106 protein-coding genes and 1 riboswitch (2 of these 107 only partly in view) are annotated in these 115,107 nt (G+C 59.1%); of the genes, 55 read left to right on the top strand and 51 right to left on the bottom strand.

The annotated features are described in order from the left end of the window. Positions 1–80, top strand: the 3' end of a protein-coding gene (locus tag N7D90_RS01920; RefSeq protein WP_261740654.1) for a hypothetical protein. It extends 97 nt beyond the left edge of the window; 80 of the gene's 177 nt are visible here — the last part of the coding sequence; its start codon lies beyond the left edge, outside the window; it ends in the stop codon at positions 78–80. Between the two features lie 48 nt (positions 81–128). On the opposite strand, the gene N7D90_RS01915 is transcribed toward N7D90_RS01920, so the two are convergent. The 9 genes from N7D90_RS01915 to glyA form a co-directional block, all read right to left on the bottom strand. Beyond that, positions 129–629, bottom strand: a complete 501-nt coding sequence (locus N7D90_RS01915; RefSeq protein ID WP_261740653.1) for an ATP-dependent zinc protease — start codon at positions 627–629, stop codon at positions 129–131. A gap of 42 nt (positions 630–671) precedes the next feature. Next, positions 672–1,229, bottom strand: a complete 558-nt coding sequence (locus N7D90_RS01910) for a DUF2780 domain-containing protein (RefSeq protein ID WP_261740652.1) — start codon at positions 1,227–1,229, stop codon at positions 672–674. Positions 1,230–1,576: 347 nt separating this feature from the next. Next, positions 1,577–2,776 (bottom strand): formaldehyde dehydrogenase, glutathione-independent, encoded by a 1,200-nt coding sequence (fdhA, locus tag N7D90_RS01905; protein ID WP_261740651.1) that lies wholly within the window; start codon positions 2,774–2,776, stop codon positions 1,577–1,579. Positions 2,777–2,842: 66 nt separating this feature from the next. Then, complete coding sequence (purU, locus tag N7D90_RS01900; RefSeq protein ID WP_261740650.1) at positions 2,843–3,700, bottom strand: formyltetrahydrofolate deformylase; 858 nt, start codon at positions 3,698–3,700, stop codon at positions 2,843–2,845. 147 nt (positions 3,701–3,847) lie between these two features. Continuing rightward, complete coding sequence (locus N7D90_RS01895) at positions 3,848–4,480, bottom strand: sarcosine oxidase subunit gamma (RefSeq protein ID WP_261740649.1); 633 nt, start codon at positions 4,478–4,480, stop codon at positions 3,848–3,850. 79 nt (positions 4,481–4,559) lie between these two features. After that, complete coding sequence (locus N7D90_RS01890; RefSeq protein WP_261740648.1) at positions 4,560–7,577, bottom strand: sarcosine oxidase subunit alpha; 3,018 nt, start codon at positions 7,575–7,577, stop codon at positions 4,560–4,562. Then, a complete protein-coding gene (locus tag N7D90_RS01885; RefSeq protein WP_261740647.1) occupies positions 7,574–7,906 on the bottom strand; it encodes a sarcosine oxidase subunit delta in 333 nt (110 codons plus the stop codon). The genes N7D90_RS01890 and N7D90_RS01885 overlap by 4 nt, the downstream gene beginning before the upstream one ends. Before the next feature lie 14 nt (positions 7,907–7,920). Further along, positions 7,921–9,171: a sarcosine oxidase subunit beta gene (locus tag N7D90_RS01880; protein WP_261740646.1), complete on the bottom strand. Its 1,251-nt coding sequence runs from the start codon at positions 9,169–9,171 to the stop codon at positions 7,921–7,923. Positions 9,172–9,193: 22 nt separating this feature from the next. Beyond that, a complete protein-coding gene (gene glyA, locus N7D90_RS01875; RefSeq protein ID WP_261740645.1) occupies positions 9,194–10,447 on the bottom strand; it encodes a serine hydroxymethyltransferase in 1,254 nt (417 codons plus the stop codon). 428 nt (positions 10,448–10,875) lie between these two features. Between glyA and N7D90_RS01870 the strand changes: the two genes are divergently transcribed. After that, positions 10,876–11,916, top strand: a complete 1,041-nt coding sequence (locus N7D90_RS01870) for a threonine aldolase family protein (RefSeq protein ID WP_261740644.1) — start codon at positions 10,876–10,878, stop codon at positions 11,914–11,916. A gap of 95 nt (positions 11,917–12,011) precedes the next feature. Here the strand turns inward: N7D90_RS01870 and N7D90_RS01865 are convergent, their stop codons facing one another. The 3 genes from N7D90_RS01865 to gbcB all read right to left on the bottom strand — a co-directional run bounded on the left by N7D90_RS01865 (position 12,012) and on the right by gbcB (position 13,758). Continuing rightward, complete coding sequence (locus N7D90_RS01865) at positions 12,012–12,314, bottom strand: cell division protein ZapA (RefSeq protein ID WP_261740643.1); 303 nt, start codon at positions 12,312–12,314, stop codon at positions 12,012–12,014. After that, positions 12,311–12,535, bottom strand: coding sequence for a hypothetical protein (locus tag N7D90_RS01860; RefSeq protein ID WP_261740642.1), 225 nt, complete (start codon positions 12,533–12,535; stop codon positions 12,311–12,313). Before N7D90_RS01860 ends, N7D90_RS01865 begins: the two co-directional genes overlap by 4 nt. 122 nt (positions 12,536–12,657) lie before the next feature. Further along, positions 12,658–13,758, bottom strand: coding sequence for a glycine-betaine demethylase subunit GbcB (gbcB, locus tag N7D90_RS01855; RefSeq protein WP_261740641.1), 1,101 nt, complete (start codon positions 13,756–13,758; stop codon positions 12,658–12,660). 282 nt (positions 13,759–14,040) lie between these two features. Here gbcB and gbcA point away from each other — a divergent pair, with 282 nt between their 5' ends. After that, a complete protein-coding gene (gene gbcA / locus N7D90_RS01850; RefSeq protein ID WP_261740640.1) occupies positions 14,041–15,333 on the top strand; it encodes a glycine-betaine demethylase subunit GbcA in 1,293 nt (430 codons plus the stop codon). A 506-nt stretch (positions 15,334–15,839) separates the two neighbouring features. Here the strand turns inward: gbcA and N7D90_RS01845 are convergent. From N7D90_RS01845 to N7D90_RS01820, 6 genes are all read right to left on the bottom strand, one after another. Continuing rightward, complete coding sequence (locus N7D90_RS01845) at positions 15,840–16,610, bottom strand: electron transfer flavoprotein subunit beta (RefSeq protein WP_261740639.1); 771 nt, start codon at positions 16,608–16,610, stop codon at positions 15,840–15,842. Positions 16,611–16,719: 109 nt separating this feature from the next. Next, complete coding sequence (locus N7D90_RS01840; protein WP_261740638.1) at positions 16,720–17,973, bottom strand: electron transfer flavoprotein subunit alpha/FixB family protein; 1,254 nt, start codon at positions 17,971–17,973, stop codon at positions 16,720–16,722. Beyond that, positions 17,970–19,913 carry a dimethylglycine demethylation protein DgcB gene (gene dgcB / locus N7D90_RS01835; protein WP_261740637.1) on the bottom strand — a complete coding sequence of 648 codons (1,944 nt, stop codon included), beginning with the start codon at positions 19,911–19,913 and terminating at the stop codon, positions 17,970–17,972. The genes N7D90_RS01840 and dgcB overlap by 4 nt, the downstream gene beginning before the upstream one ends. 145 nt (positions 19,914–20,058) lie before the next feature. Then, positions 20,059–22,119: a dimethylglycine demethylation protein DgcA gene (gene dgcA, locus N7D90_RS01830; protein ID WP_261740636.1), complete on the bottom strand. Its 2,061-nt coding sequence runs from the start codon at positions 22,117–22,119 to the stop codon at positions 20,059–20,061. Between the two features lie 15 nt (positions 22,120–22,134). Next, positions 22,135–22,665 carry a 4-vinyl reductase gene (locus tag N7D90_RS01825; protein WP_261740635.1) on the bottom strand — a complete coding sequence of 177 codons (531 nt, stop codon included), beginning with the start codon at positions 22,663–22,665 and terminating at the stop codon, positions 22,135–22,137. An 87-nt stretch (positions 22,666–22,752) separates the two neighbouring features. Continuing rightward, positions 22,753–23,730 carry a dipeptidase gene (locus tag N7D90_RS01820; RefSeq protein WP_261740634.1) on the bottom strand — a complete coding sequence of 326 codons (978 nt, stop codon included), beginning with the start codon at positions 23,728–23,730 and terminating at the stop codon, positions 22,753–22,755. Between the two features lie 227 nt (positions 23,731–23,957). On the opposite strand from N7D90_RS01820, the gene N7D90_RS01815 reads away from it, so the two are divergent. The 4 genes from N7D90_RS01815 to N7D90_RS01800 all read left to right on the top strand — a co-directional run bounded on the left by N7D90_RS01815 (position 23,958) and on the right by N7D90_RS01800 (position 28,521). Continuing rightward, positions 23,958–24,359, top strand: a complete 402-nt coding sequence (locus N7D90_RS01815; RefSeq protein WP_261740633.1) for a lysozyme inhibitor LprI family protein — start codon at positions 23,958–23,960, stop codon at positions 24,357–24,359. Between the two features lie 142 nt (positions 24,360–24,501). Continuing rightward, the gene (locus tag N7D90_RS01810) at positions 24,502–24,918 is read left to right on the top strand and encodes a DUF3010 family protein (protein WP_261740632.1); all 417 of its coding nucleotides are present in this window, start codon (positions 24,502–24,504) and stop codon (positions 24,916–24,918) included. A gap of 100 nt (positions 24,919–25,018) precedes the next feature. Then, the gene (locus N7D90_RS01805; RefSeq protein ID WP_261740631.1) at positions 25,019–28,015 is read left to right on the top strand and encodes an RHS repeat domain-containing protein; all 2,997 of its coding nucleotides are present in this window, start codon (positions 25,019–25,021) and stop codon (positions 28,013–28,015) included. A gap of 248 nt (positions 28,016–28,263) precedes the next feature. Continuing rightward, positions 28,264–28,521 (top strand): hypothetical protein, encoded by a 258-nt coding sequence (locus N7D90_RS01800; RefSeq protein ID WP_261740630.1) that lies wholly within the window; start codon positions 28,264–28,266, stop codon positions 28,519–28,521. A gap of 127 nt (positions 28,522–28,648) precedes the next feature. Here the strand turns inward: N7D90_RS01800 and N7D90_RS01795 are convergent, their stop codons facing one another. Continuing rightward, positions 28,649–29,752, bottom strand: coding sequence for a GlxA family transcriptional regulator (locus N7D90_RS01795; protein WP_261740629.1), 1,104 nt, complete (start codon positions 29,750–29,752; stop codon positions 28,649–28,651). A gap of 498 nt (positions 29,753–30,250) precedes the next feature. Next, on the bottom strand, positions 30,251–31,627 hold the full coding sequence (locus N7D90_RS01790) for an L-serine ammonia-lyase (RefSeq protein ID WP_261740628.1): 1,377 nt from the start codon (positions 31,625–31,627) through the stop codon (positions 30,251–30,253). Positions 31,628–31,975: 348 nt separating this feature from the next. On the opposite strand from N7D90_RS01790, the gene N7D90_RS01785 reads away from it, so the two are divergent. From N7D90_RS01785 to choV, 3 genes are all read left to right on the top strand, one after another. Continuing rightward, positions 31,976–32,920, top strand: coding sequence for a choline ABC transporter substrate-binding protein (locus tag N7D90_RS01785; RefSeq protein WP_261740627.1), 945 nt, complete (start codon positions 31,976–31,978; stop codon positions 32,918–32,920). A 68-nt stretch (positions 32,921–32,988) separates the two neighbouring features. Further along, a complete protein-coding gene (gene choW, locus N7D90_RS01780) occupies positions 32,989–33,834 on the top strand; it encodes a choline ABC transporter permease subunit (RefSeq protein ID WP_261740626.1) in 846 nt (281 codons plus the stop codon). Then, positions 33,831–35,009, top strand: a complete 1,179-nt coding sequence (gene choV, locus N7D90_RS01775; protein WP_261740625.1) for a choline ABC transporter ATP-binding protein — start codon at positions 33,831–33,833, stop codon at positions 35,007–35,009. The genes choW and choV overlap by 4 nt, the downstream gene beginning before the upstream one ends. Positions 35,010–35,120: 111 nt before the next feature. Here the strand turns inward: choV and N7D90_RS01770 are convergent, their stop codons facing one another. Then, positions 35,121–37,058 carry a BCCT family transporter gene (locus N7D90_RS01770; RefSeq protein WP_261742359.1) on the bottom strand — a complete coding sequence of 646 codons (1,938 nt, stop codon included), beginning with the start codon at positions 37,056–37,058 and terminating at the stop codon, positions 35,121–35,123. Between the two features lie 476 nt (positions 37,059–37,534). On the opposite strand from N7D90_RS01770, the gene betI reads away from it, so the two are divergent. The 11 genes from betI (at position 37,535) to N7D90_RS01715 (ending at position 52,772) form a co-directional block, all read left to right on the top strand. Continuing rightward, complete coding sequence (gene betI, locus N7D90_RS01765; RefSeq protein ID WP_261740624.1) at positions 37,535–38,128, top strand: transcriptional regulator BetI; 594 nt, start codon at positions 37,535–37,537, stop codon at positions 38,126–38,128. Between the two features lie 108 nt (positions 38,129–38,236). Further along, the gene (gene betB, locus N7D90_RS01760; RefSeq protein WP_261740623.1) at positions 38,237–39,709 is read left to right on the top strand and encodes a betaine-aldehyde dehydrogenase; all 1,473 of its coding nucleotides are present in this window, start codon (positions 38,237–38,239) and stop codon (positions 39,707–39,709) included. A 149-nt stretch (positions 39,710–39,858) separates the two neighbouring features. Next, the gene (betA, locus tag N7D90_RS01755) at positions 39,859–41,562 is read left to right on the top strand and encodes a choline dehydrogenase (protein WP_261740622.1); all 1,704 of its coding nucleotides are present in this window, start codon (positions 39,859–39,861) and stop codon (positions 41,560–41,562) included. A gap of 293 nt (positions 41,563–41,855) precedes the next feature. Beyond that, positions 41,856–42,551 carry an RraA family protein gene (locus N7D90_RS01750; protein ID WP_261740621.1) on the top strand — a complete coding sequence of 232 codons (696 nt, stop codon included), beginning with the start codon at positions 41,856–41,858 and terminating at the stop codon, positions 42,549–42,551. 164 nt (positions 42,552–42,715) lie between these two features. Continuing rightward, positions 42,716–44,158 (top strand): TldD/PmbA family protein, encoded by a 1,443-nt coding sequence (locus tag N7D90_RS01745; protein ID WP_261740620.1) that lies wholly within the window; start codon positions 42,716–42,718, stop codon positions 44,156–44,158. Further along, a complete protein-coding gene (locus tag N7D90_RS01740; protein ID WP_261740619.1) occupies positions 44,158–45,495 on the top strand; it encodes a TldD/PmbA family protein in 1,338 nt (445 codons plus the stop codon). The genes N7D90_RS01745 and N7D90_RS01740 overlap by 1 nt, the downstream gene beginning before the upstream one ends. Before the next feature lie 137 nt (positions 45,496–45,632). After that, complete coding sequence (gene mdtD, locus N7D90_RS01735) at positions 45,633–47,063, top strand: multidrug transporter subunit MdtD (RefSeq protein ID WP_261740618.1); 1,431 nt, start codon at positions 45,633–45,635, stop codon at positions 47,061–47,063. A gap of 150 nt (positions 47,064–47,213) precedes the next feature. Continuing rightward, positions 47,214–48,551, top strand: coding sequence for an ATP-dependent RNA helicase DbpA (gene dbpA / locus N7D90_RS01730; RefSeq protein WP_261742358.1), 1,338 nt, complete (start codon positions 47,214–47,216; stop codon positions 48,549–48,551). Positions 48,552–48,705: 154 nt separating this feature from the next. Next, the gene (locus N7D90_RS01725) at positions 48,706–49,884 is read left to right on the top strand and encodes an NAD(P)/FAD-dependent oxidoreductase (RefSeq protein ID WP_261740617.1); all 1,179 of its coding nucleotides are present in this window, start codon (positions 48,706–48,708) and stop codon (positions 49,882–49,884) included. 187 nt (positions 49,885–50,071) lie between these two features. Further along, positions 50,072–52,246, top strand: coding sequence for a YccS family putative transporter (yccS, locus tag N7D90_RS01720; RefSeq protein ID WP_261740616.1), 2,175 nt, complete (start codon positions 50,072–50,074; stop codon positions 52,244–52,246). A 64-nt stretch (positions 52,247–52,310) separates the two neighbouring features. Then, on the top strand, positions 52,311–52,772 hold the full coding sequence (locus N7D90_RS01715; RefSeq protein ID WP_261740615.1) for a GNAT family N-acetyltransferase: 462 nt from the start codon (positions 52,311–52,313) through the stop codon (positions 52,770–52,772). On the opposite strand, the gene N7D90_RS01710 is transcribed toward N7D90_RS01715, so the two are convergent. Both N7D90_RS01710 and N7D90_RS01705 read right to left on the bottom strand, forming a co-directional pair. Then, positions 52,763–53,059 (bottom strand): winged helix-turn-helix domain-containing protein, encoded by a 297-nt coding sequence (locus N7D90_RS01710; protein WP_261740614.1) that lies wholly within the window; start codon positions 53,057–53,059, stop codon positions 52,763–52,765. The genes N7D90_RS01715 and N7D90_RS01710 overlap by 10 nt on opposite strands. Positions 53,060–53,195: 136 nt before the next feature. After that, entirely contained in the window at positions 53,196–53,684 is a 489-nt protein-coding gene (locus tag N7D90_RS01705) for a M48 family metallopeptidase (RefSeq protein ID WP_261740613.1), read from the bottom strand. Positions 53,685–53,873: 189 nt separating this feature from the next. Here N7D90_RS01705 and N7D90_RS01700 point away from each other — a divergent pair, with 189 nt between their 5' ends. Beyond that, entirely contained in the window at positions 53,874–54,266 is a 393-nt protein-coding gene (locus N7D90_RS01700; RefSeq protein ID WP_261740612.1) for a hypothetical protein, read from the top strand. 57 nt (positions 54,267–54,323) lie between these two features. Here N7D90_RS01700 and fba read toward each other — a convergent pair whose 3' ends face one another. From fba to tkt, 5 genes are all read right to left on the bottom strand, one after another. After that, positions 54,324–55,388, bottom strand: coding sequence for a class II fructose-bisphosphate aldolase (fba, locus tag N7D90_RS01695; RefSeq protein WP_004419605.1), 1,065 nt, complete (start codon positions 55,386–55,388; stop codon positions 54,324–54,326). Between the two features lie 260 nt (positions 55,389–55,648). Then, entirely contained in the window at positions 55,649–55,867 is a 219-nt protein-coding gene (locus N7D90_RS01690) for a hypothetical protein (RefSeq protein WP_261740611.1), read from the bottom strand. Positions 55,868–55,899: 32 nt separating this feature from the next. Then, positions 55,900–57,063 carry a phosphoglycerate kinase gene (locus N7D90_RS01685; protein ID WP_261740610.1) on the bottom strand — a complete coding sequence of 388 codons (1,164 nt, stop codon included), beginning with the start codon at positions 57,061–57,063 and terminating at the stop codon, positions 55,900–55,902. 26 nt (positions 57,064–57,089) lie between these two features. Then, the gene (gene epd, locus N7D90_RS01680) at positions 57,090–58,145 is read right to left on the bottom strand and encodes an erythrose-4-phosphate dehydrogenase (RefSeq protein WP_261740609.1); all 1,056 of its coding nucleotides are present in this window, start codon (positions 58,143–58,145) and stop codon (positions 57,090–57,092) included. Positions 58,146–58,265: 120 nt separating this feature from the next. Further along, positions 58,266–60,263 (bottom strand): transketolase, encoded by a 1,998-nt coding sequence (gene tkt, locus N7D90_RS01675; protein WP_261740608.1) that lies wholly within the window; start codon positions 60,261–60,263, stop codon positions 58,266–58,268. Positions 60,264–60,523: 260 nt separating this feature from the next. Here tkt and N7D90_RS01670 point away from each other — a divergent pair, with 260 nt between their 5' ends. From N7D90_RS01670 to N7D90_RS01660, 3 genes are all read left to right on the top strand, one after another. Beyond that, on the top strand, positions 60,524–61,519 hold the full coding sequence (locus tag N7D90_RS01670) for an ArsR/SmtB family transcription factor (RefSeq protein WP_261740607.1): 996 nt from the start codon (positions 60,524–60,526) through the stop codon (positions 61,517–61,519). Positions 61,520–61,538: 19 nt separating this feature from the next. Continuing rightward, complete coding sequence (metK, locus tag N7D90_RS01665; protein WP_261740606.1) at positions 61,539–62,729, top strand: methionine adenosyltransferase; 1,191 nt, start codon at positions 61,539–61,541, stop codon at positions 62,727–62,729. 195 nt (positions 62,730–62,924) lie between these two features. After that, positions 62,925–63,320: a DUF1090 domain-containing protein gene (locus N7D90_RS01660; protein ID WP_019827986.1), complete on the top strand. Its 396-nt coding sequence runs from the start codon at positions 62,925–62,927 to the stop codon at positions 63,318–63,320. A gap of 67 nt (positions 63,321–63,387) precedes the next feature. Here the strand turns inward: N7D90_RS01660 and N7D90_RS01655 are convergent, their stop codons facing one another. Further along, the gene (locus tag N7D90_RS01655) at positions 63,388–63,837 is read right to left on the bottom strand and encodes a c-type cytochrome (protein ID WP_261740605.1); all 450 of its coding nucleotides are present in this window, start codon (positions 63,835–63,837) and stop codon (positions 63,388–63,390) included. 128 nt (positions 63,838–63,965) lie between these two features. Between N7D90_RS01655 and N7D90_RS01650 the strand changes: the two genes are divergently transcribed. Further along, entirely contained in the window at positions 63,966–65,108 is a 1,143-nt protein-coding gene (locus tag N7D90_RS01650) for a murein transglycosylase A (protein WP_261740604.1), read from the top strand. Positions 65,109–65,280: 172 nt separating this feature from the next. On the opposite strand, the gene N7D90_RS01645 is transcribed toward N7D90_RS01650, so the two are convergent. Together N7D90_RS01645 and N7D90_RS01640 are read right to left on the bottom strand one after the other, a co-directional pair. Next, positions 65,281–65,667, bottom strand: a complete 387-nt coding sequence (locus N7D90_RS01645; protein ID WP_261740603.1) for an MAPEG family protein — start codon at positions 65,665–65,667, stop codon at positions 65,281–65,283. Between the two features lie 13 nt (positions 65,668–65,680). Then, positions 65,681–66,514: a DMT family transporter gene (locus tag N7D90_RS01640; RefSeq protein ID WP_261740602.1), complete on the bottom strand. Its 834-nt coding sequence runs from the start codon at positions 66,512–66,514 to the stop codon at positions 65,681–65,683. A 200-nt stretch (positions 66,515–66,714) separates the two neighbouring features. On the opposite strand from N7D90_RS01640, the gene N7D90_RS01635 reads away from it, so the two are divergent. The 3 genes from N7D90_RS01635 to N7D90_RS01625 all read left to right on the top strand — a co-directional run bounded on the left by N7D90_RS01635 (position 66,715) and on the right by N7D90_RS01625 (position 70,642). After that, positions 66,715–67,974, top strand: a complete 1,260-nt coding sequence (locus tag N7D90_RS01635) for a cation:proton antiporter (protein ID WP_261740601.1) — start codon at positions 66,715–66,717, stop codon at positions 67,972–67,974. A gap of 303 nt (positions 67,975–68,277) precedes the next feature. Continuing rightward, complete coding sequence (locus N7D90_RS01630) at positions 68,278–68,649, top strand: hypothetical protein (protein ID WP_261740600.1); 372 nt, start codon at positions 68,278–68,280, stop codon at positions 68,647–68,649. 1 nt (position 68,650) lies between these two features. Next, on the top strand, positions 68,651–70,642 hold the full coding sequence (locus tag N7D90_RS01625) for a pyrroloquinoline quinone-dependent dehydrogenase (protein WP_261740599.1): 1,992 nt from the start codon (positions 68,651–68,653) through the stop codon (positions 70,640–70,642). A gap of 82 nt (positions 70,643–70,724) precedes the next feature. Here N7D90_RS01625 and N7D90_RS01620 read toward each other — a convergent pair whose 3' ends face one another. Further along, positions 70,725–71,636 (bottom strand): LysR family transcriptional regulator, encoded by a 912-nt coding sequence (locus tag N7D90_RS01620; RefSeq protein WP_261740598.1) that lies wholly within the window; start codon positions 71,634–71,636, stop codon positions 70,725–70,727. Positions 71,637–71,745: 109 nt separating this feature from the next. On the opposite strand from N7D90_RS01620, the gene N7D90_RS01615 reads away from it, so the two are divergent. From N7D90_RS01615 to N7D90_RS01605, 3 genes are read left to right on the top strand one after another with little or no spacing between them, the layout of a single operon-like run. Continuing rightward, positions 71,746–72,978: a D-amino acid dehydrogenase gene (locus tag N7D90_RS01615; RefSeq protein WP_261740597.1), complete on the top strand. Its 1,233-nt coding sequence runs from the start codon at positions 71,746–71,748 to the stop codon at positions 72,976–72,978. A 30-nt stretch (positions 72,979–73,008) separates the two neighbouring features. Next, positions 73,009–73,359 carry a RidA family protein gene (locus N7D90_RS01610; protein ID WP_261740596.1) on the top strand — a complete coding sequence of 117 codons (351 nt, stop codon included), beginning with the start codon at positions 73,009–73,011 and terminating at the stop codon, positions 73,357–73,359. Positions 73,360–73,383: 24 nt separating this feature from the next. Continuing rightward, positions 73,384–74,286 (top strand): transporter substrate-binding domain-containing protein, encoded by a 903-nt coding sequence (locus N7D90_RS01605; RefSeq protein WP_261740595.1) that lies wholly within the window; start codon positions 73,384–73,386, stop codon positions 74,284–74,286. A 92-nt stretch (positions 74,287–74,378) separates the two neighbouring features. Here the strand turns inward: N7D90_RS01605 and N7D90_RS01600 are convergent, their stop codons facing one another. The 3 genes from N7D90_RS01600 to N7D90_RS01590 all read right to left on the bottom strand — a co-directional run bounded on the left by N7D90_RS01600 (position 74,379) and on the right by N7D90_RS01590 (position 77,335). Next, the gene (locus tag N7D90_RS01600; RefSeq protein ID WP_261740594.1) at positions 74,379–74,726 is read right to left on the bottom strand and encodes a DUF6124 family protein; all 348 of its coding nucleotides are present in this window, start codon (positions 74,724–74,726) and stop codon (positions 74,379–74,381) included. Between the two features lie 348 nt (positions 74,727–75,074). Beyond that, complete coding sequence (locus N7D90_RS01595) at positions 75,075–75,794, bottom strand: 16S rRNA (uracil(1498)-N(3))-methyltransferase (protein WP_261740593.1); 720 nt, start codon at positions 75,792–75,794, stop codon at positions 75,075–75,077. Between the two features lie 134 nt (positions 75,795–75,928). Then, positions 75,929–77,335 (bottom strand): adenosylmethionine--8-amino-7-oxononanoate transaminase, encoded by a 1,407-nt coding sequence (locus N7D90_RS01590; protein WP_261740592.1) that lies wholly within the window; start codon positions 77,333–77,335, stop codon positions 75,929–75,931. 274 nt (positions 77,336–77,609) lie between these two features. Here N7D90_RS01590 and N7D90_RS01585 point away from each other — a divergent pair, with 274 nt between their 5' ends. Further along, positions 77,610–78,161 (top strand): cytochrome b, encoded by a 552-nt coding sequence (locus N7D90_RS01585; RefSeq protein ID WP_261740591.1) that lies wholly within the window; start codon positions 77,610–77,612, stop codon positions 78,159–78,161. A 32-nt stretch (positions 78,162–78,193) separates the two neighbouring features. After that, complete coding sequence (locus tag N7D90_RS01580) at positions 78,194–78,769, top strand: YceI family protein (RefSeq protein ID WP_261740590.1); 576 nt, start codon at positions 78,194–78,196, stop codon at positions 78,767–78,769. Positions 78,770–78,894: 125 nt separating this feature from the next. Here N7D90_RS01580 and N7D90_RS01575 read toward each other — a convergent pair whose 3' ends face one another. From N7D90_RS01575 to ahcY, 3 genes are all read right to left on the bottom strand, one after another. Then, on the bottom strand, positions 78,895–80,748 hold the full coding sequence (locus tag N7D90_RS01575) for a DEAD/DEAH box helicase (RefSeq protein ID WP_261740589.1): 1,854 nt from the start codon (positions 80,746–80,748) through the stop codon (positions 78,895–78,897). Between the two features lie 418 nt (positions 80,749–81,166). Continuing rightward, positions 81,167–82,012 carry a methylenetetrahydrofolate reductase [NAD(P)H] gene (gene metF, locus N7D90_RS01570; RefSeq protein ID WP_261740588.1) on the bottom strand — a complete coding sequence of 282 codons (846 nt, stop codon included), beginning with the start codon at positions 82,010–82,012 and terminating at the stop codon, positions 81,167–81,169. Positions 82,013–82,114: 102 nt separating this feature from the next. Beyond that, positions 82,115–83,524, bottom strand: a complete 1,410-nt coding sequence (ahcY, locus tag N7D90_RS01565; RefSeq protein WP_261740587.1) for an adenosylhomocysteinase — start codon at positions 83,522–83,524, stop codon at positions 82,115–82,117. A gap of 22 nt (positions 83,525–83,546) precedes the next feature. Continuing rightward, positions 83,547–83,653, bottom strand: a riboswitch (S-adenosyl-L-homocysteine riboswitch). A 195-nt stretch (positions 83,654–83,848) separates the two neighbouring features. Here ahcY and N7D90_RS01560 point away from each other — a divergent pair. Next, entirely contained in the window at positions 83,849–84,250 is a 402-nt protein-coding gene (locus N7D90_RS01560; protein WP_019409147.1) for an acyl-CoA thioesterase, read from the top strand. A 170-nt stretch (positions 84,251–84,420) separates the two neighbouring features. Then, complete coding sequence (locus tag N7D90_RS01555; RefSeq protein ID WP_261740586.1) at positions 84,421–85,269, top strand: formate/nitrite transporter family protein; 849 nt, start codon at positions 84,421–84,423, stop codon at positions 85,267–85,269. Between the two features lie 10 nt (positions 85,270–85,279). Here N7D90_RS01555 and trhA read toward each other — a convergent pair whose 3' ends face one another. From trhA to pilG, 7 genes are all read right to left on the bottom strand, one after another. After that, a complete protein-coding gene (trhA, locus tag N7D90_RS01550; protein WP_261740585.1) occupies positions 85,280–85,897 on the bottom strand; it encodes a PAQR family membrane homeostasis protein TrhA in 618 nt (205 codons plus the stop codon). Positions 85,898–86,155: 258 nt separating this feature from the next. Continuing rightward, complete coding sequence (locus N7D90_RS01545; RefSeq protein ID WP_261740584.1) at positions 86,156–86,608, bottom strand: chemotaxis protein CheW; 453 nt, start codon at positions 86,606–86,608, stop codon at positions 86,156–86,158. Continuing rightward, complete coding sequence (locus tag N7D90_RS01540) at positions 86,601–92,462, bottom strand: Hpt domain-containing protein (protein WP_261740583.1); 5,862 nt, start codon at positions 92,460–92,462, stop codon at positions 86,601–86,603. The genes N7D90_RS01545 and N7D90_RS01540 overlap by 8 nt, the downstream gene beginning before the upstream one ends. Before the next feature lie 27 nt (positions 92,463–92,489). After that, positions 92,490–94,547, bottom strand: coding sequence for a methyl-accepting chemotaxis protein (locus tag N7D90_RS01535; protein WP_395247099.1), 2,058 nt, complete (start codon positions 94,545–94,547; stop codon positions 92,490–92,492). A 41-nt stretch (positions 94,548–94,588) separates the two neighbouring features. Next, positions 94,589–95,128, bottom strand: a complete 540-nt coding sequence (locus tag N7D90_RS01530; protein WP_261740582.1) for a chemotaxis protein CheW — start codon at positions 95,126–95,128, stop codon at positions 94,589–94,591. Between the two features lie 10 nt (positions 95,129–95,138). Further along, a complete protein-coding gene (gene pilH / locus N7D90_RS01525) occupies positions 95,139–95,516 on the bottom strand; it encodes a twitching motility response regulator PilH (RefSeq protein ID WP_261740581.1) in 378 nt (125 codons plus the stop codon). 42 nt (positions 95,517–95,558) lie between these two features. After that, entirely contained in the window at positions 95,559–95,966 is a 408-nt protein-coding gene (gene pilG / locus N7D90_RS01520) for a twitching motility response regulator PilG (RefSeq protein WP_261740580.1), read from the bottom strand. A gap of 235 nt (positions 95,967–96,201) precedes the next feature. On the opposite strand from pilG, the gene gshB reads away from it, so the two are divergent. The 7 genes from gshB to N7D90_RS01485 all read left to right on the top strand — a co-directional run bounded on the left by gshB (position 96,202) and on the right by N7D90_RS01485 (position 102,180). Beyond that, on the top strand, positions 96,202–97,155 hold the full coding sequence (gene gshB, locus N7D90_RS01515; RefSeq protein WP_133075178.1) for a glutathione synthase: 954 nt from the start codon (positions 96,202–96,204) through the stop codon (positions 97,153–97,155). 76 nt (positions 97,156–97,231) lie between these two features. Beyond that, positions 97,232–98,131, top strand: coding sequence for an energy transducer TonB (locus N7D90_RS01510; RefSeq protein ID WP_261740579.1), 900 nt, complete (start codon positions 97,232–97,234; stop codon positions 98,129–98,131). A 162-nt stretch (positions 98,132–98,293) separates the two neighbouring features. Next, entirely contained in the window at positions 98,294–98,866 is a 573-nt protein-coding gene (locus tag N7D90_RS01505) for a YqgE/AlgH family protein (protein WP_261740578.1), read from the top strand. Further along, positions 98,866–99,306 (top strand): Holliday junction resolvase RuvX, encoded by a 441-nt coding sequence (ruvX, locus tag N7D90_RS01500; protein WP_261740577.1) that lies wholly within the window; start codon positions 98,866–98,868, stop codon positions 99,304–99,306. The genes N7D90_RS01505 and ruvX overlap by 1 nt, the downstream gene beginning before the upstream one ends. A gap of 82 nt (positions 99,307–99,388) precedes the next feature. Next, positions 99,389–99,895 carry a bifunctional pyr operon transcriptional regulator/uracil phosphoribosyltransferase PyrR gene (gene pyrR, locus N7D90_RS01495; RefSeq protein ID WP_261740576.1) on the top strand — a complete coding sequence of 169 codons (507 nt, stop codon included), beginning with the start codon at positions 99,389–99,391 and terminating at the stop codon, positions 99,893–99,895. A gap of 12 nt (positions 99,896–99,907) precedes the next feature. Beyond that, positions 99,908–100,912, top strand: a complete 1,005-nt coding sequence (locus N7D90_RS01490; protein ID WP_019828034.1) for an aspartate carbamoyltransferase catalytic subunit — start codon at positions 99,908–99,910, stop codon at positions 100,910–100,912. Further along, the gene (locus N7D90_RS01485; RefSeq protein ID WP_261740575.1) at positions 100,909–102,180 is read left to right on the top strand and encodes a dihydroorotase; all 1,272 of its coding nucleotides are present in this window, start codon (positions 100,909–100,911) and stop codon (positions 102,178–102,180) included. Before N7D90_RS01490 ends, N7D90_RS01485 begins: the two co-directional genes overlap by 4 nt. 117 nt (positions 102,181–102,297) lie before the next feature. Here the strand turns inward: N7D90_RS01485 and N7D90_RS01480 are convergent, their stop codons facing one another. Further along, positions 102,298–102,714, bottom strand: coding sequence for an NINE protein (locus tag N7D90_RS01480; protein ID WP_261740574.1), 417 nt, complete (start codon positions 102,712–102,714; stop codon positions 102,298–102,300). A gap of 252 nt (positions 102,715–102,966) precedes the next feature. On the opposite strand from N7D90_RS01480, the gene N7D90_RS01475 reads away from it, so the two are divergent. After that, positions 102,967–103,626 carry a C40 family peptidase gene (locus N7D90_RS01475; protein WP_261740573.1) on the top strand — a complete coding sequence of 220 codons (660 nt, stop codon included), beginning with the start codon at positions 102,967–102,969 and terminating at the stop codon, positions 103,624–103,626. A gap of 197 nt (positions 103,627–103,823) precedes the next feature. Here N7D90_RS01475 and N7D90_RS01470 read toward each other — a convergent pair whose 3' ends face one another. Beyond that, positions 103,824–104,822: a type IV pilus twitching motility protein PilT gene (locus N7D90_RS01470; RefSeq protein WP_261740572.1), complete on the bottom strand. Its 999-nt coding sequence runs from the start codon at positions 104,820–104,822 to the stop codon at positions 103,824–103,826. 57 nt (positions 104,823–104,879) lie between these two features. Here N7D90_RS01470 and N7D90_RS01465 point away from each other — a divergent pair, with 57 nt between their 5' ends. From N7D90_RS01465 to N7D90_RS01420, 10 genes are all read left to right on the top strand, one after another. Next, positions 104,880–105,566 carry a YggS family pyridoxal phosphate-dependent enzyme gene (locus N7D90_RS01465; RefSeq protein ID WP_261740571.1) on the top strand — a complete coding sequence of 229 codons (687 nt, stop codon included), beginning with the start codon at positions 104,880–104,882 and terminating at the stop codon, positions 105,564–105,566. Positions 105,567–105,599: 33 nt separating this feature from the next. Then, complete coding sequence (gene proC / locus N7D90_RS01460; RefSeq protein ID WP_261740570.1) at positions 105,600–106,418, top strand: pyrroline-5-carboxylate reductase; 819 nt, start codon at positions 105,600–105,602, stop codon at positions 106,416–106,418. 10 nt (positions 106,419–106,428) lie between these two features. After that, positions 106,429–107,016, top strand: coding sequence for a YggT family protein (locus tag N7D90_RS01455; protein ID WP_261740569.1), 588 nt, complete (start codon positions 106,429–106,431; stop codon positions 107,014–107,016). Beyond that, positions 107,016–107,315 (top strand): DUF167 domain-containing protein, encoded by a 300-nt coding sequence (locus N7D90_RS01450; RefSeq protein ID WP_261740568.1) that lies wholly within the window; start codon positions 107,016–107,018, stop codon positions 107,313–107,315. Before N7D90_RS01455 ends, N7D90_RS01450 begins: the two co-directional genes overlap by 1 nt. Positions 107,316–107,528: 213 nt before the next feature. After that, entirely contained in the window at positions 107,529–108,668 is a 1,140-nt protein-coding gene (locus tag N7D90_RS01445) for a homoserine O-acetyltransferase (protein WP_261740567.1), read from the top strand. Positions 108,669–108,675: 7 nt separating this feature from the next. Next, a complete protein-coding gene (gene metW / locus N7D90_RS01440; protein WP_019828045.1) occupies positions 108,676–109,296 on the top strand; it encodes a methionine biosynthesis protein MetW in 621 nt (206 codons plus the stop codon). Positions 109,297–109,321: 25 nt separating this feature from the next. Next, positions 109,322–109,759, top strand: coding sequence for a DUF4426 domain-containing protein (locus N7D90_RS01435; RefSeq protein ID WP_261740566.1), 438 nt, complete (start codon positions 109,322–109,324; stop codon positions 109,757–109,759). Next, positions 109,756–110,352: an RdgB/HAM1 family non-canonical purine NTP pyrophosphatase gene (gene rdgB / locus N7D90_RS01430; RefSeq protein WP_261740565.1), complete on the top strand. Its 597-nt coding sequence runs from the start codon at positions 109,756–109,758 to the stop codon at positions 110,350–110,352. Before N7D90_RS01435 ends, rdgB begins: the two co-directional genes overlap by 4 nt. Further along, positions 110,349–111,563 (top strand): radical SAM family heme chaperone HemW, encoded by a 1,215-nt coding sequence (gene hemW / locus N7D90_RS01425; protein ID WP_261740564.1) that lies wholly within the window; start codon positions 110,349–110,351, stop codon positions 111,561–111,563. Before rdgB ends, hemW begins: the two co-directional genes overlap by 4 nt. Before the next feature lie 9 nt (positions 111,564–111,572). Next, a complete protein-coding gene (locus tag N7D90_RS01420; protein ID WP_261740563.1) occupies positions 111,573–111,896 on the top strand; it encodes a DUF3392 domain-containing protein in 324 nt (107 codons plus the stop codon). Positions 111,897–112,108: 212 nt separating this feature from the next. Here the strand turns inward: N7D90_RS01420 and trmB are convergent, their stop codons facing one another. The 4 genes from trmB to N7D90_RS01400 all read right to left on the bottom strand — a co-directional run bounded on the left by trmB (position 112,109) and on the right by N7D90_RS01400 (position 114,345). After that, positions 112,109–112,831: a tRNA (guanosine(46)-N7)-methyltransferase TrmB gene (gene trmB / locus N7D90_RS01415; RefSeq protein WP_133075160.1), complete on the bottom strand. Its 723-nt coding sequence runs from the start codon at positions 112,829–112,831 to the stop codon at positions 112,109–112,111. A gap of 9 nt (positions 112,832–112,840) precedes the next feature. Beyond that, positions 112,841–113,635, bottom strand: a complete 795-nt coding sequence (locus N7D90_RS01410; protein ID WP_261740562.1) for a thiazole synthase — start codon at positions 113,633–113,635, stop codon at positions 112,841–112,843. A gap of 57 nt (positions 113,636–113,692) precedes the next feature. Further along, complete coding sequence (thiS, locus tag N7D90_RS01405) at positions 113,693–113,893, bottom strand: sulfur carrier protein ThiS (RefSeq protein ID WP_016782550.1); 201 nt, start codon at positions 113,891–113,893, stop codon at positions 113,693–113,695. Between the two features lie 80 nt (positions 113,894–113,973). Further along, on the bottom strand, positions 113,974–114,345 hold the full coding sequence (locus N7D90_RS01400; protein ID WP_261740561.1) for a DUF423 domain-containing protein: 372 nt from the start codon (positions 114,343–114,345) through the stop codon (positions 113,974–113,976). Positions 114,346–114,390: 45 nt separating this feature from the next. On the opposite strand from N7D90_RS01400, the gene mtgA reads away from it, so the two are divergent. Next, positions 114,391–115,107 carry the 5' portion of a monofunctional biosynthetic peptidoglycan transglycosylase gene (mtgA, locus tag N7D90_RS01395; RefSeq protein ID WP_405046609.1) on the top strand. Its footprint extends 39 nt past the window's final position, so only the first 717 of its 756 coding nucleotides appear in the window; its start codon is at positions 114,391–114,393; its stop codon lies off the right edge, out of view.

The raw sequence follows: 115,107 nt of genomic DNA, 5'->3' as shown, positions 1-115,107 counted from the left end.
ACGGCGCCTGGGACATATTGAGCTGGATTGGCCTGGGAATTCCGCTGTGGATCAGTGTGCGCGGGTTGCTTAAACGCTAACGCCAAATCTGTGGGGGCGGGCAAGCCCGCACCCACATAAATCGGCAATCAGCAGTCCGGTTTGTCCGCTGTATAACGACGTGCCGGGTTCACTGCCGCACCAAACTCACGCAAGGCCTTGGCGCCAATCAGCAACGGATAGTTGAAGCTGCTGCGATCGGTGAGGTTGACCTCCACAGTGCGCTTGACGTTACCCAGGCACATTTCCAGATCAACTACCGGCCGCTTGGCGCTTTCAGGTACATCCCTGTCTTCGTCTTCATCGGCGCGACTTTTGATTTTGCTGATGCGCGCTACTTTGTGCTCGTACACCTTGCTGCTCGCACCTTCGGTCGCCAGCTGAAAGCGTACCCACTCGTCACCATCACGGGTAAAGGTCTGGATATTTTTCGCCGACAGCGACGCGGTCAGGGCGCCTGTGTCCATCTTGGCCTGAAGGGTCTCGCCGATCTCTGGCAACTTGATGTATTCGTAACGCCCATAAAGGGTCGGCTCGGCAGCCATCACCGGCAGCGCCAATACAGACAGCAACGCAAGAATAGACTTCATGCAGGCATTTCCTTCAAAGAGTACAGAGCACGCAGTAAGTGTTTAAACGCCCCAGGCGCTGCCCAACTTGCTCAGCAACGAAGTGCTGACGTTCTGGCCCTTGAAGTAGTCCAGCAATACCGGTGCGAACTTGGCAACCATGCCGTCCTGCATGCCCAGCGCGGTGAATGCGCCGTTCAACTGATCAGTGTTGGCCACGTTGCTGACTGCGCTGGTCGCGGTCTCGGATACGCCGCTGGACTTGCCCAACAGGCCGCCCAACTGGCTCAACTGACCCAGTGCACCGGCGCCAGCCAGTTTGTTAACACCCGGTACTTGCTGGGTCAGCTCGGAATAGTCGCTGGAGGTCAGCTGGTTTTTCGCCAGGCTCAACATCGCGCCGATACCGCCTGCCGCTTGCTCAGGCTTTACACCCAGCTCGTTGACCTTGGTCAGCATCTGTACGGCTTGCGCCGATTTGTCGGTGGTCGCGCCATTCCCGTTGGCACCCTGTACTTGCGCCGCCACGTTGGCTACGTCGCTCAGGCTGAAACCTGCAAACACCGGGCTCGCTGCCACGGTCATCAATGTTGCCAGTGCCACGCCGCTCAACTTATTCATCGCTCAAACCTCTAGAACCAAAAAACCGCCCGCCATGGAGCGGTAAAACTATGTGTATGACCCAAAACCCCGGCAGTTGTTCCCAAGTGCCACTATTGGATCAAACGGCGGGCAATCTTAATTGAAAACCAGTGCATCCGCTGTGCGAACTGGCGGCCCCGTTTTGTACCAGGCACCAAACCCTCGTAGCAGCTGCCGTAGGAACGAGGCTGCGTCCGAGGGCAAAGCCTTCGTAAAACCGGTAATCGCGGTCTATCTGAACGACCGCATTGTGTGGTTTTACGACTGCTTCGCAGCCGAACGCAGCCTCGTTCCTTCGGCAGCTGCTACAGGTTTTCTGCCAATTGTTAAGCCTTGCTGAACATCCGATGCGGATCGATCACAAACTTCTTCGGCACACCCGCATCGAACTCGCCATAACCCCGCGGCGCGTCGTCCAGGCTGATCACTTCAACGCCTACGATATCGGCGATCTTGATCCGGTCCCACATGATCGCCTGCATCAGTTGGCGGTTGTATTTCATCACCGGCGTTTGCCCGGTATGGAAGCTGTGGGACTTGGCCCAGCCCAGACCAAAGCGAATGCTCAGGCTGCCCATTTTTGCAGCTGCATCGGCAGCACCCGGATCTTCGGTTACGTACAAGCCCGGAATCCCGATCTTGCCCGCCACCCGCACCACGCCCATCAGCGAGTTGAGCACCGTGGCCGGTGCTTCGTGTTTAACCCCGTCATGCCCGTGACCACGGGCTTCGAAGCCTACGGCGTCGACGGCGCAGTCCACTTCAGGTTCGCCCAGCAGATCGGCGATTTGTTCGTGCAATGGTGTGTCTTTGGACAGGTCGGCAATTTCGAAACCCTGAGCCTTGGCGTGAGCCAAGCGAATCGGGTTCACGTCGCCGACAATCACCACCGCCGCCCCCAGCAAGCGCGCCGAGGCCGCCGCCGCCAGACCGACCGGACCAGCACCGGCGATATACACCGTGCTACCAGGGCCAACGCCTGCGGTTACAGCACCGTGGTAACCGGTGGGCAGAATGTCGGAAAGGCAGGTCAGGTCGCGAATTTTCTCCATCGCAGCGTCACGGTTGGGCAGCTTGAGCAGGTTGAAATCGGCGTAGGGCACCAACACATATTCAGCCTGGCCGCCGACCCAATCGCCCATGTCCACGTAACCATAGGCGCCACCGGGACGGGCCGGGTTGACGGTCAGGCATACGCCAGTGTTCTGTTCCTTGCAGCTGCGGCAACGCCCGCATGCCACGTTGAACGGCACTGAAACCAGATCGCCGACCTTCAGATGTTCCACATCGCGCCCGGCCTCGATCACTTCGCCGGTAATTTCATGGCCCAGCACCAGACCGGTTTGCGCCGTGGTACGACCACGCACCATATGCTGGTCGGAGCCACAAATATTGGTCGACACCACCCGCAGAATCACGCCGTGGTGGATCTGCTTGCCCTGAGGGTTTTGCATCTTGGGGAATGGAATGCTTTGCACTTCAACCTGGCCATTGCCCAGGTACACCACACCGCGGTTGTCAGCCATCGTATTCACCCTTGTTGTTATTGGAGGGATTAACTTGCTGCTTGCAGCTTAGAACTTGCAGGTGCCTCACAGCACCACGGTACGACCTCCATTTAGGAAAACGCGCCGCTCAATGTGATAGCCCACGCCGCGAGCCAGCGTCTGGGCCTCGATGTCGCGGCCCTTGGCGATCAGGTCTTCGGGGTAATGGCTATGGTCCACCACCTCGACGCCCTGAGCGATGATTGGACCTTCGTCCAGGTCGTTATTGATGTAGTGCGCCGTCGCACCCACCAGCTTGACGCCCTTTTCGTAGGCCTGGTGATAGGGCTTGGCGCCTTTGAAACCGGGGAGCAAGGAGTGGTGAATGTTGATCGCCTTGCCATCGAGCTTGCGGCACAGCTCAGGGGACAGCACTTGCATGTAGCGCGCAAGGATCACCAGTTCGGCGCCAGTGTCTTCGATCACCTGCCAGACCTTGGCCTCTTGGGCCGGTTTGTCTGCCGGGTCCAGCGCAAAATGGTGATACGGGATACCGTGCCAGCGAGCCAGGGGCTCAAGATCGGGGTGATTGGACACCACGGCCACCACGTCCATCGATAGCTGGCCAATGCGCTGGCGATAGAGCAGGTCGTTAAGGCAGTGATCGGCCTTGGACACCATGATCAGCACTTTGGGCCGGTGATGGGGAGGCGTCAGTTCAAAGGTCATGCCAAAGGCCGCGCCGCGTTCGGCCAAGCCTGTACGAAAGGCGTGCTCGTCAAAACCGTCGGGCTGGCGAAACTCCACCCGAATAAAGAAACGTGCCGAGCGCTGGTCGTCGAAGGAATGGTGTTCGGTGACGTAGCAACTGTGTTCGAACAGATAACGCGTGACCGCGTCCACCGTGCCCAAGAGGCTTGGGCAGTCGGCGGTGAGAATCCAGGTGTCGGGGGCGCGGCTCATGGGGTGCTCCTTGATGGGTATTGGAACGCACACGACCTGTGTGGGAGCGGGCTTGCTCGCGATGCAAACAACACGGTACATCCGGATGACCGTGGTGCTGCAATCGCGAGCAAGCCCGCTCCCACAGAGGCGCAGGCAGGATCATATTTACGCTTCGACGTTCAACCCATACTCCGCCGCTGCATCCTGCAACCATAGCCACCAATAGTCCGAAAAGCTGCGACGGATCAGCAGTTCCCAAGTGTCTTCGGCCGTATGACGGATTACCAGCTGCGATTTGGCGAACACCGTGCCCACCGCCTTGCCCACCGGAAAGTTGTCCGGATGCACGTCGTAACTGGTGGACTTCATCAGCACTTCGCGCACCTTTGGCCCGCTCAGCTCCAGCAGTTGTTGCCCGCCGCTGACGTTGACCACCGAGATGTGCAACCCGGCCAATGCGGCGCGCAACGCCTGTTCCACGGCGAACTCCTGGCCACCGGGTACGATCAGCAACCACTCATCCGGCCCCATCCATTGCAGCGATGTTTCGTCCTTGGCCACCAGGCTCAGGGCCACGGGCAATTCCAGCCCCAAGGCCTTGTTCACGCCTGCGGCAAAGGCCGGGTCATTGGCGTCGCCGCGCAGGGTCAAATGGCCCAGCAGTTTTTTCTCGCGCACCCGCACGCCAGGGTTTTTACGGCCCTTGCCGATCAGACCGGCGAGATTGGCCTGGTGCAACGATGACTCGGCTTTGGCGCCCGAGTCCGGGCGTTGTTGGTATACGTTGGCTGTGGTCATGAGTCACCCGTTAGCAATGTTGTGTTGATTGACTCCCACATCCCCTGTGGGAGCGAGCCTGCTCGCGAAAGGGCTTCACTCAAATATTTTGCCGGTCGCCTTTCGGATCGAAGAACACCGAAGACACGATTTCAGCCTCGATCACGCTACCGTCGGCCTGGGGCGAGAACACCCGCTCGCCGATGCGCTTCAAACCGCCTTTGACCACACCCATTGCAAACGAATAACCCAGTGAGTTGTGGGCATAGCTGGACGTCACGTGGCCGACCATCGTCATCGGGATTGCCTGCTTCGGGTCGAACACCAGTTGCGCGCCCTCCGGCAGCCATTGTTTCGGATCGACCGGTTTGAGGCCCACCAGCTGTTTACGCTGGTCACGCACACAGTCTTCGCGGTTCATGCCGCGCCAGCCCAGCCACGAGAACGGTTTGGTGCGGCCCACACACCAGCCCATGTTCAAATCGTCCGGGGTCATGGAGCCGTCCGTGTCCTGGCCGACGATGATGAAACCCTTCTCGGCCCGCAGCACGTGCATGGTCTCGGTGCCATACGGGGTGAGGTTGTATTGCTTGCCCGCCTCGACGATTTTCTCCAGCACACCCATCGCGTAGTCAGCCTGGATATTGACCTCGTACGACAGCTCGCCGGTAAACGAGATTCGGAACACCCGCGCCGGTACACCGCCCACCAACCCTTCCTTCCAGGTCATGAACGGGAAGGCCTCACGGTCCAGATCGATATCGGTGACTTCGCTCAGCAGCTTGCGGCTGTTGGGGCCGGACAGAGTCATCGTCGCGTAATGGTCGGTCACAGAGGTGAAATACACCTTCAACTCAGGCCATTCGGTCTGTTGGTAGATTTCCAGCCATTGCAGTACCCGCGCTGCGCCGCCGGTGGTGGTGGTCATCACAAAGTGGTTGTCGGCCAGGCACGCGGTCACACCGTCGTCGAAGACCATGCCGTCTTCTTTGCACATCAGGCCATAGCGGGCCTTGCCCACATCGAGTTTGGTCCAGGCGTTGGTGTAGATACGGTTGAGAAATTCCCGCGCGTCCGGGCCTTGAATATCGATTTTGCCCAGGGTCGAAGCATCGAGAATGCCGACGCTGTCACGCACTGCCTGGCACTCGCGCTTGACCGCCGCGTGCAGGTCTTCGCCGTTACGCGGGAAGTACCATGGACGTTTCCATTGACCGACGTCTTCAAACTCGGCGCCCTGCTTGACGTGCCAGGCTTGCAGCGCGGTGTAGCGGACCGGCTCGAAAATATGCCCGCAATGGCGACCAGCTACAGCGCCAAAGGTCACCGGCGTGTAGTTGGGGCGGAACATGGTGGTGCCCATCTGCGGGATAGTCACGTTCAGCGAGCGCGCGGCAATGGCCAGCCCGTTGACGTTGCCCAGCTTGCCCTGGTCGGTACCAAAACCCAACGCGGTGTAGCGTTTGACGTGCTCGACCGACTCGAAGCCTTCGCGGGTTGCCAGTTCAATGGCCGCGGCGGTTACGTCGTTTTGCAGGTCGACAAATTGCTTCGGTGCCCGCGCCGTGCCCTTTTCATGGGGTACATGGAACAGCGCCAGCGTGGCTTCCTGAAGCTGATTCAGGGCTTTGGGCAATACCCCTTCGACCGCTTTGAATCCGGCTTCGCTGGCAGCACGCACGCCACCTTCAAAACCATCGGCGAGGCTGTCGCCCAACCCGTAAACACCGTTGATGCCACCTACGCACACACGTTTTTGCGGTGCTTCGCCGGGTACAAAACCAAGAATATCTTCGCGCCAGGTCGGCTTGCCGCCCAAGTGCGAGGCCAGATGCACCACCGGGCTGTAGCCGCCCGAGGTCGCAACCAGATCGCATTCCAGCCACTCGCCGGGGCTAGCGACACTGAGGGATTTAAGGTCAATCGCCGCCACCCGAGCACCGGTCACATGCTTGCTGCCACGGGTTTCGATCACCGCGCTGGAGGTCAAAATGCGGATACCTTTGGCCCGTGCCGCTTCTACCAGCGCGCCACGAGGGTTGCTGCGCGCATCAGCCACAGCCACCACCTGCTGACCGGCATCGAGCCAATCCAGCGCGACGCGGTAGGCGTGGTCGTTGTTGGTACTGAGCACCATTTTTTTGCCTGGCGCTACGCCGTAGCGACGTACATAAGTGGACACCGCGCCCGCCAGCATGTTGCCCGGCACGTCATTGTTGCCGTACACCAATGGCCGCTCGCAGGCACCGGTGGCCAACACCACGCGCTTGGCCCGTACCCGGTGAATACGCTGACGCACCTGGCCAATCGGGGCACGATCGCCGAGGTGGTCGGTGAGGCGTTCGTGAATGGTCAGAAAGTTGTGGTCGTGATAGCCGTTGACTGTCGCCCGTGGCAACAGAGTTACGCTCGGCAGTTCCTTGAGTTCAGCGATGACTTTGCCGACCCATTCCATCGCTGGTTTGCCGTCCAGGCTTTCACGGCTGTCGAGCAGGCTGCCGCCGAACTCTTCTTGTTCATCCGCAACGATCACTCGGGCGCCGCTGCGCGCTGCGGCCAAAGCCGCCGCCAAGCCTGCAGGGCCTGCACCGACGATCAGCACGTCGCAATGGTGGTTCATGTAGTCGTAGGTGTCGGGATCGTTCTGGGTCGGCGAACGGCCCAGGCCTGCTGCCTTGCGGATGTACTTCTCGTAGGTCATCCAGAACGACTGCGGGTACATAAAGGTTTTGTAGTAGAAGCCAGGCGGCATCAGCTTGCCGCCGACCTTGCCCAAAATACCCATCACATCGTTGTTGACGTTGGGCCAGCCGTTGGTGCTGGTGGCGACCAAGCCCTGATAGAGCGCCTGTTGCGTGGCGCGCACGTTAGGAATTTGGGTAGCTTCGGTGGCGCCGATTTGCAGCACCGCGTTGGGCTCTTCGGCACCGGCGGCATAGATGCCACGGGGCCGGGAATATTTGAAGCTGCGACCAATCACGTCGACGCCATTGGCCAGCAACGCGGCGGCCAGGCTGTCGCCCTCGTAGCCTTTGTATTGTTGACCGTTGAACGTAAAGGTCAGCACCTTGCTGCGGTCGACACGGCCGCCATTAGGCAAGCGATGGGTCTGGCTCATACCTTTTCTCCCTGCTCGCGAGTGGCCGTGGTGATCAGTGGCGCCGCCTGTTCAGTGAACTGTGGCTTGGTGCCGATCAGGTAGGTTTCAAGAATTTCGTAGGTCACGGTGTTACGCGTGGCATTGAAGAACTGGCGGCAACCGGCGACGTGGTTCCACAGTTCGTGGTGCAGGCCGCGAGGGTTGTCGCGAAAGAACATGTAATCGCCCCACTCGGCATCAGTGCAGGCGCCGGGGTCGAGCGGGCGCGGGATGTGCGCCTGGCCGCTGGCATGAAATTCCTCTTCGGAGCGCAATTCGCCGCAATGGGGACAGAAGATATGGAGCATGGGTGTTTCTCCTGTTAGTGGGCGACAGCGGCAGCGCCGTGTTCGTCGATCAGGGCGCCGGAATGGAACCGGTCAATGGAAAACGGTGCAGCCAATGGGTGCATCTCGCCTTTGGCCAGGCTGGCGGCAAACACGTTGCCCGAGCCCGGCGTAGCCTTGAAGCCACCCGTGCCCCAGCCGCAGTTGAAAAACAGGTTCGGCACCGGGGTCTTGGAGATGATCGGGCAAGCGTCGGGGGTGGTGTCGACGATGCCGCCCCACTGGCGGTTCATGCGCACGCGAGACAGTACCGGAAACATTTCTACAATCGCCTGGATCGTGTGCTCGATCACCGGGTATGAGCCACGCTGGCCGTAGCCGTTGTAGCCGTCGATCCCGGCACCGATCACCAGGTCGCCCTTGTCGGACTGGCTGATGTAACCGTGCACCGCGTTGGACATGATCACGCTGTCGATAATCGGTTTGATCGGCTCCGACACCAGCGCTTGCAGCGGGTGCGATTCGATCGGCAAACGAAAGCCGGCCTGGCGCGCCATATGCCCGGAGTTACCGGCGGTGACCACGCCCACGCGCTTGGCGCCGATAAAGCCCTTGCTGGTTTCGACGCCGATGCACACGCCGTTTTCCTTGCGAAACCCCAGTACTTCGGTTTGCTGGATCAAGTCCACGCCCAGCGCATCCGCAGCGCGGGCAAAGCCCCAGGCCACGGCATCGTGACGGGCCACGCCGCCTCGGCGTTGTACGGTGGCACCGATGATCGGGTAACGAGTGTTTTTTGAGCAATCGAGGTACGGAATTTCGTCCGCCACTTGTTTGGCGTCGAGCAGCTCACCGTCCACGCCGTTGAGGCGGTTGGCGCTGACCCGGCGCTCCGAGTCGCGTATGTCTTGCAGGGTGTGGCACAGGTTGTAGACGCCACGCTGGGAGAACATGACGTTGTAGTTCAAGTCCTGGGACAAGCCTTCCCACAGTTTCATCGCATGTTCGTAAAGGTGCGCCGACTCGTCCCACAGGTAGTTGGAACGCACAATGGTGGTGTTGCGCGCCGTATTGCCGCCGCCCAGCCAGCCCTTTTCGACCACGGCCACATTGGTGATGCCGTGTTCCTTGGCCAGGTAATAGGCCGTTGCCAGCCCGTGGCCGCCACCGCCGACGATGATTACGTCGTAGACCTTTTTCGGGGTCGGTGTGCGCCACATCTTCTGCCAGTTTTCGTGGTGGCTGAGGGAGTGTTTGAAGAGGCCGAAGCCTGAATACCGTTGCATAGGATTAACTCCAAAAACGCGCTCAGCGATAAACCGGGAAGTCTTTGCACAGCGAGGTCACCTGGCGCGCCACGTCGGCCTCGATATCGGCATCGCCGAGGTGATCGAGGATGTCGCAGATCCAGCCCGCCAACTGCGTGCATTGCGCCACTTTGAAACCGCGAGTGGTCACCGCCGGGGTGCCAATGCGCAGGCCCGAGGTCACGAACGGCGATTGCGGATCGTTGGGCACGGCATTTTTATTGACCGTGATATGGGCGCGGCCCAGTGCAGCATCGGCGTCTTTGCCGGTCAGGCCCTGACGGATCAGGCTGAGCAGGAACAGATGGTTGTCGGTACCGCCCGAGACCACGTCAAACCCACGTTTGATAAACACTTCAGCCATGGCTTGAGCGTTGTCGATAACCTGCTGTTGATACGCTTTGAAGCCGGGTTCCAGCGCCTCTTTAAAGCACACTGCCTTGGCCGCGATCACATGCATCAACGGCCCGCCCTGACCACCAGGGAACACCGCCGAGTTGAACTTTTTCTCCAGCGCTTCGTTGGCCTTGGCCAGGATCAGCCCGCCCCGTGGCCCGCGCAGGGTTTTGTGAGTGGTGGTGGTGACCACATCGGCGTACGGCAGCGGGTTCGGGTACAGCCCCGCCGCCACCAGACCGGCAACGTGGGCCATGTCGACAAACAGGTAGGCGCCCACCTTGTCAGCGATCTGACGAAAGCGCGGGAAATCGAGGAATTTGGAATAAGCCGAGAACCCGGCAATGATCATCTTTGGCTGATGCTCAACGGCCAGGCGTTCCACTTCGTCGTAGTCGATCAGACCGGTAGCGGTGTCGATACCGTACTGCACGGCGTTGTACAACTTGCCGGAGAAGCTGACGCTGGCGCCGTGGGTCAAGTGCCCACCGTGAGCCAGACTCATGCCCAGTACGGTGTCACCGGCATTCAGCAGCGCCAGATACACCGCCGCGTTGGCCTGGCTGCCGGAGTGCGGCTGCACGTTGGCGTAATCGGCGCCGAACAGTTGCTTGGCGCGGTCGATGGCCAGTTGCTCGACTTTATCCACGTGCTCGCAGCCGCCGTAGTAGCGCTTGCCCGGATAGCCTTCGGCGTACTTGTTGGTCAGACCGCTGCCTTGGGCTTCCATTACGCGCTGGCTGGTGTAGTTCTCGGAGGCGATCAACTCGATGTGATCTTCCTGGCGCTGATCTTCGGCATTCATGGCCGCTAACAAGGCATCGTCGTAACCCTGGATCTGATCCTGCTTGCTGAACATTGCGTGTCTCCCAGCGCCAGCGCGCCTTTTGGTCTCGGTGGGGCTTGTGCCCTTTGAGCCGATGGTAGAGCTGGCGCAGACGGATCAAATGCCTATGGACGCCACGCAATGGTGCGTTTACGACATGGCGCAAAAGCAGATCTCTGTACAACAGGCCCCTCGTAGCAGCTGACTCGCGGAGCGAGGCTGCGTCGGGCTGCGCAGCAGCCCTAAAATCAGGCCCTGCGGTGTGCCAGTTAAATTCAGATCGCAGGTTTACGGCCGCTTCGCTGCCGAACGCAGCCTCGCTCCGCTCCTCAGCTGCTACAGGTTTTACGGAGTTATAGAACTATTCTTTTGTAGGGATTTTCCGCACTTTAAGTCGTGTCTGTGCACCCGCAAGATTCTTGGATAAAGTGCACCACAACATTCGACCAAGGAACCGGGAAATGACTGACAAGAGCCAACAATTCGCCAGCGACAACTACTCCGGTATCTGCCCCGAAGTCTGGTCTGCCATGGAAAAGGCCAACCACGGCCACCAGCGCTCATACGGCGACGATGAGTGGACCCTGCGTGCCTCCAACGATTTTCGCAACCTGTTCGAAACCGACTGCGAGGTGTATTTCGCTTTCAACGGTACTGCGGCCAACTCCTTGGCCCTGTCGTCGTTGTGCCAGAGTTTCCACAGCGTAATCTGCTCCGAAACTGCCCACGTCGAAACCGACGAATGCGGGGCTCCTGAGTTCTTTTCCAACGGCTCAAAGCTGCTGATCGCCCGCACTGAAAACGGCAAGATCACTCCCGAGTCGATCCGCGAAATCGCCCTCAAACGCAAAGATATCCACTACCCAAAACCGCGCGTGGTCACCATTACCCAGGCCACCGAAGTCGGTAGCGTGTACCGCCCTGAAGAAATTCGCGCCATCAGCGCTACCTGCAAAGAGCTGGGCTTGTTGCTGCACATGGACGGCGCCCGTTTCTCCAACGCCTGCGCCTTCCTCGGTTGCACCCCGGCAGAGCTGAGCTGGAAAGCCGGCGTGGATGTGCTGTGCTTTGGCGGGACCAAAAACGGCATGGCAGTGGGTGAAGCAATTCTGTTCTTCAACCACGACCTGTCGGTGGACTTTGACTACCGCTGCAAACAGGCCGGGCAACTGGCGTCAAAAATGCGCTTTTTGTCGGCACCCTGGGTGGGCTTGCTGGAAAACGACGCATGGCTCAAACACTCCCGCCACGCCAACCACTGCGCGCAATTGCTGAGCCAGTTGGTGAGTGACATTCCGGGGGTTGAGCTGATGTTTCCGGTGGAGGCCAACGGCGTGTTCCTGCAACTGTCGGAACCGGCAGTGGCTGCGCTGACCGCCAAGGGCTGGCGTTTCTATACCTTCATCGGCAAAGGCGGCGCACGCTTCATGTGCTCGTGGGACACCGACGAGGCACGAGTGCGGGAATTGGCGGCAGATATTCGCGAAGTGATGGCGGGGTAAAACAGCAAAGTTCTCTGTAGCCGCTGCCGCAGGCTGCGATAAGGTCCGCAGGACCTTCAAAGCCTTGGGCAGCGACTACAGAGTTTGGCGAATACTCAGGATTGCCCCAGAGTTCGCTCAATCACATCGACCGTGGCGCTGACTTGCTCTTGATAACGGTCGAGTTCCTGTTTGTGGCTCAGTTGCAACTCAATCTGCTTTGAACACAGATTCAGTGCTGCCAGCACCAGCAATTTGTCCCCGATCAGGCTCGGGTACTTTCTTTTCGTTTCGGCCAGGGCGGTTTTCAACATGACCGTTGCCGCCATCAGGGTTTTTTGCTCCCCCTCCGGCGCTTTGATCGTGTAGTCGTTACCCAGAATCGAGACGACATTTACTCCGTCTCTGTCCGCGCTCATGCGTTGACAGGGCTCGCGCGCTCAACCAGTGCCTGAATGCGGGCTGCGGTTGCACCTTGCTTCTCTTCCTGTTCCATCAGGGTCAGTTGCAGGCTTTCGTTTTCATCTTTGGCCAGAGCCAGCTCGGCGCTCAGTTGTTCGTTGGTTTCCAGCAGTTCTTGCTTTTGCTGAACCAGGTCGCTGACCAGTTGTTCCAGTTTGCTAAGGGATGACTCAATCATGGTGGCGTTCTCAAGCAGTTTCGAAGGGCGCGTACGATAAAGAAAAGTCAGCGCCTAAGCTAGCGCCAACCTGCCTTATCAGACCCCTAATGACTCTGCTTTAGAACCTTTGTTCCCAAACCTTAGAATTCAATCCGCACATCCCCCTTCGGCACGCTGCAGCACGACAGGATATAGCCCTCTGCAACATCCTCCTCGGTGATGCCGCCGTTGTGCTCCATCTCGACCTCGCCGCCCAGTTTCAGCACCTTGCAGGTGCCGCAAATACCCATGCCGCAGGCTTTGGGGATCAGCAGCCCAAGCTTGGCCGCTGCCGCATGCACCGTTTCGGCCGGGCCCACGCGGATGCTCTTGCCGGACGCCGTAAATTCCACCTGATTCAGATCCGCCTGGTCCAACTCCGGCGCATCGGCTGCCTGCTCGGCTTGCTCCACCGCATCGGCCCGGGCTTCAGGCGGGGTCGCTCCAAAGGATTCCTCGTGGTAACGGCTCATATCGAAACCGTTGGCTTCGAGCAAACGCTTCACCGCATTCATATACGGCGTCGGCCCGCAGCAAAACACCTCGCGCTCCATGAAGTCGGATGCCATCAGGTCGAGCATTTTGTGATTCAGATAACCGCGATACCCGGCCCACGGCTCACCCAGACCGTGCTTCTCGCAGATCAGATGCAGGCTGAAGTTGTCGATGCGCGAAGCCATATGCTCCAGCTCGCGGTGGTAAATGATGTCTTTGGGGGAGCGGGCGCTGTGGATAAACACCATGTCGACATTGGCGTTGGTGTCGTAAAACCAGCGCGCCATCGACATCACCGGGGTAATCCCGACACCACCGCTCAGGTACAGCACCTTGGGGCTAGGCGCATCGATGGCATTGAACAGCCCGACCGGCCCGTGAACCGCCAGCTCCTGACCTTCCTGCAAATTGTCATGCAACCAGTTGGACACCCGGCCGCCCGGCACGCGCTTGATAGTCACCGAAAAACTGTACGGCACCGACGGTGAGCTGGAGATGGTGTACGAACGCATCACCGGGTCGCCGTCGATTTCCAGTTCCAGAGTGACGAACTGCCCTGGCTTGAAAAAGAACAGAATCGGCTGGTCGGCCATAAAACAGAAGGTGCGCACGTCCCAGGTTTCCTGAATCACTTTGACGCATCGCACGATGTGTCGGCCATTGGCCCAGGTCTGGGTGGTTACCGGATTCAGAAAGCTGTTGGACATGCGTTTCTCCACGGCCGACAACCGGCCTCTTGTTGGCGATTCTGCGCATGCCCCGAAGCGGCCATTTATCTATTCGCGACATCCACATACTTATCGCGACCAGCCCCTGAAAACAGTACCTGCGGCGTCGGGAACAGATTGGGCCATGTCGCCCGCAGATATGGCATCAAGGCACTTCAATCGCACACTCAGCGCCACTCAACGTGTTAATTGTTTTGCCTTGCGTCGCACCCCTGATCAGCCACTTTTAGGCCACATCCGATGGCCATGAGGATTACAACGATGGACATCACCGCAAACCTGAGCCTGGGCGACCCACTGGAACCCGCACGCAAGGCCACCGCCGAGATGCTGCAGAACCGCGAACGCACGTTTTCGTTGCCGCAGCCGTTTTATAACGACGAGCGTCTGTTCGATATCGATATGCAAGAGATCTTCCAGAAAGAATGGCTGATTGCAGGCATGACCTGCGAGATCCCGGCCAAGGGCAACTTCCTGACCCTGCAAATAGGCAAGAACCCGATCATTGTGATTCGCGGCGCCGAAGGCCAGGTGCATGCCTTTCATAACGTGTGCCGCCATCGCGGCTCACGGCTGTGTACCAGTGAAAAAGGCAAGGTCGCCAAACTGGTATGCCATTACCACCAGTGGACCTACGAACTGGACGGGCGCCTGCTGTTTGCCGGCACCGAGATGGGTGCCGACTTCGACATGAAGCAATACGGCCTCAAGCCGGTTAACGTCAAAACCGCTGGCGGCTACATCTTTATCAGCCTGGCCGAGAACCCGCCTGCCATCGACGAGTTCCTGGCCACGCTGAACCACTACATGGAACCCTACGACATGGAAAACACCAAGGTGGCGATTCAGACCACTCTGGTGGAAAAAGCCAACTGGAAGCTGGTGCTGGAAAACAACCGCGAGTGCTACCACTGCAACGCGTCGCACCCCGAGTTGCTCAAGACCCTGCTGGAGTGGGACGACGTGACCGATCCGCGTGCCGATCAGGCATTCAAGGATCACGTAGCAGCCTCTGCCGCCGCCTGGGACGCAGAAAAGATTCCTTATGCCCACGCCAGTTTCGGTCTGCGTAACCGCATCGTGCGCATGCCGCTGCTCAAGGGCACCGTCTCGATGACCCTGGATGGCAAACAAGGCTGTACAAAACTCATGGGGCGGATCAAAAACCCGGACCTGGGTTCGATGCGCATCCTGCACTTACCGCACTCGTGGAACCACTGCATGGGCGACCACATCATCGTGTTTACGGTATGGCCGATCAGTGCCCAGGAAACCGTGGTCAGCACCAAATGGCTGGTCCACAAGGATGCGGTAGAAGGCGTGGACTATGACGTGGAGCGCATGCGCAAGGTCTGGGACGCCACCAACGACCAGGATCGTCGCCTGGCGGAAGAGAACCAGCGCGGCATCAACTCCATCGCTTACCAGCCGGGGCCGTATTCACAGACGTACGAGTTTGGCGTGGTCAATTTTGTGGACTGGTACAGCGAGCGGCTGCTGAACAATTTGGGGGCAGAGCCTGCGGCGTACCTTAAAGGGATAGTCGCACAATGATCCTGTAGCCGCTGCCGCAGGCTGCGATGGGTTGCGCAGCGACCCTCGAAGGGCCTTCGGCAGCGGCTACAGAACCCACATCGATCAATTATTGATCAACTCGCTACACCCCCCGCAGTCAAAGGCTCTCAGCCCTTCACCAACAACTTGTCCACAGGCACACCCACAGCAATTGTGGGGAAGTGGACAACTTACCCCATAAATCACGATTGAGTGTTTTTTGTACAATTGATTACAAGTCACGAATTACGTGGCCTGTAGACAGCCGCGAACACCTTATCCACATATCCACCAACAGAGATTGTGCGCAACTTATGCACTGCCTGCTTTCACTGTGGAAAACCCCTTAAGGCACCGATTACTCAGGGGTTTTAAGGCCGCTCGGTGGATAAAGTGCTGAATTGAGCATTTTTTGATCAGAAGCCTGAAAGGCACGGTTTGTATAGGTCTTAGCCGACAGCAAACAACTTATCCACATAAGCGCTAACAGACTTTGTGGGCAAGTATCAGCGCACCACGCCTTCCTCAATGAGCAACTTCAAAATGGCCTGGGCGCCCTCTTCTGCGCCGACGCCCTTGAGGACTTGCCCGGAACCGCCAGCAGCCTTGGCCGTGGCGGCTTTCATGCGATCAGCGCCGCTTTTGGCCTTGATCACTTTCAAGCGCTTGGGCCGTGGTCTGGCAGGTTGCAGCAGCCCCGTTGTGGATAACTCATCGGCAATGATTTCAACCACTCTGGCATCGACCAGGCCCCGGGTAGCCGGGCCGTAAGCGCTTTGCCGGGCCTTGGGGGCCGCGTTATCCACAGTGACCATAAACGGCAATCGCACCTGTAGCCGACGTCGCTGGCCCCGAGGCAAGGCTTGCAGCACTTGCGCCACACCATTGTGGATAGATTCGATCTGCGCCACGCCCACCAGCAGCGGCCAGCCCAATTGCTCGGCCAGCAGGTACGGCAACATGCCCGAACCTTCGCCGGTTTCGGCCTGGCTACCGGTCAACACCAACTGCACGCCAGCTTCGCGGATGTAATCGCGCAATACCGGCACCGCATCGGCGCCGTCCGGTTGTTCGAGCACGTGCAATTCGTCCAGGCCCATGCCCAGATAAGCGCGCAAGGCTGGCTCGTGAGGGTTGCCCGCGTGCAGCACATGCAAGTTATCCCCAGCCAGCTCCAGGCCCAGTTCAACAGCACGGGCGTCCTGCTCGGCGCGTCGGGCGCGGCCAGAGGCGGGGTGGGCGCCGATTGAAACCAGTGCAACAGTGGCGATGGTCATATGTATTTCTCCAAATCAAAAGCCCCTCACCCCAACCCTCTCCCCGAGGGAGAGGGAGCTGACCGAGGTGATTGACAGAGCAACTATCGACCAATAAATCGGATTGATCTCAGCCATTGAATGCAACAGAGATCGGCCCCTTCTCCCTCTGAGAGAGGGCTGGGGTGAGGGTGCTCTGGCGCCAGTTATCCACAGCCACAATCAGGGCTTCCAGCACCGCCGCACTGTCGCCAATCACCGACAGGTCAGCGCGTTTGATCATGTCGCAACCGGGGTCGAGGTTGATTGCCACCACTTTGTCGCAGGCGCCAATCCCTTGCAGATGCTGAATCGCACCGCTGATCCCGACCGCCACGTAGACCCGCGCGGTGACCCATACCCCGCTGGCACCGACCTGGCGTTCGCGGCCCATGAAGCCATCGTCCACCGCAACCCTGGAGGCGCCTTCAGTGGCGCCAAGGGCCACAGCAGCCCTGTGGAAAAGTCCCCAATCCTTGATACCGTTACCACCACTGAGGATAAATTCCGCCTCGGCCATTGGAATCGCCGCCGGATCGACATCCACCGCACCCAAATCTTCAATTCGCGGCAAGCAGCTCGCGAGCGCTGTGGATAACTGCACTGCCAGCACTTCATGCCGGGTGTCGCTGACCGGTTCGGCGCACTCGGCCGCCGCCAGGATCAAACGCCGCAATGGCTGCGCCACGTCTTGCAGCCCCGCACCGGCACGACCGATACAGGCCCCATCCTTGATCTGCCACACTCGCGTGGCCGGGCGTTCACCCAGGCTGGCGGCAAAGCGTCGTCCCAGTTCTGCGCCACCGCTGCGACTGTCCGGCAATAGCCAGTGCCTTGGGGAAAACTGGTTATCCACAGCCCGCAGGCCAAGTACCTGCCGCTCCGGTGCATAACCTTCACTGTCGAGCAGCAACAGCCGATCAACCCCGGCCGTGGCGAAGGCAGTTTCTTTCGATTCGCCAAACACCACCGCCAGTACTGCGCCATCGCTCCCCGCCAGTTGCCGAGCCAGCCCCAACAGATCACGGTCATGACTGCTCAAACGACCGCCAACCATGTCCGGCACTACGCAGATATAGAATGCTGGAGCCGGGACCTGATGCAGCGGTAATTGCACTTCAACACTGGCCGTACGCTTGCTCGTACCGCCCTGTTGCGCGCCGCTACGGTCGATCCGCTTGATGCCGTTAGGGCCGATAAAACCCACGCCATGCACACTTTTACGCAGTACCCCGTTGGGCCCCATCCAGCTCAGTTGCTGTGGTTGCATGGCCGCATGTAACGGGTGCAGGCGGTTGCGGGCGATCCACTCGGCGTGGGGGTCGCGGCGAATAATGTCACTCATGCGATCACCTCCGGGGCTACGCGCTTGGCCGGTTGGGCGGGTGCTGGACCTTCAATCAAGGCGTCTGCCACCAGCTCGGCAATGTCCTTGATCAGTGGCCGTGGCTCCACCACGCCTTCGAGCATGGCGGTGCATTGCGGGCAGCCAACCGCCACGCGCTCGGCGCCGGTTTCACGGATATCGTCCATGCGCATATCAGGGATACGCTGCTTACCGGGAATGTCGGTAATCGGCGCACCGCCACCGCCACCGCAGCAACGGGAGCGAAAGCCCGAGCGCTGCATCTCCTTGACTTCAATGCCCAGCGCTCGCAGCACCGCGCGCGGCGCCTCATATTCACCGTTATAGCGGCCCAGATAACACGGGTCGTGATAGGTCACGCTGCCCCCTGCATCCGCGGCCAGGTTGAGCAAACCGGCGCTGATCAACTCGGCCATGTAGGTGCTGTGGTGCTGTACCAGGTAGTCACCGCCAAAGGCGCCGTACTCATTTTTCAGCACATGAAAACTGTGGGGGTCGCAGGTGACGATGCGCTGGAACTGGTATTGCCCCAGCGTCTGGATATTGCGCTTGGCCAGAGCCTGAAAGGTCGCTTCATCACCCAAGCGCCGGGCCACGTCGCCGCTGTCGCGCTCTTCCAGCCCCAGCACCGCGAAGTTGACCCGCGCCGCCTTGAGCACTTTGACGAAGGCACGCAAGGTGCGTTGGTTGCGCATGTCGAAAGCGCCGTCACCGACCCAGAACAGCACATCCGCCGAGGGCTTATCGCGCATCAGGTCGAGATTCAAATCCGCTGCCCAGTTCATCCGCCCGCCCGGTGCAAAACCGCCGGGGTTATCGGTGGCAATCAGGTTGTCCAGCACCTGGGCGCCGTTGTTCGGGGTCGCGCCTTTTTCCAGGGTCAGAAAGCGGCGCATATCTACGATTGCATCCACGTGCTCGATCATCATCGGACACTCTTCGACGCAAGCACGGCAGGTGGTGCAGGACCACAGCGTATCCGCATCGACCAGACCGTTGACGATGGGCTGGTGCGGATTGCCGCCGTGTTCACCTATCGGTTTTCCCGGATACGGGCTGCCCGCGAAGTGCGCATCGGTGCCGCCCGCCAAACCGACCACCATGTCTTGAATCAGCTTCTTGGGGTTGAGCGGCTGCCCGGCGGCAAACGCCGGGCACGCGGCTTCGCACTTGCCGCATTGCACGCAGGCGTCAAACCCGAGCAATTGGTTCCAGGTGAAGTCCTTGGGTTTTTCCACGCCCAGGGGCGCGGTACGGTCGTCCAGGTCCAGTGGTTTCAAACCTGTGGAGCGGCCGCCGCCGAAGCGCTCGGCCCGGCGGTGCCAGGCCAGATGCAGGGCTCCGGCGAAGGCGTGTTTCATTGGCCCGCCCCAGGTCATGCCGAAAAACAGCTCCGACACACCCCACAGCACACCAACCGCCAACACCGCCGCCAGCACCCAGCCGCCAAAGCCTTCGGGCAACAAACCGGCCACCGGCAAGGTGAGGATAAAAAAACTCACAGAGAACGCCAGCAGGCTTTTCGGCAGGCGCATCCACGGGCCTTTGGACAAGCGCGACGGCGGGTTAAGGCGACGTTTAAATACAAAGAGCGCGCCGACAAACATCAGCGCCGTGGCGAACAGCAAGGCATAACCCAGGATGCGGTTATGCAGCCCCAGACCGTGCACCAGAATCGCCAACACCGCCGCCAGCACAAAGCCACCGGCGGTGGCGACGTGGGTGTTGGCCATGTATTTGTCGCGAGCGACCACGTGGTGCAGATCGACCATGTAACGCTTGGGCATGGCCAGCAGGCCGCCCAACCAATCGACCTTCGCCGGACGGCCACGGCGCCACATGTTCATGCGCCGCGCGGCGCCCAAAACGGCCAGGGCCAGTGCGGCGAATAACAAAATGGGGAGAACGATATTGAGCATGGTGAAGCTCCCAAAGACTTCGGGGCCGAAACGTGTAGCCGCTGCCGCAGGCTGCGATAAGGACCGAAGGGCCTTAAAAATCAGGGTGGCTTCGCACCCCATCGCAGCCTGCGGCAGCGGCTACAGGTTTTCGATATGTGTCGGGTCAGAAATCCTTGCACAACCGCAGCGCGTCATAGATCGCCGCATGCACGTTGCGCTGGGCCACGCAGTCACCGATGCGGAACAGCAAGTAGCCGTCCCCCGCTTCGCTCAGGCATGGCTGCGGCTTGATCGCGAACAGGGCTTCGACGTCAATCTGACCCTTGTTGCGCGAATCCGGCTTGAGCCCGTAATACAACTCTTCGTCCGGACGCACGCCGTTTTCAATCACGACCTGATCCACCACGCGCTCTTCCTTGGCCCCGGTGTATTCGTTTTCCAACACGGCAATCAGCTTGTCGCCCTCGCGGTAGACCTTCTCCAGCATCATGTCGCCGGTCATGATCACTTCCTTGGGGTACAGGCTGCGGTAGTAGGTAGGGAACGAAGTTCCGCCAATCGCCACGCCGGGCTTGGTGTCGTCGGTGACGATTTCAACCTGCGCGCCCTTGTCCGCCATAAAGTCGGCCACCGACATGCCGGTGAACTCGCAGATGGTGTCGTACACCAATACGTTCTTACCCGGCGCGACCTTGCCGTCGAGCACGTCCCAGCTGCTGACCACCAGCCCTTCGGCGGCGCCCCAGTGTTCGTTCTGCTCCACAAAAGGATGCCCGCCCACGGCCAGCACCACGATATCGGGGCGCAAGTCGAGAATCGTCGCAGCATCCGCCGCCGTGCCCAGGCGCAAATCAACCTTCAATCGCGCCAGCTCCAGTTGAAACCAGCGGGTGATCCCGGCCATCTGGTCACGCTGCGGGGCTTTGGAGGCAGTGGTGATCTGCCCGCCGATGGCCTCTTTTTTCTCGAACAGGGTCACGTCATGCCCACGTTCGGCGGCCACTCGCGCCGCTTCCATCCCCGCAGGGCCTGCACCGACGATCACCACCTTGCGTTTGACCCCGGTGGATTTTTCGATGATGTGCGGCACGCCCATGTATTCACGGGAGGTTGCCGCGTTTTGAATACACAGCACGTCCAGCCCTTGGTACTGGCGGTCGATGCAGTAGTTGGCACCTACGCATTGTTTGATCTGGTCGACCTGGCCCATTTTGATTTTGGCGATCAGGTGCGGGTCGGCGATATGGGCTCGGGTCATGCCCACCATATCAACGTAACCACCTTCCAGAATCCGCGTCGCCTGGTTCGGGTCCTTGATGTTTTGCGCATGCAACACCGGGGCCTTGACCACTTCCTTGATACCCGCAGCCAAATGCAAAAACGGCTCCGGTGGGTAACTCATGTTCGGGATGACGTTGGCCAGGGTGTTGTGGGTGTCGCAGCCAGAGCCGACCACGCCGATAAAGTCGAGCATGCCGGTGTCATCGTAGTACTTGGCGATTTGTTTCATGTCCTCGTGGCTCAGGCCATCGGGGTGAAATTCGTCGCCGCACAGGCGAATGCCTACGCAGAAATCCGGACCGACTTCAGCACGCACGGCCTTGAGTACTTCGAGGCCAAAACGCATGCGATTTTCAAAGCTGCCGCCCCATTCATCAGTGCGTTTGTTGACTCGTGGGCTCCAGAACTGGTCGATCATGTGCTGGTGCACCGCCGACAGTTCGACCCCGTCCAGCCCGCCCTTTTTTGCCCGGCCAGCGGCGCTGGCGTAGTTGCCGATCACGCGCCAGATTTCTTCGGGCTCGATGGTTTTACAGGTGGCGCGGTGTACCGGTTCACGCACGCCGGAGGGCGACATCAGGGTCGGCCAGTTGAAACCGTCCCAGCGTGAGCGGCGGCCCATGTGGGTAATCTGGATCATGATCTTGGCGCCATGCTTGTGCATGGCGTCGGCCAGGTTCTGGAAGTGCGGGATAATGCGATCGGTGCTCAGGTTGACCGAACTCCACCACTCTTGCGGGCTGTCGATGGCCACCACGGATGAGCCGCCGCAAATCGCCAGGCCGATACCTCCCTTGGCTTTTTCTTCGTAGTACTGCACATAACGCTCGGTGGTCATGCCGCCATCGGTGGCATAGACCTCAGCGTGAGCGGTGCTGAGCACACGGTTGCGGATGGTCAGTTTGCCGATTTGAATCGGCTCAAACATTGCTTCGAACGCCATATCCCGATCCTCGACTTACAACGGCTTGACGATAAACAGGCCGTGGTCGTGGCCCTCTTCCGATCCGCTATAGACCTGTTCGGCCACGGTGCGGATATCACTGCCTCGCGCCTGCAGGATCTGGTCCATGGCACCCGCAAACCAGCCGGTAAACATGTAGTCGACCTTACGCCCGACCTTGCCGTACACATAGACGAAGCACGAGTGTTCGAGCTTGATCGTGGCGGTGCCTTTGTCGAGGTCAATATCCTGGATCTTGAACAGGCCCCACCCGCGCTGTGACAGGCGTTTCATGTAGTGCTCGAACACCGCGACGCCTTCTATGCCATGGCATTCGGCTTCTTTTTCACACCAGTGCCAGGCGGATTTGTAGCCGGCCTTGTAGAGGATTTCGGCGTAGGCATCGCTGCCCAATACCTCTTCAATGCCCATGTGGTTGTTGACGAAAAAATGGCGCGGTACGTAGAGCATCGGCAGGGCGTCAGAGGTCCAGACGCCGGTTTCGCTGTCGACTTCGATAGGCAATTGCGGGGCGATTTTAGCCATGGAATCAAACTCCAAAAATTCGGTAGGTATTCATTTCGCCCCTCACCCTGCCCTCTCCTGGGGGGAGGGTTGGGTGAGGGCGTGGCGTTATTCGCCCCAGACGTCCTTGAGCACGTTGACCCAGTTTTCGCCCATGATCTTGCGGACCACGCGCTCGGGGTGACCGCGTTTGAGCAGGGTTTCGGTAAGGTTCGGGAACTCGCCCACGGTGCGGATGCCCAGCGGGTTGATGATCTTGCCGAAGCTGGTCAGACGCCGGGCATAGCCTTTGTCGTGGGTCAGCATTTCGAAGAAGTCCTGACCGTGGCCCTGGGTGAAATCGGTGCCAATGCCGATCGAGTCCTCACCGACGATATTCATCGTGTACTCGATGGCTTCGGCGTAGTCGTCGATGGTCGAATCGATGCCCTTGGCCAGAAACGGCGCGAACATGGTCACGCCAACAAAGCCGCCGTGGTCGGCTATAAACTTGAGTTCAGCGTCGGATTTGTTGCGCGGGTGTTCTTTAAGGCCGGACGGCAGGCAGTGCGAGTAGCAGACCGGTTTTTTCGATTCCAGGATTACCTCTTCCGAGGTTTTCGAACCAACGTGAGACAGGTCGCACATGATCCCGACGCGGTTCATTTCAGCCACCACTTCGCGGCCAAAGCCCGAGAGCCCGCCATCACGTTCGTAGCAGCCGGTGCCCACCAGATTCTGGGTGTTGTAGCACATCTGTACCACGCCAACCCCGAGCTGCTTGAAGATCTCGATGTAACCCAGCTGGTCTTCAAATGCATGGGCATTCTGGAAGCCGAAGATGATCCCGGTCTTGCCCTGCTCCTTGGCGCGGCGAATGTCGGCAGTGGTCTTGACCGGGATCACCAGATCGCTGTTGTCGCGAATCAGGGTCTGGCTGGCAACAATGTTATTGATCGTGGCCTGAAAACCTTCCCATACCGACACGGTGCAGTTGGCAGCAGTCAGGCCGCCCTTGCGCATGTCTTCGAACAGTTCGCGGTTCCATTTGGCAATGATCAGCCCGTCGATAACGATGCTGTCTGCGTGCAACTCGGCTGGGCTCATCAGGCGTCCCCTTATTGGCATTTGCTGCGCCGAATCGTCTGCCGGCGCTTTGGGCCAGCATAGGCCCGGGGTCAAAACCAGCCGGGTGCAAAAGCGACAGCGCAATTGCCGAAAGCGTCAATCCGCGACAAAGCGCGCAACGCCAATCTTATGCCCTGTGTTACGTGACTGTTATTTGGCCGACGCTTAAGCCAGAATCCATCCCAACTATGGATTAGGAAGCCGCAATGAAATCGATTCTCCTGGCCTTGGCGTTGATCTCCAGCGGTGCCTACGCAGCCGATGATGCCGACTACAACCCGTGCGATGCGGTAGAAAACGACCAGCAAACCCTGGCGTGCTCGCTGTTCAGCAAGAATGCTGCCGAGCAGTTGTTGACCGAAAACTACGAAGCCCTGCAGGAGCGCATGACTTCGCTGTACGGCAGTAACGCGACCCAACTCAATAACATCCTAAGCAAGATCAAGACCGCTCAGGCCCTGTGGTTGCACCAGCGAGACGCCGACTGCGCGATTGCCGTGTTCCCCGCCACCGCCGGTACTGAAACATTCAACATCGCCCAGAACGACTGCATGGCACGCATCAGCGACGACCGTTCAGAGTTTCTGGAATCGATCGGGCAGCAGTGACCCACGCTTTTTTGTAGCCGCTGCCGCAGGCTGTGATCGAGCCAAAAGGGACACGCTTTTTCAGGAGTGAAGGTCCTTCGGCCCTTATCGCAGCCTGCGGCAGCGGCTACAGGCTTTACATCCGCCCCAGGAAACGATTTATATGACTATTTGCGGTATCGAAATCAAAGGCAGCGAAGCCATCTTTGCCCTGGCCACCCAGGGCGCAAACGGCCTTGAGCATGTGGCCAATACCACCAAAAAAATTGCCCTGGACGACGATGACGATGCCGCCAACGTCAAAACCTTCGCCAGGCAGATTGCAGCCTTTGTGAAGGCCAACGCCATCACTCGCATCGCGATCAAAAAACGCAGTAAAAAGGGCGAATTCGCCGGTGGCCCGACCACCTTCAAGATCGAAGGCATTATCCAGTTGCTGGACGATTGCGAGGTGCTGCTGCTGTCCCCGCAAACCCTTAACGCACAGTACAAAAAACACGCCTTCGAGTTGCCCGCCTCGCTGAACAAATATCAGCATGAAGCGTTCAAGGCGGCGTGTGCGGCGTTGCTGAAGCGATAACCCGCCAGGCATTCAGATCTATACGTCTGTTATTTCTGACAGTACCCAACTCTTCAATAAAAGCTCAGCGTTACGATTCATCGTTCCACGAGTAACGTTTATGAAGAGTTCCCTTCATGAAGCGACGCCCAACCTTTCGGTTATCGACCCTCGCGGGCTGACGATCCGTGGCGTTGCCTATCATCGTGCCGTTATCCAACAGCCCCCTGAAGCACGCGTGACCCGCCAGGTTTTCGACGCAGCGGGGCGTGTGGTGGCTCATCGTGATCCCCGCTTTGCAGCGACCTCAAGTGCCCCGAACCTGACCACGGTTTTCTCGCTGTCCGCTCGGCCGCTGCTGAGCAATAACGTCGATGCCGGGTGGTGCTTGAGGCTGTTTGGAGCGACGGCAGAGATTCGTTGTGAATGGGATGGCCGACATAACCAACGCCTCAGCGAGTACGACGACTTGCTGCGGCCCGTGGCGATCATTGAGCAGACTGGAAATGCTCCACCCTGTGTAACCGAGCGTTTCACCTACGCTGATTGCAGCTCGTCGTTCGCAGCTCATAACCTGTGTGCAAGCCTGATTCGCCACGATGATCCGACAGGTTGCCGGACCTACGCTGACTACGGTTTGCTGGGCCAGCCCCTGGCCCAGACACAATGTTTTTTGAGTGATCCGGTAGCGCCTGACTGGCCGCAATCGCTGAGCGGGCGCGAGGCTCTGCTCGAACGCGATGACCAAGGTGTTGCGCAGACCTACACCACGCGATGGCAATACAACGCGCTGGCCACGGTGCTAAGTCAGTGCGATGCATTGGGTAATACCCAGTCCTTTCACTACGACATCGCCGGGCAATTGGCGTTAACCAGTCTCAAACCAGCGGATCAAAGCAGCACCACGCTGCTGCTTCAGGACCGGTCCTATAACGCCTTTGGCCAAGTGCAAAGCGAGACCTTCGGCAATGGCGTCAGCGCCACGGCAATCTACTCGCCGGTTGATGGCCGCTTGCAGCGACTGCGCGCGGTGAAAGCCAACAAGGTGCTGCAGCACCTGAGCTATACCTACGACCCGGTGGGTAACGTCATGAGCATCGAAGATGCGGCGCAGCCAACAGACTGGTTCGCTGGCGAGCAGGTCGACCCGGTGAATCGATATGTTTACGACACCTTGGGCCAACTTGTTCAGGCCAGCGGCCGCGAGAGTGTGCTGGCAGGCATCCAGCCGGGCTTGCCTGGGCTGGTCCTGCCCGGCGGGGGTGATGCCAGCCGGTTGCGCAATTACACCCAGACATTCAGCTATGACGCGGCGGGTAATCTGCTGAGCCTGAAGCACGGTCAACTGCCACAACGAACGATGAAAGTAGACGCTCTCAGCAACCGCAGCCTGTATCAGGTCGATGCCAGCAACCCGCCAGATATCAGTAACAGTTTTGATGCCAACGGCAACCTGCTGCACCTTGCGGGGGCGCAACACATGCACTGGGATGTGCGTAATCAGTTACAGCGCGTGACGCAGGTAGTGCGTGAAGACGCCACCAACGACGATGAAGTGTATGTGTACGGCGCGGGTGGCCAACGCCAGCGCAAGATACGCGTACAGCAGGTCAGGGCCGTCGAGCATGTGGCGCAAGTACGTTATTTGCCGGGGCTGGAGATCAGAACCAACTCGGCGACGGGTGAAGTGCTGCACGTCAGCACGCTGCAGGCAGGGCGCATCCACGTCAGGCACCTGCACTGGTCAGCCCATCGCAAAGTGTCACCGGCCCCGCAATGGCGTTATGGCTTGGGCAATCACCTGGGCAGCAGCACGCTGGAGCTGGATGACTTGGGAGATGTAGTCAGTCATGAGGACTATTACCCCTTTGGCGGCACCGCCTGGTGGGCAGCCCGAAATCGGGTCGATGCCAGCTACAAGGTGATCCGCTACTCAGGCAAAGAGTGCGATGCGAGCGGTTTGTATTACTACGGCTTAAGGTACTACGCACCCTGGCTACAACGCTGGATCAACCCGGACCCGTTAGGTGCAGCGGACGGTCTGAATCTATTTGCCATGGTGCATAACAACCCCATTGGGTATGTCGACGTGCAAGGGGCGTTCGCTACACCCTGCCAAATTGCGCAGGCCGCTTGTGCGGGCGCGACGCGCGACGGTGTTGCCACTGTGGTGGCGGCAACCGCACGCTATTTTAGCGCCGAACAACTGAGTGGCCTGCCTGTGAATACCGCGAATATCACTGCAATGACTGTAGGCGGCGCAGTATCAGGGGGTATGGCTGGCCTGTATGTGGGAGGAGGCTTGGGGGCAAATTTAGTGGCTAACAGCCGGTTTCGTGACTCCAGAGCGGCCTTGTGGGCAGGGGCCGCTGTAGGTGGCCTGCTGGGTGCCGCTGCCGGGGCCGCCCCTTCAATCCTGGGTTACTTCAGTGCCATGAGCAGCTTGGGTACTGCTGCACCCAGCCATAACAAGATCGCCATTAGCCAGATCGGTGCCACAGTCAACGCCATGACCCGCGAAATCCTGCAGCAAGCCTCTGCAGAGCTCGGCCCAAGGATTGCCTGGAGTGAACGACCCAGACTGGCAGGCGTTGCTGGCGCAGCGGTCACCTATGGCTCGGGGCTTGCTGGCATAGGTGCCGTTGAGCATCTGGTGCCTAAAGCCGTAAGCAGTATTGCAGGAGGTATGGCTGGAGAGATGATTGATTCTGCGGGAGGGACTGTTACTCGAGGCTTGCACTCTGATGCAAAGTTCGTTTCCGGGACTAACCAGTTAACCAACCCATTTCAGGCCGACAAGTACATAGGCACCTTGCACGGAATTGCGACACGAACAGCCGTGGCGGCCGCCACGGCGATCCTGAACATAGGTGTTGCCCAAACGGGGCTGGACTCTGGCTCACAGCTCGGGGCCATCGTAAACAGAACACTGGGAATGGTCGGTGAAGGACGAGTCCTGACCGGTTCATATGTGCAGGATGGCACTGAAGCGTTGGGATTTTCAGGGGCTGATGTTAATAACGACCCTGCAACGATGTATCCACGTAACAAATGGAGCTTGTCAAACCAAATGCCATTGGGAGTCAGTGGGAAATTTACGCCGAGTTGTAACGTTTAAAGTGCACAAAAAAGCCCCGAATCTACCGTGACAGATTCGGGGCCAAGTGTGCGTGATGCCGAGACGGTGACCAAACCATCGAGGGTGTTGCTGAGTTCAGTGTGCCCAGCCGGGCATACCGGCACTTAGTCAAAAACGACCTGCAATTAGGCGTGTCGGACATATCGCCAAACCGGCCTTGCCCACTGACCAAAGCCCTACCAGAATCAAACTTCGATCGCGCTTCGTTGATAGAAGGATAAAAAGACATGATGCACGCGGATTTGATTGATGAGCAGGACCTGCTGGGCCAACTGCGCTCGCTGGGCTTTGAGGTGTCAGGCACGGCTGAACAAGCATGCTCTGCGGCGGTGTGTGGATTGAACGAGGCCAATGCTCGCGCACTCAAGGGTCTGGTGGAAAAACTCTACACCGGCAGCGCAACCATTTTGCCCGCGGTGCGCCAGGCCATTGACCAGCAGTTGCTGCCGGGGCTGGTGCAGTTCCAGCAGAGCAAAGCAGTCTGACTCAACTGAATATGTAGCCGCTGCCGCAGGCTGCGATAAGGGCCGCGGGACCTTCGCTTTTAATATCAAAAGCGGGCCGCTTCGCAGCCCATCACAGCCTGCGGCAGCGGCTACAGAAAGCTGAGTTCTAGAGCCTGACACTCGCAAAGGTCGACTCGTTGCGCGCCTGGTTCAAGGCAGACATCGGCCCTGCCAACGGAGCCAGCAACAGTGACTGCGGAATCTGCACCAGCGTGGTTTGCTGCGCGGTATTGGAACCTACGCGCTCGTCCCGTGGCGGAATGCCGAAGTATTCGCGGTAGCACTTGGAAAAGTGCGGCGTGGACACAAAGCCGCAGACCGCCGCCACTTCGATAATCGACATCGGCGTCTGCTTGAGCAACTGCCGCGCCCGCACCAGCCGCAGCTTGAGGTAGTAGCGCGATGGCGAGCAGTGCAGGTACTTCTGAAACAACCGCTCGAGCTGACGTCGCGACACGGTGACGTACACCGCCAGCTCATCGAGGTCGATGGGTTCTTCGAGGTTGGCTTCCATCAGCGCGACGATTTCCTGCAACTTCGGCTGGTTGGTGCCGAGCATATGCTTGAGCGGCACGCGCTGATGATCCTGCTCGTTGCGAATGCGTTCATACACAAACATTTCAGAGATGGCCGCCGACAGTTCGCGGCCATGATCGCGACTGATCAGATGCAGCATCATGTCCAGCGGCGCAGTGCCGCCCGAACTGGTGAAACGGCTGCGGTCGAGGGTGAACAGGCGCGTGCTCATGACAACCCGCGGAAAGGCTTCCTGCATGGAAGCCAGGCACTCCCAATGCACGCTGCAATCAAAACCGTCGAGCAAGCCCGCATACGCCAGGGCCCAGCTGCCAGTGCACACAGCGCCCAAACGACGGGACTGGCGCGCCTGACTTTGCAGCCATGAAACGTGTTCGCGGGTGACAGTGCGTTGAATGCCGATACCGCCACACACGATGACCATGTCCAGCGCCGGAGCCTTGTGCATGCTGGCGTCGGGGGTGACCTGCAGGCCATCGCTGGCCCATACCTGGCTGCCATCTGCGCTGAGGGTGCTCCAGCGATACAACTCACGGCCCGATAACTGGTTGGCCATGCGCAGGGGTTCAATCGCGGAAGCCAGGGAAATGAGCGTGAAATTGTCCAGCAGCAGAAAGCCGATGGATTGAGGCGTACGGTTCTGGGGTTGGACCCCGGAGTTGAACGACGTCATCGCGGTATCTCCTCACACAAAGCGGGTGATGGCCCCAGGCACGGGCTCTTGTTTTTACCCTCGTTTCACGGGGCTTTGTGATCACAACGCAATTGCCATGCCTAAACTTGAATAGGTATTCAATAAAGCCTGAAAACGACGTCGCAAAGAGTCTGGATGGGCCATGTCAAAACAGTGGCTAAACAGGTACGCACCAGCTTGAGCGGGCGCTGTTGAGCACATTGGTATCACTTGTGGGAAGCGGCTAGAAACAGAGCCGTAATGGAATGTCACGAAAAGTACGAGTGCGCCAAAAGAGGTCAGCGTGCGCTTAAAAAGTGCTCGCCTGCGTAGCAGCTGACGAGCGGAGCGAGGCTGCGTTCGGCGGCGCAGCCGTCGTAAGATCAATGCTTAATGCGTGCCAGACACACCCCATAATCTGGTTTACGACCGCTTCGCGCTCGAACGCAGCCTCGCTCCGCTCGTCAGCTGCTACACAGGGTGCATACAGCTCGCCTATCAGCATTCCACCGCACTGACCGCCAGACCGCCCCGTGAGGTTTCCTTGTATTTGTCGTGCATGTCGGCGCCGGTGTCGCGCATGGTGCGGATCACCCGGTCCAGGGAAATAAAGTGCTGACCGTCACCACGCAAAGCCATTTGCGCGGCGTTGATCGCCTTGACGGCGGCGATGGCGTTGCGCTCGATACACGGCACTTGCACCAGCCCACCCACCGGATCGCAGGTCAAACCCAGGTTGTGCTCCAGGCCGATTTCGGCGGCGTTGCACAACTGCTCAGGCGTGGCACCGAGGATTTGCGCCAGCCCGGCAGCCGCCATCGCGCAGGCCGATCCGACCTCGCCCTGGCAACCCACTTCCGCCCCGGAAATCGACGCGTTCTTTTTGCACAGAATGCCGATCGCCGCCGCGCTCAACAGGTAATCAACGACATGGGCTTCGCTGACTTCATCGCTGAATTTCATAAAGTAGTGCAGTACCGCCGGGATGATGCCCGCAGCGCCGTTGGTCGGTGCCGTCACCATGCGCCCGCCCGCAGCGTTTTCTTCGTTGACCGCCAATGCAAACAAGTTGACCCATTCCATGGCACTCAGGGTGGAGCCGATCACGTTGGGCTTGCCCAGTTCCTGCAAGCTGCGGTGCAGGCGGGCTGCGCGGCGACGCACATTCAGGCCGCCAGGCAGGATACCTTCGTGTTTCAAACCTTGCTCCACGCAGTCCTGCATGGCGCGCCAAAGCTTGATCAGGCCGCTGCGAATTTCGTCTTCACTGCGCCAAATACGTTCGTTGGCCATCATTAATGCGGCTACGCTCAGATGGTGTTTAGCGCATAACTCGAGCAACTCAACGGCGCTATTGAAGTCGTAGGGCAGTTCGGTACGGTCCATGTCCAGCACGCCGCTGGCCGCTTGTGCCGCGTCCACCACAAAACCGCCGCCCACCGAGTAATAAGTATCGCGGTGCAGTTCGCCACTTTCGGTTTCAGCGATCAGGGTCATGGCATTGGGATGGAACGGCAGGTTTTCGTCGATCAGGCGCATGTCTTGCGCCCATGCAAACGGAATCGGTAGATGGCCGTCCAGGAGTAGCGTGTGGCTTTGAACAAGCTCGGCGATGCGCGGGCCGATCTGTGCCGGGTCGATTGCATCCGGCCATTCGCCCATCAGGCCCATGATCACCGCATTATCGCTGCCGTGACCAATACCGGTAGCCGACAGCGAACCATACAGCTGTACTTCGATGCGGCGTACCTGTGGCAGCTGTTCGCGCTCGCGCAAGCCCTGCACAAACAGCGCGGCCGCCCGCATCGGGCCTACGGTATGTGAACTGGAGGGGCCGATACCGATCTTGAACAGGTCAAACACGCTGATAGCCATGAGCACGAACCTTGAGGATGTGTGCCCGCATCATGGGGGGTTTGCGATCTGCAAAAACGTCCAGCTGCGACCCGCCTTTGCCTGCCAGCGCCCATAGGGTGCAGATGCATGAAAAAGGCAGTTTTTAAGCATCATTCGTCTAGATACGACCTTGCAGGTATCAGATACGACTCTGCCTGTACTGGATGCGACTCCCCCTGTAGGCGTTTGATTTTCGCTGTTACATGATCAGTCCTGACTCGATTGCAAGATGCCTTGGCCACACGCCTGCCGGGCATCGCCCAACCGCAACTGATACATGCGGCTTTTCGATCGAAAACCGCCACCCAGACACCCAGGAGTCGCCCCATGAAAGGTTCCCCATTGTTGTTGGCTGCATTGTTGAGTCTGCCCGTCATCACCCAGGCCGCAGAACCTGCGCAATGCAGCACCGTCAACTTCTCGGATGTCGGCTGGACCGACATCACCGTCACCACCGCCGTCACCAGCGAAGTACTCAAGGCCCTCGGTTACAAAACCAAGACCACCATGATTTCAGTGCCGGTCACTTACAAGTCGCTGGCCGATGGCAAGAACATGGACGTGTTTCTAGGCAACTGGATGCCGACCATGGAAAACGACATCAAGGCCTACCGCGACGCGGGCACTGTCGAGACCGTGCGGGCCAACCTGGAAAACGCCAAATACACCCTCGCGGTGCCCCAGGCGCTCTATGACAAGGGGCTCAAGGACTTCTCCGACCTGCCAAAATTCAAGAAGGAACTGGACGGCAAGATCTATGGCATCGAGCCGGGTAACGACGGCAATCGCATGATCCAGTCCATGATCGACAAGAACGCGTTCGGCTTGAAAGACGCGGGCTTCAAGGTGGTGGAATCCAGCGAAGCCGGGATGCTGTCGCAAGTCGATCGCGCTCAGCGCCGTGGCACCGAGGTGGTGTTCCTGGGATGGGAACCGCACCCGATGAACACCCGCTTCAAAATGAAATACCTCACCGGTGGCGATGATTTCTTCGGCCCCAATTATGGCCAGGCAACCATCTACACCAACACTCGCAAGGGCTACAGCGAAGAGTGCAGCAACGTCGGTCAACTGCTGAAGAATCTGGTATTTACCCTGGACATGGAAAGCACCCTGATGGGCAAGGTTCTGGACGACAAGATCAAGCCTGACGTGGCCGCCAGGGCCTGGCTCAAGCAAAACCCGCAAGTGCTCGAAACCTGGCTAACGGGCGTGACCACCATTGATGGCAAACCTGGGCTTGCGGCCGTTCAAGCCAGCCTCGCGAAGTAATCGCGGGCGCCAGGCGGCATGCCCGTCTGGCTCCGTTTCAATTCCCCTGCATGCGGACGTTTATTACCATGCTGATTGATCAAAAAATCCCTCTGGGCCAGTACATCGCAAGGTTTGTCGAGTGGCTGACCCAAAACGGCGCCAGCACCTTCGACGCTATTGCGCTGACACTTGAAACGATGATCCACGGCGTGACCTTTGCGCTGACCTGGTTCAACCCGTTTGTATTTATCGGGCTGATTGCCCTGCTCGCGCACTTTATTCAGCGCAAGTGGGGGCTCACTGTTTTTGTGGCGCTGTCGTTTCTGCTGATTTTCAACCTGGGTTATTGGCAAGAGACGATGGAAACCCTGGCCCAGGTGCTGTTCGCTACCTTTGTGTGCGTGATCATCGGCGTGCCGCTGGGGATACTCGCGGCGCACAAACCGATGTTCTATACCTTTATGCGGCCAGTGCTCGACTTGATGCAGACCGTGCCCACCTTCGTTTACCTGATCCCTACCCTGACCCTGTTTGGCTTGGGTGTGGTGCCAGGATTGATATCCACCGTCGTGTTTGCGATTGCCGCACCGATCCGCCTGACCTACCTGGGCATTCGTGATGTGCCCCATGAGCTGCTTGATGCCGGCAAGGCCTTTGGCTGCTCACGGCGCCAACTGCTCACCCGTATTGAACTGCCCCACGCCATGCCGAGCATCGCCGCCGGAATCACCCAATGCATCATGCTGTCGCTGTCGATGGTGGTCATCGCAGCACTGGTAGGGGCTGATGGGCTGGGCAAACCCGTGGTCAACGCACTGAATACAGCCGACATCGCCCTGGGCTTTGAAGCCGGGCTCGCGATTGTATTGCTGGCCATCATGCTCGACCGAATCTGCAAGCAGCCAGAAGCCAAAGCAGGAGCTGACGCATGAGTATTATTCGCTTCGACAAGGTCGACGTCATTTTCGCCAAAGACCCGCGTGAGGCACTAAGCCTGCTGGATCAAGGCCTCTCGCGGGATCAGATCCTGAAAAAAACCGGGCAGATTGTCGGTGTTGAAAAAGCCAGCCTGGACATCGAAAAAGGTGAAATTTGCGTGCTGATGGGCCTGTCCGGCTCGGGCAAGTCCAGCCTGCTGCGCTGTATCAACGGGCTCAACACGGTCAGCCGTGGCCAGTTGTATGTGGAACATGAAGGCAAGCAGATCGACATCGCATCATGTACCCCCGCTGAACTGAAGATGATGCGCACTAAACGCATCGCCATGGTGTTTCAGAAATTCGCTCTGATGCCCTGGCTGACGGTGCGCGAGAACATCAGCTTCGGCCTGGAAATGCAGGGCCGCCCCGAGAAAGAACGGCGTACGCTGGTGGATGAAAAGCTGGAGCTGGTGGGCCTGACTCAATGGCGCAATAAAAAGCCCGATGAGCTGAGCGGCGGCATGCAGCAACGGGTCGGACTGGCGCGTGCACTGGCGATGGACGCCGATATTCTGCTGATGGACGAACCCTTTTCGGCCCTCGATCCGTTGATCCGCCAAGGCCTGCAAGACGAGCTGCTGGAACTGCAACACAAGCTGAACAAGACCATTGTATTTGTTAGCCATGACCTTGATGAAGCGCTCAAGCTGGGCAGCCGGATTGCGATCATGAAAGACGGCAAGATCGTGCAGTACAGCAAGCCGGAAGAGATCGTGCTCAACCCTGCCGACGACTATGTGCGCACTTTCGTCGCCCATACCAACCCGCTGAACGTGCTGTGTGGCCGCAGCCTGATGCGTACGCTGGACAACTGCAAACGTATCAACGGCTCGGTGTGCATTGATCCGGGGGATGACTCATGGATTGATCTGGCGGAAGGCAACACCATCAAGGGTGTCCGCCGGGGAGCGGGAGTACTCGACCTGCAGCACTGGCACAGCGGCCAGGCAGTAGAAGGTCTGGGCCGTGGGCCGACCCTGGTGGACAGCAACATTGGCATGCGCGACGCGCTGCAAATCCGCTACCAGACCGGCAACAAACTGGTGCTGCACGACAACCAGAAAGTGGTGGGGATACTAGGTGATACCGAGTTGTATCACGCGTTACTAGGCAAAAATCTAGGGTAACTCACTACCCTGTGGGAGCGGGCTTGCTCGCGATGGCATCAGCGCGGTGCATCGGATACACCGCGCCGCTTGCATCGCGAGCAAGCCCGCTCCCACACGAGGTCTCAGTTCTTAGCTATAAACCCTGCCAAGGAGCTGGCGATGGCTTTCAAACTGATCGAGCACATCACGGCTGATTTGCTCCTGGGTGAAGCCCATCAGGTCGTAATCCTGGTTGCCGTTGTGCAGATACACCTCGGCCCGGTAGTAACGACTGCGCACTTCATCCTGATCAGACCCGCTCGGAGCGGCCAGATAACCGTCCAGGCTGACTTCGTAGACAAACGGATTGCCCTCTTCCATCTCAATCCGCACGCCCATGCAACGCTTGGCGCTGCCCAGCAGGGTTTGCACGTCCAGGCCCTGGCTGCGCAGTTGCACCGCCGCGTCTTCCAGTGCCGGAGTCACGTGTTTGTCCATAAAGCGCTGCACCACCGCCTGGGTCGGTTGCAGATCTTGTGCAGTCAAGCGCTCGCTGAAACCACGACGGCCACGGGCAGCCAGTTCAGCTTGTTCCTGTTCAATCAGGGTGTCCTGACGCATCGCTTTGTGCAGGCCAAACATAAACAGGATCAACACCACCGAGAACGGCAGGCCAGCCAGCACCACCATGGTTTGCATGGCAGCAAAGTTACCGGCAAACAGCAGGCCGATGGTCACCAGCGTGATCACCGCCGACCAGAAGATCCTTAACCAGTGCGGCGCGTCTTCGTCTACATCACCGCCTTTGCACGACAGGTTGGCCATCATCACCGCGCCGGAATCCGCAGGGGTCAGGAACAGCACAAAGCCGACAAAGATCGACACACCAATAACGATTTTCGACGCGGGGTAATGCTCAAGCAGTTGGTAAATCGCCATCGACGGCTGTTCAAGCGCCGTTTTCCCCAACTCGACTGCACCCTGGTTAACCACCAGATCCAGTGCCGAGTTACCGAAAATCGACAACCAGGCCAAAGTGAAACCCAGCGGGATCAGCAACACGCCTGCGACCAGCTCACGCACCGTACGACCACGGGAAATACGCGCAATAAACATACCTACGAATGGGGCCCAGGAAATCCACCATGCCCAGTAGAACAGAGTCCACAGACCCAACCAGCCCTCAGTCTTTTTGCTATCGCCTACGTACACGTACAGGTCGAAGGTTTTCATCACGATACCGTTGAGGTAATCGCCGGTGTTTTGCACCAGACCGTTGAGCAGGTGCAGGGTCGGGCCGAACAGAAGCACGAAAATCAGCAAGCCGCTGAACAGCACGATGTTCAGGTTGGACAGGCGACGGATACCATTCTCAACACCCGACACCGCAGCGATGGTGGCTACGGTACTCATCACGATGATCACAATCAGCAGGTTGGTATTGCTGTGTTCCATGCCGAACAGGTTCTCCAGCCCCGACGAAACCTGCATCGAACCAATACCCAGGTTGGTCACCAGACCGAGCAGCGTCACGAACATGCCAAAACCGTCTACCGCATGGCCCGCAGCACCCTTGACCCAACGTTCGCCCATCAACGGGTACAACGCCGAGCGCAGCGCCAGCGGCTGGTTGTGACGATAGGCAAAGTAGGCCACGGCCAGGCCGACCAGTGCGTAAATCGCCCAGCCATGCAGGCCCCAGTGCAGGAAAGTCAGCTGCAACGCCTGACGCGCTGCCTCATGGCTGCCCGACACGCCTTCAGGCGGGTTGAAGTAGTGGTCCAGCGGCTCGGAAGCGCCGAAGTACAGCAGCGAAATACCGATACCGGACGAGAACAGCATCCCGGCCCAAGCGCCATAGCTGAAATCCGGAGTGTCCTGCTTGGTACCCAGTTTCAATTTGCCGTAGGACGAAAATGCCAGGCCGACCACAAAGATCAGGTAAGCGGCGATCACCACCATGTAGTACCAGCCGAAGCTGCGCGACAGCCATTCCTGGGCAATGCCCAGGACACGGCCCGCTTCTTCAGGGGCGATGATCAAGATAGCAGTCAGCAAAAGTATCAAGGCAGTGGAGGTGTAAAACACCCAACCGTTGACCGTCACCTTTTGCGGTGGGGTCTTTATAAGAGAGGCAGAACTCATTGCACGGGTGCTCCAGGGAGTGCGAGACAAGGACTTAAGGCAACGCACCACTCGACCAAAGGGTTGGATTACGACCAACGGTCGAGTGATATAAAGACACCGCTAAAAAACCGGACCGCTCACTCAGACAAATGCAGTCTGTGGGAGCGAGCCTGCTCGCGAAGGCTTAAAGGGCACCGCGCCTATTCCGTTAGCGTGCGTATTGTTAGCGACCTTCGCGAGCAGGCTCGCTCCCACAGGGGTCTCGGAGCTTTTACCGTGTCGATTTGCGCCATTCATGCGTAGGAAAACGACATAAATCGCGACGATTTGTCGCAGAGCTTATTCTTTGTTGATTGAACGTTCAATCAAAACAAAATAGACTGGCTGCCGTTCAGTGATGTTTATGCACTGCTCGCCGGCCCAAGGAGATATGCAAAATGCCCAAGGTCGGTATGCAACCCATACGCCGCCAGCAGTTGATCGAAGCCACGTTGACGGCTGTCGATCAGGTCGGGATGGCAGATGCCAGCATTGCGCTGATTGCCCGTCTGGCCGGCGTGTCGAACGGCATCATCAGTCACTACTTCAAAGACAAGAACGGTCTGATTGCCGCCACCATGCGGTACTTGATGAACGTTTTGATCGACAACGTCACCGAACGCCGCCAGGCGTTGAGCGATGGCAGCCCACGGGCTCATCTGCAGGTGATTGTCGAAGGCAACTTCGACGCCAGCCAGGTCAGTGGCCCGGCGATGAAAACCTGGCTCGCCTTCTGGGCTGCCAGCATGCACCAGCCGTCTTTGCACAGATTGCAGCGGATCAACGATCACCGCTTGTACTCCAATCTGTGCTGCCAATTTCGCCGAGTTCTGCCGCAGGCCCAGGCCCGCAATGCAGCACGCGGCCTGGCAGCTCTCATCGATGGTCTATGGTTGCGGGGTGCCCTGTCGGGAGATTCTTTCGACACCGAGCAGGCACAACGCATCTGCTACGAATATATGGATCTACAACTGGCGAAACAGGTGAGTTAGGCCTCAATCAATGCTTAACCCCTGAACTGTCGTGAGTTTGAGTTGCCCCAATCAGATGGCAACCGACTTACGGCCAACGCCAACCACTTATGCACTTGCGAGGATTTTATGGCCCGTTTCGAACTGCAAAAACTCTACATCGACGGCGGCTACACCGACGCCGGTAGCGACGCTACTTTCGATGCCATCAACCCGGCTAACGGCGAAGTCCTCGCTCAAGTGCAACGCGCTACCAAAGAAGACGTCGAGCGCGCCGTTGTCAGCGCTGAAAAAGGCCAGAAGATCTGGGCTGCCATGACCTCCATGGAGCGTTCGCGCATCCTGCGTCGCGCCGTTGAAATCCTGCGCGAGCGCAACGATGAGCTGGCCGCCCTGGAGACCCTGGACACCGGCAAGTCGTACTCCGAAACCCGTTACGTGGACATCGTCACCGGCGCCGACGTGCTGGAATACTACGCAGGCCTGGCGACCGCCATTCAGGGTGAGCAAATCCCGCTGCGCGACACGTCGTTCGTTTACACCCGTCGCGAGCCGCTGGGCGTTGTGGCCGGTATCGGCGCGTGGAACTATCCGATCCAGATCGCTCTGTGGAAATCCGCACCTGCACTGGCTGCCGGTAACGCAATGATCTTCAAGCCAAGCGAAGTCACGTCTCTGACCACGCTGAAGCTGGCTGAGATCTTCACTGCTGCCGGCCTGCCGGACGGTGTTTTCAACGTTCTGACCGGCAGCGGCCGTGAAGTCGGCACCTGGCTGACCGAACACCCGCGCATCGAAAAAGTCTCGTTCACTGGCGGCACCGACACCGGCAAAAAAGTAACCGCCAGCGCCACCAGCTCTTCCTTGAAAGACGTCACCATGGAATTGGGCGGCAAGTCGCCACTGATCATTTTTGACGACGCCGACCTCGATCGCGCCGCTGATACCGCGATGATGGCCAACTTCTACAGCTCGGGCCAGGTGTGCACCAACGGCACTCGCGTGTTTATCCCGACTGCAATGAAAGCCGCATTCGAAGCCAAGATTCTGGAACGCGTTGCACGCATCCGCATCGGCAACCCGGAAGATGAAAACACCAACTTCGGCCCACTGGTCAGCTTCGCTCACATGGAAAGCGTGCTGGGCTACATTGCCAAGGGTAAAGAAGAAGGTGCCCGCGTACTGTGCGGCGGCGAACGTCTGACCGAAGGCGACCTGGCCAAGGGTGCATTCGTGGCACCGACCGTGTTCACCGACTGCACTGACGAAATGACCATCGTCAAAGAAGAAATCTTCGGCCCGGTGATGAGCATCCTCACCTACGACACCGAAGAAGAAGTGATCCGCCGCGCCAACGACACTGAGTTCGGTCTGGCTGCTGGCGTCGTGACCAAGGACCTGAACCGCGCTCACCGCGTGATTCATCAACTGGAAGCGGGCATTTGCTGGATCAACGCCTGGGGCGAGTCCGACGCAAAAATGCCGGTGGGCGGGTACAAGCAGTCGGGCATCGGTCGTGAAAACGGCATCAGCTCGCTGGCCCAGTACACCCAGATCAAATCGGTCCAGGTTGAGTTGGGCGACTACGTGTCGGTGTTCTAAACCGACTGCCCATACAAACCCTGTGGGAGCGAGCCTGCTCGCGATTCAGGCGACGCGGTGCATCCGTTGCACCGCGCTGATGCAATCGCGGGCAAGCCCGCTCCCACAGGGTCAGGTTTGATCTGACACAACTAAAGAGGGTGCATTTTATGTCCCAAGAATTCGATTACATCATCATTGGTGCCGGCTCTGCCGGTAACACCCTGGCGACCCGTCTGACTGAAGACCAAGGCGTCACCGTGCTGCTGCTTGAAGCTGGCGGCCCGGACTACCGTTTCGATTTCCGCACGCAAATGCCTGCGGCGCTGGCGTTCCCGCTGCAAGGCCGTCGCTACAACTGGGCCTTCGAAACCGATCCTGAACCACACATGGACAATCGCCGCATGGAATGTGGCCGTGGCAAAGGTCTGGGCGGCTCGTCCCTGATCAACGGCATGTGCTACATCCGCGGTAATGCGATGGACTACGATGGCTGGGCAAAACTGCCAGGCCTCGAAGACTGGGATTACCTGAACTGTCTGCCGTACTTCCGTAAAGCCGAAACCCGCGACATCGGCCCCAACGACTACCACGGTGGCGATGGCCCGGTCAGCGTGACCACGCCAAAAGCCGGGAACAACGTGTTGTTCCACGCCATGGTCGAAGCAGGCGTACAGGCCGGTTACCCGCGCACCGAAGACTTGAACGGCTACCAGCAGGAAGGTTTCGGCCCGATGGACCGTACCGTGACGCCTAACGGTCGTCGCGCCAGTACCGCCCGCGGTTACCTGGACACCGCCAAGAAGCGCTCGACCCTGACCATCGTCACCCACGCCCTGACCGACAAGATCGAATTTGAAGGTAAGCGCGCTGTTGGCGTTTCCTACATGGTTGGCGACAGCGACACCCGAATTCTGGCCAAGGCCCGCAAAGAAGTCCTGCTGTGCAGCGGCGCAATCGGTTCGCCAACCGTGCTGCAACGCTCTGGCGTCGGCCCGGCCGAACTGCTGAAAAGCCTCGACATTCCAGTGGTCCACGACCTGCCGGGTGTTGGCCAGAACTTGCAGGATCACCTTGAGCTGTACTTGCAGTACGCGTGCACCCAGCCGGTGTCGCTGTACCCGTCATTGCTTTGGTACAACCAGCCGGCCATTGGCGCAGAGTGGATGTTCCTGGGCAAAGGCATTGGCGCCAGTAACCAGTTCGAAGCCGGTGGTTTTATCCGCACCCGCGAAGAATTCGAATGGCCGAACATTCAGTACCACTTCTTGCCGGTAGCGATTAACTACAACGGCAGCAATGGTGTGAAAGAGCACGGCTTCCAGGCGCACATGGGTTCCATGCGCTCGCCGAGCCGTGGCCGGATCAACGTGAAGTCCAAGGACCCGCGTGAGTACCCAAGCATCCTGTTCAACTACATGGCTGCCGAGCAGGACTGGCAGGAATTCCGTGATGGCATCCGCCTGACCCGTGAAATCATGCAACAGCCTGCGCTGGATGCGTACCGTGGCCGCGAAATCAGCCCCGGCATCGACAAGCAGACCGACGAAGAGCTGGATACCTTTATCCGCGAACACGCCGAGACCGCTTTCCACCCATCCTGCTCGTGCAAGATGGGCACCGACGAGATGGCTGTGGTCGACGGCGAAGGCCGTGTGCATGGCATGCAGGGTCTGCGTGTGGTCGATGCGTCGATCATGCCGTTGATCACCACCGGTAACCTCAACGCTCCGACGATCATGATCGCCGAGAAAATCGCCGACAAGATCCGTGGCCGCCAGCCACTGCCGCGCAGCACTGCCGACTACTACGTCGCAGGCGATGCTCCGGTACGTGGCAAGCCACTGCGTGAAGTGAGCCGTACCGCGCAGTAAGCACCATTCGTAGCAGTTGACGAGCGGAGCGAGGCTACGTCCGGCGGCGCAGCCGTCGTAAATTCAGGTTACGCGGTTCTTCTGAAGAATCGCGCACTCTGGTTTCACGGTCGCTTCGCAACCGGACGCAGCCTCGTTCCTTCGGCAGCTGCTACGAATTTTGTGTAACTCTTTTGTTTCATCTTGCCCCGCTTGCCCCGGCCTCAACGCAGGCCTACTCTAGTGCCTCGTTTCGCGCCTCACCCCCCCCGCCCCACCCGACATGCCAGCCCTGCCTGGCCAAGAGGTTTTCTATGTTTGATGTTGTCTCTTCGAGCAAATGGCCGACCGGCTTTCTGATTAATCCAAACGCAGAACCTCTCGATCCAAAATGGCTCACCGAATTCAGCAAAATCCCTGCCGCCGCTGTCAGCGACTGCCTGGGCCGTAACGTTGGCGGTCTGGGCCTCAAGCCGTTCCACGGCTCGCGCCCAATGCTGGGCAGCGCCCTGACTGTACGTGTGCGCCCGGGCGACAACCTGATGATCCTTAAAGCCATGCAAATGGCCCGCCCTGGCGATGTGCTGGTAATCGACGGCAGTGCCGACCTGACCCGTGCCGTATTCGGCGGCATCATGCGCGCCATGGCCCTCAAGGCCGGGATTGTCGGCGTGGTGATCAACGGTGCTCTGCGCGACCTCGACGAATGGCAAACCGGTGAACTGCCGGCCTACGCTATCGGCGGCGTCCACCGCGGCCCAAGCACTGACGGCGGCGGCGAAATCAACGTACCGATCTCGTGTGCCGGGATGCTGGTAATGCCCGGCGACCTGATGATCGGCGACGGCGACGGCGTAGTCGCAGCCTCGCGTACTGAACTGCCGGAATTGCTGATCCGTTGCCACGACCTGCTGGCCCGCGAACAAGCAACACTCAAGGCAATTGAGGCCGGCACCCTGGACCCTGATCGCTTTGACGCTATCCTGCGCGCCAAGGGTTGCCCGGTTTAAAGCTAAAAGCCCCTCAGCTCAACCCTCTCCCAGAGGGAGAGGGAGCTGACCGAGTTGATGCTGGATTCAACGCTGTTCTTTGAGATCACTCCCCCAATCGGTCCCCTCTCTCTCCGGGAGAGGATTAGGGCGGGGGCTGTTGGCTCTAACAAGGAGGTCTGTGCATGTTCGATTTTTACCCTCAGCTCAAGCAGCGCTTTGGCGCGCTGCGCACCCGGGCCGAGTTCTTTTCGCTGCGTTACGTACGCGAGTCCGGGCAATACCTGTCGGTACGCAAGAACGTCGCAGAACCTCCTTCATTCAGTCACGACCAGGGCGCCATGCTCACGGTGCGGCTCAAGGGTGTCGAAGCCTACGCCGCCACCAATGACCTGTCGCAAGCCGGTCTGCAGGCCGCCCTCGAACGTGCCGAAGCCCAGGCGCAACTGATCGCCGCCCACGCCCTGCTCGATCTGAGCCAGGAGCCGGTGTCTCACGAGCGCGCCGACTATTACTCGCCCAATCTCGATCAGGCTTTCCCGTCACTCAGCGACTGCTTTGAGCTGCTTGGCGCCGAATCGGCGGCCGTGCCCAAAGACGAGCGACTGGTGAGCTGGGACGTTTCGCTGGGCCTCAACCACGTCGAGCAAATCTATCTCAACAGCGCAGGCGCCGAGTTGCGGCGCGCCCAGCGCTTTGTTTACCCAGGCATGAGCGTCACCGCCTATGACGGCAACGACAGCCAGAGCCGCAGCCTGGGCCGTGAGAACTTTGGCCAGCAGGGCGGCGCCGATGTGATCAGCCGCTGCGGGCTGATCGGTGCCGCGCCCAAGGTCGCTGATCAGGCCCTGCAATTGCTGCTGGCGCCTAATGCCCCGGCGGGTAAACGCGACCTGCTGCTGATGCCCGACCAGATGATTTTGCAAATCCACGAATCCATCGGCCACCCGCTGGAGCTGGACCGCATTCTCGGTGACGAGCGCAATTACGCGGGCACCAGCTTCGTCAAGGCCAGTGACTTCGGCAGCCTGCAATATGGCTCCCAATTGCTCAACGTAACCTTTGACCCGGACATCCCTGAGCAACTGGCCAGCTACAGCTTCGACGACGACGGTACCCCGGCCCACAAGGAATTTCTGATCCGCGAAGGCCTGCTGTTGCGGCCATTGGGCGGTGCCCTGTCGCAGTTCCGTTCGGGCCTGGACGGCGTAGCCAACAGCCGCGCCTGCAGCTGGAACCGGCCACCGATTGATCGCATGGCCAACCTCAATATCGAACCCGGCGACCAGTCAATGGCCCAGCTGATTGGCGGTATCGAGCACGGCATCCTGATGGCCACCAACCGCTCCTGGTCGATTGACGATGCGCGCAACAAGTTCCAGTTCGGTTGTGAATGGGGCCAGTTGATCGAGAACGGCGAACTCAAGGGTGTGGTCAAAAACCCCAACTACCGGGGTATTTCCGATCAGTTCTGGCGCAACCTCAGCGCCGTGGGCGACGCCAGTACCTTAAAGGTGCTGGGCACGCCGAACTGCGGCAAGGGCGAGCCCAATCAGGTGATCCGCGTGGGCCATGCATCGCCTGCGTGTGTATTCAGTCAAATTGATGTGTTTGGAGGCGATGCCTGATGAGTACCCCATTGAGTCAGGCCGAGCAGTTCAAAGCGTTGGTGGAGTGGCTGGGCAAAGCGATCCGTTCGCCTGAGCAATTCACCCTGGGCTACAACGCCGAAGCCTCGGAATTTATCCGTTTCAACAAGGGTAAAGTGCGCCAGGCCGGGCTTGTGCAGCAGGCCAGCCTGAGCCTGAAATTGATCAACGACGGTCGCCACGCCGATGTGAGCCTCACCTTGGCGGGCGAGTCGGACGTCGACAAACAGCGCTTGGCCGAGGCCTTGCAGCAACTGCGCGAAACACTGCCGCTGTTGCCCGCCGACCCGTATTTACTGCTTAACCCGCAGCCGTGGAACAGCCATAACGTACAGGGCCAGCCTCTGCCGGACACCGCCCGGGTACTGGAGGAAATCCACCGCGCAGCCAAGGGCGTCGATCTGGTCGGCTTTTATGCCAGCGGCCCCATCAGCTACGGCTATGCCAGCTCCGAAGGTGCGTTTGGCTGGCATCAGGCCAACAGTTTCAACTTCGACTGGAGCCTGTTTCACAGCAATGGCCAAGCGGTCAAAGCCAGCTACGCCGGAGCCGACTGGGACAGCGAGCGCTTCGCCCAGCGCATGCAGCTGGCCCGTGAGCAACTGAGTTTTCTCGATCGCCCGCTGCATGCCTTGGCACCCGGTGAATACCGTGCCTACCTGGCCCCGGCGGCACTGGAAGAAGTGATGAGCATGCTGTGCTGGGGCGGTTTCTCGGCACAGGCGCTGGCCAGTAAAGCCAGCCCGCTGCAAAAGCTCTATGCGGGTGACGCACAACTGAGCCCGTTGGTGTCTTTTGACGAGCAGGTCAGCCAGTCCCTGAGCCCGGCGTTTTCCGGCGAAGGGTATCCGCGTCAGGACTTGTCGCTGGTCAAGCACGGCCAGTCCAACCAGCAACTGGTGGGCTCGCGCAGCGCTGCCGAATATGGACTTGAGGTCAACGGCGCGCCATGGGGTGAAGCCCCTAGCGCACTGGCGATGGCTGCGGGCACGCTGGAACAGGCCGATATCCTCAAGCAATTGGGCACCGGGCTGTATATCAGCAACCTGTGGTACTTGAACTACTCGGACCAACCGGCGGCACGTCTGACCGGCATGACCCGCTTTGCCACCTTCTGGGTCGAGAACGGCGAGATAAAGGCCCCGGTCAACACGATGCGCTTCGATGACAGCGTCTATAGTCTGCTGGGATCGCAACTGGAAGCGCTGACGGTTGACCGTGAGTTGTTGCTGTCGGCCAGCACTTACGACCAGCGCCAGACCGCATCGAACCTGCTGCCGGGGGCGTTGGTTAAAAAGCTCACATTAACCCTGTAAGCATCGCCACCGATCAATAGTGGGAGCGGGCTTGCTCGCGATGCGGCGCCCGGATTTTTCAGGTAAACCGCAGCGATTCAATCGCGAGCAAGCCCGCTCCCACATTGGATTTTTGACAGTTCATGAAAAGAGGTCCTATGCCCGCACGCCCGGTTCTGAGCCCTGAAACCCTGCGCTGGTTGCCGTGGGTGGTGGCCATCGCGTTTTTCATGCAGTCACTCGACGGCACCATCCTCAACACCGCCCTGCCCGACATGGCCAGCGACCTGAAAGAGAACCCGCTGCGCATGCAAGGCGTAATCGTTGCCTACATGCTCACCGTGGCCCTGCTGATTCCCGCTTCAGGCTGGATCGCCGACCGTTTCGGGACCAAAAAAATCTTCTTCGGCGCCATCCTGCTGTTCAGTTTTGGCTCATTGCTTTGCGCCTTGTCCAGCACCCTCAACGAGCTGATTGGCGCACGTATCGTCCAGGGCCTGGGCGGTGCCTTGATGCTGCCCATCGGGCGACTGGTGGTGCTCAAGGCTTACCCGCGCTCGGAACTGGTGCGGATCATGGGCTTTATCACTATCCCCGGCCTGCTCGGCCCACTGATCGGCCCGACCATGGGCGGCTGGATGGTGCAATACCTGAGCTGGCACTGGATCTTCCTGATCAACCTGCCCGTAGGCGTCCTCGGTTGCTGGGCGGTGTGGCACTTCATTCCGGACTTGCGCGGCAGCGAGCGCACCCGTTTCGACGGCGTGGGCTTTGTACTGTTTGGCGCGGCGATGGTGTTTATCACCATTGCGATGGAAGGCTTGGGCGAATTGCACATGCCGCACCTGCGCGTGATGTTGCTGCTGTTCGCCGGGATGGCGTGCCTGGCGGCGTACTGGCTGCGGGCCGGCAATATCAGCAACCCGCTGTTCTCACCGGTGTTGTTCAAGACCAAGACGTTTGCAGTGGGCATCCTGGGCAATTTATTTGCTCGTCTGGGCAGCGGCGCCCTGCCGTTCCTGGTGCCTTTGCTGCTCCAGGTCGCGCTGGGCTATTCCCCATCGCAAGCCGGGATGAGCATGCTGCCGCTGGCCGCAGCCGCCATGCTGGCCAAGTGGATTGCGCGACCGCTGATCGAGCGTGCAGGTTATCGCACCGTGCTCACCGCCAACACCTTTGCCCTGGGTCTGATGCTGGCCAGCATGGGGCTGGTCACCGAACACACGCCTTACCCGCTGTTACTGTCAATGCTGGCAGTTTTAGGCGCGATCAACTCATTGCAGTTCACCGCGATGAATACCGTGACCCTGATCGACCTCGATGATGCCAGCGCCAGCAGCGGCAACAGTTTGCTGTCGGTAGTTGCACAATTGTCCTTGAGCCTGGGCGTGGCTTGCGCCGGGGCCTTGCTCGGCGGTTTCACCGGAGATGGCGGCAGCGAGGGGGTAGACACGGTGCTCGGAGCGTTCCAGCTGACCTTTCTGTCGGTCGGGATCATGGCAATGCTGGCAGCGGCAATTTTCCTGCAACTGTCACCGCAGGACGGGCGTAAACCCAAGGCCAACTCGGAGCACGAGCTGGAACATTAAGCGGCTTTATAAGCAGAACTGGATGACATCTCGTCCAGAATGTTCAGGCAAAGGGCATGGGACTGGTACACTACGCGACATTTTGTTTTGCAGGCCAGTCCCGTGACCACCATTGCCACCGCTTTTAACACTCTGCCTCTGTCCGCCGCCATGCTGGCTAACCTCGACTCCCTCGGTTATGCCCAGATGACGCCGATTCAGGCGCAGAGCTTGCCGGTGATCCTCAAAGGCATGGACCTGATCGCTCAGGCCAAGACCGGTAGTGGCAAAACTGCCGCCTTCGGCATCGGCCTGCTGAACCCGATCAACCCGCGCTTCTTCGGCTGCCAGGCCCTCGTGATCTGCCCTACCCGCGAACTGGCTGACCAGGTCGCCAAAGAAATCCGCCGTCTGGCCCGCGCTGAAGACAACATCAAAGTGCTGACCCTGTGTGGCGGTGTGTCGTTCGGCCCGCAAATCGGTTCGCTGGAGCACGGCGCGCATATCATCGTCGGCACCCCGGGCCGTATTCAGCAGCACTTGCGCAAAGGCTCGCTGGTACTGGACGGTCTGAACACCCTGGTACTCGACGAAGCTGACCGCATGCTGGACATGGGCTTCTACGACGCTATCGAAGACATCATTGTCAAAACCCCGGAGCGTCGCCAGACCCTGCTGTTCTCGGCCACCTACCCGGTGGGCATCAAGCAGCTGTCGTCCAAGTTCATGCGCAACCCTCAGCAAGTAAAAGCCGAGGCACTGCACACTGACAGCCAGATCGAGCAGCGCTTCTACGAAATCTCGCCTGAAGAGCGCATGAGTGCTGTGACCAAGGTGCTGGGCCACTTCCGCCCGCAATCTTGTGTAGCGTTCTGCTTCACCAAGCAGCAGGTTCAGGAAACCGTTGATCACCTGACCTCCAAAGGTATTTCGGCTGTCGGCCTGCATGGCGATCTGGAACAGCGCGACCGCGACCAGGTACTGGCGATGTTTGCCAACCGCTCGACTTCGGTTCTGGTTGCCACCGACGTTGCGGCCCGTGGTCTGGACATCGACGCGCTGGACATGGTGCTCAACGTTGAGCTGGCCCGTGATTCGGAAATTCACATTCACCGCGTTGGCCGTACCGGTCGCGCTGGCGAAAAAGGCGTTGCGATCAGCCTGGTTGCGCCGTCCGAAGCGCACCGCGCCCAGGCCATCGAGCAGCTGCAAAAGGCCCCGCTGAACTGGGAAACCCTGGACACCCTCACCTCGCAAGGCGGCGCACCGTTGCTGCCGGCCATGAGCACGCTGGTGATCGGTGCTGGTCGTAAAGACAAGGTTCGCCCTGGCGATATCCTCGGTGCCTTGACTGGCGACGCAGGCATTCCAGGTGCCCAGGTTGGCAAGATCGCGATCTTTGACTTCCAGGCCTACGTGGCTGTTGACCGCACCGTGGCCAAACAGGCTGCCCAGCGCTTGAGCGAAGGCAAAATCAAAGGCCGCGTATTGCGCGTTCGGGTTTTGTAAGAGATCGCCTGAACACTGGCGATCAAATGTGGGAGCGGGTTTGCTCGCGATGCAAACAACTCGGTTCAGCTGAATGACCGAGGTGCTGCAATCGCGAGCAAGCCCGCTCCCACATTAGGTTTGGCTTGAATATAAATTTTGTGAGGACACCGCTTTGCGCTCTACCGACGTTGTGATTATTGGCGCTGGCGCCGCAGGTTTGATGTGCGCGCTGACCGCTGCCGGGCGTGGGCGCAAGGTCATGTTGGTCGACCACGCCAACAAGGCAGGAAAGAAGATCCTGATGTCGGGCGGTGGCCGCTGCAACTTCACCAACATGTACACCGAGCCCAACAATTTCCTGTCGCAGAACCCGCACTTCTGCAAGTCGGCCCTGGCGCGCTACACCCAGTGGGATTTCATCGAACTGGTGTGCAAGCACGGCGTGCCGTATCACGAGAAAAAACTCGGCCAACTGTTCTGCGATAACAAATCCAGCGACATCCTCGAAATGCTCCTCGATGAGTGCCAAAAAGCGGGCGTCAGCCTGCACCTGGACACCTCGGTCGAGCAGATCGAAAAAACCGACAACGGTTACAGCCTCAATACCACGCTGGGGCCGATTGATTGCCAGTCACTGGTGGTCGCCACCGGCGGGCTGTCGATCCCGACCTTGGGCGCCACAGGTTTTGGTTATCAAATAGCCAAACAATTCGGCCACACCCTACTGCCCACCCGCGCAGGGCTGGTGCCGTTCACCATCACCGATCAGCTTAAAGAGATCTGCACCGAACTCTCCGGCACGTCGGTGGATTGCCTGGTGAGCTGCAACGATCAGAGCTTTCGGGAAAATATCCTGTTCACCCATCGTGGCTTGAGCGGACCGGCGATCTTGCAGATTTCGTCGTTCTGGAATACCGGTGACACGGTTGAAATCAACCTGCTACCCGACCTCGATGCACTGCAGTGGCTGCACACCCAACAGGCCGAACGCCCCAACAGCGAGCTGAAAACTCTGCTCGGTGAAATTTTCACCAAGAAGATGGCCAATCTGCTCGCCGAGCACTGGTTCGAGTCCAAGCCGATGAAGCAGTACACCCCGGCTGAACTCGCGCAGGTAGCGGACAAACTGGCGAGCTGGAAAGTAGTACCGGCCGGCACCGAAGGCTATCGCACGGCCGAAGTGACCCTGGGCGGGGTCGATACCCGCGAGGTGTCGTCCAAGACCATGGAATCGCTGAAAAGCCCGGGTTTGTATTTTGTCGGCGAGGTACTGGATGTGAGCGGCCATCTGGGCGGCTTCAACTTCCAGTGGGCGTGGGCTTCGGGGTATGCGGCGGCGCAGTACGTCTAGTCCAAGACCGTATCGCGGCTTTCGCGAGCAGGCTCGCTCCCACAGGTAAATTGCACTGCTCTTGTGGGAGCGAGCCTGCTCGCGATGGCAACCCCAAAAAATATTTTGTGTTCGATGTGACAGTGCCATTGCGCTGTCGTCTTAACTGGCTCAAGTTAGCGAATCACGAGCCAGGCACCGCCACTTCATGTCATCGAAAAGCTTTCAGCATTCCCTGCGCCGCTTGTGGGCGCTGGACAAGTTCAGTTACAGCGTCCGGGTGTTTGTCGCCCTGACCGGCAGCATGGCTTTTTGCTGGTATCAGGATGAGATGTCGCTGCTGATCCCGCTGTTCCTGGGGATTATCGCCAGTGCGTTGTCCGAGACAGATGACAGCTGGCAAGGCCGCCTGAACGCCTTGCTGGTAACGCTAGTGTGTTTCACCGCCTCGGCATTCAGTGTCGAACTGCTCTTCCCCTACCCCTGGTTAATGGTCTGCGCGCTTGCGCTAGCCAGCTTCGGCCTGACCATGCTCGGGGCGCTGGGCGAGCGCTACGGGGCGATTGCCTCAGCCACGCTGATTCTGGCCGTGTACACCATGATCGGCGTCGATCAGCGCGGCGGCGAAGTCACCAACTTTTGGCATGAGCCCTTGCTGCTGGTTGCTGGTGCGGCGTGGTACGGGATGTTGTCGGTGCTGTGGCAGGCGCTGTTTTCCAACCAGCCGGTGCAGCAAAGCTTGGCGCGGTTGTTTTGGGAACTGGGCCTGTACCTGAAAATAAAATCGTCGCTGTTCGAGCCCATTCGCAAGCTGGATGTCGAAGCGGGCCGACTTGAACTGGCCCGGCAAAACGGTCGAGTGGTAGCGGCGCTGAACAGTGCCAAAGAGATCATCCTGCACCGGGTCGGCAACTCCCGGCCGGGCTCCAAGCTCAGCCGCTACCTCAAGCTGTACTTCCTCGCGCAGGACATCCACGAGCGCGCCAGCTCTTCGCACTACCCGTACAACGCCCTCGCAGATGCCTTCTTCCACAGTGACGTGATGTTCCGCTGCCAGCGCCTGCTGCGCCAGCAAGGCGTGGCCTGCCAGCGTCTGTCGGAGTCGATCAAGCTGCGCCAGCCGTTTGTCTACGATGACAGCTTTGCCGAGGCCCTGAGCGATCTGCACGCCTCCCTCGAACACTTGCGTATCCAGAGCAACCCGGCCTGGCGCGGCCTTTTGCGTTCACTGCGGGCGCTGGCCGCCAACCTTGGCACCCTTGATCGTTTGCTGAGCGACGCGAGCAACCCCGACAACCTGGCCGATGCCACCGACAGCAGCCTGCTGGACCGTTCGCCGCGCAACCTCAAGGATGTCTGGTCACGCCTGCGCCAGCACCTGACGCCAACCTCGCTGATCTTCCGCCACGCCCTGCGCCTGCCGCTGGCCCTGAGCATCGGTTTTGCAATGGTGCACTGGATTCACCCGAGCCAAGGTTACTGGATCATCCTTACCACGCTGTTCGTGTGCCAGCCGAGCTACGGCGCCACGCGGCGCAAATTCAGCCAACGCATCATCGGCACCGCTATCGGCCTGGCCGTGGGCTGGGCACTGTTTGATCTGTTCCCCAATCCGCTGGTGCAGTCGATGTTTGCCGTAGTGGCCGGGGTCGTGTTCTTTATCAACCGCACCACCCGCTACACCTTGAGCACTGCAGCCATCACCCTGATGATCCTGTTTTGCTTCAATCAGGTGGGCGACGGCTACGGGCTGTTCCTGCCGCGACTGTTCGATACCCTGGTGGGCAGCGTGATTGCGGCGGCGGCAGTGTTCCTGTTCCTGCCGGACTGGCAGGGCCGTCGACTGAATCAGGTGCTGGCCAATACCTTGAGCTGTAACAGTCAGTATCTGCGCCAGATCATGCAGCAGTACGCTCAGGGCAAAAGCGACAACCTGGCGTATCGACTGGCGCGCCGTAACGCCCATAACGCTGATGCAGCGCTGTCGACCACGCTGGCCAATATGCTGATGGAACCGGGGCACTTCCGTAAGGATGCCGACATGGGTTTCCGCTTTTTGGTCATGTCCCACACCTTGCTCAGCTATCTGTCAGGCTTGGGCGCGCACCGCGATACCGAGTTGCCCGCTGAAGTTCGCGAGCAGTTGATTGAAGAGGCCGGGTGCAAGATTGCCGACAGCATCGATCAGATCGCCCAAGGCCTGGCCACCAAGCAAACGGTGGCGGTGCAGAGTGACGAGGAAGAGACGCTGGCCAACGCGCTGGAACAAATGCCCGAGGAGCTCGATGAAAACCAGCGCCTGGTGCAAACCCAACTGGCGTTGATTTGCCGCCAGCTCGGACCGCTGCGCACCCTGGCCGCGCATTTGATCAAGACGCCGTAGAGCTTGGCCTCAGTGTGCATCGCGCCTACTATCGGGGCATGAACTCCCCAACAAGGACAAGACCGTGACCACTGACTGGCTCTGCAAACACCACAACGACCTGGGCAAAGAGCAGCTCTACGCCATACTGGAGTTGCGCTCAAAGGTATTCGTCGTCGAGCAAAAATGCGCCTATCAGGACGTCGACGGGCAGGACCTGACGGGGGATACCCTGCATGTAATGGGCTGGCAGGACGATCAACTGGTGGCATACGCCCGCGTGCTCGATCCTGAATCCCAGGGCGGCGACGTAGTGATTGGCCGCGTGATCATTGCCCCCGAGGGTCGCGGGCAAAAGCTTGGGCATACGCTGCTTGAACAAGCCCTGGAGAACATCGAAGAGTACTGGTCGGGACAGCCCGTGTTCCTGTCCGCCCAGGCGCACTTGCAGCCGTTCTATGAGCAACACGGGTTCCTCGCCGAGGGCGAACGCTATCTTGAAGATGACATCCCGCATATCGGCATGCGCCTGACACCTCAGGGGTAACCCAGCACCTGCTTGATCTGCACCAGATGCTCGCCGACCCAGTTTTTATCGACCGGGCCCCAGCTGCGAATCTGATAGCGCCCGGCATGGTTGCGGGCGCCATCCTGCTGTTCAAACTCGCAAACGATATCCAGATCAGCCAGGGCGGCAATGGTGTCCTGCGCGGTACGACGCGGCATGCCGGTCACTTCCGTCAGTGCAGGCACGCTGCTGGCGGTCTGGCTGTCGATCAACCAGGCCACGTACAAGCGCCGGTAAAAACTGCTTTTGGTTTTGCTGACGTCCATATAGAACTCCATTCAGGTGGGGCAATAAACCTGTAGCCGCTGCCGCAGGCTGCGATAAGGGCCAAAGGACCTTCGTCGGTTATTCAGAAACACGGGGCGCTGCGCTCCCCCTCGCAGCCTCGTACCTGGGCAGCGGCTACAAGTCCCGCCAGGTCAGATACACCCGCAGGTCAAACTCCAACTGGTGATAACCCGGCAACATGTACTCGCACAACTTGTAAAACGCCTTGTTGTGGTCTGACTCCTTCAGATGAGCCAGTTCGTGAACCACGATCATCTTCAGAAACTCGGGCGCTGTATCCTTGAACAACGAGGCCACACGCAACTCTTTCTTGGCCTTGAGCTTGCCGCCCTGGACCCGCGAAATGGCGGTGTGCAAACCCAGCGCACGGTGGGTCAGGTCGAGCTTGTTATCAAACAGCACTTTGTCAAAAGACGGCGCATTGCGCAGGTATTCCTGCTTGAGCTCCTGCGCGTAGGTGTACAGCGCCTTGTCACTTTGTATGGCGTGACGTTGTGGATAACGCTCGTTCAGGTAACTGCTCAGCTGGTCGCGCTCAATCATCTGGCGCACCTGCTCTTGCAAGGTCTGGGGGTAAGCCTGAAGGTATTTGAGAACAGTCATGGGGGGGGCAACGCACAGCATAAAAGTACGCCAGTGTAGCGAATTCAACCCCAACGCTACTACGTCAGACTTTTACACCGCCAAGAGACGGACATTTCCGAGAAAGCCTGATACCCACATGCGCTGCTTGCAGCTATGAAAGACCCGGGGCTATCTTCACCAGTCGCCGATGATCCCCGTGGAACAGACATGAAAAAGACGACGCCCGACGATCCCAAAGCAACTGGCATCAAGCGTGATGATCATCAGCACGATGAGGCTACCCGGCGCATTCTCGACGCCATGCTCCAGGCCCCACCTGTTTCCCTCGACAGCCTCAAGCCCACACAGGCACTCAAGACCAGCCCAAAATCCCCCTTTGGCGTGCTGCCTGACATTCGTGCGATAGAAGCGTTGTCCCATGTTTCACTGATGCTCAAAAGCACCGAAGAGGTCTCGGATGAAATCACCGTATTCGCCAGCGGCATAGAGCGCGGCCTGGTCTGGTCACTGGTGCATTCGGTCGAGATGTCGCGTTCACTGGTCGATGCGCTGCTCAGGGCAAACGGCGTCGATCCGGAACAAATACACCGGAGCGCATGAAAACCGCGCCCACAAAAAAGCCCGCATCGCTGCGGGCTTTTTTATAACGCTCGGGTCTTAGTTGACCTTGGCGTTCAGCTCACCCTTGAGGTAACGCTGGTACATGGCTTCCAGAGAGATCGGCTTGATCTTCGAAGCGTTACCGGCAGTACCGAAGGCTTCGTAACGAGCGATACACACGTCACGCATGGCAGTTACGGTTGCGCCGAAGAACTTGCGCGGGTCGAACTCGCTCGGGTTGGTCGCCATCAGGCGACGCATGGCACCAGTCGATGCCAGACGCAGGTCGGTGTCGATGTTGACCTTGCGCACGCCGTGCTTGATGCCTTCAACGATTTCTTCTACCGGCACACCGTAGGTTTCTTTGATGTCGCCGCCGAACTCGTTGATGATCGCCAGCCACTCTTGTGGAACAGAGGACGAGCCGTGCATCACCAGGTGAGTGTTCGGAATGCGTTTGTGGATTTCCTTGATACGGTCGATAGCCAACACGTCACCGGTAGGTGGCTTGGTGAACTTGTAAGCGCCGTGGGAAGTACCGATGGCAATTGCCAGGGCATCCACTTGAGTGCGCTTGACGAAGTCAGCCGCTTCTTCCGGGTCAGTCAGCATCTGGCTGTGATCCAGAACGCCTTCTGCGCCAATACCGTCTTCTTCGCCAGCCATGCCGGTTTCCAGCGAACCCAGGCAGCCCAGCTCGCCTTCAACCGACACACCGCAAGCGTGAGCCAGGGCAACAGTCTGCTGAGTAACGCGAACGTTGTAGTCGTAGTCGGTTGGGGTTTTGCCGTCTTCGCCCAGCGAGCCGTCCATCATGACCGAGCTGAAGCCCAGCTGGATCGAGCGCTGGCAAACGTCAGGGCTGGTGCCGTGGTCCTGGTGCATGCACACCGGGATATGCGGGAATTCTTCGATTGCAGCCAGGATCAAGTGACGCAGGAATGGAGCACCTGCGTACTTGCGCGCGCCGGCCGAAGCCTGAACGATCACCGGGGAGTCGGTCTTGTCAGCGGCTTCCATGATGGCGCGCATCTGCTCAAGGTTGTTGACGTTGAAGGCTGGAACGCCGTAGCCGAATTCGGCGGCGTGGTCCAACATCTGGCGCATGCTGATAAGTGCCATTGTGTGTGTCTCTCCCGGACAAGGGTCGTTAATCGTGCAAGCCTGCCGTAGCGGCGGCTGCTATTCAAGTTATTGCAGATCGGGGGTTGGCCCCTGAAATGCGGATTTTGTGTAGCTGAAACGTTACAGCTTCAGCTATAGCTGCTCGAGCCAAATATGGGAGCGAGCATGCTCGCGATGTAGGCAACTCGGCATATTTGCCTCATCGCGCTGAAGTTGTCGCGAGCAGGCTCGCTCCCACAAGTAGGGCACATTTCAAATCAAGGGCACCCACGCTCTTGTGAAGCCTTGGGCGACTCGTATTTCTCCAGCGCCTCAGGCCCTGAGCGTTTATTGACCAGCGGTACGCTTTGCGCCTGCCAGTCTGCCTGGTAGCAACCACTCTCTTCAGGGGTGGCTGCTTCGGGCGTCGGCGTGTTCGAACCGGCGCAACCGGCCAAAAAGCCCGCGATCATCAACAGCGGTAACAACTTGACCATGTCCATGCTTCCTTTCAGGGCCAGAATCACATTCAGGCTTTGGCGCGGCTTTCCAGAACTTCAACGGCAGGCAGTACCTTGCCTTCGACGAACTCAAGGAACGCACCGCCACCGGTGGAGATGTAGGAGATTTGATCAGCAATACCGTACTTGTCGATAGCCGCCAGTGTGTCGCCGCCACCAGCAATCGAGAACGCTGCGCTATCAGCAATGGCCTGGGCCAGAACCTTGGTGCCGTTACCGAACTGGTCAAACTCGAACACGCCAACCGGGCCGTTCCACAGAATAGTATTGGATGACTTGAGCAGCTCGGCAAAATGCGCAGCCGTTTGCGGTCCGATGTCCAGGATCATGTCGTCGCCAGCAACGTCAGCGATCAGCTTGACGGTTGCAACGGCGCTTTCGGCAAACTCTTTAGCCACTACCACGTCAGTCGGCAAAGGTACGTTGACCTTGGCGGCGATAGCGCGGGCGGTGTCCAGCAGGTCTGGCTCGTACAACGATTTACCCACTGGGTGACCGGCTGCAGCCAGGAAGGTGTTGGCGATACCGCCACCCACGATCAGCAGGTCGCAGATCTGGCTCAGGCTGTTGAGCACTTCCAGTTTGGTCGACACCTTGGAACCGGCAACAATCGCCGCCATCGGCTTGGCCGGGGCGCCCAGGGCCTTGCCCAGTGCGTCCAGCTCAGCAGCCAGCAACGGGCCCGCAGCGGCAACCTTGGCGAATTTGGCCACGCCGTGGGTCGAACCTTCGGCGCGGTGAGCGGTGCCGAATGCGTCCATCACAAACACGTCGCACAGAGCAGCGTATTGCTTGGCCAGTTCGTCGGCGTTTTTCTTTTCGCCCTTGTTGAAGCGTACGTTTTCGAACAGCACGATGTCGCCCGCTTTGATCTCGACACCATTGAGGTAGTCGCTGACCAGCGGCACTTCACGGCCCAGGGCCTTGCTCAGGTATTCAGCCACTGGCTTGAGGCTGTTTTCAGCCGAAAACTCGCCTTCAGTCGGGCGTCCCAGGTGCGAGCAGACCATAACCGCCGCGCCTTTTTCCAACGCCAGCTTGATGGTCGGCAGCGCAGCGAGGATACGCGCATCGCTGGTGACTACACCGTCCTTGACTGGGACGTTGAGGTCTTCGCGGATCAGTACGCGTTTACCTTGCAGATCGAGGTCGGTCATCTTCAACACGGTCATGGGTCGCAATTCCTGAGTTTCTAATGTTAGAGAGCGGGTTTGGAGTGGGTAACGTGCAAGTAGTGCTCTGCCACATCGATCATTCGATTGGCAAAACCCCATTCGTTGTCGAACCAGGCCAACAGGTTCACCAGCCGGGGGCCGGAAACGCGGGTCTGGCTGGCATCGACAATGGCCGAATGCGGGTCATGGTTGAAATCACAACTGGCGTGCGGCAACTCGGTGTATGCCAACAGGCCTTTGAGCGGGCCGCTGGTGGCGGCCTCGCGCAGTACGCGGTTAACTTGTGCGGTGTCCGTGTCGCGGGCCGTGGTCAGGGTGATATCCAGGCATGACACGTTCAAGGTCGGAACCCGCACCGCTTTGGCTTGAATTCGGCCAGCAAGTTCCGGCAACAAACGTTCAATACCTTTGGCCAGCCCGGTAGACACCGGAATCACCGACTGAAATGCCGAACGCGTACGCCGCAGATCTTCATGGTGGTAGGCATCAATCACCGGCTGATCGTTCATTGCCGAGTGAATAGTGGTGATCGATACGTACTCGAGGCCAAACGCCTGATCCAGCAAACGCAACAGCGGCACGCCACAGTTGGTGGTGCAGGAGGCGTTGGATACCAGTCGCTCTTCGCCGGTCAGGCTGTGCTGGTTAACGCCATACACGATGGTGGCGTCGACATCTGCGTCGCTGGCCATCGGTTGCGAAAACAATACACGGGGTGCCCCGGCATCAAGGAAGCGCTGGCCGTCGGCGCGGGTGTTGTAGACGCCGGAACATTCCAGCACCAGATCAACGCCCAATGCGGCCCAGTCGATCCCTTCGGGAGTGGCACTGCGGAACACTTTCACGCAGTCGCCATTGATATGCAGGCAGTCGCCTTCGATCCGTATCTCACCGGGGAACCGGCCATGAGTGGAGTCGAAGCGCGTCAAATATTCGAGACTGGCCATATCGGCCAAATCATTGAGTGCAACAATTTCAAACCCGGCGTCAGCACCTCGCTCAAACAACGCACGCAAGACGCAACGACCAATTCGGCCGTAGCCGTTGAGTGCAACTTTGTAAGGACGCGGTTGAGGCATGGGGTTCTCGATTACCAAGGTGAATCCTTCACACTTTCGCGAGCAGGCTCGCTCCCACATGGGCTATGTAGATCCCTGTGGGAGCAAGCCTGCTCGCGAAGAGAGCAGCCTCTTTGTTACTTAGTCTTCCAGCAGCTCTTCAGCCTGACCCAGGATGTTTTCCAGGGTGAAGCCGAACTCTTCGAACAAAGCAGGCGCAGGCGCCGACTCGCCGTAGGTGGTCATGCCGATTACGCGACCTTCCAGGCCCACGTACTTGTACCAGTAGTCAGCGTGGGACGCTTCGATCGCGATACGGGCGCTAACCTGCAGCGGCAGAACCGACTGTTTGTAGCCTGCATCTTGAGCTTCGTACACGCTGGTGCATGGCATCGAAACGACACGGACCTTACGGCCTTGTTCGGTCAGTTTCTCCCAGGCCTGAACTGCCAGGCCCACTTCGGAACCGGCCGAGATCAGGATCAGCTCAGGCTCGCCTGCGCAGTCCTTGAGCACGTAACCACCACGGTTGATGTCGGCGATCTGACCAGCATCACGGGTTTGGTGGTTGAGGTTCTGACGCGAGAAGATCAACGCGGACGGGCCGTCGTTGCGCTGCAGGGCGAATTTCCAGGCCGCTGCGGATTCAACCGCATCAGCCGGGCGCCAGGTGTCCAGGTTCGGCGTGGTCCGCAGGCTGGTCAGTTGCTCGATTGGCTGGTGCGTCGGGCCGTCTTCGCCCAGACCGATGGAGTCGTGGGTGAACACATAGATCACGCGCTGCTTCATCAGAGCCGACATGCGGATGGCGTTGCGGGCGTATTCCATGAACATCAGGAAAGTCGCGCCGTAAGGCACCAGGCCGCCGTGCAGGGCGACACCGTTCATGATGGCGCTCATACCGAACTCGCGTACGCCGTAGTACACGTAGTTGCCGCTGGCGTCTTCAGCTGAAACGCCTTTGCAGCCTTTCCAGATGGTCAGGTTGGAGCCGGCCAGGTCAGCGGAGCCGCCCAGCAGTTCTGGCAACAGCGGGCCAAAGGCATTCAGCGCGTTCTGGCTGGCTTTGCGGCTGGCGATGGTTTCGCCTTTGGCAGCCACTTCATTGATGTAGGCGGTGGCCTTGGCATCGAAGTCAGCTGGCAGTTTGCCGCTCAGGCGACGGGACAGCTCGCCAGCCAGTTCAGGGAACTCGGCTGCGTAGGCTGCGAAGCGCTTGTCCCACTCGGACTCAGCCGCAGCACCGGCTTGCTTGGCATCCCATTCGGCGTAGATATCAGCCGGGATTTCAAACGGACCGTGGTCCCAGTTCAGAGCTTTACGGGTCAGGGCGATTTCGTCGTTGCCCAGTGGAGCACCGTGGCAGTCTTCCTTGCCCTGCTTGTTCGGCGAGCCGAAACCGATAGTGGTTTTGCAGCAGATCAGCGTTGGCTGATCGCTTTTACGTGCAGTTTCGATCGCGGTCTTGATTTCATCCGGGTCGTGACCGTCAACGTTACGGATCACTTGCCAGTTGTAGGCTTCGAAACGCTTTGGCGTGTCGTCGGTGAACCAGCCTTCAACTTCGCCATCGATGGAGATGCCGTTATCGTCGTAGAACGCGATCAGCTTGCTCAGGCCCAGAGTGCCGGCCAACGAGCCAACTTCATGGGAAATGCCTTCCATCATGCAGCCATCACCCAGGAACACGTAGGTGTGGTGATCGACAACGTTATGCCCAGGACGGTTGAACTGCGCGCCCATGACTTTTTCTGCCAGGGCGAAGCCCACAGCGTTGGCCAAGCCCTGACCCAACGGGCCAGTGGTGGTTTCAACGCCTGGCGTGTAGCCCAGCTCCGGGTGACCCGGGGTGCGGCTGTGCAGCTGGCGGAAGTTTTTCAGGTCGTCGATCGACAGGTCATAGCCGGTCAGGTGCAGCAACGAGTAGATCAGCATCGAACCGTGGCCGTTGGACAGCACGAAGCGGTCACGGTCAGCGAACGAAGGGTTGCTCGGGTTGTGCTTCAGATAATCGCGCCACAGTACTTCGGCGATATCCGCCATACCCATAGGGGCACCTGGATGGCCGCTGTTGGCTTTTTGCACGGCATCCATGCTGAGTGCACGAATGGCGTTGGCACGCTCACGACGGCTGGGCATCGCTGTTCTCCTGGGTATTGAAAGTTAAATCGAAACGGAAAAAAGGCGAGCATTTTCCCTCAGGCAGAGCCACCGGGCAATGACAGATAGTCGCTTGAGGCGTTTTTCCTGCGCTTAACCGTTCAACCTGTTAAGGATCGGACATTTCATTTCGTTAATAAGCACATGTCATCCGACAGACGAACCAGTTATCGACCAATATCAAAAAGTTTTGATATTGGCCTTGCAGGGGCTTGAGCGGGTAACTAGACTGCGGCCCCATGAACTTACACGTGCCTTCAATCCGCCATAACGATTGCGAAGAGCTCTGGGCCCTGTGCAAGGCTGGAGGCGATCCGCTGCGACTTAATGTTTTGCGGGCGCTGGCCAACGATTCGTTTGGCGTGCTGGAACTGGCGCAAATTTTTGCCACCGGTCAATCCGGGATGAGCCACCATCTCAAGGTGCTGTCCCAGGCGCGTCTGGTGGCGACACGGCGTGAAGGCAATGCGATTTTTTACCGTCGTGCCCTGCCCCACACCGAGCAACAAGGCGGCAAACTGCATGCAGCACTGCTGGAAGAGGTCGACAACCTGACCTTGCCCGCCGATGTACAGGCGCGTATCAGCGCAGTACACGGCCAACGTGCAGCAGCCAGTCAGGACTTTTTCTCACGCATAGCCGAGAAGTTTCGCGCTCAACAGGATTTGATCGCCGGCTTGCCGCAATACCGGGACAGCGTTTTGGCGCTGCTCGACAAACTGAGCTTCAGCCCAGCGGCCACGGCCCTGGAAGTCGGCCCCGGCGATGGCAGCTTTCTGCCCGATCTGGCCCGTCGCTTCCATCAGGTCACAGCACTGGACAACAGCCCAGCGATGCTTGAGCTGGCCCGCCAGGTGTGTGAACGCGAGTCACTGAACAACGTCAGCCTGATCCTGGCCGACGCGCTGCACGATGCACAGATCCAGGTTGACTGCGTAGTTGTGAACATGGTCTTGCACCATTTCGCCGCACCGGCCGAAGCACTCAAGCAACTGGCAACCTTGCTGCAACCGGGCGCAAGCCTGCTGGTAACAGAGTTGTGCAGTCATAATCAGGCGTGGGCCCGCGAGGCGTGCGGTGATTTGTGGCTGGGTTTTGAACAAGATGATCTGGCCCATTGGGCCACCGCTGCGGGACTCGTTCCCGGGGAAAGCCTCTATATAGGCTTACGTAATGGTTTCCAGCTTCAGGTCCGCCACTTTCAGCGGCCAGCTGGCGACACTCACCATCGGTAAATATTAGGAAACCGTCGAGATGAGCGAATACTCCCTTTTCACCTCCGAGTCCGTGTCTGAAGGGCATCCGGACAAAATCGCCGACCAGATTTCTGACGCGGTGCTGGACGCCATTATTGCTGAAGACAAGTTCGCCCGTGTGGCGTGCGAGACTCTGGTGAAAACCGGCGTAGCAATCATCGCGGGCGAAGTGACCACTTCGGCCTGGGTTGACCTGGAACAGATCGTTCGTGACGTGATCACTGACATCGGCTACACCAGTTCCGACGTCGGTTTCGACGGTGCGACCTGCGGCGTGATGAATATCATCGGCAAGCAGTCCCCTGACATCAACCAGGGTGTTGACCGGGCCAAGCCTGAAGATCAGGGCGCCGGCGACCAGGGCCTGATGTTCGGCTACGCCAGCAACGAAACCGAAGTGCTGATGCCAGCACCGATTACCTTCTCGCACCAACTGGTTCAGCGCCAGGCCGAGGCCCGTAAATCCGGCCTGCTGCCTTGGCTGCGCCCGGACGCCAAGTCCCAGGTGACTTGCCGTTACGAAGGCGGCAAGGTTGTAGCCATCGACGCAATCGTGCTGTCGACCCAGCACAACCCTGACGTGTCGTACAAAGACCTGCGCGAAGGCGTGATGGAACTGATCGTCAAACACGTGCTGCCAGCCGAGCTGCTGCACAAGGACACGCAGTTCCACATCAACCCTACTGGCCAGTTCATCATCGGTGGCCCAGTGGGCGACTGCGGCCTGACCGGTCGCAAGATCATCGTTGACACCTACGGCGGCATGGCCCGTCACGGCGGCGGTGCGTTCTCGGGTAAAGATCCATCCAAAGTTGACCGTTCGGCTGCCTACGCCGGCCGTTACGTAGCTAAAAACATCGTAGCTGCAGGCTTGGCTGATCGTTGCGAGATCCAGGTTTCCTACGCTATCGGCGTCGCTCAACCGACTTCGATTTCGTTGAACACCTTCGGCACTGGCAAAATCTCCGACGACAAAATCATCAAGCTGGTACGTGACATATTCGACCTGCGTCCATATGCCATCACCACCATGCTTGACCTGCTGCACCCGATGTATCAGGAAACTGCAGCATACGGCCACTTCGGCCGTACGCCGCAGACCAAAACAGTTGGCGACGATACCTTCACCACGTTCACGTGGGAGCGTACCGACCGCGCTGAAGAGCTGCGCGCTGCTGCAGGTTTTTAATTAGTCCTGCTGCACCAAAAGCCCCGGACAGGTAACTGTCCGGGGCTTTTTGCTGCTGGCGGGTACACATGTGGAACAAACACAGCGAATTGCTGGGCCGCGGATGCTGCTAACATTCACGGTTTCGATCAGCCGAGGCGCAAGTTGCGCGTCGTTTTAACCTTTTTTATTGTCATTTTTATCATGGAGCCATTTATGAAATTACTTTCACCGCTCGCCCTATTTACTGTTTGCGGCCTGCTGGCTGCCCCGTTGATGGCCGCAGATGCTGCCCCCGAACTGACCGGTTGTGCTGCCAAGAAACAAGCCATCACCCTGCAACTTGAGCAGGCTCGCGCCCACGGCAACAGCAACCAGGTCGCTGGCCTGGAAAAAGCCTTGAGTGAAGTCACCGAACACTGCACCGACGCAGGCCTGCGCAAGGAACGCGAAAACAAGGTGCTGGAAGCCAAGCACGAAGTCAGCAAGCGCCAGGCGGATCTGGACAAGGCCATGAAGAAAGGCGATCCGGAAAAAATCGACAAGCGCAAAAACAAGCTGGCTGAATCGCGCAAGGAACTGCAAGAAGCCCTGGATCAGCTGGACAAGTAACAGCACACCCTCACCCCGACCCTCTCCCTCAGGGAGAAGTTTAGGGTGAGGGCGCTTTGGCCTTTAATCAGTGATTCCTGAATTCCTTGTGGCACGCACTGCAGGTGTCTTCGACTTTCTGCACTGCAGGCGTCAGGTTGCTGGCCTTGTAGGGTTGTACCTGGCTGGCGATAACCAGCTCGCCCGTGGCGGCTTCCAACTGGTGCGCCAGCTCCTGAAAGCGGGCCTGCTTTTGCCAGACGTCATCGGTCGCGCTGGTTTGAGCAGTTTCCTTGACCTGAGGGAAGTGCTTCCAAGGCTCGTGAGCCAAGGCATCCAGCTTGATCGCGCCCTCAGTAAAGCGCGGGCCGTCGAAGGGAATCCGGCCACGCAGCATGCCACCCAGCTCTTCGCTGGTCTTGAGCATTTGCTTGAAAATCGCTTTACGCTGGCCCAGCGGCGAATCGGGATCAACCCCACCGCACGCAGTCAGCGTCAGGCAGGTCAGCACTACAACAGTCAATCGTTTAAGAGTCATGGTGGCTTCAGGTCACGGAAATCGGTCGCCAGTATCCTCGCGTCACCTGCAAAGACCAATACCCCTATTGAATATAAGGATTGCCTGACGGTCATCCGGCCTCGGCAAACCTCGAAGGAACCTCGCACATGAGTATATTTTTCAAGCCGCTGACCTGGGCCTTGCCCGTTGTCATGTTGCTGGCCGGATGCAACGGCACTGACAAGGACGCCACCAAACCTGAACCCCACACCACCTACAGCAAGGCTGACTGGAGCGCACTGCCTGAAGTGACGGGCAGCGACCTGCAAAGCGGTTTTGCTTCATGGCGCAGCGCCTGCACCCGCCTCAAGGCCGACGCCAACTGGGGCTCCGTGTGCAGCGATGCAGCCGCCTTGCCTGCCAGCCCGAGCGTGGCCGAGATCAGCAGCTTTCTGCAAACCCACCTCGACGTGTACAGCTTGCGCTCCGCCGAAGGCAGCAGCGACGGCCTGATCACCGGTTACTACGAGCCGGTCTACCCTGGCAGCCTCAAGCCTACCCAGGCCGCCAATGTGCCGATCTACGGCGTACCGGCTGACCTGATCGTGGTCAATCTGGACAGCATCTACCCTGAACTCAAGGGCAAGCGCCTGCGCGGACGCCTTGATGGTCGCGTGCTCAAGCCTTACGACACCGCCGAGACCATCAACAGCAAAGGTCTAAATGCGCCCGTATTGGCCTGGCTGACCGACCCTATGGACCTGCAGTTCCTGCAAATCCAGGGCTCGGGCCGGGTACAACTCGACAATGGTCGCCAGTTGCGCATCGGTTACGCCGACCAGAACGGCCACCCGTACAAGCCGATTGGTCGCTGGCTGGTCGAGCAGGGCGAGCTGAAAAAAGAGGACGTGACCATGGGCACTATTCACGCTTGGGCGATGGCTAACCCGCAGCGCGTACACGAGATGCTGGCCAGTAACCCGAGCTATGTGTTTTTCACCCAGAACCCCGATAGCAACGAAGGCCCGCGCGGTTCGCTGAACGTGCCGCTGACAGCCGGTTACAGCGTGGCGGTAGACCGCAAAGTGATCCCGCTGGGCAGCCTGTTGTGGTTGTCGACCACCCAAGCCAACGGCCAACCCATCGTGCGCCCGGTTGCCGCCCAGGACACCGGTGGCGCCATTGCGGGTGAAGTGCGGGCAGACTTCTTTGTCGGCACCGGCCCAGAGGCCGGGCAAATTGCGGGCGACATGAAACAGAAGGGCAATATCTGGCTGCTGTGGCCTAAAGGGGCGGCGTTACCGCAGTAGCTGCAACCCGCTCTTCGTAGCAGTTGACGAGTAGAACGAGGCTACGTCCGGCGGCGTAGCCGTCGTAAAACCTGTACTTGCGGCCTATCAGGTAGACCGCGTACCCAGGCTTTATGATCGCTTCGCAATCGAACGCAGCCTCGTTCCTTCGGCAGCTGCTACAAGTTGTGCGCTACATCGACACAAAAAAGAAGCTGACCACCAGCCCCATGCCGATAAACCACACGATGGAGCGCAAGAGTGCCCAGTCTGCCAGGTAGCAAATGATGTAGAGCAGGCGACTGGTGATAAACAGCACCGCCAGCACATCAATGGTCACAGGCTGGGCGTTGCCCACGATGTCGGCAATGATCACCGCAGCCGCGAACGCCGGGGTCACTTCAAAGCTGTTTAGTTGGGCACTGTGGGCACGTTTGGCAAAACCTTGCAGGCCGTCGAGAAACGTACGCGGATCATGGTTTTGTTTAGGCCCGAATTTGCCGTCGCTGAACTTGGCAAAGGCGGTACACACGTAGCTCAGGCAGAAGGCAATCAGTACACACCAGAAGGCGACCGTCATTGGAATTTCCTTTTTAGAGTTTCATCACGAGCATGCCGATCAGCACCAGCCCACAGGCTAAGAGCCTCGGACCGCCAAAAGGTTCTTTGAGGTAACGCATACCAAACAGCACCACCAAAATCACGCTGACTTCGCGCAGCGCCGCTGCCTCGGCAATCGAGCCCAGTTGCATCGCCCACAGCACCAGCGCATAGCTGGCCAGCACGCAAACCCCCACTGCTACGCCCAACCGCCATTGCGTACGCCAGAACAGCGCGAACGCGGCCCGCTTGCGGGTGACCGCCAGCAACGGAAACGGCCAGGCGCTGAGCAACGTGACCCACACCAGATAATCCAGAGGATGGGACCAGCGCCGGATCGCCTGCCCGTCCACAAAGGTATAGCTGCCAATACACAGCCCGATCAGCGCCACCACCGGCAGCATCGACCAGGGCAGGCGAGCACCACCGCCGCCCTGCCACAACAAACAAGCCATGCCGCAAGGGATCAACAGGATGCCGATGATCTGCTGGCCCGTCAGTATCTCCCCGGCAAAGGTCAGGGTCAGCGCCAGCACCACCAGGGGCGAAAGCCCGCGCATCAGCGGGTAGACCAAGCCCAGGTCTCCCACCCGGTAAGCACGAATCAGCAGCACCCGGTAGACCAGCTCCAACAGCACGGACGCCAGTATCCACGGCCAAATTTCAGGCGGCGGCAACGACACAAAGCCCACCAACGCGGCGACCACCACCAGCGCCACCGTATCCATGCAGGCGATAACCAGCAACCGCTCGCCGCTGAACTTGATCAGGGTATTCCAGATCGCGTGCAATACAGCCGCGACCAACACCAACATCGTTGCCAACACCCCAGACTCCTTGTGGTTATCAACCTGCGGGCACTGCCAGGCCCCACCATGCAACCTCAGTGCGTCTGCGTGGTCAATGACCTCGCAGATCGCGTCCGTTTGCCACACCTCCGGGATGTGCCCCTGACACCTGCGTTTGCATCCAAACATAGCCCGACCTGATCGGGCTTCCATTCACTCTCGCCACTACAGGATCCCGGATGCTTGAGCTTGTTGCTGCGTTTATCTGCCTGACCTCACTACTGACTTACGTGAACTTCCGCTTTATCGGCCTGCCGCCGACGATTGGCGTGATGGTTACTGCCCTTATGTTTTCCCTGCTGCTGCAAGGCTTGAGCTTCCTCGGTTACCCGGGCCTTGAAGAGCGAGTGCAGGAGCTGATCGGCCAGATCGACTTCGGCGACCTGCTGATGAACTGGATGCTGTCGTTCCTGCTGTTTGCCGGCGCCTTGCACGTCAACATCAATGATGTGCGCAGCTACCGCTGGCCAATCGGGCTGCTGGCGACCGTCGGCGTGCTGATCGCTACTACCGTGATCGGCAGCCTGGCGTACTGGATTTTCGGCCTGTTTGGCTGGCACATCAGCTTCCTGTACTGCCTGCTGTTCGGTGCACTGATTTCCCCCACCGACCCGATTGCGGTGCTGGGTGTACTGCGTACTGCCAACGCCTCCAAACCGCTGAAAACCACCATCGTCGGCGAGTCGCTGTTCAATGACGGCACCGCCGTTGTGGTGTTCACCGTGTTGCTGGGCATCGTGCAACTGGGCGAAACCCCGAGCCTTGGCGCTACGGCGATGCTGTTCGTTCACGAAGCCATCGGTGGTGTGGTGTTCGGTGGCTTGATCGGTTATCTGGTGTATCGAATGATCAAGAGCATCGAGCAATACCAGATCGAAGTGATGCTGACCCTGGCACTGGTGATCGGCGGCTCGGCCATGGCCAGTGAGCTGCATGTATCGGCACCAATTGCGATGGTGGTTGCTGGCCTGATCATCGGTAACCTGGGCCGCAACAAGGCCATGAACGAGATGACCCGTCGCTATATGGACGGCTTCTGGGAGTTGCTCGATGACATGCTCAACGCGCTGCTGTTTGCGCTGATCGGCATGGAACTGTTGCTGCTGCCATTCTCGTGGCTGCATTTGCTGGCTGCCAGCGTTCTGGCGGTGGCCATTTTGCTCTCGCGCCTGTTGACCGTGGCCCCGGCCATTGTGTTGCTGCGCCGCTGGCGCACGGTGCCACGCGGCACCATCCGTATCCTGACCTGGGGCGGTCTGCGCGGCGGTGTTTCGGTCGCACTGGCACTGGCCTTGCCGCTGGGCCCGGAGCGCGATCTGATCCTGAGTATCACCTACATCGTGGTGCTGTCGTCGATCCTGTTCCAGGGTTTGACCATCGGCAAGCTGGTTCGCCGTGTGACCAAGGATGCGCCAGCCGAGGCCGAACACACGCACTGATCCAGCTTGTAGCCGCTATTTCGTAGCAGCTGACGAGCAACGCGAGGCTGCGTCCGAGTGCGCAGCACTCGCAGATCCGTAATCCGAGGTTTTTCAGACATTGCGCAGTATTCCATTTTGCGACTGCTGCGCAGCCGAACGCAGCCTCGTTCCTTCGGCAGCTGCTACGAGGGTTAGTGCATAACGCTTGGACAGCAGCAAATCCCCGCCATGACCTCGACCTCATCCCGGTGTTTTCCGCCACCTTGGCTACACTCACTTTCCAGATGCCTGAAGGCATAACACGCAAAGGAGAGTTAAGGGATGAGTACTTCTGCTGCCTATGCACCGCCCAGGCGCCATCTCGGCGCCAACATCATGATCATTACGGCTCTGGTTGCCTTGGCCATCACGGCATGGCGATTCTTCACTCCACTGTCAGGGGTGACGGATTCCGGGGGGGCAATGACAACGATGCTCGCCGAATTTGTGCTGTTTGTTCTTGGCGTACTCCTGGTCAAAACCGCGGCGGGAGGCTTGCGAAACTTCGTCCTGTTTTTGAGTTGGGCCGGTGCCATAGGGACCATTTTTGCTGCAAGCCTTTTGCATGGCTGGTGGACAGTTGCCGTTCTGGTGGTCTTCGCCGTGGGTGTTGTGATTGAAACCTTTGGCGCCAAGCCAACAAGGAGCGCATGAGATGAACGGAATCAAAAAACACTTTTTGACAGCTCCGGCGCTGTGCTTGCTGGCAGGTGTTTCCAACGCTCAGGCACAAGACACCTACACCGTACCGACACCGTTGCTGGCAACGTCGAGCATCTCTGCCGAAGACGCCAAACTGCCCCTGCCCAGTGGCAAGGAGTGGGACAGCTTTCACGGCCAACTGAGCGCGCAGAAGTACTCGCCATTGACTCAAATAAACAAGGATAACGTCGGAAAACTGACCAAGGTCTGGGAGTATTTCACCGGAGACATGTCCTCCGGAACCGGTAAAATCCCGCCTTCGGTCTGGTCAGCCACACCTATTTTCGCCAATGACACGCTGTACGTCGGCACACCTTTTTACCGAATCATCGCGCTCGAACCCGAGACCGGCAAAGCGAAGTGGACCTATGACACCAAGTCGCCGCTGGTTGCCGAGACACAGCCCGCGCTGAAATCTCGCGGCGTGTCGTACTGGCAGGAAAAAACACCGCAAGCGGGAGTTGCCTGCCAAAAAATCGTCTACCTGGGCAACATGACCGCGCAGCTATATGCGGTGGATGCTGACACCGGCAAGCCGTGCGAAGGCTTCGGCAAAAACGGTGTGGTGGATGTCAACCAATGGAACACCGTCAATGCCAAATGGCCGTTGTCGCAACTGCAACCGCCAACCGTTATCGGTGACAAGCTGATCGTCGGCTGGGCCGGTAAAGACTGGGAATATGAAGTCGAATCACCAGGTTCGCTGTTTGCCCTCAATGCCCGCACTGGCGAGCTGGAGTGGGAGTTCAAGCCGATTCCGGAAGATGAAGCTGGCAAAACCGGCACCGCCAACATCTGGACCGCAATGTCTTACGACCCCGCGCTGGGCTTGCTGTATATCCCCGTGTCCTCTCCTTCGCCCAACTACTGGGGCGGCAATCGGACCAAACCGATTCCCCTGGGTACTTCGACCACGGCTCTGGACATCAATACCGGCAAGGTCGTGTGGTCTCGTCAGTGGGTTCACCACGACATATGGGACTACGACATCAACTCAGCTCCTACGCTGATGGACATCACCGTCGATGGCAAACCCGTGGCCGCGTTGGTGCAAGCGACCAAGATGGGCTTTTTGTTCACCGTTGACCGCCGCACCGGCGAGGACGTGTGGCCCATTGAAGAACGCCCGGTGCCACAGGGCGATGCCCAGGGCGAGGTGTATTCGCCGACCCAACCGTTCCCGACCAAACCTGCGCCGTTGATGGATCAGTCGAAAAAACCGGCAATCTGGAAAATCGCCGACATCGTCGGTTTTGGTCAGTGCACAAAAATGTGGGACGGTTTGGAATACAACGGCATGTACTCGCCACCCGCCACTAAGGGCAACGGCGTACTGGCCTACCCGGACAGTGCCGGTGGCGTGCAATGGGGCGGTGTAGCGTTCGACCCGGTCAGCCAGGTGGCCATTGTGAACACCTCGCACATCGTGCAGATGATCAAGCTGTGGGATCGCGCCTCATACGACAAGCAACCAAAAACCTCGGGCAACGAAAACGGCTTTTACCCGCAGATCGGCGCACCTTACGGCATGAGCTTGATGAACGCGCAGAACTGGGCCGGTATGCCGTGCTGGGCACCCCCTTTCGGTGAACTGGTGGCAATCGACATGCACACCGGTGACGTGAAATGGCGTCGCCCAATGGGTGCCGTCCAGCAATTTGGTTGGTACATGCCTGAAAACATGGGCTCGCCAACCATTGGTGGCCCTGCGGTGACTGCAGGTGGTGTGGTGTTTATCGGCGCCTCGATGGATGCCAAGGTACGCGCCTATGCCCTGGCAGATGGCAAAGAGCTGTGGTCGGATATCGTCATGGCTCCCGCCGTCGCCAACCCCGCTATCTATGAATACAAGGGCCGGCAATATGTGGCGTTTGTGGCGGGTGGCAACTCGATCATGAAAGATCAGGTAGGTGATCAGGTGGTGGTGTACGCACTGCCGAAATAAAGCATGACGTCAACCGTGGGAGCGAGCCTGCTCGCGAACGACCTTCGCGAGCAGGCTCGCTCCCACAATTTTTAAAATGGTGTTACCCACCCGCCAACCGCTGCAACTGCTCGCTGGCCCGTTCAGCGAACAGTTGCAGCAACCCTTCCAGCGTATGCGCCGCAGCTTCATCCGCCCGCGTCAACGCGTACAGCGTAATCGGCAGCGCCGGAGTCAGCGGCCGGATCACGGTACTTGCCCGCGACGCCCCCAACGCCGTAAACGGATCAATCACCGCTAACCCCGCACCCGACTCCACCATTGCCCGCGCCAGCGAATAGGTCTGTACCGCGATGCTGATGCGTGGCGGCGGCTCTACCGCTTGCAGGTAGCTGTCCAGTCGGGCAAACAACGGATCGGCACTGCTCAGCCCGATCAACGGCGCATCCGCCAACTCATCCAGCGCCAGCGCCACGCCTTCGCTTTCATCGGCCCAGTAACCCCGTGGGGCCAGCGCCACCAATACACCGTGGGCCAATGCCCGAGCCTTGAGCCCCGGATGGTCGGGCAATTTGAAAGTCAGGGCCACATCCAGTTCGCGCATCAACAGGTTTTGCACCAACTCACGGCTATGGGCGCTGGTCAGTTCACACTTGATATCCGGATAACGGCGCGTCCACTCGCTGATCACCGGCGGCAATAGCGACAACGCCAATGCAGGCGTACTGCCGATGCGCAAACGATGCCCCGGCTCGCGACGCAGGCTCTCGGCCAAACGCTGCACGCCTTGCAGGCTCTCGGTCACCTTGTCGACTTCGCGTTCCAGCAACAGCGCTTCGGGGGTGGGCTGCAATTTACCGCGCACCCGCAAAAACAGCGGGAAGCCCAAACGCTGTTCAGCGTGTTGCAGCACCTTGCTGACCGCAGGCTGCGATACATGCAGCAGTTGAGCCGCCGCACTGACAGAACCGGTTTGGCGAATCGCCTGGAACACCTCGATATGACGCAAGCGCATGGCAGCAGTCCATAACCTTTGTTTATGGGAGAGCCATCTTTATTCATTGTTCGCCGCCTGTCACCTGCCCCTAACCTGAAGTCCGTTCAACAGCGGGCTAAGGACTGACATGGCACAGCGAGTTTGTATCATCGGCGGGGGCGTTATCGGGCTGGCAACGGCGTATGCATTAGTGCGCGATGGCTTTGAAGTGAGCGTGATCGAGGCTCAGCCAACCCTCGGCAGCCAGACCAGCTTCGCCAATGGCGGCCAGCTCTCCTACCGCTATGTCGCACCGCTGGCCGATGCCGGGGTGCCTTGGCAGGCGATGGGCTGGATGCTGCGCGGCGACTCGCCACTCAAGCTCCGCCCACGCATGGACCCGGCCCAATGGCGCTGGCTGGCCTCGTTCATGGCGGCGTGCCGCAGTTCGGTGAACCAGCGCAATGGCGCGCACTTGCTGCGCCTTGCGTTGCTCAGCCAGGCCACCTTGCAGCAATGGCGCGAAGAAGATCAGTTGGACGGTTTCGCCTGGCAGCGCAACGGCAAACTGGTGGCGTTCCGTGAACACGCAAACTTCGACAAAGCGCGCAAAAAAGTTGTCGGCAGTGCATTTCAGCAAGCGCTGTCAGCCAGCGAATGCGCCAGCCTGGAGCCCGGCTTGCAGGGGTCGGCGTTTGTCGGCGGTATCTATACCCCCAGCGAAGAAGTCGGTGATTGCCACGCGTTCTGCCAGCAACTGGTCGCCCGCCTGCAGGCCAGTGGCCGCTGCACTTTTATGTTGGGTAAAACCGTCACCCGTCTGCGCCATGCCAACGGTGCAGTACAGGCTGTGGAAATGGGCGACGAGGTGCTGGAGGTCGATCAGTTGGTGCTCGCTGCCGGGCACAACAGCCCGGCCCTGCGTTTGCCAGGCATGAACCTGCCACTGTATCCGCTCAAGGGTTATAGCCTCACGCTGGCTCTGAGCGACCCGCAAAAAGCCCCGCAGGTGAGCATCACCGACTACGACCGCAAAATTGTCTACGCCCGTATCGGCGAACAATTGCGCATTGCCGCGATGGTCGACATCGTCGGTTTCGATCCCTCCCTGGACCCCAAGCGCCTGGCACAAATGCGCCAACTGGCCAGCAGTACTTTCCCGGCTGCGGGCAACTACGACAACGCCACTGAGTGGGCCGGCATGCGCCCTGCTACCCCCAGCGGCGTTCCCATCCTTGGCGCCAGCGGCTATCGCAATTTGTGGCTCAACCTTGGCCACGGTGCACTGGGCTTCACTCTGGCCTGCGGCAGCGGGCGCTTGCTCAGCGAGCTGATTGCACAGCGTAAAACATCCATAGACATGCAAGGCCTGGCCGCTTGAATGCGCCATCCCGACAAAAAGGAAAGCCCGATGACGATTCACCGCATCAACAGTAACGACCGTTTGAGCGCCGCCGCGACTTTCGAAGCGCTGGTCTTTCTGTCCGGACAGGTCCCTACGCAAAGCGAAGATATTACCGCGCAGACCCAAGAGGTCCTGGGCAAGATCGATGCTCTGCTGGCCGAAACCGGCAGCGACAAGGACCATATTCTTAACGCCACGATTTACCTGCAGAACATTCAACGCGACTTCGCGGCCATGAACGCCGTGTGGTCAGCCTGGCTATCGGCTGGCAAAGTGCCCACCCGCACCACCCTGCAAGCCGAATTGGCCCGCCCACAGGTGTTGGTGGAAATAAGCGTGATTGCTGTTCGTCATTAATCTGTTTTAGGGGAAAACAAAAAAATGAAAAAACTAACCTTGATCAGTTGCACCCTGGGCCTGTTGATCAGCCATACCGTGCAAGCCAATGAGACCCCGCTGCAGGGCACACTAAAGAAGATCGCCGACTCGGGGACTATTACCCTGGGTTATCGCGATGCATCGGTGCCGTTTTCTTATGTCGGCGATAACACCGGTAAACCAATGGGCTATTCGGTGGAGTTGGCCAACAAGGTCGTCGAGCGTATCCAGCAGCAAATGGGCGACAAACCGCTGAAGGTCAAATACAACCTGGTCACTTCGCAAACCCGCATTCCGCTGGTACAGAACGGCACCGTTGACCTGGAGTGCGGCTCGACCGGCGTGACGGCAGAGCGGCAAAAGCAGGTGGCATTTTCGTACGGGTTCATCTACGTCAAAGGCCAGTTACTGACCGCCAAGAACAGCGGCATCAAAGGCTTCGATGATCTGCGCGACAAAAACGTCGTGACCACCGCGGGCACCACCAATGAGCGCTTTATCAAAAGCTACAGCGCCGACCACAAGATGGGCATGAACGTGATCAGCGCCAAAGACCATGGCGAAGCGTTCAAGATGCTCGAGACCGGTCGCGCCGTGGCCTTCTACATGGACGACGCACTGCTCTACGGCGAACGCGCCAAAGCCCGTGACCCGCACAACTGGGTCGTGGTCGGTGACGAGCAATCGCGGGAAATCTACAGCTGCATGGTGCGCAAGGACGACCCGCAGTTCCTGGCCGTGGTCAACAAGACCCTGGCTGACCTGTATCAGTCCGGCGAAATCACCAGCATCTACCAGCGCTGGTTCGAACAACCGATCCCGCCCAACGGCCTGAACCTGGAGTTCCCGATGACCGCTGAACTGAAGCAGATCATCGCCAAACCCGTGAGTGATCCGGTGGAGTAAGGGGGCTGTATTGGTGAGGCTTATACCCAGGCGTTGATAACCGCTAGCGGCTCCAAAATTACGCGCCTGTCGCCAATCAGGCGCGTGCTGCTTCAGTGCGTTACCAGCGTGTCCAGCGACTTGTCGACATAACCTTTGGCCAGCTCCACCAAGTGCACGGTCGACAACACCAAGTCGCGCGCGGGCCCGCTCAAACCATTCCCCGCCTCATTCGCGCAGGCACCCGCACAGCGCAACAAGTCTGACGCCTGGGCCAAAGCCGCTTCGCAATTGACACTGTCCGGGATGGCAAACATGGCCGTGCCCATGGAGCGATAAGGCTTATGGTGTTGCAGGTAAAAATTGAGCGCACGTTCAGTGGCGGCACGATCAAGTAACGGGTCGTGACTGTCAGCAGCATCGAGGGGCAAAACAGGTGGGTCGGGGGTGATCTTTTTCATGGGTTCTCCAAATTTATGGAGCTGCCCTTGATCGCGACTAAACGAATGGGTGGCAGCCGTACGCAGGTTAGTCGACCGGAAAACTTGGAAACCGGCGCACTCGAAGGTGCCCTACGCACGGCCACCATAGCGATGACACTTTGCGTCAAGTTTTCAAGCCGGGCGACTAAACCCGACCGCCGTTTTGCAGCGATGGGCCGAGACTATTCCCCGATTTGGACAGGCGCAAGCGAGCTGGATTTTCTCGGATGTTTCACGAGATTAAAAGCGAAACGTCGTACGAAACGCCTGATTTTAAAGGCCAAATGCGTTGCCGGCAGCTGCTACGCGGCTGGCATCCCACAGCGTTTAGAAATCACCCCACAACTGCTGCGCCACAGCCAAAGCCACAACCGGTGCAGTTTCAGTGCGCAGTACCCGTGGGCCAAGTCGCGCAGGCTGATAGCCAGCGGCTTGGGCCAGGTCGACTTCGCTGTCGGTCAAGCCGCCCTCGGGGCCGATCAAAAACGCCAGACGTGCAGGTTTGGCGTGGCTGGCCAACGGTTCGGACACCGGGTGCAGCACCAGCTTGAGGTCGGCTTCGGTGGTTTTGATCCAGTCGCTGAGCATCACCGGCGGATGAATCACCGGCACCCGCGAACGGCCGCACTGTTCGCAGGCGCTGATCGCCACTTGGCGCCAGTGGGCCAGGCGCTTATCCGCGCGTTCGTCCTTGAGCCGCACTTCGCAGCGCTCACTCATGATCGGGGTGATTTCGGTCACTCCCAACTCGGTAGCCTTTTGAATCGCCCAGTCCATGCGCTCGCCACGGGACAGGCCCTGACCAAGGTGGATAGCCAATGGCGATTCCACTTGCCCGGCAAAGGTTTCGTCCAGCACTACGCGCACGCGTTTTTTGCCGACTTCCAGCAAGCGCCCCAAAAACTCCTGACCCGAGCCGTCGAACACTTGCAGGGCATCGCCCTCGGCCATGCGCAGTACGCGGCCAATGTAATGCGCCTGGGCTTCAGGCAATTCGTGTTCACCTAGGCTCAAGGGGGCGTCGATAAAGAAGCGGGACAATCTCATATGGGTTCTCTGAAAATTTAATTATTCATGTAGGCGCTGCCGCAGGCTGCGATGGGTTGCCCCCCAGCGACCTTGGTGTATTGAAGGTCCTGCGGCCCTTATCGCAGCCTGCGGCAGCGCCTACAAAATTGTGTTTAACCCGGGTCGCGGAAGTCCGGATGGAAGTTCGATGGCACGGCCACGCTGATGTCGCTGCGGGTCGCAATATCGATCCCTTCACTGGCCACTTCAGCCAGAAAGTCGATCTGCTCGGGGGTAATCACGTAAGGCGGCAAGAAATACACCACGCTGCCCAACGGACGCAACAACGCGCCACGCTCCAGTGCGTGCTGGAATACCTTCAGACCTCGGCGCTCCTGCCACGGGTAAGCCGTTTTGCTGGCTTTGTCCTGGACCATCTCAATGGCCAGAACCATACCGGTCTGACGCACTTCCGAGACATGAGGATGATCCACCAGATGCGCAGTCGCACTGGTCATACGCTGAGCCAGCGCCTTGTTGTTCTCGATCACGTTGTCTTCTTCGAAGATATCCAACGTCGCCAGAGCCGCCGCACACGCCAGCGGGTTACCCGTGTAGCTGTGGGAATGCAGGAAAGCGCGCAGCGTCGGGTAGTCGTCGTAGAACGCGCTGTAAACCTCTTCAGTGGTTACGCAGGCAGCCAACGGCAAATAACCACCGGTCAACGCTTTAGACAGGCACAGGAAGTCCGGGGTAATGCCCGCCTGTTCACAGGCAAACATGGTTCCGGTGCGGCCAAAGCCCACGGCGATTTCGTCGAGGATCAGGTGCACACCGTAACGATCGCAGGCCTCGCGCAACAGAGTGAGGTACACCGGGTGGTACATGCGCATGCCGCCCGCGCCCTGAATCAACGGCTCGACGATCACTGCAGCCACCGTGTCGTGATGCTCGGCCAGGGTCTGTTCCATAGCCACAAACATCGTGCGCGAATGGGCTTCCCAGCTCAAGCCTTCGGGGCGCAGGTAGCAGTCGGGGCTCGGCACTTTAATGGTGTCGAGCAGCAACGCCTTGTAGGTTTCGGTGAACAACGGCACATCACCCACGGCCATCGCGGCCATGGTTTCGCCGTGGTAGCTGTTGGTCAGGGTCACGAAGCGCTTTTTGTTCGGCTGCTCGCGATTGAGCCAGTAGTGAAAGCTCATCTTCAGCGCGACTTCGATGCACGACGAACCGTTATCGGCGTAGAAGCAGCGGGTCAGGCCTTCGGGCGTCATCTTGACCAGTCGCTCGGACAGCTCAATCACCGGCTGATGGCTAAAGCCCGCAAGGATCACGTGCTCCAACTGGTCGACCTGGTCCTTGATGCGCTGGTTGATACGCGGGTTGCAGTGGCCAAATACGTTGACCCACCAGGAACTCACGGCATCCAGGTAACGCTTGCCTTCAAAGTCTTCCAACCACACGCCTTCGCCGCGCTTGATCGGGATCAACGGCAGTTGCTCGTGATCCTTCATTTGGGTGCAGGGGTGCCATAAAACGGCAAGATCTCGCTGCATCCACTGATTATTCAGGCCCATTTCCCACTCTCCTGGCGCTGGTTCCCGACGTGCGCGGGTAAACAATCGCGCAAGCCTATGCAATCCGCCCGCGTGTCACAACCTATTACAAATCCCAGCACCTTACTGACGCCTGAAGACAAACAATAGCGACACAAAATATTGTTAACGTTTGCTTAATTATTGGCACCCAGGCTACAGATCGTATTTATCGATAACTTGCAGCGAAAAAATGCGCTTTCATTCGATAGGTAAACCATTAGTCTTAGGCTCAAGTTCCCACAGGATGTTGGCAATGCAGCTACGTAACTCTTCTTCTCGATATGGTGCCGTCAGTATTTTCATGCACTGGACCGTTGCGTTGGCAGTGTTCGGATTGTTCGCGCTGGGTCTGTGGATGGTTGGTCTGGACTACTACAGCCCTTGGCGCAAAGAAGCGCCAGACCTGCACAAGAGCATTGGTCTGACGCTGCTCGCAGTAATGTTGCTACGTGTCATATGGATCTGGATCAGCCCGGCGCCTCCTGCCCTGACCAGCTACAGCAAGGCAACACGTATCGGCGCAAAACTGGGCCACGGTTTTTTGTATCTGGCTTTGTTTGCACTAATGATCGCTGGCTACCTGATCTCCACCGCTGAAGGCGTGGGCATCCCGGTATTCGGCCTGTTTGAAGTACCTGCACTGATTTCCAACCTGCCCGATCAGGCCGATGTGGCCGGTGTCGTGCATCTGTACCTGGCGTGGGCCGTGGTGATTTTTGCCGGGCTGCATGGCCTCATCGCTTTGAAGCACCACTTTATTGATCGTGATGCGACCCTGACCCGTATGCTGGGGCGCAAAGCCTGATGCTCAACCTCAACTCAAAAGGAATAGACCGCATGTTGAAAAAGACCCTCGCTGCGCTGGCACTCGGTACTGCACTGCTGACCGCAGGTCAGGCCATGGCTGCTGACTACACCATCGACAAGGAAGGCCAGCACGCCTTTATCGACTGGAAAGTCAGCCACCTGGGCTTCAGCTTTATTCACGGCACATTCAAGGACTGGAGCGGCACCTTCTCGTGGGACGCTGCCAAGCCTGCGGACAGCAAAATTGACGTCACCCTGAAAACCGCCAGCCTGTTCTCCAACCACGCAGAACGTGACAAGCATATCGCCAGCAAAGATTTCCTGGACGTGAGCAAGTTCCCGGAAGCGACCTTCAAGTCGACTAAGGTTGTACCGACTGGCGAGAAAACAGCTGACGTAACAGGCGACCTGACCCTGCACGGCGTGACCAAGCCAGTGACGTTCAAGGCAACGTTCAACGGCGAAGGCAAGGACCCGTGGGGTGGCGAACGCGCTGGCTTCAACGCGACCACGTCTGTGAACCTGAACGACTTCGGCATCAAGAGCCCGGGCGCAGACCAGACGCTGACCCTGGACATCTCGCTGGAAGGCGTGAAGGCCAAGTAATAGCGCTTTTATACGGCTAAAAAAAACGCCCCGGCTTGCGAGAGCCGGGGCGTTTTTTTATGCGTGAATCAAGAGCCCCTCACCCTGCCCCTCTGGGAGAGAGTTAGGGTGAGGGCGCTTTGGACTCAGCGGTTGCGAGTCAACAGCGCAGGCTTTTCACCACGAGGGCGGTTCGGCAGTTGATCGAGCTGCTCAGGTGTCGGGAAACGATCGCTTTTCGACTCCTTGTGCATGATCTTCGGCTGATTTTCACGTGGGCCTTTAACCGCTGGCTCTTGACGGGCATCGTCACGGGCCGGGCGATTTTCGCGACGGGCTTGACCGTCACGCGGGGCACCGCTGCGTGGACCGCTGCGCTTGGCAGGCGGTGTGCCAGTGCTGGCGCCGCTGCCGGTACGCGGAGCATTTTGACGACCACCAGTACGTGCTGCTGGCGCTGCGCCAGTGCCAGTACCCGTTGCAGGAGCACCCGGACGGCGGCCACGGCTCTGGTTGTTTTTGTTCTGGTACGGGCTGACGTAATCAGCGCGGTTACCAAAGTTGTCTACATCGTCATCGCGGAACTCGTCCGGCGCACGGTTGGCGTCCGAACGTGGGGTTGGCTGACGCTGTTCACGGGCAGGTTGAGCCTCGCGCGGCTTTTGCTCACGAGCAGGACGCTCGCTACGAGCAGCGGCTGGCTTCTCTTTGCTCTTTTCCTTGCCTTTGTCTTTACGACCGCCGCCACCGCCCGGGTTACCCGGACCGTCGCCACGAGGACCACGTGGCGGGTTGCGCGGGTTACGCACATCCGGACGCTCGCGCACTTCAGGCTTTTCAGCTTCTACGGTGCTGGAGTCAAAACCCATCAGGTCGCCATCGGCGATTTTCTGGCGGGTCATGCGCTCGATGCTTTTCAGCAGTTTTTCTTCGTCCGGAGCAACCAGCGAGATCGCCTCGCCCGAACGACCGGCACGGCCAGTACGGCCGATACGGTGAACGTAGTCTTCATCGACGTTTGGCAGCTCGAAGTTGACCACGTGTGGCAGCTGATCGATATCCAGACCGCGAGCGGCAATATCGGTCGCTACCAGAATGCGTACGGCACCGGCTTTAAAGTCGGCCAGGGCTTTGGTCCGCGCGTTCTGGCTCTTGTTACCGTGGATGGCTACGGCGCTAAGGCCATGCTTGTCCAGGTACTCAGCCAGGCGGTTGGCGCCATGCTTGGTACGAGTAAAGACCAGAACCTGTTCCCAGGCGCCTGCGGTGATCAAGTGAGCCAGCAGCGCACGCTTGTGGGTGGCAGGCAAACGGAAAACACGCTGTTCGATACGCTCGACCGTAGTGTTGGGCGGCGTAACTTCGATGCGTTCCGGGTTGCGCAGCAACTTGCCGGCCAGATCAGTGATGTCCTTGGAGAACGTCGCCGAAAACAGCAGGTTTTGACGCTTGGACGGCAGACGTGCGAGGACTTTTTTCACGTCATGGACGAAGCCCATGTCGAGCATCCGGTCAGCTTCGTCGAGCACCAGGATTTCAACGTGGGACAAGTCAACGCTGCCTTGACCAGCCAGGTCGAGCAAACGACCCGGGCAGGCAACCAGTACGTCAACACCACGGGCCAGAGCCTGGACCTGAGGGTTGGTGCCGACACCGCCAAACACGCAGGCGCTGACGAACTTCAAGTCGCGGGCGTAGAGCTTGAAGCTCTCGTGCACCTGGGCGGCAAGTTCGCGGGTTGGGGTCAGGACCAGCACGCGTGGTTGGCGTGGGCCGTGGCGCTGGGATTTGTCCGGGTGGCCATTGGGAAACAGCTTTTCCAGAATCGGAAGAGCGAAGCCGCCGGTTTTACCAGTACCTGTCTGAGCCGCAACCATCAGGTCGCGACCTTGCAACACGGCGGGAATGGCCCGCTGTTGCACCGGAGTAGGCTCGGTATAGCCCGCAGCTTCAATGGCGCGGACTAAAGCCTCGGAGAGACCGAGGGAAGCAAAGGACATGAGAAATCCTGTTCTAGTTAGGGCTTGGCCCAAAGGGATAGTCTTGCCTGGCGTGAATGGCGTTTAAGGAGACGCAATCCCGTCCGGTCCTGCTCCAGTCCACAAGGCTCATTCGCACCGCTCGCGCGGGCAAGAGCTGCGCAGTAGCGGGGTTGAGTGGCTTGTACAAGGACGAGCGGCCGGGCGTAAGCCTGGCGGAAAGCCCGGAGTATAACAGAGCAATCACGGCGCGCCGATTTCATGCTGCCCAACGGCTTTTTTGTAGCCGCGACCGGCATCAAGAAAAACCCTGTAGCCGCTGCCGCAGGCTGCGATAAGGACCGAAGGGTCTTCGCTTTCTGCATCAAGGTCGGGGCCGCTGCGTCGCAGTGGCGCACCAAACCCATCGCAGCTTGCGGCCGCGGCTACAGGTCTTGAATCAGCGTGGCAGCTTCAGGTTGTTCCAGATCGCCAAGCTCGGATCAGCCTGGTTCAGGGTATAGAAGTGCAACCCCGGTGCGCCGCCGTCCAGCAGGCGTTCGCACATTTCGCTGATAACCTGTTCGCCAAACGCCTGGATGCTCTGCGTATCGTCGCCGTAGGCTTCAAGTTGCTTGCGAATCCAGCGTGGGATTTCTGCGCCACAAGCGTCAGAGAATCGCGCCAGCTTGCTGTAGTTGGTGATCGGCATGATGCCCGGCACAACAGGAATCATCACGCCCGCAGCTTCCACGCGCTCGACAAAACGGAAGTAGCTGTCGGCGTTGAAAAAGTACTGGGTGATCGCGCTGTCAGCGCCAGCGTGGGCCTTGCGCACGAAGTTGCTGATATCATCTTCGAAGTTGCGCGCTTGCGGGTGCATCTCCGGGTAAGCAGCCACTTCGATATGGAAGTGATCACCGGTTTCTTCCCGAATGAAACTCACCAGGTCATTGGCGTAGCGCAACTCGCCGCTGGCCATGCCCATGCCCGAAGGCAGGTCGCCACGCAGGGCAACGATGCGCTTGATGCCTGCAGCCTTGTACTGGGTCAACAGGCCGCGCAAATCGGCCTTGCTGTCACCCACGCACGACAGGTGCGGAGCCGCAGGCACTTTTACTTCGCTCTCCAGCTGCAGCACGGTATTGATCGTGCGGTCGCGGGTCGAGCCACCGGCACCATAGGTACAGGAGAAAAAATCCGGGTTGTAGGTCGCCAGTTGGCGAGCCGTGTTCATCAGTTTTTCATGTCCAGCATCGGTCTTGGTCGGGAAGAACTCGAAGCTGAAACGACGGTCTTGAGACATGGGAATACCCTTGCGTACGCGAAGGGGGGTTAAGGCGCCCCCTGACGCTGAACTCTCACACAAAAAAAAGGCGGTCAGTGCAAGCCTGACCGCCTTTTTTAATCAGTAGCGGTAAGCGTCTGGCTTGAACGGGCCTTCGACGGTCACACCGATGTAGTCGGCCTGAGTCTTGGTCAGTTGCGTCACAACGCCACCGAAGCCGCGAACCATTTCCAGGGCCACTTCTTCGTCCAGCTTCTTCGGCAGAACTTCTACAGTCAGGCGCTCGGCTTGCAGCTCTGCCGGCAGGTCAGCGTACTTCTGCGCGAACAGGAAGATCTGAGCCAGAACCTGGTTGGCGAACGAACCGTCCATGATGCGGCTTGGGTGACCCGTGGCATTGCCCAGGTTAACCAGACGGCCTTCGGCCAGCAGGATCAGGTAGTCGTCGTTCTGTGGGTCGAATTCGCCCAGGCCAGTACGGTGAACCTTGTGAACCTGTGGCTTCACTTCTTCCCATGCCCAGTTTTTGCGCATGAAAGCGGTGTCGATTTCGTTGTCGAAGTGACCGATGTTGCACACTACTGCACGTTTTTTCAGCGCAGCCAGCATGTTTTTGTCGCACACGTTGACGTTACCGGTGGTGGTCACGATCAGGTCGATCTTGCCCAGCAGTGCAGCGTCGATGCTGGCAGCAGTACCATCGTTCTGGCCATTGATGAACGGCGAAACCACTTCGTAGCCGTCCATGCACGCTTGCATGGCGCAGATCGGGTCGATTTCCGACACTTTAACGATCATGCCTTCCTGACGCAGGGACTGGGCCGAACCCTTGCCCACGTCGCCGTAACCGATTACCAGCGCTTGCTTGCCGGACAACAGGTGGTCAGTACCACGCTTGATCGCATCGTTCAGGCTGTGACGGCAGCCGTACTTGTTGTCGTTTTTGCTTTTGGTCACCGAGTCGTTCACGTTGATCGCAGGGATCATCAGCTCGCCTTTGGCCAGCATGTCCAGCAAACGGTGTACACCGGTGGTGGTTTCTTCAGTCACGCCGTGGATCTTTTTCAGCATGGCCGGGTATTTCTTGTGCAGCAGCTCGGTCAGGTCGCCGCCATCGTCGAGGATCATGTTGGCGTCCCAAGGCTCGCCATCTTTCAAGATGGTTTGCTCAAGGCACCACTCGTACTCGGCTTCAGTCTCGCCTTTCCAGGCGAAAACCGGGATACCGGCAGCAGCGATCGCGGCAGCAGCCTGATCCTGAGTCGAGAAGATGTTGCACGACGACCAACGCACTTCGGCACCCAGGGCAACCAGGGTTTCGATCAGCACGGCAGTCTGGATGGTCATGTGAATGCAGCCCAGAATCTTCGCGCCCTTGAGCGGTTGTTCTGCGGCATAACGGCGGCGCAGACCCATCAGGGCTGGCATTTCGGACTCGGCGATAAAGGTTTCGCGACGGCCCCATTGGGCGAGGGACATATCAGCGACTTTATAGTCGGTAAAACCTGCAGGCGTGTTTACAGCGCTCATCAAGAGCCTCCATTCGTTTAATCGCGAATGGGCGCCGTTGTGCGTTTAGTGCCTGAACAGGGAGCCCTGAACAAACAACGCCCCATCCGAGCCTGACAGGTTGAACCTGCTGCAGCGCCCCTCGGACAGGTGGCGGGAACGGTACTGGGTAAAAATGACCGTTTTGAAGCGGGGGTGATTATAGCCATCCGCGCCGATGTTCCCAAGGATTTATCCACGGCATTTTGATTTGCTTAATCGAGACCATAGTCCAAGGTTAATAGAGATGAGGGCTGTGGTCTGACATCATGGCAGGCATCTAAGGCAAGACGGTCAGGAGCGAATATGAATTTTCACACCCGCAAATGGGTTAAACCCGAAGACCTCAACCCCAACGGCACCCTGTTCGGTGGCAGCCTGCTGCGCTGGATCGACGAAGAAGCCGCGATCTACGCCATCGTCCAACTGGGCAACCAGCGCGTGGTGACCAAGTACATCTCCGAAATCAATTTTGTCAGCGCCTCACGCCAAGGCGACATCATCGAGCTGGGTATTACTGCTACCGAATTCGGGCGCACCTCGATCACCCTGACCTGCGAAGTGCGCAACAAGATCACCCGCAAAAGCATCCTGACCGTCGACAAAATGGTTTTCGTCAACCTGGGCGAAGACGGCTTGCCGGCGCCGCACGGGCGTACCGAAATCAAGTACGTCAAAGATCAGTTCGACGATGAAAAGAAAGACTGATTAATCCCCCGGGCTTTGTGGGAGCCGGCTTGCCGGCGAATGCATGACGAAGGCCTCTCTGGCATACCGAGTCGTTTGCATCGCTGACAAGCCAACTCCCACAGGCATGAGTGAACAGCTGGCCCCCGCGCGTGTCGTACGCTTACACACGCCAACGGTCATGAAACCTCATGGACACCCAAAACAGCGGCAAAACCCCCAACCTGTCGGCTGAAGAAAAGCACGACGTCACCAAAAACCAGCCTCCGCGCGCAGCGGTCCTGCACGAAATCATTCGTTTGCAGGGTGATCAGGAGCTGGAGCGCAGCATCGCCGCCCTGTTCTGGTCGGCACTGGCCGCCGGGCTCACAATGGGCCTGTCGCTTATGGCCATGGGGTTGCTCAACTCGCGCCTGCCCAGCGGCGAAGCCTTCAAGGTCATAGCCAGCTTCGGCTACTGCGCCGGCTTTTTGGCCGTCATCCTCTCCCGCCAGCAATTGTTCACCGAAAATACCCTGACTGCCGTACTGCCGATCATGAGCAAACCCACGCTGAGCAATTTCGGGCGTCTGCTCCGATTGTGGGCTGTGGTGCTGGTGGGCAACCTGATGGGCACCTTGCTGGTGGCTTATGTGATGTTGCACTTGCCGATTTTCGACACCCAGACCGACAAGGCTTTCCTGGAAATAGGGCACAAGGTCATGGAGAACGACGTCAGTCAGATGTTTTCCAAGGGCATCATCTCGGGCTGGATGATCGCGACGATGGTGTGGATGATCCCGTCCATGGAGAGCGCCAAGATGTGGATCATCATCCTCATCACCTACCTGATGGCGCTGGGCGACTTCACCCACATCGTGGTCGGTACGGCTGAAGTGTCGTATCTGGTGTTTGCCGGTGAACTGCCCTGGAAAGACTTCTGGCTGATATTTGCCGGCCCGACCCTGGCCGGCAATATCATCGGTGGCAGCTTTATCTTTGCCCTGATCAGTCATGCGCAGATTCGCAGTGACACCAAAAAACCCAAGCCGCAAGCTTAGTTGCCCTGAGTCAGATCACGTAATGCGCGATGGCCACAAAGTGCAGCAGGCTGCCGGCAATCACGAACAGATGCCAAATGCCGTGGGCATGACGCAGACGGTGATCCAGGGCAAAAAAGATAATCCCCACGGTGTACATCACCCCGCCAGCGGCCAGCCAGATAAAGCCAGCGGTGCCCAGCGCCGCCAGCAACGGCTTGACAGCCACCAGCACAATCCAGCCCATTACCGCGTAAATCACGATAGACAGAATGCGCGCTTCGGAGCGGGGCTTGATCTCCTGCAGCATGCCGATCACCGCCATGCCCCAGACAATTCCGAACAGCGACCAACCCCACGGCCCGTGCAGAGTGACCAGGCAAAAAGGGGTGTAACTACCGGCGATCAACAGGTAAATCGACAGATGATCGAACTTCTGCATGATCACCTTCGAACGCCCGCGCACGCTGTGGTACACGGTCGACACGCTGTACAGCAACACCAGCGTGACACCATAAATCGCCACACTGACAATCTTTTGCGGGCTGCCGTCGAGGCACGCCATCACCAATAACCAAATGCTGCCTACTGCTGCCGCAACAGCTCCCAACAGGTGGGTCCAGGCGTTTAGCTTTTCGCCGTGATACATGTGCAACATCCTCAAGAACTGACAGTGCGACTGCGTCACCCGGTTAAGAGATAAGGGTCGGGGTTGCGAAATTAAAGGGCAATGCGGCGATCGTCGAGCAGCCGTGAGAGCAGGTTTGCCCTCACATGCTTTGTACCGCACACACTTGTAGCCGCTGAGGAGCGCAGCGAGGCTGCGATAAGGGCCGCAGGACCTTCAAAAGCAGGGGCCGCTTCGTCGCCCATCGCAGCCTCGTGCCTCGTCAGCGACTACAGGTTTTCATTCCTTCTCGCCCAACACCAATCGTTCCAGCGCCAGCAAATCCGGGATTTTCGCTACATGATCGCCCACCTGCACCGCCGCACGCTCCAGCGGGCTGAGCGGGACGTCGACAAAACTCAGTTGGCTGTCCAGACGGTAAGAACGCGGGATGCCTTGCACCACCATGGCGATAAATTTGAGCCGGGAATCGCCGCCCAGGGTGTTGAGCACGACGATACGTGCCCGCTCACCAATAACGACGGGGCTACCGCAGGCCGCTTCAAAGCTGATCAATGGCAGTTCGCGGTCGCGCCAGGTGATCTGGCGCAGGTGCCAAGGCGGTGAATCGCTGCTCGGGTCGCCGCGCTGCCAACCGATCAGCTCGGCTATCGCTACGTTGGGCAGCAGCAAGTAGCGGTCGGCCAGTGGTAGCAGCAAACCGGTCAGGCTGCCCACGCGATGATCAAGCATGAAAGTTGCTCCAGTAGGCGATGCGTTCCAGCAACACCGACTCTTGATACGGCTTGCCCAGGTAGTCGTTGACGCCAATGGCCATCGCCCGGTTCTGGTGTTTTTGCCCGGTGCGCGAGGTGATCATGATGATCGGCAAGTCTTTAAGGCGCGGGTCGTTGCGCACACGGGTTGCCACCTCGAAGCCGTCCATGCGCGGCATTTCAATGTCCAGCAGCATCAGGTCGGGGGTGTGGTCTTCGAGCACGCTCATGGCGTCGACCCCGTCTTTGGCGGTGATGACGTTCATACCGTTGCGCTCCAGCAGACGGCTAGTGACTTTGCGCACGGTGACCGAGTCGTCCACTACCAGCACCAGCGGCGGGCGCACGGCCGGAATAAATTCAAGGGCGCCGACCGCTTCGTGATGCGCCCGTTGTAACGGCTGACGCGCCTGATGCGCGCGAATGTAAGCCAGCAGATCGAGGATCAGCACCACCCGACCATCCCCAAGGATGGTCGCGCCCGACAACCCCTGCACCCCGGTAAATTGCGGGCCGAGACTTTTGACCACTATTTCTCGCGAGCCCGCCAATGCGTCGACCTGCAAGGCCACGCGCTGATCCTGGCAATGTACCAACAGCACCGGCAATGAATGGCTCTCGCCCACCAGCTTGGGTTTGCCTACGGTTTGCAGCAATTCGCCGAGGTAACGCAGTTCGTAGGTTTGCCCGCCGTAGTGATACAGCGGCGGGTTGAGCTGGTAGTAACCCTCCAGCTCGTTGGGCATGACGCGCACGATGCCTTCGACAGTGTCGAGCGAGATGGCGTATTGCTCGTCGGCACACTGCACCATCAAGGCTCGGTTGAGCGAAACGCTGAACGGCAGGCGGATCTGAAAGTGCACGCCCTGCCCGACCACCGAGTCGATGGTCATACTGCCGCCCAACTGACGCACTTCTTCATGCACCACGTCCATGCCGACGCCGCGCCCGGAGATCTGGGTGATTTTTTCAGCCGTAGAAAACCCCGGCTGCAGGATGAACTGCAACACTTCGCGGTCACTGACCGTGGCCTCGGGGTCCAGCAGGCCGCGTAAAATGGCTTTGCGGCGCACGGCTTCAAGCGGCACTCCAGCACCATCATCGTGCATGTCGAACACCACATCGCCGCCTTCGTAAGACAACTCCAGGCTGATCAGGCCCTGCTCCGGCTTACCACTTGCCTGGCGGATCTCGGCAGGCTCAAGCCCGTGGTCGACGGCGTTGCGCAGCATGTGCTCCAACGGCGCCACCATACGTTCAAGAACGTTGCGGTCGATTTCGGCTTCAGCATTGATCACGTTGAATTCAACGTGCTTGCCCAGTTCGCTCGCCACCTGACGCACCACGCGTTTAAGCCGCGGTAACACGCGCTCGAACGGCACCATGCGCGTGCCCATCAGGCCTTCTTGCAACTGGGTGTTTACCCGCGCCTGCTTTTGCAACAGGCCGTGCGCATCCTGACAGCGGGCCGCCAGTGTGGCTTTAAGATCGAGCAAGTCCGACGCCGACTCGAACAGAGCGCGGGACAATTGCTGCAGCAAGGAATGACGGTCCATTTCCAGCGGGTCGAATTCGTCGTAAGCCACGCCATCGGCTTCAGTGTGCGGGCGGCTGTGCAGGCGACCTTGGGTTTCGCTGTCGAGCCGACGCAGCTGATCCTGCATCCGCTCGAGGGTGGTCTGCATCTCGTTGAGGGCCACTTGCCCATCGTTGACCTGCTGCTCCACCCGCCCACGAATGATCGAGGCTTCACCCGCCAGGTTGACCAGGTCTTCCAGCAATTCGGCTGGCACCTTGAGGGTGTCCAGCCCCGTGCGCTCGCCTTCGGGCACCGGCAACGCCGCCGGCTCAGGCTTGGGCACCGCGCCAGGCGCCTGCCGGGTGTTGCGCTCAATCTGGCGAATCTGCTCGATCAGCGCCTGGGGCGAAGGCAGTGGCTGGCCACTGCGCAATGCATCGAACATTTGCGCCAGTTGGTCGTGGCAACGCTGCAGCAGTACAAACAGTTCAGCACCGGGCACCAGAAAGCCCACCGAAATATCTTCGAAGAGGGTCTCAAGTTCGTGAGCAAAGTCGCCAATGACGGCGACCTCGACCATGCGCGCGCCCCCTTTCAGGGTGTGCAAATCACGCAGCAGGTTTTCCACTTCAAGATGGTTTTGCGGGTCGGCTTGCCAGCGTAACAAGGCCGCTCCCGAGCTTTCGAGGATGTCGAAAGCTTCATCGAGGAAGATATCCTGCAGTTCCGGGTCGCCGCTATTGAGCGCAACATCTGACTTGGGCTCGATGCTGTTCGGCTCGACAGGCGAATGGCTGTAGAGGCGAAACCCGCGAATGGCCTCGATCAGTTCATAAGACTCGCTCAACGGCTGCTGGTGCTGCAGTTGTTCAAGCATCAGCCCAAGCTGCTCATGGCTGCGCTCAAGCAAGCGGCTTAAGGCCGGGCTCTCATTCAAGCGCCGGTCCAGCAACCCTTCATACAAATGCTCAAGCTCATGGGCCAACTCGGCAACCGGCTCGATCCCGGCCATGCGCGCACCGCCCTTGAGGGTGTGCAAATCGCGCTGCAAGGAAGACAGCGACGCCAGACTGTCGGGCGCACTCAGCCAACGCTGCAGGGCAAAACCTGCACTTTCGAGAATATCCACGGCCTCTTCGAGAAAAATCTCGACGATCTCCTCGTCGAACTCATCGGCCTGATCGGCCCCCAACTGATCGGTGGCGGTTCCCAGCTCGGTGATCTGGCTGCCATCACCGCGAACCAGTCCCGTGGCGTCGGGCGCCAGACCTTCATGCAACAGCCCGTACAAGGTCTGGATCAGCTCCGGTTGCGGAGTGATTTCCTGCCCTGCAGCCAGTTGGTCGAGCATGCTAATCAACGCTTCATGAGCGTCATCGGCCGCTTCAAAGAAACGTTCACTGACTGCCAGGCTGCTTTCTTCGACGGCGCCGTACAGGTCGAGCAAGGCTTCACATAGACCATCAACAGGCTGCAAATCGAGCAGGTGCGCCGACCCGGCCAGAGTGCTCAACTGGTCCAGCAGGCTGTCGAGAGCATCACGCTGCCGGGGGTTCTGGTGCCAGTTTTTCAACAGTTCTTCAGCGTCAAACAGGATGTCCATGCTCTCGGCCAGAAACTCGGCAATGCGCTGCGGATCACGCTTGGGGACCCAGCCGCTTGCAGGTGTATTGAGCAAGGTTTCAAGACGGGCGGCGATCAGTTGCTCGGTGCGTTCGATCAAGGAGCCAGCCCCCTTAATATCGGCCAGCGGGTCGATATCCAGCTGCTTAAGACCACGATGCAGCAAACCGTCGGCCTCCAGCAGCAGATCGACTTCATCCGGCCCCAGGGCAATATGGTGGGCCTTGTACTCACGCACCAGATGATCCAGTGGCGTGGCCAACTCAGCCATGCGCACCACGCCCGCCATATGCGCGCTGCCTTTTAGCGTATGCATGGCCAGCTGCAAGTCGTCGCTGGCGTACAGCGGCATCTGCACGCGAGCCTGATCCAGAAACCGGTCTAGACGTTCGAGATGGGCTTGCGCTTCCTGCCGGAAAATATCCAGCAACTGCGGGTCGAAGCTGCTGTCCTGAGTGATCAGCAGCGGTTGCGCCAGGCGCTGCGCCCGTGCAGCCAACTGGTCGACGTCTTCGCGCTGACGCTGACCTTGCTCGGTAAATGCTTGAATCAGCTCGGGCAGCAGCACCAGCACGTCTTCGAGCAGTTGGTAAATTTGTGGAGACGGCGCCACGCTGTGTTCGATAACTCGATTGAGCAAGTTCTCGACCGCCCACGCCAACTCACCCAGCACCAGCGCACGCACCATGCGCCCGCTGCCCTTGAGGGTGTGAAAACCGCGCCGAAGCTCGGCCAGCGCAACATTATCCGTAGGGTTGGCGACCCACTGCGGCAAGCAGTCGTGCAGGCTGACCAGTACTTCGTCGGTCTCTTCCAGAAAGACTTCCAGCAACTCTTCGTCCAGCGGATCTTCATCCACCGGCGGCGGCAGCAAGCTGGTGGGCATGTGTTGCGCAGGCGGATTGAGCGCCGACAGCGGGCTGGCCAGCGCATCAGCCAAACTCTGCGCTTGCAGGTCAGGCCTCAGCGGTGGTGCTGCGGGGACGTCATTGAGTAGCAACACGGGGTACGTGGCCGGGGCATATCCCAGCTCGGCCAGGCTGTTCTCGGCCCGGTCCAATACCCGCTCGCTCGCCGCACCGGGGTCCTGAGCCAGTCGTTCCAGGTAATATTCGATACTGATCAGCGCATCAGCCAGATGGTCCAATTGCTCCGTCGTTGGGCGGTCGGGCCCTTGCAGTACGCGCTCGCCAATATAGTCGTTGCAGGCTTGCAGCAAGCTGGCGGCACGGCTCAGCGGGATCATCGCCAACGCGCCGCGAATTTGCGTCAGCAGCCCGGGCAGTGGCTGCAAGTGCTGGCGGTCGTGGTCTGCCGCCAGATAGTCAGCGATCAGGTCTTTGACTTCTTCCAGACCGATGCGCGCTTCCTTGATCACCAATTGGTGGATCTGCATCAGGTCGGTGGTAGGCAAGCGGCTCTCTTCGCGCTGCGAAGGCTCAACATTGCCGACCATACCGGCCAATGTCGCTTCGACATAGAGCAGGGCCGACGCAACATCCATCAACACCGCATCCGTCGGTTCGCGCTGGCCCTGAGCCAGGCTTTGCATCACCGCCAGTTGATCAATAATGACTTTGCGCGGCTGACCAAACCCCAGCACGGCCAAGGTGTCGGCGATCTGGCGCAACGGCGCCATCAGGCTGCTCAGTTCCGAAACATGCGAGCGATCACTGCGCACAAACAGGTCGAGGCGCTCCTTGACCCGCACCAGCTCTTCACACAGTGCCGCCACCACCGAACGCATTGCGTCGCGGTCGGGGCCGGCCAGTCGCGCCCGCTCCTCATCAACCATTGCCGCATCGGGCATGGCCTGATCCAGCTCGTAGTGATTCTTCAGCGCGAGCATTTTCGACGTCGGATGTTCGGCCTTCGCGATGTAAAACAGCAGGCTGGTAAGCAACTCTTCGGGCGCGGGCTGGTTGACGGCTGCAATGCCCTGCTCCAGTAGACGTTTGAGTTCCTTGTCGGATTTCTTCAGCAGGCTGCGCAGGGCTGGGCTGTTGGGCACCCGACCTTTAAGCATGCCGTCGACCAACGCCGCGGAGATTTTCCATAGAGCATTGAGCGGCGACCCCAGGCACAGGCTTTGAAGTTGCGCGAACACGCCAACCATTTGCTCCAGATTGGCCTGCACTGCTTCGCCACGGCGCAAGCCCAGAAACGCGGCTTGCAAGGTATGGCGCAGCATTCGCAATTGGCGCGGCAATTCAGACGGGGCCAGACGCTCAAGGGCCGCCGAATCTAATGCAGGCAAGACCTGCAAGGGCGGGCTGAACAGGCTGGTTTCCGAGAGCAGCGCTTCGCCGCGAGCGGTGCGCAAATCATTGAGCAACGGCAACACCACCAATGGCCAGTCACGCCGGGCGCTGTGTACCCGGTCCAGGTACAAGGGCAATTGGCTGAACGCTTGCTGCAATAACCGCAGGGCTTCGTCGAGCTGGTTGACGCGGCCCTGTTGCAGGGCAATCACCAGTTGCTCCATCTCTTCAGCCAGCAAGGCTGCGCCATAGAACTCGACCATCAGCAAGCTGCCATGCACCTGATGTATGCACGCCAGACACTGCTCCAGCGTGTCAGCAGCAGGCTGTTGCGCGTAGGTATCCAGCGCCGTTCGGGCCTGTTTCAGGGTGAAGGCAATTTCGCCTTTAACCCACTCAAGGGCCACATAGTCGTGCCGGTCAACCATAACGACTCCAGTCAGAATTGCAGCGCATTACTGTGGCCCAAGGTCTTTTGGCGGAGCGGGCAAGGTGAAACCGGACACCGAACGCCGCAGCTGGCTGGCCATTTTGGCCAGGTTGCCGATGCTGTCGGCGGTCGCTGTGGAACCGGACGAGGTCTGGTTGGTGATTTGCTGAATGACGTTCATGGTCAAGGAAATCTGCGCCGCCGAGGTGGTCTGCTGTTGCGCGGCATTGGAGATGCTTTGAATCAAGTCCGCCAGGTTTTGCGACACGCCTTCGATCTCCTCCAGCGCCACACCGGCGTCATGGGCCAGACGGGCACCGCGCACCACTTCGGTGGTGGTTTGTTCCATGGAGATGACCGCCTCGTTGGTGTCCGCCTGAATCGCCCGCACCAGCGTCTCAATTTGCCGCGTGGCGGCCGATGAGCGCTCAGCCAAGCGCTGCACTTCGTCCGCCACCACGGCAAACCCGCGCCCTGCATCACCGGCCATCGAGGCCTGAATTGCCGCATTCAACGCCAGAATATTGGTCTGATCAGCAATATCGTCAATCAGGCTGACAATGTCGCCGATTTCCTGGGAAGACTCGCCCAAGCGTTTGATCCGCTTGGCCGTGTCCTGAATCTGATCTCGAATGTTGTCCATGCCGTGGATGGTGTTGTGCACCACTTCATTGCCTTTGTTGGCAATCGCCACGGAGCGTTCTGCCACCGCGGAAGATTCAGAGGCGTTGGCCGATACCTGATCGATGGAATGGGCCATTTGCTGGATCGCCCCCGAAGCCTCGGAAATTTGCTGGGCCTGATGCTCGGAGGCCTCGGCCAATTGCATCGCGGTGGCTTGGGTTTCCTGCACGGCGGCCGCGACCTGGCCCGCTGTGAGGTTGATAGTGGCCACCAGTTCGCGCAGTTGGTCGATGGAGTAATTGATCGAGTCGGCAATCGCGCCGGTGAAATCTTCGGTGACCGACGCGGTCACGGTCAGGTCGCCGTCGGCCAGATCGGCAATTTCGTCGAGCAAACGCATGATCGCGTTCTGATTTCGTTCGTTCTTTTCAGCGGTTTCGCGCAACTGGCGATTGGTCTCGCGCACCATCACCAACCCGATCAGGATAATTGATGCCAGCGCCAGCAAGCCCAGTACGTAACCGCCGATGATGTCGAGCGAACGCCCGCTGGCGAGGTTTTCAAAGCCGTTGGCCAAGGACGACGCTTCGTCGAGCAGGGTTTGCGACAGACTGAAAATACTGTTCGCTGCTTCACGTACGTGGAACAACTGCGGCGAGGTTTCGAGGATTTCATCCACTGAACCGGATACAAACTGGAACAGTTCGGAAATCTCCTGCAAACGGGCGCGGGCGTCCTTGTCTTCGACCTGGGTAATTCGCAGCCCGTCATTGCCTTCCAACATTCCGTTGAGCACTTGCCCAAAGCGGTTGGCATCACGCCCGAAGGCTCCGGCAGCCTGGGCCGCATTTTCGTCACCGGCCAGCACAGTATTCACCGCGCCCAAAATCCGCTCGGCCAGTAATGACTGACGCTGAGCCAGTGCCACCTGGCTGGCAGGAGCGCCCCGCTGCAAGAGAATTTCGACGACTTTTTCGTACTCGACCTGCAACTGCGGCACGGTCTCGGCCAGTGTCGCAGCCACTTGATGCAACGACAGTACAGTTTGCTGGCTGGCCAAAATGGCATTGACGTTGCTCAGCAACAACTCCCAGTCCCGCTGAACCGACTGCATTTCCTTGTGCACGGTAGGTGGGGCGGGAGGCAGGCCAGTGGCCGGGTCGCCTTTTTTCAGATACCCCCAGCGCTGGCTAAAATCGTTGCGTGCATCTATCAACAACTTGAACGCGGCGGCTTTACCGGCAGCCGCTTCAGTGGCGTTCTTGGCGATGCGCTGGGACAAGACGCGCAACTCGCCCGCATGGCTGATGTACTGCTTGTCGTAGTTGGACTGGGTGTTGAGGTAAGCAAAGTTGGCGAACAACAGCATAATGAACACGATCAGGGCGATAAAAAGCACGATGATCTGCGAACGACTGCGCGACCCTTCCATTGGTTTAGCGGTATTGGCTGTGGTCATCGATCAGGTCCTGAGGTCCCGTTTTAAAGCTGAAGGCCTGCTCACACGGCCACCGCCCAGAACTGCGGCGCCTGGGCCAGGGCAAACGGGCTGAACACCCACCAGAGGTGTTCGGCGGCAAAGTGCCCTTGCACATAGGGGGCGAACATCGGGTGGGGCAAGTTTTGCGTATTGGCATTGAGGTCGGCATGGGCAAAGTGCTGCATGCCCTGCACTTCATCCACCTGCAAGCCGACGAACACGTCTTTATATTCCAGCACCAGCACCCGACGCTGCTTGCGCAAGGGTGACAGCTCAATCCCGAAAAAACCGCACAGATCCATGATCGGCAGCAATTGCCCGCGCAGATTGGCCACGCCCTTGACCCAGGGTTTTACACCGGGCAGCAGGGTGAACCGCGGCTCATGGAGGATTTCGGCAATTTCGCCCATCGGCGCCACAAAACAATGCTCGCCGATCCGAAAACCGATACCGCTCCAAGTGTCGAGCTGCGCTTGCGCAGGCACCAGTCCCGCCGCCAGTGAGCGACAGCGCTGGTCAATCTCGAGCAGCAGCTCGAACGCAGTCAGTGCGCCAGGCATAAGGTGACCGTCATTTTGGAGGGTTTTCTTCCAGGACTTTTTTCACCTTGAGGATCAACTGTTCTTCATCGACCGGCTTGGTCAGGTAGCCCTTGGCTCCCTGGCGTTGCGCCCAGACCATGTCGGTTTCCTGGTCCTTGGTGGTGACGACGATAACCGGGATGTAGCTGGTTTCCGGGTCTTTGGTCAGTTGACGCGTAGCCTGAAAGCCATTGAGGCCCGGCATCACGATGTCCATCAGCACGACGTCTGGCTTTTCCTGGCGGGCCAGGGCGACGCCATCGGCGCCATTTTCAGCCTTGAGCACTACATGGCCGTGCTTTTCGAGCATGCCGGTCAATTTGTACATTTCAGTCGGCGAGTCATCGACGATCAGAATGCGAGCCATGGTGTTCCCCATTCATAAGGTGGTTGGCCGGCTGGCCGGGTGTCATAGAGCACTTTGTACGATGTTGAAGGCGGGCACATGGGCCTTGATGGCACTCAGCAATTCATCACGGCTGAAGGGCTTGGTCAAAAATTGATCAGAACCCACGATCCGCCCCTTGGCCTTGTCGAACAGACCGTCCTTGGATGACAGCATGATCACGGGGATCGATTTGAACGCCCGATTGCTCTTGATCAGTGCGCAGGTCTGATAGCCATCCAGGCGCGGCATCATGATGTCGACAAAGATGATGTGCGGATGGTGGTCGACAATCTTGGCCAGCGCATCGAAACCGTCGATAGCGGTAATGACCTCGCAGCCCACGTTTTTCAGCAGCGTTTCGGCGGTGCGGCGAATGGTTTTCGAATCGTCAATCACCATCACCTTCAAGGCGCTGGAATGCTTTTCCATATCTGCTCTACCGTCGCCACGGCGACCCATTTTGTTACAACTGAGCGACCTAAAACCCCAACTCCTTGATGGACAAGGGTTGTAAGCACTGTGCGAGCCTTTTTAGCACAGTCAGGACCTTCAATCTATCGAACGACCCAAGTGGCGGTTTTTCCTTGACCGAGGCCACACTCAGCGCCACTCTGGCGCCACTTTTCAGAGCCTTTGCGCCCACTATTTATTTGAGGAATTTGCCATGAGCGTTCGAGTCGGGATTGTCATGGACCCCATTGCGGGCATCTCCTATAAAAAGGACAGCTCGCTGGCCATGTTGCTGGCCGCCCAGGATCGCGGCTGGACCCTGTTCTACATGGAACAGCAGGACCTTTACCTGAATGAAGGCAAGGCACGGGCGCGGATGAAGCCGCTCAAGGTGTTCGCCAACCCTGAAAAATGGTTTGAGCTGGACGCCGAGACCGACACGGCCTTGAGCGATCTGGACGTCATTCTGATGCGCAAGGACCCGCCCTTCGATATGGAGTTCGTGTACTCCACCTACCTGCTGGAGCAGGCCGAACGCGACGGCGTGCTGATCGTCAACAAGCCGCAAAGCCTGCGCGACTGTAACGAAAAGCTGTTCGCCACCCAGTTCACCCAGTGCACGCCGCCGACCGTGGTCAGCCGCCGCGCCGATGTACTGCGTGAGTTCGCCGCTCTGCACGGTGACGTGATTCTCAAGCCGCTGGACGGCATGGGCGGAACGTCGATTTTCCGTCACCGCGTGGGCGACCCGAACCTGTCGGTGATTCTCGAAACCCTGACTGCCAACGGCACCCAGCAAATCATGGCGCAGGGCTATCTGCCAGCGATCAAGGACGGCGACAAACGCATCCTGATGATCGACGGCGAGCCGGTGCCGTATTGCCTGGCGCGCATCCCGGCGGCTGGCGAAACCCGTGGCAACCTGGCCGCCGGTGGTCGTGGCGAAGCCCGTCCGTTAAGCGACAAGGACCGCTGGATTGCAGCCCAGGTTGGCCCGACGCTGCGTGAAAAAGGCCTGCTGTTTGTCGGCCTGGATGTGATCGGTGAACACCTGACCGAAATCAACGTCACCAGCCCGACCTGCATTCGCGAAATCGACAATGCGTTCGGCACCAATATCGGCGCCCTGCTGATGGATGCCATTGAGCGCAAGCTCGCCGCACGCTGATCTGCAAAGCCTGTAATAGACCAACATTGCGCTATCATGCGCACCCTGTGAAACCCGCGATGTTGGTCTTTTTGCCATGACACTCCCCAGCGACCTGCCCCCCGAACTCAGCCATAAAGGCGTGCGCGCGGCCGATCGTCTTGGATTTACCCTGTTTATCGCAGCGCTGATCCATATCGCGCTGATTGTGGGCGTGGGTTTCAGCATGAGCGAGCCCAAACAAATCAGCAAAACCCTGGAGATCACCCTCTCTACCTTCAAAAGCGAAAAAGCCCCGGAAAAAGCGGACTTTTTAGCCCAGGACAATCAGCAGGGCAGCGGCACGCTGGATAAAAAAGCCGTGCCCAAGACCACTGAAATAGCACCATTCCAGGACAACAGCGTAAAAAAGGTCACTCCGCCGCCTGCCGCCAAACCCGAGCAGCCCCAGGCCGCGCCCAAGGCCGCCGTGACCACCGTGGCGCCCGCGCCGAAAAAAGCCCCGGTCAAGCCGCAAAAGGTCAAAACCGAAGCGGCGCCCAAGGCCAGCATTCCAACCTTCGACAGCTCCCAGCTGTCCAGCGAGATCTCCAGCCTCGAGGCCGAACTGGCCAACGAGCAACAGTTGTACGCCAAACGCCCGAAGATCTACCGCATGAGTGCGGCCTCAACCATGCGCGACAAGGGCGCTTGGTACAAAGAGGACTGGCGCAAGAAAATCGAGCGTATCGGCAACCTCAATTACCCCGAACAGGCACGCCGGGAAAAGATCTACGGCAAGTTGCGCCTGCTGGTGTCTATCAACCGCGACGGCTCGCTGCACGAAGTGCTGGTGCTGGAGTCCTCGGGGCAGCCGCTGCTGGATCAGGCAGCGCAACGCATCGTGCGCCTCGCCGCACCTTTTGCACCGTTTACTGGCGACCTGGCAGACATCGACCGACTGGAAATCATCCGCACCTGGAAATTCGCCCAGGGCGACCGGCTTTCCAGTAACTGATAAACAGGGCAGCTGTGGGAGCGGGCTTGTTCGCGATTGGAGCGCTGTGTTTTACCGTTAAACCGCGCCGCCTGTATCGCGAGCAAGCCCGCTCCCACAAAGACCCAGTAATATTAAGCTTCAAACTTGTCAGTTCACGTTGCCAGCGCCACACTAAGGCTCATGAAAAACCACGCACCGACTTACCTCAAGCATCAATTCCTGATCGCCATGCCGCACATGGCCGACCCGAATTTTGCCCAGACCTTGACCTACATCGTCGAGCACACGGCCAATGGGGCCATGGGGCTGGTGATCAACCGCCCGCTGGAGCTGAGCCTGGCGGATATTCTTGAGCAGTTGCGCCCGGAACAACTCTCCTCGCCCCTGTGCCAGCACGTGCCTATTTATGGCGGCGGGCCGGTCATGATCGATCGTGGTTTTGTGCTGCACCCCGCAGGCGTCAGCTTTGACGCCACGGTAGAGCTCGACGACGGCCTGGCCCTGAGCACCTCAGCCGATGTGCTGTTCAGTATTGCTGATGGTCGAGGGCCGCAGCGCAGCCTGATTTGCCTGGGCTATGCCGGGTGGGACGCCGGTCAACTGGAGGCCGAACTGGTCAACAACGCCTGGCTGACCTGCCCGTATTCCGCTGACATCCTGTTTGAAACCCCTAGCGAGCTGCGCCTCGACGCGGCCGCCAAACACCTCGGAGTGAACCTCAATTTGTTAAGCACCCAAGCAGGCCATTCCTGATGGCCAGCCTTCGTTTACTGCTGGGCTTTGACTACGGCACCCGCTCCATTGGCGTGGCTGTCGGCCAGATGATTACCGGCCAAGCCCGCGAGCTGTGCAACTTGAAAGCCGAAAATGGTATTCCCAAATGGGAAGAAATCGAAAAACTGATCAAGGAATGGCAACCAGACGCGATGGTGGTCGGCATGCCCTTGAACATGGACGGCACCCCGAGCGAGTTCTGCGCCCGAGCGCAAAAATTTGCCAATCGCCTTAATGGCCGCTTCAATCTGCCCGTTTTTACCCATGATGAACGCCTGACCACCTTCGAGGCCAAAGGCGAACGCCGAGCCCAAGGCGGCCAGCGCGGCAGTTACCGCGACAACCCCGTTGATGCCATTGCCGCCAAACTGGTGCTGCAGGGCTGGCTCGACGCGAACCCGGCGCAATCCCAGGACTGAGCCGCGTTTATACAATTGACCCGCCTCATTGTTTGCGCCCGCCGCTGCACGTTCTGCTGCGCGGGCCTTTTAAGGAGCCACTATGATCCTGCCTGTTCCCGCTGAACTGATCTCCCAGATGGCCCTTGATCTCAAGGCCCACCTGGCCCGTCGCGGCATCACCGAGCCGCGTTACATCGGTATCCGCACCGGCGGCATCTGGGTTGCCCAAGCGCTGCTCAAGGCGCTGGACAGCGACGCACCGCTGGGCACGCTGGACGTGTCGTTCTACCGCGATGACTTCAGCCAGAACGGCCTGCACCCGCAAGTACGCCCTTCCGAGCTGCCGTTTGAAATCGAAGGCCAGCACCTGGTGCTGATCGACGACGTACTGATGAGCGGTCGTACCATCCGTGCGGCGCTGAACGAGCTGTTCGACTATGGTCGTCCGGCCAGCGTGACGCTGGTCAGCCTGCTGGACCTGGACGCGGCCGAATTGCCGATCCGCCCGGATGTAGTGGGCGCGACCTTGTCACTCAAGCCGAGCGAGCGGGTAAAACTGTCCGGCCCCGCGCCACTAACACTCGAACTTCAAGACCTAGCCCTCTAAGAGACCATTGCGATGACGCCTACCGACGCCAAGCGCCCGCTGCAGCTCAATGATCAGGGCCAGCTGCGCCACTTTCTGTCGCTCGACGGTTTGCGCCGTGAGCTGCTGACTGAAATCCTCGACACCGCCGACTCGTTCCTCGAAGTCGGCGCCCGGGCGGTGAAAAAAGTCCCGTTGCTGCGCGGTAAAACCGTATGCAACGTGTTCTTCGAGAACTCCACCCGCACCCGTACTACTTTTGAGATGGCCGCCCAGCGCCTGTCTGCCGACGTGATCACACTTAACGTGTCGACCTCGTCGGCGAGCAAGGGCGAGACCCTGCTCGACACCCTGCGCAACCTTGAAGCCATGGCCGCCGACATGTTCGTGGTACGCCATGGCGATTCCGGCGCGGCGCACTTTATTGCCGAGCACGTGTGCCCTCAGGTGGCGATCATCAACGGCGGCGACGGCCGTCACGCTCACCCGACCCAGGGCATGCTCGACATGCTCACTATCCGTCGGCACAAGGGCGGCTTTGAAAACCTGTCGGTGGCCATCGTCGGCGACATCCTGCACTCGCGGGTAGCGCGCTCGAACATGATCGCCCTCAAGACCCTTGGCTGCCCGGACATCCGCGTCATCGCGCCAAAAACCCTGCTGCCGATCGGTATCGAGCAATACGGCGTGAAGGTCTACACCGACATGACCGAAGGCCTGAAGGACGTCGATGTGGTGATCATGCTGCGCCTGCAGCGCGAACGCATGTCCGGTGGCCTGCTGCCGAGCGAAGGCGAGTTCTACCGCCTGTTCGGCCTGACCACCGCGCGCCTGGCCGGTGCCAAGCCCGACTGCATCGTGATGCACCCTGGCCCGATCAACCGCGGCGTCGAGATTGAATCCGCCGTGGCCGATGGTCCGCACTCGGTGATCCTCAATCAGGTGACCTACGGCATTGCCGTACGCATGGCCGTATTGTCCATGACCATGAGCGGGCAAACCGCCCAGCGCCAATTCGAACAGGAGAACGCCCAGTGAAGATCAGCATTCTCGGCGCCCGTGTAATTGATCCGAGCAGCCAGCTGGATCAAGTGACTGACCTGCACCTGGAAGCCGGCAAGATCATTGCTATTGGCGCAGCGCCAGTCGGTTTCACCCCGACGCAAACCATCGAAGCCAAAGGCCTGGTAGCAGCCCCAGGGCTGGTTGACCTGAACGTTGCCCTGCGCGAACCGGGTTACAGCCGCAAAGGCACCATTGCCAGCGAAACCCGCGCGGCCGCGGCCGGGGGCGTTACCAGCCTGTGCTGCCCACCGCACACCAAGCCGGTGTTGGACACTTCGGCAGTCGCCGAGCTGATCCTCGACCGCGCCCGCGAAGCTGGCAACTGCAAAGTGTTTCCGATCGGTGCACTGAGCAAAGGCCTGGACGGCGAGCAACTTGCAGAATTGATCGCCTTGCGCGACGCGGGTTGCGTGGCATTTGGCAACGGCCTCAACAGTTTCACCAATACCCGCACCCTGTGCCGGGCGCTGGAATACGCGGCCACCTTCGACCTGACGGTGATTTTCCACTCCCAGGACCGTGACCTGGCCGAGGGCGGTATTGCCCACGACGGCGCGATGGCAGCATTCCGTGGTTTGCCGGGCATCCCGGAAACCGCCGAAACCGTGGCCCTGGCCCGCGACTTGTTGCTGGTTGAGCAAAGCGGCGTGCGCGCACACTTCAGCCAACTGACCAGCGCTCGCGGCGTGGCCCTGATCGCTCAGGCCCAGGCCCGCGGCCTGAAAGTCACGGCCGATGTGGCGTTGTATCAGCTGATTTTGACGGATGAAGCGCTGGTGGACTTCTCCAGCGTTTACCACGTGCAACCGCCGTTGCGCACCCGTGCCGACCGCGATGGCCTACGTGAGGCCGTGAAGTCGGGTGTGGTACAAGCCATCTCCAGCCATCACCAACCCCACGAGCGCGACGCCAAACTGGCACCGTTCGGCGCTACCGAGCCGGGCATGAGCAGCGTTGAAGTGTTGCTGCCTCTGGCGATGACCCTGGTCGAAGACGGCCTGCTGGACTTGCCTACCCTGCTGTCACGCCTCAGCGCAGGCCCGGCTCAGGCACTGCGCCTACCGGCCGGCAAGCTGGCGGTGGGTTCGACTGCAGATCTGGTGCTGTTTGACCCGGCGGCTTCGACCCTGGTCGGCGAAAAATGGTATTCCAAAGGCGACAACTGCCCGTTCCTCGGCCATTGCCTGCCGAGTGCCGTGCGTTACACGCTGGTGGATGGCCGGATCAGTTACGAAGGCTGAAGCAGTACGACCAACCTGTAGCCGTGGGAGCGAGCCTGCTCGCGAAGATCATTCGCGAGCAGGCTCGCTCCCACAAAGGGCCTTGACCGGGCACAGAGTGTCGACAGGGTTCGTCAGTTAACGACGCTCTGCGTTCTTGATCGAGATCTGTGTATTCAAGGTCCAGAAGTCATACAAGATACCGATCAGGAACAAACCGCCGGTAAACAGGTAGATGATCCCCGTGATCCATTTACCCATGTACATGCGGTGTACACCGAACAACCCCAGAAACGTCAGCAGAATCCAGGCCACGCTGTAGTCAGTGTCACCTGCGGTGAAACGTAAATCGGCTTCACGGTCCATGCTCGGGATCAGGAACAAGTCGATCAACCAGCCAATACCCAGCAAACCCAATGTAAAAAACCAGATCGTCCCGGTCACCGGCTTGCCGTAATAGAAGCGGTGTGCGCCCAGAAATCCAAAAATCCACAGCAAATAGCCCAGCACTTTGCTGTGAGTATCGCGCTGTACATCGTCTCGATAGCCGCTCATAAATGCCCTCTTGGCTGCTGATAGAAAAATATTGTGAAGTTTTTTGTGACTTTTTTACTGTCGCGTAAAAGGTAAAAGTGTCTTACAAGAATTGCCGCAAAGCCTTGTAGTACCTGACCTACACCGTAGGCATGTGACAATTTGCCACCACCTTTGCGAAATTTGACCCCCAGGTCCAACCGACAAATGGCCTGAGAAAGGACAAAAAAGCTGTTATAAAGTTTCGCGTTTATAACCATTGAGCCCTGCCGAATGCGTCCTATATTCAAGACATGGCTAACCATTTGCCTATTAATGCCACTGGCCGCCCACGCCACCAATCGTGAGCAACATCTTCCTTCGGGCTTCACCGGTTACACCGCAAAACCATCTGCGGGCGTTGCCTATGTAGCCTCTAACAGCAAGGCCACGACCAAAACCGTAACACGTCCTGCGTCCAGTAAAGCCCACCGCAAAGCCCCCGGCAAAATTGCGACCGCTTCACTGGCCGCTGCCAACAAACAAAGCAGCACGGTGTTGAGCCGCGCAGTAAACGTGTTGGGCACCCCTTATCGTTGGGGCGGCAGCAGCCCAAGTAAAGGGTTTGACTGCAGTGGTCTGGTCAAATACGCCTTTAATGACGTTGCGGCCGTTGATTTGCCGCGCACCTCCAGCGAAATGGCCAGCGGTCATGGGCAAAAGGTCGAACGCAAGGATTTGAAACCCGGCGACTTGCTGTTTTTCAACATCAAGAGCCGCAAGGTCAACCACGTCGCCATCTACTTGGGCAACGACCGCTTTATCCATGCCCCGCGTCGTGGCAAGTCGGTGACTATCGACACGCTGAAGAAGCCTTACTGGCAGAGCCACTACGTGGTCGCCAAACGCGTACTGCCTAAAGAAGCCGGCACTCTGCGAGTAGCTCAGCGCTAAACAGCAAAACCTGTAGCCGCTGTCGAGCTCCGGCGAAGCTGCGATCGGCGATGTAGTCGTCGTGAAATCAGGCGCTATGGTGTGCCAGTTGAATCCGGGGCTCAGGGTTTACCGAACGCAGCCTCGTTCTACTCGTCAGCGGCTACAAAGATACTTCATGCTCGCTCCCACTGGGGGCTTGACCTGGAACAGAGTATCTACAAGGTGTTGATCAGCCCTTTCTCCCTCAGCCGTTCCAGGCACATCTCCAGCGTCTGCATGCCAACCGCCCCGCCGGTCTGGATTGCCGAGAGCATCTGCGCCACCTTGTTTTCCCGGATCAGATTTCGAATCGCAGGCGTAGCCAGCATGATTTCGTGAGCCGCTACCCGCCCGCCTCCGACCTTTTTCACCAGCGTCTGGGAAATCACCGCCTGCAGTGACTGCGAAAGTAGAGTGCGCACCATGGTCTTTTCTTCGCCGGGAAACACATCCACCATCCGGTCGATGGTCTTGGCCGCCGAGGAAGTATGCAACGTGGCCAACACCAGATGCCCGGTTTCCGCTGCTGTCAGTGCCAGCCGGATGGTGTCCAGGTCTCGCATTTCGCCGAGCATGATCACGTCCGGGTCCTCACGCATGGCCGAACGCAAGGCTGCAGCAAAGCTGTGGCTGTGGCGATGCACCTCGCGCTGATTGATCAGGCACTGGCGCGGTTCGTGGATGAACTCTATTGGATCTTCAAGAGTAAGGATGTGCTGCTGGCGGGTGCTGTTGAGGTGATCGATCATCGCCGCCAGGGTGGTGGTCTTGCCCGAGCCCGTAGCCCCCGTCACCAGGATCAGCCCGTGTGGGGCATGGCAAAGCTGGCTGAATACCTCGCCCAGGCCCATCGACTCAAGGCTGGGTACTGCCTGGGAGATACTGCGAAACACCGCACCCGAACCGCGCTGCTGTTCAAAGGCATTGACCCGAAAGCGGCCTAACCCCGGCACGGCATAGGCAAAGTCGGCTTCATGTTGCGCCTCAAACGCGCCGCGCTGGGCATCGGTCATGGTGCTGTGGATAAGCCCTCGCGCCTGCTCCGCCTCCAGCATCGGTAAATCGCAGCGCTGCATATCGCCATCTATGCGCAGCATCGGCACCACGCCCGCTGACAGGTGTAAGTCCGAAGCCCCTTGGTTGACGCTGAACGCCAACAGGTCGGCGATATCCATCCCCCCTCCCAATTCCAGTAGAATGCCGCAGACTTTCACAACGGCGGGCTTAAACGAATGTCCACGATAGCAGGCAACATTGCCCAGGTTGAGGCTCGCATCCGGGCTGCAGCACTGGCTGTGCAACGTGATGTAACGAGCATTCATCTACTCGCTGTCAGCAAGACCAAACCTGCTGCCGCGTTGCGTGAGGCCTATGCCGCCGGGGTTCGCGACTTTGGCGAGAATTACTTGCAGGAGGCCCGCGCCAAACAGGTTGAATTAGCCGACCTGCCCTTGTGTTGGCACTTCATCGGCCCCATTCAATCGAACAAGACGCGCGACATCGCCGAGTATTTTGCCTGGGTGCACTCCGTGGACCGGTTGAAAATTGCCCAGCGCTTGTCTGAACAGCGCCCCGAAGACCTGCCGCCGCTCAATATCTGTATTCAGGTCAATGTCAGTGGTGAGGCCAGTAAATCAGGCTGCACCCCGGCAGACTTGCCTGCGCTGGCAGCCGCTATCAGCGCACTGCCACGTGTGAAATTGCGCGGCTTGATGGCGATTCCGGAGCCGACTGAAGACCGCACCGAGCAAGACGCCGCGTTTGCCACGGTACGCACGCTGCAAGAGAGCCTGAATATGGGCCTCGACACGCTTTCAATGGGCATGAGCCACGACCTGGAGTCGGCTATTGCCCAAGGCGCCACCTGGGTGCGCATTGGCACTGCATTATTTGGCGCCCGCGACTACGGCCAGGCCTGAAAGGGCCTCCCTCATTTTTTATAAGGATCGGTTATGAGCAAAACGCGTATTGCCTTTATCGGCGCCGGAAACATGGCTTCCAGCCTGATCGGCGGCCTGCTGGCCAAAGGTCTGGATGCAGCACAGATCCGCGCCAGCGATCCCGGTGCCGAGACTCGGGCCAAAGTGGCCGCCGAGCATGGCATCGAACTGTTTGCCGAAAACGCGCAGGCGATTCAAGACGCCGACGTAATTGTGATCGCAGTCAAGCCGCAGGCCATGAAAGCCGTGTGCCAGGACCTGCGTCCGCACCTGTTGCCGCATCAACTGCTGGTATCGATTGCCGCCGGTATCACCTGCGCCAGCCTGCTCAACTGGCTGGGTAACCAGCCGCTGGTGCGCTGTATGCCCAATACCCCGGCATTGCTGGGCAAGGGCGTGAGCGGCCTGTACGCCACCGCGCAGGTGAGCGTCGAGCAACGTCAACTGGCCGAGCAACTGCTGAGTGCCGTGGGCATTGTGGTGTGGGTCGATAGCGACGCGCAGATCGATGCCGTGACCGCCGTATCCGGCAGTGGCCCGGCGTACTTCTTCCTGCTGATCGAAGCCATGACCGATGCCGGGGTCAAACTCGGCCTGCCGCGCGAAGTCGCCAAGCAGCTTGCCGAACAAACGGCGCTGGGCGCCGCGCACATGGCCGTGGGCAGCGATGTCGACGCCGCCGAATTGCGCCGCCGCGTGACTTCGCCAGCCGGGACGACCGAAGCTGCAATCAAATCATTCCAGGCCGACGGCTTCGCAGCCTCGGTCGAAAAAGCATTGAGTGCCGCCGCGCACCGCTCGGCCGAAATGGCCGAACAACTGGGTCAATAAGGAGCACATGATGTCCGGACTAAATGGCGCAGCCATTTTCGTAATTCAAACCCTGGGTAGCCTCTACCTGCTGATCGTTCTGCTGCGGTTTATCCTGCAGCTGGTGCGGGCCAACTTCTACAACCCACTGTGCCAGTTCACGGTAAAAGCCACCCAACCCCTGCTCAAGCCTTTGCGCCGGGTGATTCCGAGCCTGTTCGGCCTGGACATGTCGTCGCTGGTGCTGGCCATCGTGGTGCAGATGGTGATTTTCGCCGTGGTGCTGACACTCAGCTACATGTCGTTCAACGTGCTCGGCCTGCTGCTGTGGGCGATCATTGGGGTGACCGCGCTGTTTTTGAAGGTGTTCTTCTTTGCCTTGATCATCAACGTGATCCTCTCGTGGGTAGCACCGGGCAGCACCAGCCCTGGCGCTGAGCTGGTCAACCAGATCACCGAACCTGCCCTGGCACCGTTCCGCCGCTTTCTGCCGAGCATGGGCGGCCTGGATATCTCGCCAATTCTGGCGTTTATGGTGATCCAGTTGATCCAGAGCTACGTGATCCCGCCATTGGCCATGTATGTCGGCATGCCGGTCGTGTTGTTCGGCCTGATCTGATGAGCTACTTCCGTTGGGACGGCGAGGATCTGATTCTCGACTGCCACCTGCAACCCAAGGCCAGCAGCGACGAGTTTGCTGGCCTGCACGGTGAGCGTCTGAAAATCCGCCTCACCGCCCCACCGGTAGAAGGCAAGGCCAACGCCCACCTGATGGCCTTTCTGGCCAAGGCGTTCGGCATCTCCAAAAGCCAGGTAAGCCTGATCAGCGGCGAACTCAACCGGCAGAAACGCGTGCGTTTGCGCGCACCGAAAAAACTGCCGGATTTGCCGGGACTGGCCAGGCCCGATCATTTGTAGCAGCTGCCGAAGGTACGAGGCTGCGTTCGATTGCGAAGCGATCGTAAAACCAGAGTGCACTTTTAAACTGACACACCGTACTGCCTGAATTTACGACGGCTTCGCCGCCGAACGCAGCCTCGTACCTTCGGCAGCTGCTACGGAGTTTCTTGTCCTTGCCGCTCTGCCCCCCGCTCATTAGACTTACGCCTCATTTAAATGAGAGCAGGGTCGATGCCAACTGCCTTTCCCCCCGATTCCGTTGGTCTGGTTGTGCCGCAAATGGCGCACTTCAACGAGCCCCTGGCTTTAGCCTGCGGCCGCTCACTGCCTGCCTATGATCTGATCTACGAAACCTACGGCCAGCTCAATGCCACGGCCAGTAATGCCGTGCTGATCTGTCACGCGCTATCAGGGCACCATCACGCGGCGGGCTATCACAGCGCCGATGAACGCAAGCCCGGCTGGTGGGACAGTTGCATAGGTCCCGGCAAGCCCATCGATACCAACAAGTTCTTCGTCGTCAGCCTGAACAACCTGGGCGGCTGCAACGGCTCTACAGGCCCGAGCAGCATCAATCCCGATACCGGCCGCCCGTTTGGCGCCGAGTTCCCGGTATTGACCGTTGAAGATTGGGTCCATAGCCAAGCACGCTTGGCTGACCGGCTGGGTATCAACCAGTGGGCCGCAGTGATCGGTGGCAGCCTGGGCGGCATGCAGGCGCTGCAATGGAGCATCAGCTACCCGGATCGCCTGCGCCATTGCCTGGCAATTGCCTCGGCACCCAAATTGTCCGCGCAAAATATCGCGTTCAACGAAGTCGCCCGTCAGGCCATCCTCACCGACCCCGAGTTCCACGGTGGTTCGTTCCAGGAAAAAGGCGTGATCCCCAAGCGCGGCCTGATGCTGGCGCGCATGGTCGGGCATATCACGTACCTGTCCGATGACTCGATGGGTGAGAAATTCGGCCGTGGCCTGAAGAACGAAAACCTCAACTACGACTTCCACAGCGTCGAGTTTCAGGTCGAGAGCTACCTGCGTTATCAGGGCGAAGAGTTTTCCGGGCGTTTCGACGCCAACACTTACCTGTTGATGACCAAGGCGCTGGACTACTTCGACCCGGCAGCCAACTTCGACGACGACCTGGCCAAGACCTTTGCCGGGGCCAAGGCGCGTTTTTGCGTGATGTCGTTCACCACCGACTGGCGTTTCTCGCCAGCCCGCTCGCGGGAACTGGTGGATGCACTGATGGCCGCGAAAAAAGACGTGTGCTATCTGGAGATCGACGCTCCGCAAGGCCATGACGCCTTCCTGATTCCGATCCCGCGCTACCTGCAAGCCTTCAGCAACTACATGAACCGCATAGAACTGTGAGAACGCCATGAGAGCCGACCTGGAAATCATCCAAGACTGGATCCCCGCTGGCAGCCGCGTGCTCGACCTCGGTTGTGGTGATGGCGAACTGCTGAGCTGGCTGCGCGACAATAAGCAAGTCACCGGCTACGGTCTGGAAAACGACCCGGACAACATCGCCGAGTGTGTCGCCAAAGGCATCAACGTGATCGAACAGGATCTGGACAAGGGGCTGGGCAACTTCGCCAGCAACAGTTTCGACATCGTGGTCATGACCCAGGCGTTGCAAGCCGTGCATTACCCCGACCGGATCCTCGACGAAATGCTGCGGGTGGGCCGCCAATGCATCATTACCTTCCCCAACTTCGGTCACTGGCGCTGCCGCTGGTACTTGGCCAGCAAGGGGCGGATGCCGGTTTCCGATTTTCTGCCCTACACCTGGTACAACACGCCGAACATTCACTTCTGCACTTTCGAAGACTTCGAAGCGCTGTGCCGTGGGCGCGAAGCACAAGTGATCAATCGCCTTGCTGTAGATCAACAACATCGACACGGGTGGGCGAGCAAGATATGGCCTAACCTGTTGGGCGAGATTGGCATTTATCGTGTCAGCAGTCCTGGCCTTCAGGATCATCAAGTCGCGGTCTGAATCCGCACGTTCAAGGAGAATGACAATGGGTCGTATTGGATTACTACTGCTTTCGATGTGTTTTGGCATGCAGGCATTTGCCGCTGATGGCACATCTGCCCAACGTCAGCAGACGTTTGGCGACACAACGGTGTATTACAACGCGTTCCCGTCGACTTTCCTGACGCCGGACATCGCCAATGAAGTGGAAGTCACCCGCAGCAAAACCAATGCGGTGCTAAACATTACTCTGAACAAGGGCGGCAAGAACATTGCAGCCAACGTTCAGGGCACGGTCCAGAGTGGCGACGCCAAGCCAACGCCGCTGACTTTCCGTCAGGTGGGCAAGAACGGCGAAATCAATTACCTGGCCCAGTTCCCGGTGGCTGGACCGCAGACCTTCACCTTCAAGGTCGATGTGAAGGCTGGCGGCGCAACCTCTGAAACCATCCAATTTTCTCAAATGGTCGCTCCAATCGAATGATGAACCTTACGCAACTGGTACTGGCTAGCCACAACGCCGGCAAACTCAAAGAACTTCAGGCCATGCTCGGCGAGTCGGTGCAGTTGCGCTCGATTGGAGAGTTCAGCAGCGTCGAACCGGATGAAACCGGTTTGTCGTTTGTTGAAAACGCAATTCTTAAAGCCCGCAATGCGGCGCGCATCTCGGGTTTGCCGGCGCTGGCCGATGACTCGGGGCTGGCGGTGGACTTTCTCGGCGGCGCCCCAGGCATTTACTCGGCGCGTTATGCCGACGGCAAAGGTGACGCGGCGAACAATGCCAAGCTGCTTGATGCTCTCAAGGACGTACCCGAAGCCGAGCGCGGCGCGCAATTTGTCTGCGTGCTGGCACTGGTGCGCCACGCCGATGATCCGCTGCCGATTATCTGCGAGGGCCTGTGGCACGGGCGCATCCTGCCCGCTGCCAGCGGCGAGCACGGTTTTGGCTATGACCCGCTGTTCTGGGTGCCCGAGCGCAACTGCTCCAGCGCCGAACTTAGCCCGACGGAGAAAAACCAGCTGAGCCATCGCGCCCGTGCCATGGTTTTGCTGCGTCAGCGTTTGGGCCTGAAATGACCCACGACACACCACCACAGCCGCTCTATCTGGGCGCGGCTGGCTTTACCCAGCAGGCGCCGCGCGCGCCGCTGAGCCAATTGCCACCCTTGTCGCTGTACATCCATATCCCGTGGTGCGTGCGCAAATGCCCGTATTGCGACTTCAACTCCCACACCGCAAGCCCGGTGCTGCCCGAAGACGAATACGTCGACGCGCTGCTGGCCGATCTCGATCAGGACCTGCACGCGGTTTATGACCGTGAACTGAGCTCGATCTTCTTCGGCGGCGGTACGCCGAGCCTGTTCAGCGCGCAAGCACTGGGGCGCCTGCTCAAGGGCGTTGAAGCGCGTATCCCGTTTGCCAGCGATATCGAAATTACCCTCGAAGCCAACCCCGGTACGTTCGAGCAGGAAAAGTTCGTGGCTTACCGCAAGCTGGGGATCAATCGCCTGTCGATCGGTATCCAGAGCTTCCAGCAAGAAAAACTGCAGGCCCTGGGCCGTATCCACAACGGTGACGAAGCCGTGCGTGCGGCCGGGATGGCGCGCCAGGCGGGCTTTGACAACTTCAACCTGGACCTGATGCACGGTTTGCCCGATCAGTCGCTGGACGATGCCCTGAGCGACCTGCGCCAGGCTATCGCCCTCAAGCCGACTCACCTCTCGTGGTATCAGCTGACACTGGAGCCCAACACGGTGTTCTGGAATCAGCCACCGGTCCTGCCAGAAGACGACACGCTGTGGGACATTCAGGAAGCCGGTCAGGCGCTGCTCGCCGAACACGGCTACGCCCAGTACGAAGTCTCGGCCTATGCCCAGCCGGGTCGCCCGGCGCGGCACAACCTGAACTACTGGAGCTTTGGCGACTTTATTGGCATTGGCGCTGGCGCCCACGGCAAATTGAGCCATCCCGATGGCCGTATCGTGCGTACCTGGAAAACCCGCCTGCCAAAGGATTACCTAAATCCAGCTAAAAACTTTCAAGCAGGCGAGAAAACTCTTACAGCTGAAGAGCTACCCTTTGAGTTTCTAATGAACGCCTTGCGCCTGACCGATGGTGTCGACTCGGCGCTTTATCCACAGCGCACCGGGTTGCCCCTCGACAGCTTGAGCGTTGGACGCAAAGAAGCCGAACAAAGTGGCTTATTACAGGTCGAACCGTCACGACTGGCGGCTACTGCCCGAGGCCAGCTGTTTCTCAACGACTTGCTGCAGCACTTTTTGACTTAAGGAACTCGAATGGACTTGGTACTTGACCTGCTTGCCACCGTATCGCGCTGGAGCCGCAGCCATCTTTCGGAGATCGCTCTGGCCCTGACTGGCTGTGTGCTGGTGCTGTTTGGTGCCGACTTCAAGGGCTGGGTCGAGCAACGCCTGGGCAGCATCGCCGGCGCACTGCGCGTGCCATTGATGGCGTTGTTGTGCCTGATCGGCAGCGGCGCAGCACTGATCTACGCCACGCCGTGGGTCGAACGCGGGCTGAGCCAGTTCAACAACTACAGCCTGGCACCGGTGTTGCTGGTGGTGCTGGTGTTGATCGGAGTGGTTGCAGATCGGCGCTGAACACTATGGCCACACCGATTTCGTAGCAGCTGCCGAAGGAACGAGGCTGCGTCCGGCGGCAGAGCCGTCGTAAAGTCAGATAACGCGTTTTTTTCAGGAAGACTGCGCATTCAGGATTTACGACCGCTTCGCGCTCGAACGCAGCCTTCGGCAGCTGCTACAAATGCCGTGCGGAACCGGCCTCAGAGTTGAGGCCGGTATGAAAAAACCGCTTACGCCAGTTTTTCGAACTTCAGATCCCACACGCCATGCCCAAGACGTTCGCCACGGCGTTCGAATTTGGTCACCGGGCGCTCAGGCGGACGCGGCACGCACAGGCCGTCTTCGGCCAGGTTACGGTAGCCCGGCGCAACGTTCATCACTTCCAGCATGTACTCGGCATACGGTTCCCAGTCGGTCGCCATGTGCAGCACGCCGCCAGCCTTGAGCTTGGAGCGCACCAGTTCGGCGAAGGACGCTTGCACGATCCGGCGCTTGTGGTGACGGCTCTTGTGCCAAGGGTCCGGGAAGAACAGGAGCAGACGGTCAAGGCTGTTGTCAGCCACGCAACGGGTCAGCACTTCGATCGCATCGCAATCGTAAACCCGCAGGTTGGTCAGGCCCTGGGTCAGCACGCCATTGAGCAGCGCGCCAACACCCGGACGGTGAACCTCTACCCCGATAAAGTCCTGTTCAGGCGAAGCAGCAGCCATTTCCAGCAAGGAATGGCCCATGCCGAAGCCGATTTCGAGGGTGCGCGGCGCAGAGCGACCGAATACCTGATCGAAATCGACCGGCGCGTCAGCCAGCGGCAGAACGTACAGCGGCGTGCCTTGATCGAGACCGCGTTGCTGGCCTTCGGTCATGCGCCCGGCGCGCATCACAAAACTCTTGATGCGACGGTGTTGGCGATCTTCGCCTTCTTCCGGGATTGGGGTGTCTAGTGATTCAGTCATCAGTGGCTCTTACTTGATCAGACCATCCAGCGGCGAAGAGGCGCTGGCATAGAGTTTTTTCGGCATGCGCCCGGCCAGATACGCCAGACGGCCCGCCACAATGGCGTGCTTCATGGCTTCGGCCATGATGATCGGGTGCTGGGCGTTGGCGATGGCCGAGTTCATCAGCACCGCCTCACAGCCCATTTCCATGGCAATGGTCGCGTCGGAGGCAGTGCCCACACCCGCATCGACCAGTACCGGAATTTTTGCTTCTTCAAGGATGATGCGCAGGTTGTAGGGGTTGCAGATCCCCAAACCGGTGCCAATCAGACCCGCCAGCGGCATCACGGCGATACAGCCCATGGCTTCAAGCTCGCGGGCAATGATCGGATCATCGCTGGTGTACACCATCACGTCGAAACCGTCCTTGACCAGAATCTCGGCAGCCTTGAGGGTTTCGATAACGTTAGGGAACAGGGTTTTCTGATCGGCCAGCACTTCGAGCTTGACCAGCTTGTGGCCGTCGAGCAGCTCACGGGCCAGACGGCAGGTGCGCACGGCTTCAACCGCGTCATAGCAACCGGCAGTGTTGGGCAGGATGGTGTAGCGATCCGGCGGCAGCACGTCGAGCAGGTTCGGCTCGCCCGGGTTTTGACCGATGTTGGTACGGCGCACGGCAACAGTGACGATTTCAGCACCCGAGGCTTCAATGGCCAGACGGGTTTCTTCAAGGTCACGGTACTTGCCGGTGCCTACCAGCAGGCGCGACTGATAAGTACGGCCAGCCAGGGTAAAAGGCTTGTCGGTGCGAACGTTGCTCATCGGGAATCCTCTGTAATTGTGTGCACTGGGGGCGAGCGTAAAGGGTGGAGCGAAAACCTAGCCACCACCGATGGCGTGCACCACTTCGACCTGATCGCCTGCCTTGAGTACCGTCTCGGCATGCTGGCTGCGCGGGACGATGTCCAGGTTAAGCTCGACCGCGACCCTGCGGCCGGTCAGCTCCTGACGTGCCAGCAGGTCCGCAACGGTCTCGCCGTCCGGTAGTTCAAAGGATTCACCGTTCAACTGAATGAGCATGCGCGACGCTGCCTTCATTTTAAGGGGCCAGCATTCTATCCCGATCAGTCAGGTCGACCCAAGCCATTCATCTTGCGGGCTTAGCTCAGGCGCCAGGCGGCCAGGCCCAAACACAGCCAGCCGGCCAAAAATGCCAGACCACCAAAGGGCGTGATGATCCCCAGCTTGCTGATACCGGTCATGGTCAGCAGGTACAAACTGCCGGAAAACAGCACGATGCCAAGGGCGAAACAGACACCGGCCCAGGTCACCAAACGCCCTGGAAGATGAGTGGCCAGTAGGGCCACACCGAACAGAGCCAGGGTGTGCACCAGTTGGTAAGTCACGCCTGTATGAAAAATAGCCAGGTACTGTTCACTCAAGCGACCTTTCAGGCCGTGGGCGGCGAATGCACCCAGCGCAACACCGGTAAAGCCGAAGAACGCGGCCAGCATCAAAAAAACGCGCAGCATGAGGTAACTCCAGTCAGGATCATCGAATGGCGCAGGGTCTGTATAATGGCCCGCTCAACGGGTTCGGCCAAGCCATCTATGCTGCGTTTTCTTGTTCATCGCATTCTTAAAGCCCTGCTCTGGTTCGCAGTGGGCAGCGCATTACTGGTGCTGATTTTTCGCTGGGTGCCACCCCCCGGCACGGCGCTGATGGTGGAGCGCAAGGTCGAGTCGTGGTTCGACGGCGACCCCATTGACCTGCAACGCAGCTGGCGTCCCTGGAATGAAATTTCCAACGACCTCAAAGTGGCAGTCATGGCTGGCGAAGACCAAAAGTTCCCCGAGCATTGGGGTTTTGACTTTGGAGCGATCCGGGCCGCGCTGGTACACAACGAGCAGGGCGGCACGTTGCGCGGCGCCAGTACGCTGAGCCAGCAAGTGTCGAAGAACCTGTTTTTATGGTCTGGCCGCAGCTGGTTGCGCAAAGGCCTGGAAGCCTGGTTTACCGGGCTGATTGAAGTGCTCTGGCCCAAGCAGCGGATTCTTGAGGTGTACCTCAATAGCGCGGAGTGGGATGAAGGGGTGTTTGGGGCCGAAGCGGCGGCTCAGCATCACTTTGGTGTAAGCGCCAAGAACCTTTCGCGCCAGCAGGCCAGTTATCTGGCTGCGGTGCTACCCAGCCCGCTGAACTGGAGCGCCAGCCATCCCAGCTCATACGTGAGTCGTCGCGCAGGCTGGATTCGCCAGCAAATGAGTCAGTTGGGCGGGGACAGCTACCTCGAC

This window comes from Pseudomonas fragi (assembly GCF_025426255.1).
GTDB lineage: Bacteria > Pseudomonadota > Gammaproteobacteria > Pseudomonadales > Pseudomonadaceae > Aquipseudomonas > Aquipseudomonas kulmbachensis.
The sequence above is the reverse complement of the archived record's forward strand: the minus strand, read 5'-3'. Positions and strand labels throughout refer to the sequence as shown.

Bases quoted from the DNA above. Each gene is read 5' to 3' on its own strand.
- N7D90_RS01650 (WP_261740604.1), top strand. From the start codon at position 63,966: ATGAGTATATTTTTCAAGCCGCTGACCTGGGCCTTGCCCGTTGTCATG.
- N7D90_RS01750 (WP_261740621.1), top strand. From the start codon at position 41,856: ATGTTTGATGTTGTCTCTTCGAGCAAATGGCCGACCGGCTTTCTGATT.
- N7D90_RS01745 (WP_261740620.1), top strand. From the start codon at position 42,716: ATGTTCGATTTTTACCCTCAGCTCAAGCAGCGCTTTGGCGCGCTGCGC.
- N7D90_RS01560 (WP_019409147.1), top strand. From the start codon at position 83,849: ATGAATTTTCACACCCGCAAATGGGTTAAACCCGAAGACCTCAACCCC.
- pilH (WP_261740581.1), bottom strand. From the start codon at position 95,516: ATGGCTCGCATTCTGATCGTCGATGACTCGCCGACTGAAATGTACAAA.
- betB (WP_261740623.1), top strand. From the start codon at position 38,237: ATGGCCCGTTTCGAACTGCAAAAACTCTACATCGACGGCGGCTACACC.
- N7D90_RS01610 (WP_261740596.1), top strand. From the start codon at position 73,009: ATGACGATTCACCGCATCAACAGTAACGACCGTTTGAGCGCCGCCGCG.
- N7D90_RS01840 (WP_261740638.1), bottom strand. From the start codon at position 17,973: ATGAGTGACATTATTCGCCGCGACCCCCACGCCGAGTGGATCGCCCGC.
- N7D90_RS01670 (WP_261740607.1), top strand. From the start codon at position 60,524: ATGAACTTACACGTGCCTTCAATCCGCCATAACGATTGCGAAGAGCTC.
- metW (WP_019828045.1), top strand. From the start codon at position 108,676: ATGAGAGCCGACCTGGAAATCATCCAAGACTGGATCCCCGCTGGCAGC.
- trmB (WP_133075160.1), bottom strand. From the start codon at position 112,831: ATGACTGAATCACTAGACACCCCAATCCCGGAAGAAGGCGAAGATCGC.
- tkt (WP_261740608.1), bottom strand. From the start codon at position 60,263: ATGCCCAGCCGTCGTGAGCGTGCCAACGCCATTCGTGCACTCAGCATG.
- N7D90_RS01635 (WP_261740601.1), top strand. From the start codon at position 66,715: ATGCTTGAGCTTGTTGCTGCGTTTATCTGCCTGACCTCACTACTGACT.
- N7D90_RS01880 (WP_261740646.1), bottom strand. From the start codon at position 9,171: ATGCAACGGTATTCAGGCTTCGGCCTCTTCAAACACTCCCTCAGCCAC.
- N7D90_RS01865 (WP_261740643.1), bottom strand. From the start codon at position 12,314: ATGAGCGCGGACAGAGACGGAGTAAATGTCGTCTCGATTCTGGGTAAC.
- N7D90_RS01545 (WP_261740584.1), bottom strand. From the start codon at position 86,608: ATGCTTGATCATCGCGTGGGCAGCCTGACCGGTTTGCTGCTACCACTG.
- N7D90_RS01605 (WP_261740595.1), top strand. From the start codon at position 73,384: ATGAAAAAACTAACCTTGATCAGTTGCACCCTGGGCCTGTTGATCAGC.
- N7D90_RS01810 (WP_261740632.1), top strand. From the start codon at position 24,502: ATGACTATTTGCGGTATCGAAATCAAAGGCAGCGAAGCCATCTTTGCC.
- N7D90_RS01625 (WP_261740599.1), top strand. From the start codon at position 68,651: ATGAACGGAATCAAAAAACACTTTTTGACAGCTCCGGCGCTGTGCTTG.
- N7D90_RS01510 (WP_261740579.1), top strand. From the start codon at position 97,232: ATGACACTCCCCAGCGACCTGCCCCCCGAACTCAGCCATAAAGGCGTG.
- mdtD (WP_261740618.1), top strand. From the start codon at position 45,633: ATGCCCGCACGCCCGGTTCTGAGCCCTGAAACCCTGCGCTGGTTGCCG.
- N7D90_RS01505 (WP_261740578.1), top strand. From the start codon at position 98,294: ATGAAAAACCACGCACCGACTTACCTCAAGCATCAATTCCTGATCGCC.
- metF (WP_261740588.1), bottom strand. From the start codon at position 82,012: ATGTCTCAAGACCGTCGTTTCAGCTTCGAGTTCTTCCCGACCAAGACC.
- N7D90_RS01825 (WP_261740635.1), bottom strand. From the start codon at position 22,665: ATGGCTAAAATCGCCCCGCAATTGCCTATCGAAGTCGACAGCGAAACC.
- N7D90_RS01400 (WP_261740561.1), bottom strand. From the start codon at position 114,345: ATGCTGCGCGTTTTTTTGATGCTGGCCGCGTTCTTCGGCTTTACCGGT.
- N7D90_RS01660 (WP_019827986.1), top strand. From the start codon at position 62,925: ATGAAATTACTTTCACCGCTCGCCCTATTTACTGTTTGCGGCCTGCTG.
- thiS (WP_016782550.1), bottom strand. From the start codon at position 113,893: ATGCTCATTCAGTTGAACGGTGAATCCTTTGAACTACCGGACGGCGAG.
- N7D90_RS01420 (WP_261740563.1), top strand. From the start codon at position 111,573: ATGGACTTGGTACTTGACCTGCTTGCCACCGTATCGCGCTGGAGCCGC.
- ruvX (WP_261740577.1), top strand. From the start codon at position 98,866: ATGGCCAGCCTTCGTTTACTGCTGGGCTTTGACTACGGCACCCGCTCC.
- dgcB (WP_261740637.1), bottom strand. From the start codon at position 19,913: ATGCTCAATATCGTTCTCCCCATTTTGTTATTCGCCGCACTGGCCCTG.
- yccS (WP_261740616.1), top strand. From the start codon at position 50,072: ATGTCATCGAAAAGCTTTCAGCATTCCCTGCGCCGCTTGTGGGCGCTG.
- N7D90_RS01795 (WP_261740629.1), bottom strand. From the start codon at position 29,752: ATGACGTCGTTCAACTCCGGGGTCCAACCCCAGAACCGTACGCCTCAA.
- hemW (WP_261740564.1), top strand. From the start codon at position 110,349: ATGACCCACGACACACCACCACAGCCGCTCTATCTGGGCGCGGCTGGC.
- N7D90_RS01790 (WP_261740628.1), bottom strand. From the start codon at position 31,627: ATGGCTATCAGCGTGTTTGACCTGTTCAAGATCGGTATCGGCCCCTCC.
- N7D90_RS01445 (WP_261740567.1), top strand. From the start codon at position 107,529: ATGCCAACTGCCTTTCCCCCCGATTCCGTTGGTCTGGTTGTGCCGCAA.
- N7D90_RS01685 (WP_261740610.1), bottom strand. From the start codon at position 57,063: ATGACCGTGTTGAAGATGACCGACCTCGATCTGCAAGGTAAACGCGTA.
- pyrR (WP_261740576.1), top strand. From the start codon at position 99,389: ATGATCCTGCCTGTTCCCGCTGAACTGATCTCCCAGATGGCCCTTGAT.
- N7D90_RS01820 (WP_261740634.1), bottom strand. From the start codon at position 23,730: ATGAGCCCAGCCGAGTTGCACGCAGACAGCATCGTTATCGACGGGCTG.
- trhA (WP_261740585.1), bottom strand. From the start codon at position 85,897: ATGTATCACGGCGAAAAGCTAAACGCCTGGACCCACCTGTTGGGAGCT.
- N7D90_RS01885 (WP_261740647.1), bottom strand. From the start codon at position 7,906: ATGCTCCATATCTTCTGTCCCCATTGCGGCGAATTGCGCTCCGAAGAG.
- fdhA (WP_261740651.1), bottom strand. From the start codon at position 2,776: ATGGCTGACAACCGCGGTGTGGTGTACCTGGGCAATGGCCAGGTTGAA.
- proC (WP_261740570.1), top strand. From the start codon at position 105,600: ATGAGCAAAACGCGTATTGCCTTTATCGGCGCCGGAAACATGGCTTCC.
- N7D90_RS01600 (WP_261740594.1), bottom strand. From the start codon at position 74,726: ATGAAAAAGATCACCCCCGACCCACCTGTTTTGCCCCTCGATGCTGCT.
- N7D90_RS01740 (WP_261740619.1), top strand. From the start codon at position 44,158: ATGAGTACCCCATTGAGTCAGGCCGAGCAGTTCAAAGCGTTGGTGGAG.
- N7D90_RS01530 (WP_261740582.1), bottom strand. From the start codon at position 95,128: ATGCCTGGCGCACTGACTGCGTTCGAGCTGCTGCTCGAGATTGACCAG.
- N7D90_RS01620 (WP_261740598.1), bottom strand. From the start codon at position 71,636: ATGCGCTTGCGTCATATCGAGGTGTTCCAGGCGATTCGCCAAACCGGT.
- N7D90_RS01540 (WP_261740583.1), bottom strand. From the start codon at position 92,462: ATGGTTGACCGGCACGACTATGTGGCCCTTGAGTGGGTTAAAGGCGAA.
- N7D90_RS01590 (WP_261740592.1), bottom strand. From the start codon at position 77,335: ATGGGCCTGAATAATCAGTGGATGCAGCGAGATCTTGCCGTTTTATGG.
- N7D90_RS01800 (WP_261740630.1), top strand. From the start codon at position 28,264: ATGATGCACGCGGATTTGATTGATGAGCAGGACCTGCTGGGCCAACTG.
- rdgB (WP_261740565.1), top strand. From the start codon at position 109,756: ATGATGAACCTTACGCAACTGGTACTGGCTAGCCACAACGCCGGCAAA.
- N7D90_RS01490 (WP_019828034.1), top strand. From the start codon at position 99,908: ATGACGCCTACCGACGCCAAGCGCCCGCTGCAGCTCAATGATCAGGGC.
- N7D90_RS01480 (WP_261740574.1), bottom strand. From the start codon at position 102,714: ATGAGCGGCTATCGAGACGATGTACAGCGCGATACTCACAGCAAAGTG.
- N7D90_RS01890 (WP_261740648.1), bottom strand. From the start codon at position 7,577: ATGAGCCAGACCCATCGCTTGCCTAATGGCGGCCGTGTCGACCGCAGC.
- N7D90_RS01465 (WP_261740571.1), top strand. From the start codon at position 104,880: ATGTCCACGATAGCAGGCAACATTGCCCAGGTTGAGGCTCGCATCCGG.
- N7D90_RS01705 (WP_261740613.1), bottom strand. From the start codon at position 53,684: ATGACTGTTCTCAAATACCTTCAGGCTTACCCCCAGACCTTGCAAGAG.
- N7D90_RS01690 (WP_261740611.1), bottom strand. From the start codon at position 55,867: ATGGTCAAGTTGTTACCGCTGTTGATGATCGCGGGCTTTTTGGCCGGT.
- N7D90_RS01580 (WP_261740590.1), top strand. From the start codon at position 78,194: ATGTTGAAAAAGACCCTCGCTGCGCTGGCACTCGGTACTGCACTGCTG.
- betA (WP_261740622.1), top strand. From the start codon at position 39,859: ATGTCCCAAGAATTCGATTACATCATCATTGGTGCCGGCTCTGCCGGT.
- metK (WP_261740606.1), top strand. From the start codon at position 61,539: ATGAGCGAATACTCCCTTTTCACCTCCGAGTCCGTGTCTGAAGGGCAT.
- N7D90_RS01805 (WP_261740631.1), top strand. From the start codon at position 25,019: ATGAAGAGTTCCCTTCATGAAGCGACGCCCAACCTTTCGGTTATCGAC.
- N7D90_RS01455 (WP_261740569.1), top strand. From the start codon at position 106,429: ATGTCCGGACTAAATGGCGCAGCCATTTTCGTAATTCAAACCCTGGGT.
- gshB (WP_133075178.1), top strand. From the start codon at position 96,202: ATGAGCGTTCGAGTCGGGATTGTCATGGACCCCATTGCGGGCATCTCC.
- pilG (WP_261740580.1), bottom strand. From the start codon at position 95,966: ATGGAAAAGCATTCCAGCGCCTTGAAGGTGATGGTGATTGACGATTCG.
- fba (WP_004419605.1), bottom strand. From the start codon at position 55,388: ATGGCACTTATCAGCATGCGCCAGATGTTGGACCACGCCGCCGAATTC.
- N7D90_RS01860 (WP_261740642.1), bottom strand. From the start codon at position 12,535: ATGATTGAGTCATCCCTTAGCAAACTGGAACAACTGGTCAGCGACCTG.
- dgcA (WP_261740636.1), bottom strand. From the start codon at position 22,119: ATGGCGTTCGAAGCAATGTTTGAGCCGATTCAAATCGGCAAACTGACC.
- N7D90_RS01655 (WP_261740605.1), bottom strand. From the start codon at position 63,837: ATGACTCTTAAACGATTGACTGTTGTAGTGCTGACCTGCCTGACGCTG.
- N7D90_RS01615 (WP_261740597.1), top strand. From the start codon at position 71,746: ATGGCACAGCGAGTTTGTATCATCGGCGGGGGCGTTATCGGGCTGGCA.
- dbpA (WP_261742358.1), top strand. From the start codon at position 47,214: ATGCTGGCTAACCTCGACTCCCTCGGTTATGCCCAGATGACGCCGATT.
- N7D90_RS01895 (WP_261740649.1), bottom strand. From the start codon at position 4,480: ATGACCACAGCCAACGTATACCAACAACGCCCGGACTCGGGCGCCAAA.
- gbcB (WP_261740641.1), bottom strand. From the start codon at position 13,758: ATGTCCAACAGCTTTCTGAATCCGGTAACCACCCAGACCTGGGCCAAT.
- N7D90_RS01700 (WP_261740612.1), top strand. From the start codon at position 53,874: ATGAAAAAGACGACGCCCGACGATCCCAAAGCAACTGGCATCAAGCGT.
- N7D90_RS01575 (WP_261740589.1), bottom strand. From the start codon at position 80,748: ATGTCCTTTGCTTCCCTCGGTCTCTCCGAGGCTTTAGTCCGCGCCATT.
- N7D90_RS01845 (WP_261740639.1), bottom strand. From the start codon at position 16,610: ATGACCATCGCCACTGTTGCACTGGTTTCAATCGGCGCCCACCCCGCC.
- N7D90_RS01815 (WP_261740633.1), top strand. From the start codon at position 23,958: ATGAAATCGATTCTCCTGGCCTTGGCGTTGATCTCCAGCGGTGCCTAC.
- N7D90_RS01710 (WP_261740614.1), bottom strand. From the start codon at position 53,059: ATGGACGTCAGCAAAACCAAAAGCAGTTTTTACCGGCGCTTGTACGTG.
- glyA (WP_261740645.1), bottom strand. From the start codon at position 10,447: ATGTTCAGCAAGCAGGATCAGATCCAGGGTTACGACGATGCCTTGTTA.
- choW (WP_261740626.1), top strand. From the start codon at position 32,989: ATGCTGATTGATCAAAAAATCCCTCTGGGCCAGTACATCGCAAGGTTT.
- N7D90_RS01555 (WP_261740586.1), top strand. From the start codon at position 84,421: ATGGACACCCAAAACAGCGGCAAAACCCCCAACCTGTCGGCTGAAGAA.
- betI (WP_261740624.1), top strand. From the start codon at position 37,535: ATGCCCAAGGTCGGTATGCAACCCATACGCCGCCAGCAGTTGATCGAA.
- N7D90_RS01410 (WP_261740562.1), bottom strand. From the start codon at position 113,635: ATGAGCAACGTTCGCACCGACAAGCCTTTTACCCTGGCTGGCCGTACT.
- N7D90_RS01630 (WP_261740600.1), top strand. From the start codon at position 68,278: ATGAGTACTTCTGCTGCCTATGCACCGCCCAGGCGCCATCTCGGCGCC.
- N7D90_RS01645 (WP_261740603.1), bottom strand. From the start codon at position 65,667: ATGACGGTCGCCTTCTGGTGTGTACTGATTGCCTTCTGCCTGAGCTAC.
- N7D90_RS01535 (WP_395247099.1), bottom strand. From the start codon at position 94,547: ATGACCACAGCCAATACCGCTAAACCAATGGAAGGGTCGCGCAGTCGT.
- N7D90_RS01595 (WP_261740593.1), bottom strand. From the start codon at position 75,794: ATGAGATTGTCCCGCTTCTTTATCGACGCCCCCTTGAGCCTAGGTGAA.
- ahcY (WP_261740587.1), bottom strand. From the start codon at position 83,524: ATGAGCGCTGTAAACACGCCTGCAGGTTTTACCGACTATAAAGTCGCT.
- N7D90_RS01585 (WP_261740591.1), top strand. From the start codon at position 77,610: ATGCAGCTACGTAACTCTTCTTCTCGATATGGTGCCGTCAGTATTTTC.
- N7D90_RS01475 (WP_261740573.1), top strand. From the start codon at position 102,967: ATGCGTCCTATATTCAAGACATGGCTAACCATTTGCCTATTAATGCCA.
- N7D90_RS01870 (WP_261740644.1), top strand. From the start codon at position 10,876: ATGACTGACAAGAGCCAACAATTCGCCAGCGACAACTACTCCGGTATC.
- N7D90_RS01785 (WP_261740627.1), top strand. From the start codon at position 31,976: ATGAAAGGTTCCCCATTGTTGTTGGCTGCATTGTTGAGTCTGCCCGTC.
- N7D90_RS01915 (WP_261740653.1), bottom strand. From the start codon at position 629: ATGAAGTCTATTCTTGCGTTGCTGTCTGTATTGGCGCTGCCGGTGATG.
- choV (WP_261740625.1), top strand. From the start codon at position 33,831: ATGAGTATTATTCGCTTCGACAAGGTCGACGTCATTTTCGCCAAAGAC.
- N7D90_RS01910 (WP_261740652.1), bottom strand. From the start codon at position 1,229: ATGAATAAGTTGAGCGGCGTGGCACTGGCAACATTGATGACCGTGGCA.
- purU (WP_261740650.1), bottom strand. From the start codon at position 3,700: ATGAGCCGCGCCCCCGACACCTGGATTCTCACCGCCGACTGCCCAAGC.
- N7D90_RS01470 (WP_261740572.1), bottom strand. From the start codon at position 104,822: ATGGATATCGCCGACCTGTTGGCGTTCAGCGTCAACCAAGGGGCTTCG.
- N7D90_RS01435 (WP_261740566.1), top strand. From the start codon at position 109,322: ATGGGTCGTATTGGATTACTACTGCTTTCGATGTGTTTTGGCATGCAG.
- epd (WP_261740609.1), bottom strand. From the start codon at position 58,145: ATGCCTCAACCGCGTCCTTACAAAGTTGCACTCAACGGCTACGGCCGA.
- N7D90_RS01450 (WP_261740568.1), top strand. From the start codon at position 107,016: ATGAGCTACTTCCGTTGGGACGGCGAGGATCTGATTCTCGACTGCCAC.
- gbcA (WP_261740640.1), top strand. From the start codon at position 14,041: ATGGACATCACCGCAAACCTGAGCCTGGGCGACCCACTGGAACCCGCA.